102 protein-coding genes (2 of these 102 cut by a window edge) are annotated in these 110,700 nt (G+C 71.3%); 53 read left to right on the forward strand and 49 right to left on the reverse strand.

Features of this window, described 5'->3' with window-relative positions:
- Positions 1-646, forward strand: the 3' portion of a protein-coding gene (locus tag ACIBHY_RS35550) for a glycosyltransferase (protein WP_397308980.1). 461 nt of this gene lie to the left of the window's left edge; 646 of the gene's 1,107 nt are visible here — the last part of the coding sequence; its start codon lies beyond the left edge, outside the window; the stop codon is at positions 644-646.
- A gap of 29 nt (positions 647-675) precedes the next feature.
- Here the strand turns inward: ACIBHY_RS35550 and ACIBHY_RS35555 are convergent, their stop codons facing one another.
- Positions 676-2,517 carry a glycosyl hydrolase gene (locus tag ACIBHY_RS35555; RefSeq protein WP_397308981.1) on the reverse strand — a complete coding sequence of 614 codons (1,842 nt, stop codon included), beginning with the start codon at positions 2,515-2,517 and terminating at the stop codon, positions 676-678.
- Between the two features lie 362 nt (positions 2,518-2,879).
- Here ACIBHY_RS35555 and ACIBHY_RS35560 point away from each other — a divergent pair, with 362 nt between their 5' ends.
- From ACIBHY_RS35560 to ACIBHY_RS35575, 4 genes are all read left to right on the forward strand, one after another.
- Positions 2,880-4,064 (forward strand): ATP-grasp domain-containing protein, encoded by a 1,185-nt coding sequence (locus ACIBHY_RS35560; RefSeq protein WP_397254560.1) that lies wholly within the window; start codon positions 2,880-2,882, stop codon positions 4,062-4,064.
- Complete coding sequence (locus ACIBHY_RS35565) at positions 4,061-5,299, forward strand: NAD(P)-binding domain-containing protein (RefSeq protein WP_397254562.1); 1,239 nt, start codon at positions 4,061-4,063, stop codon at positions 5,297-5,299. The genes ACIBHY_RS35560 and ACIBHY_RS35565 overlap by 4 nt, the downstream gene beginning before the upstream one ends.
- Positions 5,290-5,604 (forward strand): hypothetical protein, encoded by a 315-nt coding sequence (locus tag ACIBHY_RS35570; protein WP_397254564.1) that lies wholly within the window; start codon positions 5,290-5,292, stop codon positions 5,602-5,604. Before ACIBHY_RS35565 ends, ACIBHY_RS35570 begins: the two co-directional genes overlap by 10 nt.
- Before the next feature lie 96 nt (positions 5,605-5,700).
- A complete protein-coding gene (locus ACIBHY_RS35575; RefSeq protein ID WP_397254566.1) occupies positions 5,701-6,252 on the forward strand; it encodes a C40 family peptidase in 552 nt (183 codons plus the stop codon).
- 224 nt (positions 6,253-6,476) lie between these two features.
- Here the strand turns inward: ACIBHY_RS35575 and ACIBHY_RS35580 are convergent, their stop codons facing one another.
- From ACIBHY_RS35580 to ACIBHY_RS35595, 4 genes are all read right to left on the reverse strand, one after another.
- Positions 6,477-6,746 carry a hypothetical protein gene (locus tag ACIBHY_RS35580; RefSeq protein ID WP_397254568.1) on the reverse strand — a complete coding sequence of 90 codons (270 nt, stop codon included), beginning with the start codon at positions 6,744-6,746 and terminating at the stop codon, positions 6,477-6,479.
- A 257-nt stretch (positions 6,747-7,003) separates the two neighbouring features.
- On the reverse strand, positions 7,004-8,152 hold the full coding sequence (locus tag ACIBHY_RS35585) for a S8 family serine peptidase (protein WP_397254570.1): 1,149 nt from the start codon (positions 8,150-8,152) through the stop codon (positions 7,004-7,006).
- A 101-nt stretch (positions 8,153-8,253) separates the two neighbouring features.
- Positions 8,254-9,708, reverse strand: a complete 1,455-nt coding sequence (locus ACIBHY_RS35590) for a GEVED domain-containing protein (protein ID WP_397308982.1) — start codon at positions 9,706-9,708, stop codon at positions 8,254-8,256.
- A 923-nt stretch (positions 9,709-10,631) separates the two neighbouring features.
- A complete protein-coding gene (locus ACIBHY_RS35595; RefSeq protein WP_397254574.1) occupies positions 10,632-11,360 on the reverse strand; it encodes a MarR family transcriptional regulator in 729 nt (242 codons plus the stop codon).
- Positions 11,361-11,596: 236 nt separating this feature from the next.
- On the opposite strand from ACIBHY_RS35595, the gene ACIBHY_RS35600 reads away from it, so the two are divergent.
- Positions 11,597-12,571, forward strand: coding sequence for a hypothetical protein (locus tag ACIBHY_RS35600; protein ID WP_397254576.1), 975 nt, complete (start codon positions 11,597-11,599; stop codon positions 12,569-12,571).
- A gap of 37 nt (positions 12,572-12,608) precedes the next feature.
- Positions 12,609-13,751 (forward strand): serine hydrolase domain-containing protein, encoded by a 1,143-nt coding sequence (locus ACIBHY_RS35605; RefSeq protein WP_397254578.1) that lies wholly within the window; start codon positions 12,609-12,611, stop codon positions 13,749-13,751.
- Here ACIBHY_RS35605 and ACIBHY_RS35610 read toward each other — a convergent pair.
- A complete protein-coding gene (locus ACIBHY_RS35610) occupies positions 13,744-15,138 on the reverse strand; it encodes an MFS transporter (RefSeq protein ID WP_397308983.1) in 1,395 nt (464 codons plus the stop codon). The two genes, ACIBHY_RS35605 and ACIBHY_RS35610, sit on opposite strands and share 8 nt — an antisense overlap.
- Before the next feature lie 69 nt (positions 15,139-15,207).
- Here ACIBHY_RS35610 and ACIBHY_RS35615 point away from each other — a divergent pair, with 69 nt between their 5' ends.
- A complete protein-coding gene (locus ACIBHY_RS35615; protein WP_397254581.1) occupies positions 15,208-15,834 on the forward strand; it encodes a TetR/AcrR family transcriptional regulator in 627 nt (208 codons plus the stop codon).
- Here ACIBHY_RS35615 and ACIBHY_RS35620 read toward each other — a convergent pair.
- Genes ACIBHY_RS35620 through ACIBHY_RS35630 form a run of 3 tightly spaced genes read right to left on the reverse strand, consistent with a single transcriptional unit; the run spans position 15,831 to position 19,046 of the window.
- A complete protein-coding gene (locus ACIBHY_RS35620) occupies positions 15,831-16,574 on the reverse strand; it encodes an SDR family NAD(P)-dependent oxidoreductase (protein WP_397254583.1) in 744 nt (247 codons plus the stop codon). The two genes, ACIBHY_RS35615 and ACIBHY_RS35620, sit on opposite strands and share 4 nt — an antisense overlap.
- Positions 16,571-17,422 carry an SDR family NAD(P)-dependent oxidoreductase gene (locus ACIBHY_RS35625; RefSeq protein WP_397254585.1) on the reverse strand — a complete coding sequence of 284 codons (852 nt, stop codon included), beginning with the start codon at positions 17,420-17,422 and terminating at the stop codon, positions 16,571-16,573. Before ACIBHY_RS35625 ends, ACIBHY_RS35620 begins: the two co-directional genes overlap by 4 nt.
- A 22-nt stretch (positions 17,423-17,444) precedes the next feature.
- Positions 17,445-19,046: an AMP-binding protein gene (locus tag ACIBHY_RS35630; protein WP_397308984.1), complete on the reverse strand. Its 1,602-nt coding sequence runs from the start codon at positions 19,044-19,046 to the stop codon at positions 17,445-17,447.
- 124 nt (positions 19,047-19,170) lie between these two features.
- Here ACIBHY_RS35630 and ACIBHY_RS35635 point away from each other — a divergent pair, with 124 nt between their 5' ends.
- Together ACIBHY_RS35635 and ACIBHY_RS35640 are read left to right on the forward strand one after the other, a co-directional pair.
- Complete coding sequence (locus ACIBHY_RS35635) at positions 19,171-20,499, forward strand: flavin monoamine oxidase family protein (protein WP_397308985.1); 1,329 nt, start codon at positions 19,171-19,173, stop codon at positions 20,497-20,499.
- Between the two features lie 9 nt (positions 20,500-20,508).
- Entirely contained in the window at positions 20,509-20,832 is a 324-nt protein-coding gene (locus ACIBHY_RS35640; protein WP_397254591.1) for a cupin domain-containing protein, read from the forward strand.
- 16 nt (positions 20,833-20,848) lie between these two features.
- On the opposite strand, the gene ACIBHY_RS35645 is transcribed toward ACIBHY_RS35640, so the two are convergent.
- From ACIBHY_RS35645 to ACIBHY_RS35665, 5 genes are read right to left on the reverse strand one after another with little or no spacing between them, the layout of a single operon-like run.
- On the reverse strand, positions 20,849-22,465 hold the full coding sequence (locus tag ACIBHY_RS35645; protein WP_397254593.1) for an AMP-binding protein: 1,617 nt from the start codon (positions 22,463-22,465) through the stop codon (positions 20,849-20,851).
- The gene (locus ACIBHY_RS35650) at positions 22,462-23,421 is read right to left on the reverse strand and encodes an amidohydrolase family protein (protein ID WP_397254595.1); all 960 of its coding nucleotides are present in this window, start codon (positions 23,419-23,421) and stop codon (positions 22,462-22,464) included. The genes ACIBHY_RS35645 and ACIBHY_RS35650 overlap by 4 nt, the downstream gene beginning before the upstream one ends.
- Positions 23,418-24,605, reverse strand: coding sequence for an acetyl-CoA acetyltransferase (locus ACIBHY_RS35655; protein ID WP_397254597.1), 1,188 nt, complete (start codon positions 24,603-24,605; stop codon positions 23,418-23,420). Before ACIBHY_RS35655 ends, ACIBHY_RS35650 begins: the two co-directional genes overlap by 4 nt.
- Complete coding sequence (locus ACIBHY_RS35660) at positions 24,605-26,020, reverse strand: 3-oxoacyl-[acyl-carrier-protein] synthase III C-terminal domain-containing protein (RefSeq protein ID WP_397308986.1); 1,416 nt, start codon at positions 26,018-26,020, stop codon at positions 24,605-24,607. The genes ACIBHY_RS35655 and ACIBHY_RS35660 overlap by 1 nt, the downstream gene beginning before the upstream one ends.
- Before the next feature lie 35 nt (positions 26,021-26,055).
- Complete coding sequence (locus ACIBHY_RS35665) at positions 26,056-27,030, reverse strand: amidohydrolase family protein (protein WP_397308987.1); 975 nt, start codon at positions 27,028-27,030, stop codon at positions 26,056-26,058.
- Between the two features lie 29 nt (positions 27,031-27,059).
- Between ACIBHY_RS35665 and ACIBHY_RS35670 the strand changes: the two genes are divergently transcribed.
- The 3 genes from ACIBHY_RS35670 (at position 27,060) to ACIBHY_RS35680 (ending at position 31,420) form a co-directional block, all read left to right on the forward strand.
- A complete protein-coding gene (locus ACIBHY_RS35670; protein WP_397254603.1) occupies positions 27,060-28,022 on the forward strand; it encodes an AraC family transcriptional regulator in 963 nt (320 codons plus the stop codon).
- 87 nt (positions 28,023-28,109) lie between these two features.
- On the forward strand, positions 28,110-29,309 hold the full coding sequence (locus ACIBHY_RS35675) for an acetyl-CoA C-acetyltransferase (RefSeq protein WP_397308988.1): 1,200 nt from the start codon (positions 28,110-28,112) through the stop codon (positions 29,307-29,309).
- On the forward strand, positions 29,309-31,420 hold the full coding sequence (locus tag ACIBHY_RS35680; protein WP_397308989.1) for a 3-hydroxyacyl-CoA dehydrogenase NAD-binding domain-containing protein: 2,112 nt from the start codon (positions 29,309-29,311) through the stop codon (positions 31,418-31,420). The genes ACIBHY_RS35675 and ACIBHY_RS35680 overlap by 1 nt, the downstream gene beginning before the upstream one ends.
- Here ACIBHY_RS35680 and ACIBHY_RS35685 read toward each other — a convergent pair.
- From ACIBHY_RS35685 to ACIBHY_RS35695, 3 genes are all read right to left on the reverse strand, one after another.
- Entirely contained in the window at positions 31,394-33,082 is a 1,689-nt protein-coding gene (locus tag ACIBHY_RS35685; protein ID WP_397308990.1) for a CocE/NonD family hydrolase, read from the reverse strand. The two genes, ACIBHY_RS35680 and ACIBHY_RS35685, sit on opposite strands and share 27 nt — an antisense overlap.
- Positions 33,079-34,260 carry a serine hydrolase domain-containing protein gene (locus ACIBHY_RS35690; protein WP_397254611.1) on the reverse strand — a complete coding sequence of 394 codons (1,182 nt, stop codon included), beginning with the start codon at positions 34,258-34,260 and terminating at the stop codon, positions 33,079-33,081. The genes ACIBHY_RS35685 and ACIBHY_RS35690 overlap by 4 nt, the downstream gene beginning before the upstream one ends.
- A gap of 96 nt (positions 34,261-34,356) precedes the next feature.
- The gene (locus ACIBHY_RS35695; protein WP_397254613.1) at positions 34,357-37,131 is read right to left on the reverse strand and encodes a tetratricopeptide repeat protein; all 2,775 of its coding nucleotides are present in this window, start codon (positions 37,129-37,131) and stop codon (positions 34,357-34,359) included.
- A gap of 85 nt (positions 37,132-37,216) precedes the next feature.
- On the opposite strand from ACIBHY_RS35695, the gene ACIBHY_RS35700 reads away from it, so the two are divergent.
- Entirely contained in the window at positions 37,217-37,669 is a 453-nt protein-coding gene (locus ACIBHY_RS35700; RefSeq protein ID WP_397308991.1) for a carboxymuconolactone decarboxylase family protein, read from the forward strand.
- Positions 37,670-37,718: 49 nt separating this feature from the next.
- Here the strand turns inward: ACIBHY_RS35700 and ACIBHY_RS35705 are convergent, their stop codons facing one another.
- Complete coding sequence (locus ACIBHY_RS35705) at positions 37,719-38,807, reverse strand: FAD-dependent oxidoreductase (protein WP_397308992.1); 1,089 nt, start codon at positions 38,805-38,807, stop codon at positions 37,719-37,721.
- A gap of 26 nt (positions 38,808-38,833) precedes the next feature.
- Between ACIBHY_RS35705 and ACIBHY_RS35710 the strand changes: the two genes are divergently transcribed.
- The gene (locus tag ACIBHY_RS35710) at positions 38,834-39,382 is read left to right on the forward strand and encodes a TetR-like C-terminal domain-containing protein (protein ID WP_397254620.1); all 549 of its coding nucleotides are present in this window, start codon (positions 38,834-38,836) and stop codon (positions 39,380-39,382) included.
- 5 nt (positions 39,383-39,387) lie between these two features.
- Here ACIBHY_RS35710 and ACIBHY_RS35715 read toward each other — a convergent pair whose 3' ends face one another.
- The gene (locus ACIBHY_RS35715; RefSeq protein WP_397254622.1) at positions 39,388-39,990 is read right to left on the reverse strand and encodes a hypothetical protein; all 603 of its coding nucleotides are present in this window, start codon (positions 39,988-39,990) and stop codon (positions 39,388-39,390) included.
- Between the two features lie 132 nt (positions 39,991-40,122).
- Between ACIBHY_RS35715 and ACIBHY_RS35720 the strand changes: the two genes are divergently transcribed.
- Positions 40,123-40,590 carry a hypothetical protein gene (locus tag ACIBHY_RS35720; protein ID WP_397308993.1) on the forward strand — a complete coding sequence of 156 codons (468 nt, stop codon included), beginning with the start codon at positions 40,123-40,125 and terminating at the stop codon, positions 40,588-40,590.
- Here ACIBHY_RS35720 and ACIBHY_RS35725 read toward each other — a convergent pair.
- The 3 genes from ACIBHY_RS35725 to ACIBHY_RS35735 form a co-directional block, all read right to left on the reverse strand.
- Positions 40,568-40,915 carry a VOC family protein gene (locus tag ACIBHY_RS35725; RefSeq protein ID WP_397254626.1) on the reverse strand — a complete coding sequence of 116 codons (348 nt, stop codon included), beginning with the start codon at positions 40,913-40,915 and terminating at the stop codon, positions 40,568-40,570. The genes ACIBHY_RS35720 and ACIBHY_RS35725 overlap by 23 nt on opposite strands.
- An 89-nt stretch (positions 40,916-41,004) precedes the next feature.
- Positions 41,005-42,348 carry a dihydroorotase family protein gene (locus ACIBHY_RS35730; RefSeq protein WP_397254628.1) on the reverse strand — a complete coding sequence of 448 codons (1,344 nt, stop codon included), beginning with the start codon at positions 42,346-42,348 and terminating at the stop codon, positions 41,005-41,007.
- Positions 42,345-43,574 carry an MFS transporter gene (locus ACIBHY_RS35735; RefSeq protein WP_397254630.1) on the reverse strand — a complete coding sequence of 410 codons (1,230 nt, stop codon included), beginning with the start codon at positions 43,572-43,574 and terminating at the stop codon, positions 42,345-42,347. Before ACIBHY_RS35735 ends, ACIBHY_RS35730 begins: the two co-directional genes overlap by 4 nt.
- A gap of 83 nt (positions 43,575-43,657) precedes the next feature.
- Between ACIBHY_RS35735 and ACIBHY_RS35740 the strand changes: the two genes are divergently transcribed.
- Positions 43,658-44,779, forward strand: coding sequence for an asparaginase (locus ACIBHY_RS35740; RefSeq protein WP_397308994.1), 1,122 nt, complete (start codon positions 43,658-43,660; stop codon positions 44,777-44,779).
- Positions 44,694-45,353, forward strand: a complete 660-nt coding sequence (locus ACIBHY_RS35745) for a GntR family transcriptional regulator (protein WP_397254634.1) — start codon at positions 44,694-44,696, stop codon at positions 45,351-45,353. The genes ACIBHY_RS35740 and ACIBHY_RS35745 overlap by 86 nt, the downstream gene beginning before the upstream one ends.
- 1 nt (position 45,354) lies before the next feature.
- Here ACIBHY_RS35745 and ACIBHY_RS35750 read toward each other — a convergent pair whose 3' ends face one another.
- Positions 45,355-46,098: an SDR family oxidoreductase gene (locus tag ACIBHY_RS35750; protein WP_397254636.1), complete on the reverse strand. Its 744-nt coding sequence runs from the start codon at positions 46,096-46,098 to the stop codon at positions 45,355-45,357.
- 49 nt (positions 46,099-46,147) lie between these two features.
- Here ACIBHY_RS35750 and ACIBHY_RS35755 point away from each other — a divergent pair, with 49 nt between their 5' ends.
- The 3 genes from ACIBHY_RS35755 (at position 46,148) to ACIBHY_RS35765 (ending at position 47,618) form a co-directional block, all read left to right on the forward strand.
- On the forward strand, positions 46,148-46,720 hold the full coding sequence (locus ACIBHY_RS35755; protein ID WP_379614320.1) for a TetR/AcrR family transcriptional regulator: 573 nt from the start codon (positions 46,148-46,150) through the stop codon (positions 46,718-46,720).
- Positions 46,721-46,832: 112 nt separating this feature from the next.
- Entirely contained in the window at positions 46,833-47,273 is a 441-nt protein-coding gene (locus ACIBHY_RS35760; RefSeq protein ID WP_397308995.1) for a DUF5994 family protein, read from the forward strand.
- A gap of 33 nt (positions 47,274-47,306) precedes the next feature.
- Positions 47,307-47,618 (forward strand): STAS domain-containing protein, encoded by a 312-nt coding sequence (locus ACIBHY_RS35765; RefSeq protein WP_397308996.1) that lies wholly within the window; start codon positions 47,307-47,309, stop codon positions 47,616-47,618.
- A 12-nt stretch (positions 47,619-47,630) separates the two neighbouring features.
- Here ACIBHY_RS35765 and ACIBHY_RS35770 read toward each other — a convergent pair whose 3' ends face one another.
- Positions 47,631-47,864, reverse strand: coding sequence for a hypothetical protein (locus ACIBHY_RS35770; RefSeq protein WP_379614326.1), 234 nt, complete (start codon positions 47,862-47,864; stop codon positions 47,631-47,633).
- Positions 47,865-47,929: 65 nt separating this feature from the next.
- Positions 47,930-48,427 carry an ATP-binding protein gene (locus tag ACIBHY_RS35775; protein WP_397308997.1) on the reverse strand — a complete coding sequence of 166 codons (498 nt, stop codon included), beginning with the start codon at positions 48,425-48,427 and terminating at the stop codon, positions 47,930-47,932.
- Positions 48,428-48,710: 283 nt separating this feature from the next.
- Here ACIBHY_RS35775 and ACIBHY_RS35780 point away from each other — a divergent pair, with 283 nt between their 5' ends.
- The gene (locus ACIBHY_RS35780) at positions 48,711-49,028 is read left to right on the forward strand and encodes an STAS domain-containing protein (protein ID WP_397254644.1); all 318 of its coding nucleotides are present in this window, start codon (positions 48,711-48,713) and stop codon (positions 49,026-49,028) included.
- A 136-nt stretch (positions 49,029-49,164) separates the two neighbouring features.
- Here ACIBHY_RS35780 and ACIBHY_RS35785 read toward each other — a convergent pair whose 3' ends face one another.
- A complete protein-coding gene (locus ACIBHY_RS35785; RefSeq protein WP_397254646.1) occupies positions 49,165-49,578 on the reverse strand; it encodes a VOC family protein in 414 nt (137 codons plus the stop codon).
- A gap of 539 nt (positions 49,579-50,117) precedes the next feature.
- Between ACIBHY_RS35785 and ACIBHY_RS35790 the strand changes: the two genes are divergently transcribed.
- From ACIBHY_RS35790 to ACIBHY_RS35800, 3 genes are all read left to right on the forward strand, one after another.
- Positions 50,118-52,538: a M4 family metallopeptidase gene (locus ACIBHY_RS35790; protein WP_397254648.1), complete on the forward strand. Its 2,421-nt coding sequence runs from the start codon at positions 50,118-50,120 to the stop codon at positions 52,536-52,538.
- A 64-nt stretch (positions 52,539-52,602) separates the two neighbouring features.
- A complete protein-coding gene (locus tag ACIBHY_RS35795; protein WP_397254650.1) occupies positions 52,603-52,875 on the forward strand; it encodes a hypothetical protein in 273 nt (90 codons plus the stop codon).
- Positions 52,876-52,995: 120 nt separating this feature from the next.
- Positions 52,996-53,310 carry a hypothetical protein gene (locus ACIBHY_RS35800; RefSeq protein WP_397254652.1) on the forward strand — a complete coding sequence of 105 codons (315 nt, stop codon included), beginning with the start codon at positions 52,996-52,998 and terminating at the stop codon, positions 53,308-53,310.
- Here ACIBHY_RS35800 and ACIBHY_RS35805 read toward each other — a convergent pair.
- Entirely contained in the window at positions 53,307-54,029 is a 723-nt protein-coding gene (locus tag ACIBHY_RS35805; protein ID WP_397254654.1) for a TetR/AcrR family transcriptional regulator, read from the reverse strand. The two genes, ACIBHY_RS35800 and ACIBHY_RS35805, sit on opposite strands and share 4 nt — an antisense overlap.
- Positions 54,030-54,117: 88 nt before the next feature.
- On the opposite strand from ACIBHY_RS35805, the gene ACIBHY_RS35810 reads away from it, so the two are divergent.
- The 6 genes from ACIBHY_RS35810 (at position 54,118) to ACIBHY_RS35835 (ending at position 60,310) form a co-directional block, all read left to right on the forward strand.
- Positions 54,118-55,059, forward strand: a complete 942-nt coding sequence (locus ACIBHY_RS35810; protein WP_397254656.1) for an ATP-binding cassette domain-containing protein — start codon at positions 54,118-54,120, stop codon at positions 55,057-55,059.
- Positions 55,056-55,874: an ABC transporter permease gene (locus ACIBHY_RS35815; protein WP_397254658.1), complete on the forward strand. Its 819-nt coding sequence runs from the start codon at positions 55,056-55,058 to the stop codon at positions 55,872-55,874. The genes ACIBHY_RS35810 and ACIBHY_RS35815 overlap by 4 nt, the downstream gene beginning before the upstream one ends.
- 24 nt (positions 55,875-55,898) lie before the next feature.
- Positions 55,899-56,396: a DUF1707 domain-containing protein gene (locus ACIBHY_RS35820; RefSeq protein WP_397308998.1), complete on the forward strand. Its 498-nt coding sequence runs from the start codon at positions 55,899-55,901 to the stop codon at positions 56,394-56,396.
- Positions 56,397-56,476: 80 nt separating this feature from the next.
- Positions 56,477-58,288, forward strand: a complete 1,812-nt coding sequence (locus ACIBHY_RS35825; RefSeq protein WP_397308999.1) for a penicillin acylase family protein — start codon at positions 56,477-56,479, stop codon at positions 58,286-58,288.
- Positions 58,285-59,466 (forward strand): MFS transporter, encoded by a 1,182-nt coding sequence (locus tag ACIBHY_RS35830; protein ID WP_397309000.1) that lies wholly within the window; start codon positions 58,285-58,287, stop codon positions 59,464-59,466. The genes ACIBHY_RS35825 and ACIBHY_RS35830 overlap by 4 nt, the downstream gene beginning before the upstream one ends.
- Positions 59,459-60,310, forward strand: coding sequence for an alpha/beta fold hydrolase (locus ACIBHY_RS35835; protein ID WP_397254666.1), 852 nt, complete (start codon positions 59,459-59,461; stop codon positions 60,308-60,310). The genes ACIBHY_RS35830 and ACIBHY_RS35835 overlap by 8 nt, the downstream gene beginning before the upstream one ends.
- A 2-nt stretch (positions 60,311-60,312) precedes the next feature.
- Here ACIBHY_RS35835 and ACIBHY_RS35840 read toward each other — a convergent pair whose 3' ends face one another.
- The 3 genes from ACIBHY_RS35840 to ACIBHY_RS35850 form a co-directional block, all read right to left on the reverse strand.
- On the reverse strand, positions 60,313-62,571 hold the full coding sequence (locus tag ACIBHY_RS35840; RefSeq protein ID WP_397309001.1) for an FdhF/YdeP family oxidoreductase: 2,259 nt from the start codon (positions 62,569-62,571) through the stop codon (positions 60,313-60,315).
- A 207-nt stretch (positions 62,572-62,778) separates the two neighbouring features.
- On the reverse strand, positions 62,779-63,387 hold the full coding sequence (locus ACIBHY_RS35845; RefSeq protein ID WP_397309002.1) for a hypothetical protein: 609 nt from the start codon (positions 63,385-63,387) through the stop codon (positions 62,779-62,781).
- Positions 63,388-63,389: 2 nt separating this feature from the next.
- Positions 63,390-63,974 (reverse strand): RNA polymerase sigma factor, encoded by a 585-nt coding sequence (locus ACIBHY_RS35850; protein WP_397254672.1) that lies wholly within the window; start codon positions 63,972-63,974, stop codon positions 63,390-63,392.
- A 299-nt stretch (positions 63,975-64,273) separates the two neighbouring features.
- On the opposite strand from ACIBHY_RS35850, the gene ACIBHY_RS35855 reads away from it, so the two are divergent.
- A complete protein-coding gene (locus ACIBHY_RS35855) occupies positions 64,274-65,065 on the forward strand; it encodes a helix-turn-helix transcriptional regulator (protein ID WP_397254674.1) in 792 nt (263 codons plus the stop codon).
- Between the two features lie 50 nt (positions 65,066-65,115).
- On the opposite strand, the gene ACIBHY_RS35860 is transcribed toward ACIBHY_RS35855, so the two are convergent.
- Positions 65,116-66,651: a long-chain fatty acid--CoA ligase gene (locus ACIBHY_RS35860; protein ID WP_397309003.1), complete on the reverse strand. Its 1,536-nt coding sequence runs from the start codon at positions 66,649-66,651 to the stop codon at positions 65,116-65,118.
- 72 nt (positions 66,652-66,723) lie between these two features.
- Between ACIBHY_RS35860 and ACIBHY_RS35865 the strand changes: the two genes are divergently transcribed.
- Positions 66,724-67,098 carry a hypothetical protein gene (locus ACIBHY_RS35865; RefSeq protein WP_397254678.1) on the forward strand — a complete coding sequence of 125 codons (375 nt, stop codon included), beginning with the start codon at positions 66,724-66,726 and terminating at the stop codon, positions 67,096-67,098.
- Between the two features lie 78 nt (positions 67,099-67,176).
- Here the strand turns inward: ACIBHY_RS35865 and ACIBHY_RS35870 are convergent, their stop codons facing one another.
- Entirely contained in the window at positions 67,177-68,091 is a 915-nt protein-coding gene (locus ACIBHY_RS35870) for an aldose 1-epimerase family protein (protein ID WP_397254680.1), read from the reverse strand.
- A gap of 102 nt (positions 68,092-68,193) precedes the next feature.
- Between ACIBHY_RS35870 and ACIBHY_RS35875 the strand changes: the two genes are divergently transcribed.
- The gene (locus ACIBHY_RS35875) at positions 68,194-70,254 is read left to right on the forward strand and encodes a histidine kinase (RefSeq protein WP_397309004.1); all 2,061 of its coding nucleotides are present in this window, start codon (positions 68,194-68,196) and stop codon (positions 70,252-70,254) included.
- Here ACIBHY_RS35875 and ACIBHY_RS35880 read toward each other — a convergent pair.
- The gene (locus tag ACIBHY_RS35880; protein WP_397105872.1) at positions 70,141-70,749 is read right to left on the reverse strand and encodes a DNA-binding response regulator; all 609 of its coding nucleotides are present in this window, start codon (positions 70,747-70,749) and stop codon (positions 70,141-70,143) included. The two genes, ACIBHY_RS35875 and ACIBHY_RS35880, sit on opposite strands and share 114 nt — an antisense overlap.
- Before the next feature lie 98 nt (positions 70,750-70,847).
- Here ACIBHY_RS35880 and ACIBHY_RS35885 point away from each other — a divergent pair, with 98 nt between their 5' ends.
- Positions 70,848-71,582: an ABC transporter ATP-binding protein gene (locus ACIBHY_RS35885; protein ID WP_397254684.1), complete on the forward strand. Its 735-nt coding sequence runs from the start codon at positions 70,848-70,850 to the stop codon at positions 71,580-71,582.
- The gene (locus ACIBHY_RS35890) at positions 71,579-73,924 is read left to right on the forward strand and encodes an FtsX-like permease family protein (protein WP_397309057.1); all 2,346 of its coding nucleotides are present in this window, start codon (positions 71,579-71,581) and stop codon (positions 73,922-73,924) included. Before ACIBHY_RS35885 ends, ACIBHY_RS35890 begins: the two co-directional genes overlap by 4 nt.
- Before the next feature lie 36 nt (positions 73,925-73,960).
- Here the strand turns inward: ACIBHY_RS35890 and ACIBHY_RS35895 are convergent, their stop codons facing one another.
- The gene (locus tag ACIBHY_RS35895) at positions 73,961-74,305 is read right to left on the reverse strand and encodes a VOC family protein (protein ID WP_397254686.1); all 345 of its coding nucleotides are present in this window, start codon (positions 74,303-74,305) and stop codon (positions 73,961-73,963) included.
- 54 nt (positions 74,306-74,359) lie between these two features.
- The gene (locus tag ACIBHY_RS35900) at positions 74,360-74,812 is read right to left on the reverse strand and encodes a winged helix-turn-helix transcriptional regulator (RefSeq protein ID WP_397254688.1); all 453 of its coding nucleotides are present in this window, start codon (positions 74,810-74,812) and stop codon (positions 74,360-74,362) included.
- Between the two features lie 83 nt (positions 74,813-74,895).
- On the opposite strand from ACIBHY_RS35900, the gene ACIBHY_RS35905 reads away from it, so the two are divergent.
- The 5 genes from ACIBHY_RS35905 (at position 74,896) to ACIBHY_RS35925 (ending at position 79,793) form a co-directional block, all read left to right on the forward strand.
- Complete coding sequence (locus ACIBHY_RS35905; RefSeq protein ID WP_397254690.1) at positions 74,896-75,285, forward strand: TIGR03618 family F420-dependent PPOX class oxidoreductase; 390 nt, start codon at positions 74,896-74,898, stop codon at positions 75,283-75,285.
- Between the two features lie 69 nt (positions 75,286-75,354).
- Positions 75,355-77,658 carry a hypothetical protein gene (locus ACIBHY_RS35910; protein WP_397309005.1) on the forward strand — a complete coding sequence of 768 codons (2,304 nt, stop codon included), beginning with the start codon at positions 75,355-75,357 and terminating at the stop codon, positions 77,656-77,658.
- 96 nt (positions 77,659-77,754) lie between these two features.
- Positions 77,755-78,198, forward strand: coding sequence for a DUF6325 family protein (locus ACIBHY_RS35915; protein WP_397254694.1), 444 nt, complete (start codon positions 77,755-77,757; stop codon positions 78,196-78,198).
- The gene (locus tag ACIBHY_RS35920; RefSeq protein ID WP_397309006.1) at positions 78,195-78,482 is read left to right on the forward strand and encodes an SHOCT domain-containing protein; all 288 of its coding nucleotides are present in this window, start codon (positions 78,195-78,197) and stop codon (positions 78,480-78,482) included. The genes ACIBHY_RS35915 and ACIBHY_RS35920 overlap by 4 nt, the downstream gene beginning before the upstream one ends.
- An 87-nt stretch (positions 78,483-78,569) precedes the next feature.
- Positions 78,570-79,793: an NAD(P)/FAD-dependent oxidoreductase gene (locus tag ACIBHY_RS35925; protein ID WP_397309007.1), complete on the forward strand. Its 1,224-nt coding sequence runs from the start codon at positions 78,570-78,572 to the stop codon at positions 79,791-79,793.
- 17 nt (positions 79,794-79,810) lie between these two features.
- Here ACIBHY_RS35925 and ACIBHY_RS35930 read toward each other — a convergent pair whose 3' ends face one another.
- The 5 genes from ACIBHY_RS35930 to ACIBHY_RS35950 all read right to left on the reverse strand — a co-directional run bounded on the left by ACIBHY_RS35930 (position 79,811) and on the right by ACIBHY_RS35950 (position 86,088).
- A complete protein-coding gene (locus ACIBHY_RS35930) occupies positions 79,811-81,031 on the reverse strand; it encodes a cytochrome P450 (protein ID WP_397254700.1) in 1,221 nt (406 codons plus the stop codon).
- A 24-nt stretch (positions 81,032-81,055) separates the two neighbouring features.
- Positions 81,056-82,669, reverse strand: a complete 1,614-nt coding sequence (locus ACIBHY_RS35935) for an FAD-dependent oxidoreductase (protein ID WP_397254702.1) — start codon at positions 82,667-82,669, stop codon at positions 81,056-81,058.
- A gap of 107 nt (positions 82,670-82,776) precedes the next feature.
- The gene (locus tag ACIBHY_RS35940) at positions 82,777-84,234 is read right to left on the reverse strand and encodes an alpha/beta hydrolase (protein WP_397309008.1); all 1,458 of its coding nucleotides are present in this window, start codon (positions 84,232-84,234) and stop codon (positions 82,777-82,779) included.
- Between the two features lie 97 nt (positions 84,235-84,331).
- Positions 84,332-85,000 (reverse strand): response regulator transcription factor, encoded by a 669-nt coding sequence (locus ACIBHY_RS35945; protein ID WP_397309009.1) that lies wholly within the window; start codon positions 84,998-85,000, stop codon positions 84,332-84,334.
- Positions 84,997-86,088, reverse strand: coding sequence for an ATP-binding protein (locus tag ACIBHY_RS35950; RefSeq protein ID WP_397309010.1), 1,092 nt, complete (start codon positions 86,086-86,088; stop codon positions 84,997-84,999). The genes ACIBHY_RS35945 and ACIBHY_RS35950 overlap by 4 nt, the downstream gene beginning before the upstream one ends.
- An 87-nt stretch (positions 86,089-86,175) precedes the next feature.
- On the opposite strand from ACIBHY_RS35950, the gene ACIBHY_RS35955 reads away from it, so the two are divergent.
- Both ACIBHY_RS35955 and ACIBHY_RS35960 read left to right on the forward strand, forming a co-directional pair.
- Positions 86,176-87,600: a hypothetical protein gene (locus ACIBHY_RS35955; protein WP_397254709.1), complete on the forward strand. Its 1,425-nt coding sequence runs from the start codon at positions 86,176-86,178 to the stop codon at positions 87,598-87,600.
- A 19-nt stretch (positions 87,601-87,619) separates the two neighbouring features.
- A complete protein-coding gene (locus ACIBHY_RS35960) occupies positions 87,620-87,976 on the forward strand; it encodes a hypothetical protein (RefSeq protein ID WP_397254711.1) in 357 nt (118 codons plus the stop codon).
- Here the strand turns inward: ACIBHY_RS35960 and ACIBHY_RS35965 are convergent.
- Positions 87,954-89,189: an MFS transporter gene (locus tag ACIBHY_RS35965; RefSeq protein ID WP_397309011.1), complete on the reverse strand. Its 1,236-nt coding sequence runs from the start codon at positions 89,187-89,189 to the stop codon at positions 87,954-87,956. The two genes, ACIBHY_RS35960 and ACIBHY_RS35965, sit on opposite strands and share 23 nt — an antisense overlap.
- 107 nt (positions 89,190-89,296) lie before the next feature.
- On the opposite strand from ACIBHY_RS35965, the gene ACIBHY_RS35970 reads away from it, so the two are divergent.
- Positions 89,297-90,124: a helix-turn-helix domain-containing protein gene (locus ACIBHY_RS35970; RefSeq protein WP_397309012.1), complete on the forward strand. Its 828-nt coding sequence runs from the start codon at positions 89,297-89,299 to the stop codon at positions 90,122-90,124.
- 66 nt (positions 90,125-90,190) lie between these two features.
- Here the strand turns inward: ACIBHY_RS35970 and ACIBHY_RS35975 are convergent, their stop codons facing one another.
- Positions 90,191-90,595 carry a hypothetical protein gene (locus ACIBHY_RS35975; protein WP_397254717.1) on the reverse strand — a complete coding sequence of 135 codons (405 nt, stop codon included), beginning with the start codon at positions 90,593-90,595 and terminating at the stop codon, positions 90,191-90,193.
- Between the two features lie 294 nt (positions 90,596-90,889).
- Here ACIBHY_RS35975 and ACIBHY_RS35980 point away from each other — a divergent pair, with 294 nt between their 5' ends.
- Positions 90,890-92,710 carry a BTAD domain-containing putative transcriptional regulator gene (locus ACIBHY_RS35980; protein ID WP_397309013.1) on the forward strand — a complete coding sequence of 607 codons (1,821 nt, stop codon included), beginning with the start codon at positions 90,890-90,892 and terminating at the stop codon, positions 92,708-92,710.
- On the opposite strand, the gene ACIBHY_RS35985 is transcribed toward ACIBHY_RS35980, so the two are convergent.
- Positions 92,700-93,527 carry a DUF4344 domain-containing metallopeptidase gene (locus tag ACIBHY_RS35985; RefSeq protein WP_397254720.1) on the reverse strand — a complete coding sequence of 276 codons (828 nt, stop codon included), beginning with the start codon at positions 93,525-93,527 and terminating at the stop codon, positions 92,700-92,702. The two genes, ACIBHY_RS35980 and ACIBHY_RS35985, sit on opposite strands and share 11 nt — an antisense overlap.
- 93 nt (positions 93,528-93,620) lie before the next feature.
- A complete protein-coding gene (locus ACIBHY_RS35990; RefSeq protein ID WP_397254722.1) occupies positions 93,621-95,423 on the reverse strand; it encodes a BTAD domain-containing putative transcriptional regulator in 1,803 nt (600 codons plus the stop codon).
- Between the two features lie 62 nt (positions 95,424-95,485).
- Between ACIBHY_RS35990 and ACIBHY_RS35995 the strand changes: the two genes are divergently transcribed.
- The 7 genes from ACIBHY_RS35995 (at position 95,486) to ACIBHY_RS36025 (ending at position 103,375) form a co-directional block, all read left to right on the forward strand.
- Complete coding sequence (locus tag ACIBHY_RS35995) at positions 95,486-97,426, forward strand: NB-ARC domain-containing protein (RefSeq protein WP_397309014.1); 1,941 nt, start codon at positions 95,486-95,488, stop codon at positions 97,424-97,426.
- Positions 97,427-97,510: 84 nt separating this feature from the next.
- The gene (locus tag ACIBHY_RS36000) at positions 97,511-97,915 is read left to right on the forward strand and encodes a hypothetical protein (RefSeq protein WP_397309015.1); all 405 of its coding nucleotides are present in this window, start codon (positions 97,511-97,513) and stop codon (positions 97,913-97,915) included.
- 9 nt (positions 97,916-97,924) lie between these two features.
- Positions 97,925-99,376: an FAD-binding oxidoreductase gene (locus tag ACIBHY_RS36005; RefSeq protein ID WP_397309016.1), complete on the forward strand. Its 1,452-nt coding sequence runs from the start codon at positions 97,925-97,927 to the stop codon at positions 99,374-99,376.
- Between the two features lie 69 nt (positions 99,377-99,445).
- Positions 99,446-100,372: a hypothetical protein gene (locus tag ACIBHY_RS36010; RefSeq protein WP_397254730.1), complete on the forward strand. Its 927-nt coding sequence runs from the start codon at positions 99,446-99,448 to the stop codon at positions 100,370-100,372.
- Between the two features lie 267 nt (positions 100,373-100,639).
- Positions 100,640-101,485 (forward strand): peptidoglycan-binding protein, encoded by an 846-nt coding sequence (locus ACIBHY_RS36015; RefSeq protein WP_397309017.1) that lies wholly within the window; start codon positions 100,640-100,642, stop codon positions 101,483-101,485.
- Positions 101,486-101,534: 49 nt separating this feature from the next.
- Positions 101,535-102,428 (forward strand): peptidase inhibitor family I36 protein, encoded by an 894-nt coding sequence (locus ACIBHY_RS36020; RefSeq protein ID WP_397309018.1) that lies wholly within the window; start codon positions 101,535-101,537, stop codon positions 102,426-102,428.
- Positions 102,429-102,442: 14 nt separating this feature from the next.
- A complete protein-coding gene (locus tag ACIBHY_RS36025) occupies positions 102,443-103,375 on the forward strand; it encodes a SpoIID/LytB domain-containing protein (protein ID WP_397309019.1) in 933 nt (310 codons plus the stop codon).
- Positions 103,376-103,416: 41 nt separating this feature from the next.
- On the opposite strand, the gene ACIBHY_RS36030 is transcribed toward ACIBHY_RS36025, so the two are convergent.
- Together ACIBHY_RS36030 and ACIBHY_RS36035 are read right to left on the reverse strand one after the other, a co-directional pair.
- The gene (locus ACIBHY_RS36030) at positions 103,417-104,340 is read right to left on the reverse strand and encodes an NBR1-Ig-like domain-containing protein (RefSeq protein ID WP_397309020.1); all 924 of its coding nucleotides are present in this window, start codon (positions 104,338-104,340) and stop codon (positions 103,417-103,419) included.
- A 49-nt stretch (positions 104,341-104,389) separates the two neighbouring features.
- A complete protein-coding gene (locus ACIBHY_RS36035; protein WP_397309021.1) occupies positions 104,390-105,163 on the reverse strand; it encodes a TetR/AcrR family transcriptional regulator in 774 nt (257 codons plus the stop codon).
- An 85-nt stretch (positions 105,164-105,248) separates the two neighbouring features.
- On the opposite strand from ACIBHY_RS36035, the gene ACIBHY_RS36040 reads away from it, so the two are divergent.
- Complete coding sequence (locus tag ACIBHY_RS36040; protein ID WP_397254741.1) at positions 105,249-106,136, forward strand: SDR family oxidoreductase; 888 nt, start codon at positions 105,249-105,251, stop codon at positions 106,134-106,136.
- 4 nt (positions 106,137-106,140) lie between these two features.
- Here ACIBHY_RS36040 and ACIBHY_RS36045 read toward each other — a convergent pair whose 3' ends face one another.
- From ACIBHY_RS36045 to ACIBHY_RS36055, 3 genes are all read right to left on the reverse strand, one after another.
- Positions 106,141-106,959 carry a S1 family peptidase gene (locus ACIBHY_RS36045; protein ID WP_397309022.1) on the reverse strand — a complete coding sequence of 273 codons (819 nt, stop codon included), beginning with the start codon at positions 106,957-106,959 and terminating at the stop codon, positions 106,141-106,143.
- Between the two features lie 119 nt (positions 106,960-107,078).
- Positions 107,079-109,889 (reverse strand): tetratricopeptide repeat protein, encoded by a 2,811-nt coding sequence (locus ACIBHY_RS36050; RefSeq protein WP_397309023.1) that lies wholly within the window; start codon positions 109,887-109,889, stop codon positions 107,079-107,081.
- Between the two features lie 38 nt (positions 109,890-109,927).
- Positions 109,928-110,700, reverse strand: the 3' portion of a protein-coding gene (locus ACIBHY_RS36055) for an endonuclease/exonuclease/phosphatase family protein (RefSeq protein ID WP_397309024.1). Its footprint extends 178 nt past the window's final position; only the last 773 of its 951 coding nucleotides appear in the window; its start codon lies off the right edge, out of view; the stop codon is at positions 109,928-109,930.

The following is a 110,700-nucleotide window of genomic DNA, read 5'->3' on the forward strand; positions in this document are numbered from 1 at the left end:
GGCGCGGGGGGTGGCGGCCCGGCTCGTCGTCGTGCGCAACGGCGTCGACCTCGACCACTTCACCCCCGCCGGCATCGAGGCGCAGCTACGGGCCCGCGCCGAACTCGGCGTCCCCGAGAACGCCCGGCTCGCCGTCTGCGTGGGCAGGCTCACCCGGCAGAAGGGCCAGGACCTGCTGCTGCGTGCCTGGCCCCGGGTGCTGCGCTCGTGCCCGGACGCGCGACTGACGCTGGTCGGAGACGGCGAGCTCAAGGCCCAGCTGGAGGCCGACGCGCCCCCCGGAGTGCACTTCGCCGGCCCCAGCGCCGACGTGCGGCCCTGGTACGCGGCCTGCGACCTGGTCGTCATGCCGTCCCGCTGGGAGGGGCTGCCGCTGACCGCGCTGGAGGCGATGGCCAGCGCGCGTCCCGTCGTCGGCTTCGACATCCCCGGGCTGCGCGAGGTGATCGGCGAGGAGACCGGCGCGCTGGTGACGGCCGGCGACCTCAGGGGGCTGGCCTACGCGCTGTCCTCCCGCCTGTCCTCCCACGACGGTACGGCGTGGCGCGAGGGACAGGTCGCCGCTCTGCTCAGCAAGGAGTTCGACGCCCGGGTGACCATGGAGGTGCTGGCCGGGGTGACCGCCGGGGTGCTCGGGCGGGGCTGACCCCGGGTTCGCCGCCCGAGCGTCCGCGTTCAGGTCGGCAGCTCGTCCCCGGGTACGGCCGGCGGCATCACCGTGGGACTGGGCAGGTTGCCCGGCACCTCCAGCTGTACCGGCGGCGGCACGACGACCATCGTCAGCAGGCTCCGCCACAGGCCGACCAGCCAGGTGAGCATCGGCTCCCTGGTGACCTGCGGGGGCAGGGTGATGGCCGGGAGGGTGGGCGGCATGGGGTTCTGGATCGACGGCGGCACGGGGTTGGACGTCACGCCCAGAGGCGGGATCGCCCCGGTCGGCACACTGGTCGGCGCACCCGGCGCACCCGGCGCACCGGGGTCACCGGCGCCGAGCGGGATCGCGGGTGCGCTTGGAAGCGCGGACGTGCCGGGCAGGGCGGGCGCCGACGGCAGCGCCTCCGTGCTGGGCAGCGCGGGCGCGGACGGTAGCGCCGACGTGCTCGGCAGCGCGGGCGCGCTTGGAAGGGCCGACGTGGACGGGAGCGCGGGCTTCGACGGCAGCGCCTCGCTGCTGGGCAGCGCGGGCGCCGACGGCAGCGCGGAGGTGCTGGGCGGCGCGGGCTTCACCGGCAACGCCGACGCGCTCGGCAACGTGGAGGCACTCGGCAACGCCGGTGCGCTCGGCAACGCCGACGTGCTTGGCAGCGCCGGCTTCGACGGCAGCCCCGGCGCGCTGGGCAGCGCGGGCTTGGGCGGCAGCGCGGGCGCGCTTGGAAGCGCCGACGTGGACGGGAGCGCGGGCTTCGACGGCAGCGCCTCGCTGCTGGGCAGCGCGGGCGCCGACGGGAGCGCGGAGGTGCTGGGCAGCGCGGGAACTGAAGGGAGGGCGGACGTGCTGGGCAGCGCGGGCGCCGACGGGAGGGCCGACGTGCTCGGGAGCGGAGGGGTGGTCGGTGTGGGCGCCGCCGGGGTCGGCAGCATCTGCTGCAGCAAGGTCCGGAACCCCGCGGCCGACCGCGGGTTGGACGAGCATTGCCACACCCCGTGCGGGCAGTAGTCCGACAGCGAGTGGTAGGCGACGTTGTGCCGCCCGATCCAGTCGAGCATCTGCCGGACGTAGGTGGGCCGGTCGCCGTACCGGAACAGGCCCCACTCGGGGAACGACATGGGCTTGCCGTGGGCGGCGGCGAACTCGGCGTGGTGGCGCAGGCCGTACGGCTGGGAGACGTAGGACTGGAAGCCGTCAGAGGGCGGCTGGTCGTAGTTGTCCATGCCGATGATGTCCACGACGTCGTCGCCGGGGTAGCACTCGGTCCACGGAATCGCGTCGCGCCCGCGGTTGGCGGTGAAGTCGAAGCGGAAGCGCTGCCCGGTCACGGACCGCATGCTGGTCACGATCCGCCGCCAGTACGCCTTCCACGCGGTCGGGTCGGGCGCGCAACGGCTGGAGTACGTCGTGCCGTTCATCTCCCAGCCCAGGACGATGATCGAGTCCTCGGCCCCCTCGTCGACCAGCCGGTCGGCCAGCTTCTTGAAGGTGAGGTCGAAGGCGCCGCTGGCTCCGGCGTTCAGCAGCACGGAGACCGCGGCGTCGGACAGCTTGCCCTCGTTGGGCGCCACCATGGGCACGTTGATCGCGAGGATCCTGCCCGGCTGGGCCGCGCGCCACTGGGTCCAGGGCTTCAGGATGAAGTCGGGGCCGTGGAAGGCCGCCCAGGTCTCGCCGGGGATGTAGGTCCTGCCGACGGTCACCTCGCGGCCGAGCCAGCGCTCGAAGCCGGGCAGGCGGGCGGCGCCGTTGGCGTCGGAGCCCATGAAGACGCCGAGCGCCGCCCGCTGCTTGGTCACCGCGAGCAGCTTGGGCTCGGGCTCGGCGACCGCGTCGGGCTGTACGGCGACGGCGGCCACGAGCAACACGGCGGCTCCAAGCGCGCCCCTGTGCCTAAGTCCGGGGAACATGTGCCTTCTCATCCGGCTAACTCACCATTCCTGCCCGTCAAAGCATTACTGCGTGGTTCCATTCCCCTTCCTGCTTGATGAGAACATCAAATCTCCTCCGGAATTTCGCAAGCAATGCACAGGATGACCGTTTCGTCACATAAGAGCCTTTCACACCAGCTCGTCCCTGACATTGGAGAAACAATAACGCCCTCATGAAAAACAATTCACCGTGTCCATGATAGGAAAGACCGGTGAACGACGCTCCCCAACAGAAGCGGAATAACGATATCCGCAACTGCCTGCCCGTCGCCCCGAGGGCCCCGGCACTGGTCGTCAGGATGGATCGCAACCCATTCCATCACGGCACCCTCGCCGCCATTCGGTCGCTGGGTCGCATGGGCGTCGAGGTGCACGCCGTTCTCGAAGGCCCGCACGGTCCTGCGGCCCAGTCGAAATACCTCTCCAGCTGCGGCCACTGGGACACGGCGCCCACCGCGCCCGAGAGCTTTCTCCGCACAATGCTTTCCGCCGCCGACCGCATCGGCGGAAATCCGGTCCTGCTGCCAATGGACGACATCACCGCCATCTATACGGCGCAGCACGCACAGGACCTGTCCCCCAGATTCCGGATATCGAATCCGGCCGGCGAGCTCCCCGCCCAGCTCGCCGACAAGCACGCGCTCGCCACCATCTGCGCCCATCTCGGCGTCGCCCACCCGGACACCCACGTGGCCGAGACCCAGGACGACCTGCGCTTCGCCGAGCGCGCCTACGGCTTCCCGATGATGGCCAAGTGGGCCAGGCCCTGGCTGGCCGCCGGCGCCCGCGGCCTGCGCAGCACCACGCTCCTCCAGTCGCACGACCAGCTCCGCGCCCTGGCCGCACGGGCCCCGGAGCAGGACAGCGAACTGCTGCTGCAGCGCTACATCCCGCCGACCCGCGACGCCGACTGGTTCTTCCACGGCTATTTCCGCGAGGACTCCACCTGCGACTTCGCCGGCTCGGGCAGGAAGGAGCGCGCCTATCCCCCGGCGGCCGGGATCACCACGCTCGGCCGATGGCTGCCCAACCCCGAGATCGACCACACCGCCAGGACCCTCGCCAAATCCCTGCGCTACGCCGGAATCCTCGACATGGACTTCCGCTTCGACGTCAGGGACGGCAAGTACTACCTGCTCGACTTCAATCCCCGCGTCGGCGCGCAGTTCCGCCTCTTCGGCGACTCCAACCGCATCGACGTCATCAGGGCCGCCTATCTGGACCTGACCGGGCAGGACTCAAACTTCGGTTCTCCCCAATACGGCAGGACGTATCTGGTGGAGAATTACGACCTCTTGCGGAAGCTGGCCAGAAAGCCCGGAGGAAACGGCCGCCGCCGCCCGGGATGGCTGTCGTCCCTGCGCCGGGCCGACGAGCTGGCCTGGTACGCGAGGGATGATGTCAAGCCCTTCACCGGAATGGTGAAACAAACGTTTCTACGCGCCATGAGGGCATGCACACCAACGATCGAAAGAATGCCATGAACACCGAAACCGTCGACGTCGCGGTCATCGGAGCCGGGCCCTACGGCCTTTCCGTCGCCGCATACGCCATCAGCGCCGGCCTTGAGGCCCAGGTCTTCGGCCAGCCGATGAACGCCTGGGACAAGCACATGCCCACCGGCATGCTGCTGAAGTCCGAGCCATTCGCCTCGCACCTCGCCGACCCCGCGGGGGATTTCACGCTCGCGGCATACTGCCGTGCGCACGGATTCCCCTATGCCTATGCCCGGCCCACTCCCGTGGAACGTTTCGTCGACTACGGGAGATGGTTCTGCGAGCAGGCCGTCCAGGACCGTGTCACGCCGGTCAACGTGGTGGACGTCGCCAAGCAGGACGAGTTGTTCACCGTCACGCTGGAGACGGGCCGGCAGGTCCAGGCGCGGGCCGTGGTGCTGGCCGTGGGCTTCCTGCCGTTCGCCCGCATTCCGGCGGCGCTGGCGTCGCTGCCGTCGTCGGTGCTGGCCCACAGCTGCCAGCTCAACGATCTCAGCTGCTACGCCGGCGAGAAGGTGGCGGTGATCGGCGCCGGGCAGTCGGCCATCGAGACCGCGTGCCTGCTGCAGGAGGCCGGCGCGTACCCCCATCTGATCGCGCGCACGGCGGCGCTGAAGTGGAACGAGACGCCCGTCGAGGAGCGCACGATGCTGGCGCGCTGCCTCGCCCCGCGCTCGGGGCTGGGGACCGGCTGGCGGTCCTGGATGTGGTCGGAGAAGCCCGCGCTGGTGCGCCATCTGCCCGGACGCGTGCGGCGGCGCATCGTGCGCACCACGCTCGGCCCGGCCGGCTCCTGGTGGCTGAAGGACCGCTTCACCAGCGTCCCGACCAGCCTCGGCGCACGGCTGCGGCGGGCCGTCCCCGGCGAAGGCGTCGACCTGCGCCTGCAGGACGCGGCGGGTGGCCTCTTCCACCTGCACGCCGACCGCGTCATCGCCGCGACGGGGTACGTCGTCGACGTGCGCCGCTTCAGCGTCCTGGAACCGGGGCTGCGTGACTCCGTCGCGCACGTGGGCCACGCGCCCGTGCTGAGCAGCACGTTCGAGTCCTCCGTGCCCGGCCTGTTCGTCGTGGGGCTCGCGGCCGCGCCCACGTTCGGGCCCGTCATGCGCTTCGTGCACGGCTCCCGTTTCGCCGCGTCCACGGTCGCCCCCGCGCTGGTCGCGCGGGTGTCCGGCCGCCGTTCTTCCTCCTCCGTCACTGTGGAGCCGTCATGCCGATGACCAACCGCCGCGCGGCGTTCGCGATCGCCGCGGGTCTGTGCGCGCTCGCCTGGCTGGGTTCTCCCGGTACGGCCGCCGCCACCGCCACCCCGACCATCGTCGTCACCTCGCCCGCGGACACCCCGATCCGGGCGCGCACCCTCGGCACCCCGGTGACGGTCGAGCCGAGGAGCCCCGGCCAGTACTCGATGTCCGTGGTCAGGGCGAGCGACTTCTCCGTCACGGCTCCGGCCGCGCGTACGGGACCCGGCAGCGCGATGCTGCACGGCGACCCCTACGTCGCGGTCCTGGGCCCGGCCCGCTAGTACGGGTAGTTTTGCCGTAAATGATCAGCCTTTGAGGCTGATCGACCGCGCCCGCGGGCACCCTTCCCGTCAACTACTTCGACGGGGACAGGTGCCATGAAGCTCGAGTTCATCATCGGCGGAGCTCTGTTCGTGGGCGCGGTCCCCCCGTTTCCGCTCGACCCCGTTCCCGAGCTCTTCCAGTGGTGCGCCTCCTGGTACACCTCGGCCTGCGAGCGGTCGGCGGGAGTCGCCCGCGGCCGGCTGGCGGCGAACACCGCGCTCGGCACGCTCGGCACACCCTATTCATGGGGCGGCGGCGGGCCCTCAGGAGCCACTTACGGAACCGGCAGGGGAAAGCGCGTCAAAGGCTTCGACTGCGCAGGACTGACCGAGTACGCGTGGTCTCAGGCCGGTGTGGGAATCGGTTCGAGCACCTATGAACAGTGGCGCTCGGGAACCCGGATTCCCAGGACCCGAATTCAGGTCGGCGACCTGGCCTTCTTCGAGACCGATTCCAAGCGCCCTGGTCCTGACCACGTCGGCGTCGCCATCAAAGCGAACCAGATGGTGGTCGCGCCATTCACCGGCGCCGTCGTGCGCATAGAGGCGATCGACCGGCGCAATTTCGTGGGGCTGGTCAGGCCCGCGCGGCAGAAGCCCGGATGATCTTCACGGGCAAAAAGAAATGCCCCTGATCCGGCTCCTCGGGAGTTGGGAGCCGCATCAGGGGCATTGTCGACTGTCGGTGAGGGAGAGTGCCCGTCTACCGCTCACCAGCCGGTTCGCGTGCGGCCTCCTGACCTGCCGTCACCCGAGGTCCGCGCGAATGCCGGCGCGCTGTCATCTCTGCCAGCGCGCCAGCACTTCACACGGACTTTCTAGCGTCCTGCTCAGCCGTCCCGACCCTCGATGTCGGTCAGGCTGGTGTTGTTGGTCAGGAGCTGCAGGTTGATGCGCTCCAGGTGCGCGATCGTGAGGACGTCAATCTCGTTGTTGTTGAGTGCGTGGTTGAGCACCGGAACGACGATCGACGCCGGGCTGTGGGCGTTGCCGACGTTGTCGTCGTTGCCCTTCTCCCACGTGGCCGCAGAAGCTGCGGTGGACGAGGCAGCCAGGAAAGCGCCTGCGGCGAGCGCACCGATGACAATGCGACGAAGCATGTTTACTTCCTCCAGTGTGCGAATGGAATTGGTGGCGCCGCCTGTTGAGTTGGCAGCTGCGCCATGCATGACTACCTTGCCGCGCCACGCATACTAATTCCACCGATCCTTGCCGTATTAAAGTCAAAGACCGCCATGGATTCCTTGGCACAGCAGAGCGAATACAATCAGCCATTCGGCCTTTTCTCAGAGTGCCAAGAAAGGCTGTTGTCCGCCGCCCGATATATGTCCAAATCGGGCCATATCGCACCCCAGAGTCAGAGCTTGGGTTCGGTATCCCCAACGTAAAGCAGCCTGTTGGGGGTATCACGCCGGAGTCCCGATACGACGTTTCTCGTCGACGTCTCCATGAGCACCGACGCGATGTCGGCAGGAGTGGCGCGCGGGCTTGTGGCCAGCAACAACGCCACCGCTCCCGAGACGTGCGGCGTGGCCATCGAGGTGCCGCTCGCCGACCGCGCCGAGGTGTCGTCGGTGAACCACGCCGAGTCGACGGCGACCCCCGGAGCGAAGAGGTCCACGCACCGGCCGCCGTTGGAGAACGGGGCCCGCTCGTCCGCGCGCGTGGTGGCCCCGACCGTGATGGCCTCCCTGGCGCCCGAGGGTGAGGCCTCGCAGGCGTCGGCGTTCTGGTTGCCCGCCGACACCACGTACGGGATGCCGGTCGCGATCGAGCTCCGCACGGCGCGGTCGATGGCCGAGCTCCTGCCGCTCTGCAGGCTGATGTTCACCACGGCGGGACGCCGGGCGTTGGCGGTCACCCAGTCGATCCCGGCCACGATCTCGGCGGTGGTGCCGTAGCCGGCGCAGTCGAGCACGCGTACACCGACCAGCTGGACGTCTTTGGCCACGCCGTAGGTGGCGCCGCCGAGGATGCCCGCCACGTGTGTGCCGTGGCCGTAGCAGTCCTGGGCGACGAGGTCGGAGTCCACGGCGTCGTAGCCGTAGCGGGCCCTGCCGCCGAACTCCGTGTGCGAGAGCCGCAGGCCGCTGTCGATGACGTACGCGGTGACCCCGGCGGCGCTGCCGCCGCGCACGCCGATCCCGTCCAGGGGCAGGCGGCGCTGGTTGACCCGGTCGAGACCCCAGGGGCTCGCCTGGGAGGTGAACACCTGGTTGTGCTCGATCGTGGCCACCCGCCGGTCGGCGGCCAGTCTCGCCGCCTGCTCCGCGCTCATGGACGCGGAGAACCCCCGCAGTGCGGAGGCGTAGATGTGGTGAACCTCGCCGCCGTACTGCTTCGCCAGGGCGGCGGCCTGGGTCTCGACGCCCGCCTCGTCGCCGTCCGGCGGGAGCCGTAGCGCCACGACGAACACGTCGCGGTCGACGGCGCCGCGCACGGGCGGCGCGGCGAGCAGCCCCAGGCACAGGGCGAGGAATGCTGCGGAGAATCTGGCCCAGATCACATGCGTCTCATTTCTACGATCGGCAGGCGCGGCGCCTGCCCTGAGGGCCGGCACCGCGCCTGCGTTTCACGTGATGGTCTGGGGGTTTTTCGGGGAGTTCGTCAGTCGCGCACGGCCACCGAGGCGCCGCACCTCTCGCCCCCGCACGTGCCCGGCCAGCGCGTGGCCACCTTGCCGTTGCCGAGGTCGCCGCGCTTGACCTGGACGCGCACGCGGATCTCGCGGGTGGCTCCGGGTTCGAGCGTGCCCTGCCACGTGAGGGCGGAGCGCGTACGGGAGGCGGGACGAGGGTTGATCGCCCGCACCTTCGCGTCGTCGAGCACGTCGTCCAGGCGCATCGACAGGTGGTAGGGAAGGGCCGTCTGGCCGCTGTTGCGGACGCGCGTGGTGAACGTCAGGCGCTCTCCCTTGCCGATGCGGTTGGGGGCCGTGTGCGAGAGGCGTACCTGTCCGGGGATCAGAAGGTTGACGCGGTGGTCCTCCACCTCGCCGGTGGCCGCCCAGCCGGTGGGCACGCTCACCTCGGCGGCCGCCTCGGCCAGGCGCAGGCGCAGCCACGACGGGCCCGGCTTGGCGTCGTGCGGCGGCGCCCAGGTCAGGACCGCTCGCGCGGAGTTGGCCGGCAGCACGGCCGAGGCGCGCTCGGACGGCTGGAAGCGGCCGTCGCGGTCGAAGTCCACCCATCCGGCCAGCACGCCCGATGACGTGGTCCGCACGGGCACCGTGAGCTGGAGGCGGCCGTCCTGCCCGGCCTCCAGACGTCCCGCCGAGGCGTCGTCCTGGTCGTCGTCGCGCCGGCGCGGGGTGAAGCTCACCATGCCCGGCCGGTCGGACGTGGCCGAGGCGCCGATCGACTGGTCGGAGATGGAGTGGGAGGCGGCGCCGTACGAGGCCGGGGCGTCGGAGTCGTCCTGCTCGAAGGTGACGCGGAAGACGCCCCACATGAACGGGTCGCCGGCGGGCAGCGTCCGGCGGACGTTGCGCGCGCGCACGTCGACGGTGAACGACGAGACCATGCCGTTGACCTGCGCGGTGCCGCACATGTAGACGACGCCGCAGGTGGTCTCGCGCTGGCGGCCGCCGGCGTTCGGAACGATGGCCTGCCGGTCGACGTCGAAGCCGGGGAATCCCGCGATCTTGCTGAACGTCGGCCGGGACGGGGTGCCGCCCGACAGGCGCAGCCCGGTCCAGTACTCCTCCCGGTTGCCCGCCGAATCCACCGTCGCGCCGCCGGTGCCCGCGACGTGCAGGCGCGGGTTGCGCACCGGGCTGGAGAACCTGAACGTCAGGGTGGCGACGTCACTCCAGCCGTTCGGCCGGACCGCGAACCCCTCGTAGAGGTCGCTGATTCCGGCGGCGGCCTTGGCGTTGACCGGGTCCAGGTACTCGTCGGCCGGGGCGCCAGGGTCGGCGCGCAGGGTCTCGGCCTTGGCCACCCGCGTGCCGGACGCCATCTTCTTCTCGACCGTCATGATGATGCCCGACGGCGCGACGCCGCGGGCGTTCTCGACCGTGTTCGCCATCGTCCAGGTGTTGCGCTTGCCCTTCGACGCCATCGCGCCGGCAACCCCTGTCCCGTGGCTCGTCGAGGGTCTTTCCTGATCTACGGCAAGTGCCCCCGGGGAGCCCAGCGTGCTGATTAGCATCGCGGCCATGACGTTGACCACCGCGACACGCCGCAATCCACCCCATACGGAAACCACACTTATTACCCTTCCGTCCTCGACGCAGGTTCTCTACTTTCGCGCGCTCTTGCGGAGGCAGACCAAGGAGGCACTACTGCGGATCAGCAGGGAAAGTGAGCTCCGATATCAGCTGGCCTCGCTGAGGCGCGATCAGCGCCGCCAGTACGGCGGATCGCCCTGACGAATCCTGCCAGCGCGGAACACGTGGAGAACCGGCCGAAAGCATATCCAGATCAAAAACATCTTCAGTTCCCGGCGATGCGCCACACATATCCAGAAATGCCCACATATCGACGGCAGCGGGTGACGGCGGTGCTCTGCCCCCGTACATGAGCCTTTACACCGGGCTCGGGAGGGCACCGCGGGCCGCTTTTCAGACCGGCCAAGCTATCGATCCGGTCGCGCCCATTCCACAACGCGTGGTTGCCGTGTCGGGGCATTACCCGCCCTTGACGCGAAGAATCGCCCCACCCCAGCACGCCCCGCCATACGGGCTTCCACCACGCGGCACAACCCAGGCGGACAGACAGCTCGTGCGGCCGCCAGACCCCCGGCTCCGCCTCCCGGCGTGACCCCTGCCGGGTACCCCGCCGCGTGTGGGTGCCCCGCTGCGTGCGGATGGCCAGGCCGTGCGGGGTGGAACGGTGCGGGTGGGCCGACGGTGCGGGTGACCGAGCGGTGCGGGCAGCCAGGTGGGACGGTGCAAGTGGGCGGGCCGTGCGCGCGGCCGTGCGGGTGGGGCGGTGTGGGTGGGTGGGCGGTGGGGGTGATTCGGCGGGTCTCTCGCGGGTGGTTCAGGGGGCCGGGGGTTGTCTGGTGGCGTAGTCGTGGCGCCACTGCTCGGCAGCTTCGATCATGGCCTGGCCCACGTGGCCGAAGAACTGGCCGATGTCCTGGAGGCGGGTGCCGGCCGGGGTGGTGTCGCCCAGGACCTGGGCTCCGTCTCGGGCGAAGTCGGCCAGCAGGATGTTCTGGCGGGCGCTGGCCGTCCAGCCGCGGAACCAGGCGTCGGCGTCGATGATGTAGCGGTCGCGCCGCCGGCGGGGGTCGCGTTCGCGGCGGATGAGCTCCTGCTGCTCCAGCTCGCCGACGGCCTTGGAGATGGACGCGGGGCTCACCTGGAGGCGCTGGACCAGCTCCGCGGCGGTCAGGCTGCCGCTGTCGGTTACGTACAGGCAGGTCAGGACCCTGGCGGTCATCCGGGGCAGGCCCGTGGCGACCATGATGCCGGTGAACCGCTCCTCCAGGTCGTGGACGGCCCGCGGGTCTCGGCCGGAGGCGAGCCGGTCCTCCACGCGCGCGGGAGGAGGCGTGGCGGGCTTGCCGCGGCGGGCCCGGCCCTGGGTGGCCCGCTGGGCCTGGGCCGCCCGGTAGCCGGACGGGCCGCCGTTGCGGGCCACCTCCCTGGTGACGGTGGAGATGGGGCGGTCCAGCTGGCCCGCGATCTCCGTGTACGTGAACCCCTTCGCCAAGCCGTCGGCGATCGTCTGCCGGTCCTCCTGGGTCAGCCTGCCTCCGGGCATCGGGTCCCGCCTTTCGTGTCGTGTCCGCCTGCCGTCCCCCATTCTTGCGTTCGACTTCACTCCATTGCAAACCATCGGCGTCCGCTCTTGCGTTTAACTTCATCATCATTGCAAAACTTTATGGCTTTGAACTGCATAATCGCAGGCTCTAGCAGTTTCTGCGTTGACGAAATCTTAAACGCAAGATAGCTTTCAGTTGTTCGCGAAACAGTGAACGACAGTGAACGGAGCCCCTCATGACTTCCTTCCTCGCCCCCGTGCGCACCTGGCACCGTCCGTTGATGGTGTGCGCGGCGCTCATGCTGGGCCTGATGCCGGTCGCCGGCGTCGGGCTCGTGGTGGACGACCGGACCCTGCTGAACGAGTCGGTGTGGATCAAGCCGCTCAAGTTCGGCTTCGCCTTCGCCCTGTACGCCCTCACGCTGGCCTGGCTGTCGACCAAGCTGACCCGGGGCAGGCGGCTCGGCCGGTGGGTGGGCAACGTGTTCGCGGTGACCGCGGTCGTGGAGGTCGGCGCCATCACGGTCCAGGCAGCACGCGGCACCTTCAGCCACTTCAACGCCGACCTGGCCGATCCGGTCACCGCGGCGCTGGTGCCGATCCTCACCTACGGCGTCATGATCATTCTGATCGCCCAGCTGGTCCTCGGGGTGGTCGTGCTGATCCAGCGCACCGGCGGCGCGGCGCTGAACCGGGCCATCCGCACCGGGCTGGCGCTGGCCACGTTCGGCATGGTCCTGCCCGTCTACTGGCTGGTCGCCCAGGTCACCCCGCGTACGGTCACCGACGCCAACGGCCGGCAGGTGCCCATGTACCAGGGCCACGGCATCGGCGACCCCGACGGCAACGGCATGTTCCTCACCGGCTGGAGCGTGACCGGCGGCGACTTCCGTGCGCCCCACTTCTTCGCCCTGCACGGCATCCAGGTGCTCCTCCTGCTCGCCGCGGCGCTGGCCGCGCTGGCCGCCGAGCGTGCCTGGCTGCGTCCCGAGAAGGTCCGCGCCCGGCTCGTCGGCAGCGCCGCCCTCGGCTACACGGGGCTGGTCGCGGTGGTGACCTGGCAGGCGGTACGCGGCCAGTCCCTGATCCACCCGGACGCCGCCACCCTCCTCGCCCTGTCCGCGGTGCTGCTGATCGCCGCGCTGGCCGCGGCCGGGTCGGTCGTCGCCGCCAAGCGCGCGGCGGCCGTACCGCTCCGCGTCGCCCGCTGAAACAGACCATCTGAGAAACGCTCGAAAGGACACCGACATGACGATCTTCAAGGCCGGACTGCTTCTCTCCGCCGTGGTTATGACCGCTACCGCGCTCGCATCCCCGGCTGAGGCCGCCCACGACCGCGCCGACGTGCGGCGCTCGCTTGAGCGGGCCGTCGAGGGCGGGGCGCCCGGCATGGTCGCCGAGATCCGCGACCACCGCGGACGCTGGTTCGGCTCGGCGGGCGTGGCCGACCTCAAGACCGGTGAGGAGCGCCGCTCCGGCGAGCGGTTCCGGATCGGGAGCACGACCAAGACGTTCACCGCGCTGCTGGTCCTGCAACTGGCCGCCGAGGGCAGCCTGAGCCTCGACGACAGCGTGGACACGTGGCTGCCCGGCCTGGTGCGGGGCAACGGCTACGACGGGCGCGAGATCACCATCCGGCAGCTGCTCAACCACACCAGCGGCATCTTCAACTACGGCAACGACGCGGAGCTGATGAAGACGGCCGTGGGCGCCGCCTGGTACGAGCACCGCTTCGACGCCTACACGCCCGCGGAGCTGGTGAAGATCGGCCTGTCCAACCCGCCCTACTTCGCCCCCGGCGCCGGGTTCGGCTACTCCAACACCAACTACTACCTGGCCGCCATGATCATCGAGAGGATCACCGGCCGGAGCTACGGCGACGAGCTTGAGCGCCGCGTCCTGCGCCCGCTGGGACTGTCCCGCACCTACCTGCCCGGCCGCGACACGAAGATCCGCGGCGAGCACCCCGTCCACCACTCCACGCTGTTCTCCATGGACGCCGATCCCGAGATCCACGACGCCACCGAGATGAACCAGTCCTTCGCCTGGGCCGCGGGCGGCATCGTCTCCACCACCGGCGACCTGCAGCGCTTCTTCGGCGCGCTGCTGGCGGGCAAGCTGCTGCCCGCCGCGCAGCAGCGCGAGATGTTCACCACCGTGGCCACCCAGGGCGGCCCGCCGTGGATCCCCCACACCCGCTACGGGCTGGGCGTCTTCTCCCAGGAACTGCCGGGTGGCGTCACGCTCTGGGGGAACGGCGGCGCCACCTACGGCTCCTGGACCTTCGCCATGGGCACCCGCGACGGCGGCCGCCTGCTCACCACTCAGATCAACGGCGACTGGAGCGGCCTGGCCCCCTTCGACGACCTGTTCACCGCCGCGTTCAGCTGACCCGCCCCCCGAGGAGACCCGCCGAGCCGTCGGCGGGTCTCTTCTCTTTGGGCACGGCGAACGCCCCCACCAGAGCGAGTACCGCCGCACCCGCCCCGAGCACGAAGGCCAGGCCGAAGCCCGCCTCGGCGGGTACGCCGGTCGCGGGGTCGAGGCGGGCGGCCAGGATCGACAGCCCGGCCTGACTGCCCAGCGTCTCCCCGAGGGTCCTCGCCAGGGTGCTGATGCCCGTGGACACCCCGGTCTCGCCTGGGGCGACCGCCCGGACGATCAGGCTGGTCATGGCGGTGAACGCGAGGCCGTACCCGACTCCCATGACGGCGCCGGCGGCCATGAGCTGCCACGGCTCGCGGTGCCACAGGGCCAGAGCGGCGACGGACAGGGCCATGAGGAGAGCGCCCCCGATGATCACGGCCCTGGGCGGCAGGACCCGCTCCAGCGCCCCGGCGGCCGGGCCGGCGACGAGGAAGGCCAGCGCGGTGGGCAGCAGGTACAGGCCGGCCTGGGCGGTGGTGCCGCCGAAGCCGTACCCCGTCTCGACGGGGAGCGTCACCAGCTGGGGGACCACGACGAAGACCACCACGCTGGAGAAGCCGACCGCCAGGGCGATCAGCGACGGCGCCAGCACCACCCGGCGGCGCAGCAGCGCCATGTCGACGAACGGCCGCGGGTGGCGGGACTCGTACCGGATCCATCCGGCGGCGCCGGCGACGGCGAAGGCGAGCAGCGGCGTGACGCGCCAGGACAGCCAGCCGTCGTCGGCGGCGTAGGTGACCGACAGCAGCAGGGCCACGACCGAGGCGGCGAACAGCAGGACCCCGCCGACGTCGAGCGCGCCGCCGAGGCGGAGGTCGGAGCCGGGGATGACCAGCCGCGCGGCCACGGTCGCGACGAGCATCGCCGCCCCGGCGCCGAGCAGCCAGCGGTGCGAGAAGGCGTCGGCCAGGCCGCCGCCGACCAGGTAGCCGATGAGCCCGCCCGCGGTGGCCACGCCGCCGATCGTGCCGATGGCGACGCCGACGGAGCGCGCCGGCAGAACCTCGCGGGCCAGCCCGTACGCCAGCGGGTAGATCCCGGCTCCCACACCGAGCAGGAGCTGACCGGCGATCATCACCGGCAGGCCCGGGGCCAGGCCCGACACCAGGGCGCCGGCGGCCATGATGGCGAAGGTCCAGGTGACCACGCGCCGCTTGCCGTACATGTCGCCCAGGCGCCCGGCGACCGGGGTCGCGATCGAGGCGGCGAGGAGGAAGCCGGTGAACAGCCACGCGGCGGCGGACGGCGAGGCGCCGAGATCGGCCTGGAAGCGTACGAGGCCGGGCACGATGGCCGAGCCGAGCGTCGTGTAGATCAACACCCCGGCCAGCAGAACGAGTAGCGTCGGCATACGAAGGCCTCCTGTATGAACGTTTATGCACTACGATGAAGAGGTCACCCAGAAACCTGAGGAGAGTCCGTGCCGCCTCGCTCGCGCGCCACCGTCGCGACGCCCGTCAAGAAGCCGCCGGCGGAGCGCATCCTGGCCGCCGCGGAGGAGCTGTTCTTCACCCAGGGCTTCAAGGGCACGAGCGTCAGGGACATCACGGCGGCCAGCGGCCTGACGCCCGCCGCGCTCTACAACCACTTCCCCTCCAAGGAAGAGGTCCTGTTCACGCTGGTCAGCAGGGCGACGGACGAGGGTGAGCGCATGCTCAACGACGCGGTCGCCGACGCGGCGGCCGACCCGGAGAGCCAGCTGAGGGCGCTGGCGTACGCCTCGGCCCTCTTCCATGCCCGCCACCGCGCCTCGGCCATGATCGCCACGTTCGAGTACGTCCATCTGCCCGAGGCCCAGCGGGCGGTCATCGTCGAGCGCCGCCGCGGCCTGCGGACCCGGCTGGAGCGCACGCTGGAGCACGGCGTGCGTTCGGGGGTCTTCGAGCTGCCCGCCATGCGCGGTGACGCGACGAAGCTCACCGCCACGGCGATCGTCAACCTGGTTCTGCGGGCGACCGAGTTCTTCGGCCCGTTCCCGGCGGTCAAGGACGAGGAGCTGGCCGGGCTCCACGCCGACCTGGCCTGCCGGATGGTGCTGGCGCGCTAGGCGCGTACCCAGCCGCCGTCGACGAAGAGGGCCTGGCCCGTCACGTAACGGGCCTCTTCCGACGCCAGCCAGCAGACCGCGTTCGCGATCTCCTCCGGCCTGCCCATCCTGGCGATCGGCTGGGTGGCCGTCTGTTTGGCGGCGATCTCCCGCAGGTTGCCGTGGTCGGCCATCTCGGTGTCGACGAAGCCGGGGCAGACGGCGTTCGCGCGGATGCCGCTGCGGCCGAGCTCGACGGCGAGCGCCCTGGTCAGCGAGAGCAGGCCGCCCTTGGAGGCGTCGTAGGCGATCTGCCCGAAGAAGCCGATCACGGCCACGGAGCAGATGTTGACGATCGCGCCCGCGCCCGAGCGCGCGAGGTGGTCGAGCGCCGCCTGGCTGAGGACGAACGGGGCGCGCAGGTTGACCGCGAGCACCCGGTCCCAGTCCTCCAGCGTGTAGTCGCGGATCTTGGCGCGGGCGCCGGTGGCGGCGTTGTTGACCAGGATGTCGAGTCCGCCGAGCCGGTCGGCCGCCTGCGCGACGACGGCCTTGGCCGCGCCGGCGTCGGAGACGTCGGCCTCCTGGACGATCCCCTTCCCGCCGTCGCGCTCGATCCGCGCGAGCGTCGCCCGCGCGCCCTCGGCGTCAAGGTCGCACAGGGCGACCCGCGCGCCTTCCGCCGCCATCCGGGTGGCGATGGCGGCGCCGATGCCGCGGGCCGCTCCCGTGATCAATGCGGTACGGCCGGCCAGAGTCATGCCCCGCCTCCTTCCGTGATCGGTGTCTCCAGGTGGCGCAGCCGCCATTCGGTCCGCCCGCGGCGCCGGTAGTCGGTGGTGAACCAACGCGGCACGTTGTGGGTGGCGCCGCCGTCCACGAGGTGCGCGGCCCCGGTGACGTAGGAGCTGTCGTCCCCGGCGAGGAACGCGACGGCGGCGGCCACGTCCTCGGGGCGCCCGACCCGACCGAGCGGCGTCTGCGACTCGATGAGCCGGTCCATGCCCTGCTCCAGCAGGTTCTTGGTCATCGCGGTGTCCGTGACCCCCGGCATGACCGCGTTGACCCGCACGCCGTGGGCGCCGAGTTCGCCGGCCATGACCTGGACCAGCATGTTGAGCGCGGCCTTGGTGGCGCAGTAGGCGGAGAACAGGGCGGCGGGGGCGACCGCGCCGTTGGAGGAGTTGACGATGATCGATCCGCCGCGGCCGCCGTCGGCCATGTGCCTGGCGGCGGTCTGGCACACCAGGAAGGTGCCGGTCAGGTTGACGGCGACGTGCCGGTTCCAGGTGTCAAGCGGCAGGTCGATGAAGGCGTCGACGCGGCCCCAGCCGGCGTTGGCGAAGCAGATGTCGAGTCCGCCGTGCGCTTCCACCGTCTCGGCGAAGACCCGCTCGACCTGCTCGGGGTCGGTCTGGTCCATCGTGGCCGCCCGTACGGCGAGGCCTTCGCCGCGCAGGCCGGTGGCCACGCGTTCGGCGGCCGCGCCGTCCCGGTCGGCCACGACGACCGCGGCGCCTTGCCCGGCGAGCTTGCGCGCGGTGGCGGCGCCGATCCCGCCCGCGCCGCCGGTGATCAGCGCGACCCGGTCGCGCAGTGGGGTGTGCATAAGCGTCTCCATGAATAATCGTTCATACTTGCTTGAGGCGGGTGCGGCGGACTTTGAGCCCGGCGGCCTCGCGGTCCCAGGTGTCGGGCGTGACGCCCTCGCGGCGCAGGCGCCGCTTCTCGATCTTGCTGGTGGGGGTCTTGGGCAGCTCGCCCAGCACGCGCACGTACCGGGGCACCATGAAGTGCGGGAGCCGTTCCACGAGAAACTCCAGGAGGTCGCGCGGGTCGAGACGCGCGCCGTCGACGGGCGCCACGGCCGCGAGCACGTCGTCCTCCCCGTCCCCGCTCGGCACCGCGACGGCCGCGGCCTCCCGGACCGCCGGATGGCGCAGGATCTCCGCCTCGACCTCGCTGGAGGAGATGTTCTCCCCGCGCCGCCTGATCGCGTCCTTGATCCGGTCGACGAAGAAGTGGTCGCCGTGCTCGTCCCTGCGGAAGGCGTCGCCGGTGTGGAACCAGCCGTTGCGCCAGGCCGCCGCCGTCGCCTCGGGGGCGCCGAGGTAGCCGCTGGTCATCGCCCAGGGCAGGTCGGTGCGGATGACGAGCTCGCCGATCTCCCCCTGCGGGACCTCCTGGTCGTGGGCGTCGACCACGCGCACCTGGACGCCAGGCCGCGGGCGGCCGCAGCTGCCCGGTGTGGCCGGGTTGAGCTCGGAGACGAGCGGCACGCTCACCTCGGTCATGTTGAACACCGTGAGGATGTCGCAGCCGAAGCGGCGGGCGAACTCCCCCGCGTTGTCCGTGAGCGGGACCAGGTAGACCAGCCGGAGCGTGGTGTCGCGCTCGCCCGGCCGGGGCGGCTGCTTGAGCAGGAACGTCGCCATGACGCCGAGGAGCGTGCAGCAGGTCGCGCCGGTGCGCTCGATGACGTCCCAGAACGAGCTCGTGTCGAAGGACTCGACCAGCACCACGGACGCGCCGACGATCAGCGCGCCCGCGATGTCCTGCAGCCCGCCGCCGTGGAAGATCGGCAGGCTGGTGAGGCAGCGGTCGTCTGCCGACAGGTGCTCCTCGACGGCGGTGACGGTGGCCCACAGGTGTACGTAGGAGGAGATCACGCCCTTGGAGGGGCCGGTGGTGCCCGAGGTGAAGATCACCGCGTACGGATCCCAGGGCTGGGCCGGGCACTCCTCGGGCTCCTCAAGCTCCGCGGGATGCAGAACGGCGACGCCGTGCGCGGCGACCCCCGACAGAGGCGCGCACGGGCCGCCGGCCACGACGACGTGCTCCACCCCGGCCAGGTCGAGCCCGGCCAGCCGGTCGGCCAGGTCCGCGTGCACGACGACGACCTTCGGCCGGACGAGCGTGAGCACGTGCGCCAGGATGTCGCCGCGGTAGGCGGTGTTGACCGGGACGAACACGGCGCCGAGCTGGTTGGCGCCGAACCACGCGCGCAGGATCTCCGGGCCGTTGGGCAGCCACACGAGCACGTGGTCGCCCGGCTCCACCCCCAGGGAGCGCAGGCCGCTCGCGGCGGAGAGCGTCTCGTCCCAGGCGTCGCCGTACGTCCACGCCGTCCCGTCGGCGAAGGCGACGAAGGGCCGGTCGGGCTCCTGGCGTGCCCGATCCCGCAGAAGCAGCGGAAGCACGCACTGTTCGCGGGGTGGGAGCTTCGCTGTCATCGCTCTCCCTGAACGGTGGCAAATGTATGAACGTTTGTATAGCATGCTGCCATTCACACAGACAATACCTGGCCAAATAACCATCAGTCAGTCATGTACGATCGTTCATATTGAGGAGTCGCGGATGATCGAGAAGACCGCTGACGCCGTCGTGGTCGGCGGCGGCCTGTCCGGCCTCACCGCCGCCTACCGGCTGGCCTCCGGCGGCGTGGACACGGTCGTCCTCGAAGCGGGCGAACGCGTCGGCGGCCGCGTGTGGAACATCCCCCTCACCGGCGGCAAGGCCACCGAGGCCGGCGCCATGTACGTGTGCGCGAGCCAACGGGAGATCCTCACCCTCGCGGCCGAACTGGGCGTCGAGCTCTTCCCCTCTTACAAGGACGGCCTCGGCGTCGCCCACCTGGGCGGCCGCCGCTTCGAGTACGCGGACGGCCTGCCCGGCCTGCCCCGTGACGCGGTCCGCGAGTACGCCGGAGCGCTCAAGGCCATGGAGCGCACCGACCACGACGACCCGCGCCACGACACCCTCGACCTCGCCGCCTGGCGGGACGAGCAGATCCACGACCCGCTGGCCAGGCAGTTGTTCGACAGCTCGGTCTCCGCGTGGTTCGCCGCGCCGCCGGACGAGATCTCCTTCGCCTACGCGCTGCACGCCACCGCGACCTGCGGCGGGATCCGGCCGATGCTGCGCGACCAGGACTCCGTGCTGAGGTTCGCCGCCGGGTCGCAGGCGCTGCCCGACGCGCTGGCGGCGTACCTGGGCGAGCGGGTGTGCCTCGGCGAACCGGTCCGCGAGGTCGAGCGGGACGGGAGCGGCATCGTGGTCGGCACGCCCGGCCTGCGCGTGCGGGCCCGCCGGGTGATCATGGCGATCGGGCCGGCCGCGACCGGGCCCGTCTCCTTCCGTCCCGGGCTGCCGCGCGCGCGGGCGGCGCTGGCCCGCGGCTGGGTGCGGGGGCCGCTCATCAAGACCAACGTGGTCTACGACGAGCCCTTCTGGCGGAACCACGGGCTCTCGGGCTCCGGCTTCACCGATCTGGGCGCGGTGCCCGGCTTCCTGGACGCCTCGCCGCCGGACGGCTCGCCCGGTGTGCTCGCGCTCACCGCCTTCACCTTTTCCGAGCGGCATTTCCGCGGCAACCCGCCGGCCTTCTCCACCGACCATCAGGTACGGCGCGCCGCCACCCTGGAAGCCCTGGCCGCCTGCCTGGGTCCCGAGGCGGCCCGCCCGGTGGCGTACCTGGAGACCGACTGGCGGCGGCAGCCGTACATCTTCGGCTGTCAGGGCGGGCTGCGGCCCGGCGCGCTCACCGCGGCGGGACCCGCGCCGCACACGCCCGCGGACGGCCTGCACTGGGCAGGGACGGAGAGCGCCGACCGGTGGACGGGCTGGATGAACGGCGCGGTCCGGGCGGGCGAGCGCTGCGCCCGCGAGGTCCTCGACCGGCTCTGAGGAGAGATCATGACCGAGGTCCTGCCGTTCGGCGACGACCCGTCGGGCTACCACGCGGTGCCCTTCGCCAGGAACCTCGCGGTGTCCTTCCCCATGGACACCGCGGGCTTCCTGCGCTTTTCCGGGGATGGGCACCTGCGCGAGTGGACGCTCACCTACGACGAGACGCTGTACGTCATCGAGGGCGAGCTGACCGTGACCGAGGGCGGGCGGGACGTGCGGGTCGCCGCCGGTTCCGCCTGCTTCATCGGCGCGGGCGCGACGGTCGACTATCGTGCGACCGCCGGCACCCGCGCCTTCTTCGTCATCCGTCCACGAGTCATCCGTCCATGAGCCATCCGTCCATGAGTCATCCGTCCGCGGCCGGGAGGCGCTCCCGCCTGACCCGGATGCCGGCCGCCTCGCGATCCCACGTGTCGGCGGTGACCCCGGCGGCGCGCAACAGGTGCTTGCGCACCTTGTTCGTCGGCGTCTTGGGCAGCTCGGCCACGACGCGGACGTAGCGCGGCACCATGTAGTGCGGCATGTGCTCCACGCAGAAGGCCAGGAACCCGGCGGGATCGATCGTCCGGCCTGGGACCGGTGCCACGACCACGAGCACCTCGTCCTCGCCGTGCTCGCTCGGCACCGCGACGGCGGCCACCTCCCTGACCCCGGTGTACGCGGCGGCGCCGGTCTCCAGCTCGAAGGAGGAGATGTTCTCGCCCCGGCGGCGGATGGCGTCCTTGACCCGGTCGACGAAGAAGTACTCGCCGCCCGGCTCACGGCGGAAGGCGTCGCCGGTGTGGAACCAGCCGTTGCGCCAGGCCGCAGCGCTCGCCTCCGGCATCGCGTGGTAGCCGTGGTTCATGGCCCAGGGCGCGGCCGTTCTGACGATCATCTCGCCGGTCTCGCCGTCGGGCACCTCCCGGTCGTGGGCGTCCACCAGCCGCACCTCGACGCCGGCGCGCACCCGGCCACAGGCCCCCGCCCTGTCCGGGTTGCGCTCCGACAGCAGCGGCGTGCTGACCTCGGTCATGTTGAACAGCGTGTAGACGTCGACGCCGAAGCGCCGGGCGAAGTCCTGGGCGTTCTCCCCGAGCGGCACCATGCAGACGGTGCGCAGCGGGTGGTCCCGGTCGTCCGGTCCCGGCTCGCGTGCGGCCAGGAACGAGGTCATGGCGCCCAGCAACGTGCAGGCGGTGGTGCCGGTACGGCGGACCAGTTCCCAGAACGAGCGGGTGTCGAAGCCGTCCACCACCGCCACCGAGGCGCCGGCGTACAGGGCCAGGGCGACGCCGATCGTGCCGCCGCCGTGGAAGAGCGGCAGCTGCACCAGGTAACGGTCCCCCGCGCCGATGACGCCGGCCGATGCGGCCACCGCCGTCGTCCACAGGTGCGCGTACGAGCACAGCACGCCCTTGCTCGCCCCGGTCGTGCCGGAGGTGTAGAGCACGCCGTAGGTGTCCCAGGGTCGCGGCGTGTGCGTCGAGACCCGGCGCGGCGCGGCCGGGAGGTCACCGACCGGCACCGTGTCGAGGCCGGTGACCTCCGGCGCGGTGCGGCCGGGGACCAGCACGGTACGCAGCGCCGCCGTCTCCACCGAGGCCAGCCTGGGCGCCAGAGCGGGATGGACGACCGCGAGCCGGGCGCCGGAGTTGGCCAGCACGTGCTCCAGGAACCTGCCGCGCAGGGCGGTGTTGACCGGCACGTAGACGGCACCGAGCTCGTTGAGCCCGAACCAGGTGCGCAGGGCGTCCGGTCCGTTGGGCAGCCAGGAGACGACGAGGTCGCCGGGCCGTACGCCGTGCTCGTGCAGGATCTCGGCCATGGCCAGGGTCTCGTGGAGCACCCGCGCGCCCGTCCACTCCTCGCCGTCCTGGAAGACGGCGAAGACCTCGCCGGGACGCTCCTCGGCGCGGCGGCGCAGCACCAGGGGCACCACGCACTCCGCGGCCTCGGGGGTCGCGGTGAAGGCGGTGCTCATGCCGCCGTGCCCAGGACGCGGGTGGCGTTGGTGTACAGCCAGCGGCGCACGGTGCCCTCGTCGAGCGGCAGCGCGCGTACCTCGTCGGCCAGTTCGCCCGCGGACATCTCGTGCACCCAGCCGACGCTGCCGAACAGGACCTTGTTCCTGATCGTGGCCCGGCCGTGGGCCAGCAGCGGCTCCCAGCCGGAGCCCGCGGCCGCCATGTGCAGCGGCCGGTGGGTGGAGAACTCCAGGTAGACGTTGGGATGGCGCTGGCAGAGCGCGACCATCTCCATCATCCAGGGCCAGCCGCCGTGACCGGCGACGATCACCAGGTCCGGGTGGGCCCGCGCGATCGCGTCCAGTTGCCGCCACGCGCAGTGGTCCACGGGCACCCGGGGCGAGAGGTTGTGCCCGGCGTGGATCCAGACCGGCACGCCCAGGCGCTCGGCCTCGGCGTAGACCGCCCGGCTGGCGGCCGAGAGCGGGTCGGCGACGTCGGTGAAGTGCGTCACCGACACCCCGCCCATGCCGAGGTCGCCCACGCACCGGCGCATCTCCTTCAGCGCCGCCTGCTCGTCGCGCAGGCTCAGCCCCGCCCAGGCGCGCAGCCGGTCCGGGTGGCGGCGGGCGAAGGCGGCCGCCCGGTCGTTGAGCAGCCCGCCCGAGCGCAGCGGCGTCATGCCGCCGTGGATCACCTGCAGCGCCACCCCACCGGCGGCCAGTTCCTCCACATACCCGTCGATGTCCACGTCCAGCCGGCCGGTGGACAGCAGCAGCCGCACCACCTCGTCCGGTCCGCGCTCCAGCGCCTTCTGGTACGCCGCGTGCCCGACCCCCGCCAGGCCGCAGAACCGCCGCCCGAACAGCCGCAGGTAGTTCGGGCAGTCGGCGGCGAACCAGCTCAGGTACGACTCCCACGACTCGGCGTCGAGCACGACCCCTGCCATGTCGATGACCGCGTTGTCACTCACCGGGAAGGCCCCTCGAGGATGGTGATGAGGCAGACGCATTCGCCGGGATCGCCGCCGATGTTCTGGGTGAGCGCGAGCCTGCGCCCGTTGTCGATCTGCCGCTCCCCGGCCTCGCCGCGCAGCTGCAGCCAGCTCTCGAAGATCATCCTGATGCCGGAGGCGCCGAGCGGGTGACCGAACGCCTTCAGCCCGCCGTCCGGGTTGACCGGCAGCGCGCCGTCGCGGTCGAAGACCCCGCCCACCATGTCCTTCCAGGCGGTGCCGCGGGCGGAGAAACCCAGGTCCTCCATCAGGACGATCTCGGTGATGGTGAAGCAGTCGTGCACCTCGGCGAAGGACAGCTCCGCCCGCGGGTCGCCGATGCCCGCCTGCGCGTACGCGCTGCGCGCCGCGGCCACCGCCTCGGGGAAGGAGGAGAAGTCGTGGCCGGGGTCCATCGCGCCGGTACCCGGGCCGGCCGCCAGGGCCAGCGCCTTCACCAGGACGGGCTTGCCGGTGTAGCGGCGCGCGTCCTCGGTTCTGGTGATCACGACGGCGGCGGCGCCGTCGGCCAGCCCGCCGCAGTCGAGCAGGCTCAGTTTCCCGGCCAGCAGCGGCTGCCGGTCGATCACCTCCTTGGGGATCTCCCGCTGGAAGTAGGCGCGGGGGTTGAGCGCGCCGTTGCGGTGGTTCTTCCACGCGACGTGGGTCATGGCCGCGCGCAGGTCGGCGTCGGCCACGCCGTGGCGCTGGGCGTAGCCGGTGGCCAGGTAGCCGAAGGTGCCGGGGGGCGTGTGCGGCACCGCCGTACCGTCGTCGAAGAACTCGAAGAACGGGATGCCGGCCTGTCCCGAGTCCATGACCTTCTCCACGCCGATCGCCATGACCACGTCGTACGCGCCGGCGGCCACGGCGTAGCAGGCGTTGCGGAAGGCGTCGGAGCCGGTGGCGCAGAAGTTCTCGACCCGGGTGACGGGCTTGTTGTCCAGCTTGAGCGGCTTGGACAGCGCGGTGCCCGCGTGCCCGGAGCCGAACGTGCCCAGCCAGAACGCGTCCACGTCGGCCAGGTCGATGCCCGCCGAGGCGGCGGCCTCGTTGGCGGCGGCGATGAGCAGGTCGTCGGCCCCGGCGTCGCGGCGCTCGCCGAAACGTGTGCATCCGGCGCCCACCACGGCCACTCTGCCGGTGATTCCCCTGTCGGCCATCAGTACTGCTCCCCTCGCTCCGGGCGGGCTTTCCAGTAGTAGTTGTGCACGCCGTCGCGGCTGTGTGTCCTGCGTACGGCCATGCGCACCCGCAGCCCGGTCCGCGCGCCGTCCGGCAGGGTGTCGGTGAACTCGCACTGCAGCCGGCCGCCGCCGTCGAAGTCGACGGTTCCGTAGATCAGCGGCGGGTTCGGCGACCAGGCCAGCCGATCCACGGTGGCGATCGAGACGGTGGCGGGCATGCCGGCCACCGGGTCGGGCCGCATCTGGTCGAGCGCGCGGCAGGCGCCGCACACACGCTGGGGCGGCAGGTGGCGGGTGTCGCAGGCGAGGCAGCGCGAGCCGACGAGGCCGAGCTTCCACGCGCCGATCCGCCGGGCGGCGGGGGCGGCGAGCTGCGGCGGCAGCGGGCGGCGCATGGGCTCGCGAGGCAGGAATCCGCGCCAGGTGGCGTAGGCGGCGTAGCTCAGGTCGTCGCTGGAGTGCTCGATCTGGGCGGCGGTCGGCCAGGCGCTGCGCCGTCGGGCGAGCAGGTCGGTGGTGCGGAACAGGAGCGCGTCGGCGCCTTCGGTCAGGGCCACGAGCGCGATCACCTCCCCCGGTCCCGCCCGGTCCAGGATCGCGGCCAGCCGCAGCGCCGGGTGGGCGGTGCCGGTCTCGCCGACCGAGTCGAGCAGGTCGTCGGCCGCCGCGTGCTCCTCGACGCCGGCCGCGGCGCGTACCGCGGCGGCGATCCGCCTGCTCGCGCCGGTGACGACGAGGTGGTCGATGTCGGCCGCGGTCAGTCCGGCGGACTTCAGCGCCTCCTCCAGCACCTGCCGCCCGGCGGGCACGTGGACCTCTTCGACGAAGCGGTCCTCCCAGTGGCGGGAGTGCCGCTCGCCCGGCTCGCGCCACCGGCTCAGGAACTCCTCGGTTCTGGCCGCGTCGCCGATCCACTCCGCCACGACCTCTCCGTCGGCGCCCACGACGAGCGCCGCGGCGCCGTCGCCGCCGTCGCGCTCGTCGGCGCCGCCGGGCAGGCCGGCGCGGATGTCGGACAGGACGACGAGTGTGGGCGGGCCCGCGTGCAGTCCGGCCCGCAGGGCGCCGACGCCTGAGCGCACCGCGCCGCCCATGTCGACGGCGGGCACAGACGGGTCGAGCGACAGCACCGCGTGGATGGCGGCGGCGTTGGACCTGTCCAGGTAGACCGGGTCCGCGGTGGCGAAGTAGAGACCCCGCACCTCCTCCGGTCCCGGCAGGCCGTGCAACGCCACCCTGGCCGCCTCCGCGCCCATGGTGGTGGTGTCCTCGTCGTAGGAGGCGACCGTCCTGGAGCCGGTCGCCGGCCTGGAGCCGAGCGCCTCCCCGATGCGCGAGCGGCGGATCCGGTGCGCAGGGAGGTAGCCCCCGTACGCCATGATTCCAGCCAAGATTGAACTCCTTGCTCTATGAACGTTCATTCATATTAAGCATCCGGAGCCGGGATGGCCAGGGGCAGGCCGAGAAGAGCCGCCGCGTTGTCGTGCAGCCAGGCCCGCTCGTGCCGTTCCTCCAGGCCCAGCCCGCGCACGGCGGCGATCGCGCGCTCTTGCGTAGAGGCGTGGGTCCAGGCCGCGCTGCCGAACACCACCCGGTGGCGCAGCGCCCCCCGCAGATGGAACAGCAGCGGCTCCCACCCGGAGCCGGGTACCGCCATCGCCCGCGGGTCGTGCCCCGAGGTGTCGAGATAGACGTTGGGCTGGCGCATCATCACCGCCACCAGCTCTCCCACGTACGGCCAGCCGCCGTGCCCGGCCACGACCGGCATCCCCGGATAGCGCCCGGCGACCAGGTCAAGCTCGGCCGGGGTGGTCATCGGGCTGGTGCGCGACAGGTTCAGCCCGCAGTGCAGCCACAGCGGCAGCCCCAGGCCGGCGACGTGCCGGTAGACCAGGTGGCTCGCGGGGTCGTCGGCGGGCACGCCGGCGGCGAAGGGCAGCATGACCACCCCGCGCATGCCGAGCGCCACACAGCGGTCGATCTCGGCGACCGCCGCCGCCGGGTCGCGCGCGTCGACGCCGCACCAGCCGCTCAGCAGGTCCGGATGCCGGGCGGCGCGCGCGGCCACCCGGTCGTTCACGCTCTCGCCGCCGGGCAGGCGGTAGGGGGAGCCGTGCAGCACCTGGTGGCGGACGCCGGCGGCGCGCAGCCGTTCCACGTGGGCGCCGGGGTCGACGGCCAGCCCGCCGGCCAGCGCGGCGAGGGCCCGCGCGGGATCGCGGGCGAGCTGGTCGCGTACGCCCGCCGGGTCCAGGCCCGCCACCACGCTCATGGCGCCCGCCAGGAACTCCAGGAAGTGCGGCGCGTCCGCCGACAGCCCGCGCAGCAGCGCCAGCCATGAACCGGAGTCGTGGACGCCGTCACAGATGTCAATGACGGGATTCTCTGTATGAACACTCATTTATATGATGGTGGCAGAAAGGGGCCGACATGGACAGACGGATCTCGGGACGGCTCGTACACGCCTGCCTCGCCGGCGCCCGGCGCCGCGGCCTCGACGTCGGCCGGGCGCTCGCCCGCGCGGACATCGAGCCGGAGGCCCGCACGGTCACCACGCGGCAGTACGCCCGCCTGGTCCGGCACCTCTGGACCGCCCTCGACGACGAGTTGCTCGGGTTCGGCCCTGCCCCGAGCCGGCTCGGCACCTTCGCGACCATGGCGGCGCTCGCCGTGCACGGCCACGACCTGCGCACCGCGCTGCTGCGCGGGGCCGCCTTCTACGACCTGTTCGCCATCGGGGTGACGATCAGGCTGGTGGAGAGCGGGCGGGAGGCGCGGCTGGAGTTCACGCTGACCGGGTTCCCGCAGCCTGCCGATCACCTGGTCGAGCTTGTGCTGGGGGCGTGGCATCGGTTCGCCGGCTGGCTGGTCGGGGGCGGGCTGGAGCTGCGGCGAGCGGAGTTTCCGCATGGGCGGCCGCCGTACGTGCTGGAGTACGACGCGTTCTACGGGTGCGGGTGCCTGTTCGGGCGGGCGCGGCCCGCGATCGGGTTCGACCGGGCGGCGCTCGACCGGCCGGTGCTGCGCGACGAGGCGGCGCTGACGCCGTTCCTGCGGCGCTACCCGGCCGAGCTGGTCGAGCGCGGAGACTACTCGGGCGACGTCGCCGGGCAGGTCAGGAAGGTGCTCGCCGAAGGCCGTCCCGACCTGGCCTCGACCGCCGCCCGGCTGGCCGTCAGCCCCGCCGGCCTACGGCACCGCCTGCGCGCCGAGGGCACCTCCTACCAGCGCGTACGCGACCGGTTCAGGCGGGACGCCGCGGTGTCCGCGCTGGCCCGCGGCGACCTGTCCATCGAGGAGCTGAGCAGGCGGCTCGGGTTCTCGGAGCCGAGCGCGTTCCACCGCGCGTTCAAACGCTGGACCGGCACCACCCCGCGCGCCTACCGGCCATAGGGAGAGCCCGCTGGGGGACGCCAGGGTCAGGCATCACGGACGGCAGGGTCATTGGCCGGTTCCGCCGCCGTTCCTACCGTCGGGACCGTGGAAGCCCTCATCTTCGACGCCGTGCGCACGCCGCGCGGCCTCAGCAAACGCGGCGCGCTGCGCGGCATCCGCCCCGTCGACCTCGCCGCGCAGGTCCTGCGCGCCCTGGCCGGCCGCAACCGCCTGGACGGCCCGGAGGTCGACGACGTCGTCCTCGGCTGTGTCAGCCCCGTCGGCGAGCAGGGCAGCGACATCGCCCGCATCGCCGCCCTCGTGGCCGGGCTCGACCTCGACACCCCCGGCGTGCAGATCGACCGGTTCTGCGGATCGGGCCTGGAGGCGGTGAACCTGGCGGCCATGAAGATCCGGTCAGGGTTCGAGGACCTGGTGATAGCGGGCGGCGTGGAGTCGATGTCCCGCGTGCCCATGGGCTCGACCGGCGGCGCCTGGATGGACGATCCGGAGACGGCGCTGCGTACCGGGTACGTGCCGCAGGGCGTGGCCATCGACCTGCTGGCCACGCTGGAGGGCTACACCCGCGAGGAGGTGGACGCCTACGCGCTGTCGTCGCAGCGCCGTGCCACGCGGGCCAGGGACAAGGGGTACTTCGACCGCTCGCTCGTCGCGGTGACCGGGCCTGACGGCCTCGCCGTACTGGATCATGACGATGCGATCAGGCCCCGGACCACGATGGAGGGGCTGGCCGGGCTGTCGCCGAGCTTCGCCCTGGCCGGCGAGACGTTCGACGCGGTCGCCGTCGGCCGCTACCCCCAGGTCGAGCGGGTCGAGCACATCCACACCGCGGGAAACTCCTCCCAGATCGTGGACGGCGCCGCCGCCATGCTGATCGGCGGCGCGGCGGCGGGCGAACGGCTGGGCCTCACGCCACGCGCCAGGATCGTCGCGACCGCCGTGGTCGGCACCGAGCCGACGCTGATGTTCACCGGCCCGGTGCCCGCCACCCGCAAGGCGCTGGCCAGGGCCGGCCTCACGCTCGACGACATCGACCTCTTCGAGGTCAACGAGGCGTTCGCGGCCGTGGTGCTCAAGTACGCCCGCGACCTCGGCCTCTCCCCCGACCGGATCAACGTCAACGGCGGCGCGATCGCGCTCGGGCACCCGCTCGGCGCCACCGGCTGCATCATCCTCGGCACCCTGCTGGACGAGCTGGAGCGCCGGAACCTGCGGCGCGGCCTGGCCACCCTGTGCGTGGGCGCCGGCATGGGCATCGCCACGATCATCGAGAGGGGCGTGTGATGGCGATCGGCTACCACCGCGACGACGACGGCATCGTCACGCTCACGCTCGACCGGCACGACCGCCCGGTCAACACGCTCGACGCCGCCTTCGGCACCGCCCTGGCGTCGGCGCTCGACCGCCTGGACTCAGAGCGCGAGCACGTCACCGGCGTGATCGTCGCCTCGGCGAAGCCCACCTTCGCCGTCGGCGCCGACCTCGACCAGGTCTACGCCGTCACCCCCGCCGACGCGGCCGGGTTCGCCGGGCAGCTCGACCGCACCAAGGCCGCCTTCCGCAGACTGGAACGTCTCGGCCGGCCCGTGGTGGCCGTGATCGGCGGCACCGCGCTCGGCGGCGGGCTGGAACTGGCCCTCGCCTGCCACCACCGCCTCTGCGCCGACGACCCGGCCATCCGCCTCGGCCTGCCTGAGGTCACGTTCGGGCTGCTGCCCGGCGGTGGCGGGGTGGTGCGGACCGTCCGCCTGCTGGGCCCCGCCGCCGCCCTGCCCCTGCTCATGGAGGGAGAACGGCTGCCGCCCCGTCGTGCGCTCGACGCCGGGCTGGTGGACCGGCTCGTCCCGGCCCGCGAACTGATCGGGGAGGCCCGCGCGTGGATCGCCGCCCACCCCGAGGCCGCGCAACCATGGGACACCCCCGCCCCATCCGAGGCCACGCAGCCGGGCGGCACCCCCGCGCACCAGGCCCCCGCCGCTCCCCCGCGCTTCTTCGAGACCGCCACCGCCCGCCTGTACGCCAGGACCCACGGCACGCTGCCCGCCCAGGAGCGGATCCTGGCCTGCGTGGCGGAGGCCGTCCGGGTGGACGTCGACACCGCCCTGCGTACCGAGACCCGGCACCTGGTCGCGCTCGCCACCGGCCAGGTGGCCAAGAACATGATCGGCTGCCATTGGCACGACCGCAACGAGGTCACCCGGCGGGCCCGGTCCACCGGCGGAGTACGGCGGCTCGGCGTGATCGGCGCCGGGATGATGGGCGCCGGGATCGCCGCGGTCGCCGCCGCGGCGGGCATCGAGGTGGTGCTCACCGACGTGAGCGCGGAGGCGACCGAGCGCGGGCACGACGAGGCCGTACGCCGGCTGAGGCGGCAGGTCGCCCAGGGCAGGATGAGCGCCGCCGCCTGCGGCGCGGCCGTCGACCACCTCGCCGGTCCTGGCACCGCGATCGCCGGGTGCGACCTCGTGGTCGAGGCCGTCTTCGAGGACCGCGCGCTCAAGCGCCGTGTGCTGGCCGGCGCCGAGGACGGCACCGCCGTGCTCGCCTCCAACACCTCCACGCTGCCGATCACCGGGCTGGCCGAGGGGCTGCGGGCCCCCGGTGACCTCGTGGGTCTGCACTTCATCTCGCCCGTGGAGCGCGTACCCCTGCTGGAGGTCGTGCGCGGCGAGCGGACCGGGGACGCCGCGCTCGCGCTGGCCTTCGCCTTCGCCCGGCAGATCGGCAAGACGCCGATCCTCGTCAACGACGGCCCCGGCTTCTACACCTCGCGGGTGTTCGTCTCCTACACCGCCGAGGGCGCGGCCATGCTCGCGGAGGGCGTGCCGGCGGCGCTCGTGGAGAACGCCGCCCGCGGGGCCGGCATGGCCGTGGGCCCGCTGGCCGTCAGCGACGAGGTCGCCCTGGCCACCATGCTCAGGGTGCGCCGCCAGAACGAGGCGGACGCGGCGGCCGACGGCCGCGAGCTGGGCCACGCCACCGCCTACGGCGTCTTCACCTGGATGGTCGAGCAGATGAACCGGCCTGGGCGGGCCGGGGGCGGCGGCTTCTACGACTACCCCGATCGGGCGCGCAAGCGCCTGTGGCCGGGGCTGGCCGAGCGCTTCGGCGGCGACCGGCCCATTCCCGAGCGGGACGTGCGCGAGCGGCTGCTGTTCGCCCAGGCGCTGGAGAGCGTGCGCGCCCTGGAGGACGGGATCCTGACCTCCACCGCCGACGCGAACGTCGGCAGCGTGCTCGGCCTCGCCTTCGCGCCGTGGTCGGGCGGCACACTCCAGTTCGTCAACCAGTACGGCCCGCGCGCCTTCACCGAACGCGCCGACCGGCTGGCCGACGCCTATGGCGAGCACCTGCGCCCGCCGTCCCTGCTACGGGGTCGGACCGAGCCCTTCTGACAGGACCGGCAGCTCCAGCCGCGACGGATACAGCACGCTGTGGTGCACGGTCTGGTGGGCGACCACCCCTGCGGTGTCGGAGCCGACCGGCTCGCCGGTGTTCATGTTGCGGTCGTAGGCGGGGAAGTCGCTGCTGGTGATCTCCAGGCGGACGCGGTGCCCGGCCGGGAAGCGCCACGCGGTGTGGCCGAGGCCGATGGTGTACTCCTCGACCGTTCCCGGCTCCAGGAGTTGCTCGATGTCCGGTCCGTGCCGGTGGCGGGCGCGCTGCACGCCACCGGCCGCGGCCAGCGCGCGGCCGTCGGGGAAGACGTCGACGAGCTTGGCGGCGAAGTCGGTGTCGCGGGCCGACGACGCCGCGAACAGCCGTACCGCCACCTGGCCCACCACGTCGAGCGGCTCGTCCAGGACGGGCGAGGTGTAACACAGGACGTCGGGGCGCTCCTGCAGCCGGGAACGGTCGAGCGGGCCCGGCACCAGCCGGCCCAGGTTGACCACCCGGCCGCCGCGGGTGGGCACGGGGTCGTCCGGGTCGTAGGCGTAGTGGTCGGGATGCTCGTCCGTGGGCGGCTGTGTGCCCAGACGGCCGTCGTCCTCCAGGTACAGCGTCCTGAGCTCGCCCGGCGGCGGCCACCGGTCCGCGTCGCGCCACTCGTCGGCGCCCATGAGGAAGTACCGCACGGCGGGCGCCGCGGACGGAGTGCCCCGCACGTGTTCGTCGAAGAAGGCCAGGTGCTGGGCGGACAGGCCGAGCACGGTGGCGTCGCCGCGGGCGGAGAAGCTGACCTCGCCCTGGCAGTAGCCGAGCCGGCCGTCGTGCGACCAGGGGCCCACGATGAGCCGGTGCCGGTCGCCGTGGATCGCGCGCAGGCGCAGGAAGCTCTCGATGGTGGAGTCGCAGTGGTTGTCGAACCAGCCGGTGACGCTCAGGGCGGGCACCTCGACGGCCTCGTAGGCGAACGACTCGGCGATGCCAGGCGTGCCGTACGCCAGCATCTTCCCCACGTCGAGCGGGAAGCCCGGAACCGCGGCGAACTGCGGCAGGTCCTTCAGCGGCAACGTGCGCAGGGCGGCGGCCGGGTCGGTGGCGAGCTCCCACAGCTCGTAGGCGGCGCCGGGGTCGGCCGGACGCCCGGCGGCCCGCTCGCGCTCCAGCCAGTCCATGGCCATGAACGCCAGCCACGCCATGACCTCGTTGACGCGCATGACGCCGCCGGCGGCGCGGTCGAGTTCGGCGCTGCTGGTCATTCCGGGCGCGATCGCGCGCAGGTGCGGCGGGCGTTCCGCGGCGCCGAGCAGCTGCACGATCCCGAGGTAGGAGGCCCCGGCCATGACGACGTTGCCGTCGCACCACGGCTGCGCGGCGGCCCATTCCACCGTGTCGTGGGTGTCGCGGGCCTCCTGCTCGGCCATGAAGATCGTCCACTCGCCGTCGGAGCCCGCGCGGCCGCGCGTGTCCTGCACGACGCAGGCGTAGTCGCCCTGCACGCACTCCAGCGGGCGCAGGAAGTCGTTGTTGGTCCCCGTCCGTCCGTACGGCGTGCGGATCAGCACGGCGGGGCGGCGCCGTCCGTCGTCCGGCGTCCAGACGTCGCCGCGCAGCACGACGCCATCCCGCATGGGCATCTCCGCGTCGCGGACGATGGTGATCGGGGCCTTCACAGCACGGCCTTGTAGACGGCCTCGACCAGCGACTTGACCCGGAAGTCGCCGCCTTCCAGCAGCTCGGAGCCGCGGTTGGGCACGTAGCCGAACCCCATCCCGCGCTCGGGGTCGGCGAAGGCGAACGAGCCGGTGGCGCCGCTGCCGCCGAACAGGCCCTTGAGGTGCTCGGGCGCGGCCCAGAAGGGCCCTCCGGGAACGAGGAAGCCGAGTCCCCAGGCGGTGCGGACCTTGAGGAGCTCGTCGATGCCGTCCGACTCGGGGGTACGGATCTTGTCGACCAGCCAGGGCGAGAAGAGCCGGATGCCGTCGACCTCGCCGATCATGGCGGCGAAGTAGCGGGCCAGGGAGTGGGCGGAGGCGACGCCGTCCATGGAGGGGCTCTCCACCTGGTAGGTGCGGGGGTTGTTGGAGTCGTCCCACTCCTGGGTGACGCTGCCGTAGAAGGCGCGGAAGCTCAGGGTGTCCGGGTCCCCCAGCGCCTGGACGAAGTCCGCCATCTCCGGCACCTGCATGCCGAGCTGGACGGACCGCTCGTCCGGCAGGACCATCTTGGCCAGCCGGGGCAGCGCGGCGTCGGGCACGCGGACGTAGCAGTCGAGGCCGAGCGGGCCGGTGATCTCCGCTTCGAGGAACGCGCTCAGCGTCATCCCGGACACGCGGCGGACGATCTCCCCGGCGAGGTGGCCGATGGTGACGCCGTGGTAGCCGTGCCGGGTGCCGGGCGGCCATTCCGGGGCGGCCGCGGCGAGGGTGTCGGTGATCGGGGTCCAGTCGCGCAGGTCCTCCCAGGTGACCGGGCGTGTGTGCATGCTGGGCAGTCCGGCGCGGTGGGCGAGCAGGGTGCGGACGGTGATGCCGCCCTTGCCGTTCTGGACGAACTCGGGCCAGTAGCGGGCGACCGGCGCCTCCAGGTCCACCTCCCCGCGCTCGACCAGCCGCAGAAGCGCGCCCGACGCGAACGTCTTGCAGGTGGAGGCGATGGCGGCCAGCGTGTCCCGGTTCCAGGGGCGATGGGTGTCCGGGTCGGCCTCGCCGCCCCACAGGTCGACGACGGGGCGGCCGTACCGGTAGACGGCGAGACCGGCGCCGACCTCGCCGCTGTCGGTGAAGTTGCGCTCGAACGCCTCGCGGACGGCCTCGAAACCGGGGGCGACGGTGCCTTGGACATGGGTCATGGCGGATTCCCTCCACAGCTCTACCGACCGGTCGGTCGATACCATAACGATATCGACCGACCGGTCGGTCGGCAACTTTCGGAGCCCGGGATCTGCCTACCGCGCGCGTTCGAGCAGGGCCCGCACCTCGTCCGCCTCGGGCACGCCGAGCTCGCCGTACAGGTCAAGGGCCAGCCGCCCGTGCTCGCGGGCCTGGTCGGAGTGTCCCAGCGTGAGATGGGCGCGGGCCAGGCCGTCGTGCGCGCGGGCCTGCTCAGGCCGGTTGCGGGAGGCGTCGGCCAGCGCGAGCGCCGCCTCGTGCTCCTCGACCGCCCGTGCGGGATCGCCTGCCGCCTCGGCCAGCCCGTTGAGCGCGACCGCCTCGTCCGTGATGTTGCCGAGCTTGCGGTAGAGCGCGGCGGCCTCCTGGTGCCGGGTGCGCGCCTGGTCGAGCAGGCCCTGGTGGCGCGCGACGACGCCGAGGTGGTTGAGCACCAGCGCCTCGCCGCCCGGGTTGCCGATCTTGCGGTGGAGCGCCAGCGCCACGTCGAGGTGCCTGCGGGCCTCCTCCGGGCGTTCGGCACGGTCGAGGACGAGGGCGAGGTAGCCGAGGACATGGGCCTCGCCCCACGTGTCGGCCCCGATGCGGGTCAGGTCCAGCGCCCGCTTGAGGTACTGCTCCGCCTGCTCGTCCTGGCGCCTGCGCTGAGCGACGTTGCCCAGGGTCAGCAGGGCCCGCGCCTCCTCATGCGGCTCCTCGCACGCCTCCAGCGCCTGGTTCGCGTGCTCCTCCGCCTGCTCGTACCGGCCGAGGCGCCAGTACGTCCAGGACAGGTCGGTCAGCGCCTGCGCCTCGAAGCCGTGGCTGCCGAGCGTGCGGCTGCGCCGCAGGACCAGGTTGTGCAGGGTCAGGGCGTCGTCGTGGTGCGCCTGCCGGTCGAGGTACGGGCGCAGCGCCAGGCCCATGAAACCGAGGCAGACCTCCGGTCCGTGCAACGCGGTCACGATGATGTTGGAGCGCTCGGCGTCGAGCCAGGTGAGGGCCTCGTCGGCGTCGCGGATGGGCGGGATCGGGGACTGCGGCTGCGGGATGCCCTCGCGCTGCACGATGCTGTCGGGGAAGAGCCGGTCCATCGCCGCACGCGAGCGGTGCAGGTAGTAGACGAGCAGCTGCAGGATCGCGCCGTCGTCGGCGCCGAGTGAGCGGGCGTGCTCGCGGAGCAGGTCGTGGAAGGTGTACCTGCCGGGTTCGAGCTGCAGGAGCATGTGGGCGTCCAGCAGGCTTTCGAGCAGATCCTCCGCCTCGTCCTCCGAGATCCCGGCCAGGGCGGCGGCGCCGTTCGGGTCGATGTCGCGGCCGGGGACCAGCCCGAGCAGGCGGAACAACCGCTGCTCGTCCTCGTGGAGCTGCTCGTAGGAGATGCTGAACGCGGCCGACACCCCGTCCAGCAGCCGTCGCTGGTCGCGCAGTTTGCCGGCGAGGTAGGCGACCGTCCAGCGCTGGCGGTGCTGCAGGCGGGCGGCCGAGATCCGGATGGCGAGCGGCAGATAGCCGCACAGCTCCAGCACCTCGCGGACCGCGTCGGGTTCGTCCCGCGCGCGGTCGCCGACGATCCGGCCGAACAGCTCCACGGCGTCCTGCTCATCCAGAACCTCGACGGACAGGGCGCGGGCGCCGTCCAGGCCGACCAGCCGCCGCCTGCTGGTGACCAGGACGAGGGTGTCGGAGCCGCCGGGCAGCAGGGGGCGTACCTGGTCGGCGTCGAGGGCGTTGTCCAGGACGACGAGCACCCGGCGGCCGGCCAGCTCGGCCCGCCACAGGGCGCTGCGCTCGGCCGGGGTCGCCGGGATCTGGTCCACGGGCACGCCCAGCTGGCGCAGCAGGGCCTCCAGCGCGGCTGCGGAGTCGACCGGCGTACTGCCCGCGGTGTGGGCCTGCAGATCGAGGAAGAGCCGGCCGTCCGGGTAACGGCCGGTCAGCTGGTGCGCCACGTGCACGGCGAGCGCGGTCTTGCCGATCCCGGCCATGCCGTCGATCGTGACGAGCGCCGCCTCCTGCTCGTCGGCGAGCCGTTCCAGCTCAGCGGTACGTCCGGAGAAATCCGGAATGTCGTAAGGCAGGAAGGTCCGCCGCGGCGGCGCGGCCGGTGCCGGCGGCTGGACGGGCCCGGCCGCCTCGGCCAGGCGCAGCGAAGGATCGTCGTTCAGCACCGCCCGCTCCAGTTCGGCGAACGCGTGCCCCGGGTCCAGCCCCTGCTCGTCGGCCAGCGCCGTACGGTAGGCGCGCGCCGCGGCCAGGGCGTCGGCCTGCCGGCCCGAGCGGTGCAGGGCCAGGACCAGGTGGCCGTTCAGCTTCTCCCTGATCGGGTTGGCGGCGACCTGGGCGGCCAGGTCGTCGAGCAGCTCCGCGTGGCGACCGGCGGCGAGCTCGGTCTCCGCCAGGCGTTCGCAGGCCGTCAGCCGCCGGTCGTTCCAGAGGTCGCGGACTCCGGCGACGTAGTGCGCGTGCACGTCTTCGAGGGCTTCGCCGTTCCACAGCTTCAGTGCCCCGCGCAGGTCGCCGAGCGTCACGAGCTCGGTGAACTCCTGGGCGTCCACCTGCCCCTGCGCCGGGTTCACGACGTAGCCGCCGGCCCGGGTCTCCAGCAGGTCGCCGTCGCCCGCGCCGCGCAGTGCCTTGCGGATCGCGGTGATCGAGGCGTGGACCTGCGAGCGGGCGGTGTCGGGCTGGTCATAGCCCCACATGGCCTCGATCAGCCGGTCGATGCTGATGACCCGTCCGGCGTTGAGCAGGAGATAGGCCAGCACCGCGCGATGCCGCGGGGCGATGCCCGCGAGAGGACCCCCGTCGACGATCACTTGGACCGGCCCGAGAAGCGTAAACCGCACCATTGTCACCCCATCGTCGACGCATAGCGAATGTATCAACTCGGGCGACCAATCTGTTCTCACAGCAACAACGACGAAAGAGGACAAAATGGAAGCCCGGATGAAGAACCCCGCGACGATCATCCCCGCCGCGATGAAGCCGATCATGGAGCTGATGAAGGCCGCGCAGTCGCAGGGCCTGCCCCAGGAACTGCTGGAGATGATCCACCTGCGCGTCAGCCAGGTCAACGGCTGCAGCTTCTGCGTCGACGCCGGCCTCAAGAACCTGCGCAAGCTCGGCGAGAGCGACGAGCGCGTCGGCCTGGTCGCCGCCTGGCGCGAGGCCCCGTACTACACCGACTCCGAGCGCGCCGCCCTGGCGCTGGCCGAGGCCGCCACCCGGCTGGCCGACCGCCCCGACTCCGTCTCCGACGAGATCTGGAACGACGCCGCCGACCACTTCGACGAGCAGCAGCTCGCCGCGATCCTGCTCATGATCGCCACGACGAACCTCTTCAACCGCCTCAACGCCCCGATCCGCCAGGTCGCCGGCACTTGGTAGAACCGGCCCTTCCCACCCTGTCAGGAGCTCACCATGAAGGTCCTCTGACTCACGCCATGGCCGAGAGGTACCCGCTCGACTTGCGGATCCACCAGGAGTACAGGACGCTCATCGGCCCGCCGGGCATTTTCCTGCCCGGCCGGTTGGCGATCTCGTCACCGGCCAGCCTGGCGGGCAGGCGCAGTTGCCTGGACCGGGTCCGCTCGTAGCCCCGCAGGTCGCCCAGTGAGCGGGTCAGCAGCCAGGCGTCTTCGATCGCCTGGTTGGTGCCCTGGGCGAGGCTGGGGGGCATCGTGTGGGCCGAGTCGCCCAGGAGCGTGGTGGCCCCGCGCCCCCAGACCTCCGGCACCTTGTGCCGCCAGTGCGGGAACGCCTGCATCTCGGTCACCGACGACAGCACCTCGGGGGCCAGGCCCTTCCACCCGCCGAAGACCTCCTTGAGCCGGCCGATCGGGTCGACCTCGTCCAGCCAGAGCGGACGGCCCGGCGCCGTGCGCAGCTCGAACCAGTTCAGCACCCTGCCGGGGCCCGCCGGGGTCAGGCCCATCATCCCCTCCTTGCCGGTGATGACCAGGGAGCGCCCGGTGCCGACCAGCTCCAGGGGCACGTCGGCGAAGGTCTGCCAGGTGACCCATTCGGTACGCCGGGCCGGATCCTCCTTTCCCAGCGCGTGCCGTACCGCGGAGTTGCGGCCGTCGGCGCCGATCAGGACGTCGCCGCGGACCGTGCTCCCGTCGGCCAGCGTGACCTCGGCCCGGTCGGGGTCGACGCCCACGACCTCGCTTCCGTAGCGGACGGGCACCCCTTCGATCAGACGTTCGACCAGGTCCCGGCGGGCGATGTGCACGCTGGGAGCGCCGTACTTACGTTCGAGACGCAACAGGTCGATGTTCATCAGCGATACGCCCTCCGGCGACCACCCCTCCAGCACCGTCAGCCGGCTGCCCAGGTCGGTCGGGTCCGCCCCGAGCTCGCGCAGGATACGGATCGAACCCGGCCACAACGTGACGGAGCCGCCCGCCGTCCGCAACTCCGGCGCCCGCTCAAGGATCTCCACGTCGTGTCCGGCCGCCGCGAGCGAGCGCGCCGCGACCAATCCGCCCGGCCCCGCGCCTATGATGATGATTCTGATACGCATAGTATCTGATACTAGGAGTCTCACTTATGGCGCGCAAGCCCGATCCGGAGGTCGATGTCCGCATCAAGCGGGCGGCGACCACCCTGATCTTCACGAAGGGCCTGGACTTCACCATGGACGAGGTGGCCCAGGCCGCCTCCGTGGGCAGGGCGAGCGTGTTCCGCCGCTACGCCACCAAACGGGACCTTCTGCTCGACGCGCTCGGCTCGGCCATGGACGCCAAGGTGGCGATGCCCGACACCGGGTCGTTCGCCGGCGACCTGCGCGTGGTCGTCACCGAGACGATGGAGGCCTGGAAGGCCATGGGCCCCATCGCCAGGCAGATGTACGGCGAGGCCGGCCGCGACCCCGCCGTGGCCGAGATCCTGCGCGAGGCGATGCGGTCGAGAATGGCCCGCGCATGGGAGATCTACGACAACGCGCTCGCCCGCGGCGAGGTACGCGAGGACGCCGACCTGTGGCTGCTGAGTGACATGTTCGTCGGCGTGGTCGTCTACCGGGGCATGCTGGAGAAGGAGTTGCCCACCGTGGAGGCCGTCGTCGAGGCCCTGCTGCACGGCTTCGCTCCCCGCTGAGCCGTTCAGCAGACTCCGGGAAGGGAGCAGACCTTGGCGGCCATCTTCCTGGTGGTCTTGGTCAGCCCGCCCGGGTTGTAGTCGCCGGCGGAGGTGGTGTAGATCATCAGGGCGCTGCCCCTGCGCGCGACGACGCCGGTGACCGTCTCGTTCACGTAGCCGTCCTGCCAGGTCCGGTAGCCCATGCCGATCGACTCGTCGCCCGCCTTGACCTTGCTCGTCCGCCACCGGATCTTGAGAGCGGGAGAGGCCGGATCCCCCTTGCGCGCGCACCGCTTGACCTCGGCGCGCAGCTTGGCGAACGCGGCGTGGGCGGCACGCGGGCTCTTGTACAGGACGAGTTGTTCCGACTCGCCGCTCGGGGCGCTGGTCCAGAGCGTGATCGTGCGGGCCGCCAGGCGGCCGCGGTCGATGGCGCGCCGGTGTACGCACGGGTTCAGCTCCAGCGGCCTGGTGAGCTTGTCGCTGATCTTGTAGCCCATTTCGGCCGCGTCGTCCGGAGAAAGGACCTTGCGTGCGGCGGGCTCGCTGAACAGGAAGTTCTTCGGGATCTCGGTCGCGGTCGCCGGCGAGAGGGCCAGCACCATGGAGAGCGTCACGGTGATCATGCAACCTTGGACTCCGCCGTGGACCCCTTGGTTCGCCTCACCCCCTTGGGTACAGCGCACCCTTGATGAGCACGTTGTACCCACATGTTCTTGGTGTTAACAAGCCCATTCCCATCCCATACCGTGGGAGGAATGCACGGAAAGATCGAAGCAGCACTGGAAAAGACGTACGGCACGGCCCAGCCGTGGGGAGAGCTGGCCGGAGGCGCCATCCGCGCGTACGCGGTCGACCTCCCGCGCCCCCACTGGCACCTGATCACCATCGGGACGGGCCGGCACGGCTACGAGTTCAGCCTCCGCGTGGCCCGCGGCCCCGCGGACGCCGCCCCGCCCGACTGGTGCATCGGCATCCTGCTCGACCTGCGCGAACGGCCCCTGGCCCCCGGCCAGCTCACCCGCATGAACCCGCGAGGATCACTGACGGCGCTGGCCCTGACCGTGGACCCCGAGTTCGACGTCCTGGACACGCTCACGTTCTTGCAGGTCGCCGCGCTCACCGAGGCCGAGTACGAGCGGGCGCGGGCAGGTCACGTCATCCCCACCCTGTGGCAGATCGGCCAGGACGTGCCCCTGCACATCATCGATGACTCAGCACGTTGATCACCCGGCCGTTGGGGTCACGGACGAAGAACCGTCGCACCCCCCAATCCTCATCACGCAGGTCGTGCACGATCTCGGCGCCACTCGCACGCACGGCCGCGTACGCCGCGTCGACGTCATCCACCTCGACGCTCACGTCCGGCGTGACCGGGGCGGTCTTGTCACCGGTCATGAAGCTGATCTGCGCCGCCGGGGTGGACGGCGAGGCGAGCGTCACGATCCACCCGTGGTCCATGACCTCCTCGAACCCCAGCAGCCCGTAGAACTCCCGGCTCTCCTGCAGGGCCTTCGACCGGATGACGGGCATGACGCGGCTGACGGACATCGAAAACTCCAGATCTGTATGGAAACTCTTCCCCGAAGGGCGGTCCCCCGGCCAAAGCACCCCCAACCGCCCTCGGCACCGCCACAATCCTAAGCGCCACCGCCGGACAGGAACCGGCCCTCGCGGGCGTCGAGAGGTTCGCCCTTCTCGGCGATCAGGACACCACGCAGATACGTCCGCACCACCAGGCCGGTGACGGCACGGCCGTGGTACGGGGTCCAGCCCGCCTTGGACAGCATGTTCTCGTTGGCCAGCGTGCGCCGGCCGCCGGGATCGACCAGGACCAGATCGGCGTCGGCCCCCACACCGATCCGGCCCTTGCGCGGGTACAGGCCGTACGTGCGGGCCGGCGTCTCTGCGTACACGCGGGCGACGTCCTCGTGGCTCAGGTGGCCACGGGCGGCGGCGTCCAGCAGGACCGGCAGGGTGGTGTCGAGTCCGGGCAGGCCGAAGTGAACGTTCCAGATGTCGCCGGCGGCCTTCTGCTCCAGGGTGGACGGGGCGTGGTCGCTCGACATGTGCGTCAGCGTGCCGGAGCGCAGCAGCCGCCACATCAACGCCTCGTCGGAGTCGGTGCGCGCCCTGGCCGGCGGCGTGAACTTGCGCAGCGCCCCGTGCTCGTGCACCTCGTCCTCCCGCAGCAGGAAGTACTGCGGGCAGCCCTCGGCGCCCAGCCGGGCGCCGCCGGCCCGCTCGCGCGCGAGGTAGTCGGCGACCTCGGGGTGGCTGACGTGCGCGACGACGGCCCGCGCTCCGACGCGCCTGACGAGCAGCGCGGTGACAGCCGCTGCGACGACTTCGGCGTCACGGTCGCGCCAGTCGGGGAGCAGGCCGGGGTCCGTACGCCCGGATCCGCGCAGCAGACGCTCGGCGTCCGCGGTCAGCGACTCGTCCTCGCAGTGCACCAGGCTGACGGCGTCCGCCAGTGCGGTGGCGTTGAGATGGGCGCGCAGCGCGGCGGCGTCGTGGCCGGGGATGCCGTGCGTGGTGCAGGTGAACACCTTGAAGAAGGCGACGCCCGCCCGCCACAACCCGGCGACGTCGCCGGCGGCGCCGGGCCAGGCGTGCGCGGCCAGCCCGAAGTCGACGTTGGAGCGGCCGGTGAGGTACGACTGCTTGCCGCGCAGATCCGCCACCGTGCGCACGGGCGCGCCGTGGCTGTGCTCCACGATGGTGGTGACGCCGGCCACCGCCGCTGCCGCCGTACCGGTCGGGAAGTCCTCGCGCTCGATGCTGCCTGGGTCCATGAGATGGACGTGGGTGTCCACCCCGCCGGGCAGAACCAGCAGGCCCGACGCGTCGACCTCCCGGCGGGCCGCGGGCCGGTCGGTGCCGATGACCGCGATCCGGCCGTCGGCGACGCCGATGTTCTGCCGCCGGCGGCCGCCCGGGGTGACGACCATGCCACCGGCGATCAGCAGGTCCAGCGTCATCGGTGAGTTCCCTTCTCCGTTTTCACCAGCAGGAGCGTGGCCAGGGCCACGATAGGCAGAATCCCCAGCACGCCCACCGCCGCGCCGCCCCAGCCGAAGTGTCCCTTGAGGGCCGTGAACAGGTATCCGGCGAAGGCCGACGGAATGTAGAAGCAGGCCACGAACAGGCCGGAGACCCGCCCGGCCAGCTCCGGGCGGACGGAGCGCTGAATGGCCGAGTAGAGGTTCACGAACAGCACACCGCTGGCCAGCGCGCCCTCGGCGAACGAGAGGGTGTACTGCATGCCGTGCCCGCCGGGTACGTGGAACATGACCAGGCCGACGACGCTGAGCCCCACCAGGCAGACCAGCATCAAGCGGCGCTGGTCGAGGCGGTCACCGAGGTATCCGCCGACGATGCTCAGCATGGCGCCGCACCCGAACATGGCGGCGGCGAAGCCCGCCTCGGTCCTGGTGAAGCCGAGCTCCTCCTGGAGATAGGTGGGGTAGATCCCGAGGTAGCTGTAGAGCATGACGCCGACCACGCCGGCGCTGACCGCGAGCAGCACGGTATTGCGGTTGAGCAGGAACGCCGGCAGATGGGCACCGCCGGCGGCGGCCGCGGTCCCGGCCGGCTCCGCCCGCTCGGAGAAGACCTTGGGGACCCCGAACCACAGAACCACGATCATCACCAGGCCCAGGAGCCCATAGGTGATGAACGGCGTCGTCCAGTGACCGGAGGCGGTGGCGAGCATGGCGCCCAGATAGGGGCCGAGTACGCTGCCCAGCCCGAACACCGTGTTCAGGTAGCCCAGGGCCAGGGCGCGTGAGGCGTGGAAGTAGGCCCCGACGGCGGCGAACAGTGCGGTGATCTGCATGGCCTCGCCGACGCCCGACAGGGCCCGGTAGGCGAACATGTCGAGGAATCCGACCGCGAACGCGGTGAGCAAGGTGAATCCCGAGTAGATCAGGATGCCGATCGCCATGACCGCCTTGCGGGACAGGCGGTCGAGCAGGATGCCGGTCGGGACGCCGGCCAGGCCGATGCCGAGGGTGAAGACGGTCGCGAGCAGCCCGCCCTGGGACAGGGCCAGGCCGAGATCGGCGCGGATGTCGGGCAACAGGACCGGGAAGAGCTGCCGGTCCATCGCGTTCAGAATGTAGGACACGCCGAGCATGGCCATCGTGGTCAAGGCCACCGTCCGGGTCAGCCGGGCGGGTGTCGCCTTGGTCTTCTCTGTTGTCATCACTCCTCCATCGCCTCGCTGTTCCCCGAGGTATGTGGATGTTATAAAATGCACCCCATAACCTGTCAATGGAGGATGTGCCCATGACCGACCCCCTGGTCCGCGTCCTGTCCCTGGGCGGCACGATCACGATGACCCCGACCGAGAGCGGCGCGGTCGCACCCACGCTCGGCGGTGACGCGCTACTGGGCGCGGTCGCACCGGCGTTGCGGAGCATCCGGGTCACCGCCCAGACCCTCGGCCGCACCCCGGGCGCCGCGCTCACCCCCCACCTCGTCCTCGACGCCGTCCGCGCCGCGGCCGCGGCGATCCGCGACGGCGCGCACGGAGTGGTCGTGGTCCAGGGAACCGACACCATGGAGGAGTCCGCCTATCTGGCCGACCTCGTCTGGCGTGCGCACGAGCCCGTCGTGTTCACCGGGGCGATGCGGCCCGCGGGCGCGCTCGGCGCGGACGGCCCGGCCAACCTCGCCGCCGCCATCAGGACCGCGGCCGATCCCGAGGCGCGCGACCGCGGCGTGCTCGTGGTCATGAACGACGAGATCCACGCCGCCCACCGGGTCCGCAAGGTTCATGCCGGGGCGTTGCAGGCGTTCGAGTCGGGAGAGTTCGGGCTGCTCGGGCGCGTGGTCGAGGGTCTGCCGTGGTTCGCGGGGGCGCCGGTGGAAGGCGGGGCGCTGCCGTACCCGTCGGGACCGGCCTTTGTCCCTCTGCTTGAGACGCACCTCGGCGACGACGGCGGCGCGCTGCGGGCCCTGCTCGACACCGGGCTCGACGGCGCGGTGATCGCGGCGTACGGCGTCGGCCACGTCTCACCCGCCCTGGCCGACACCATCGAGAAGGCGGCGGCCAAGATCCCGGTCGTGCTCGCCACCAGGACCGGCGCCGGGAGCACCCTGCGCGCCGCCTACGATTTCCCCGGCTCCGAAGCCGACCTGATCGGCCGGGGCGTCATCACCGCGGGACGGCTCAACCCGCGCCAGGCCCGGCTGCTGCTGTGGCTGCTGCTGGCCTCGGGCACCCCTCCGGCCGAGATACCGTCGGCGATCGTCGCACGCGGTGGCGGCTATGCTGAACGGGCGCTGTCGTGGCCGCGTCCAGCCGGATCGGAGGCGAAAAGTGTTGCCCAACAAGCAGCCGAACCGATCAAGGACGGCGCACGAGTACGCCAGGGAGAGGATCCGCACGGCCATCCTCTCGGGTGAGCTCGCGGCCGGCACCCGGCTGCTGCAGCGGGAGATCGCCGCCGACCTCGACGTCAGCACCACCCCGGTCAGGGAGGCGCTGCGCGACCTGGCCACCGAAGGGCTCATCTACCTCGACGCGCACCGGGGCGCCGTGGTGCGCAGCCTCGATCTGGACGAGGTCCGCGAGATCTACGAGATGCGCATGGCGCTCGAACCGCTCATGATCAAGCGGGTGCTCGCCGCCGTCACCGACGAACGGCTGGCCGCGGCGGCTGACCTGTGCGAGCGGATGGCCGTCGAGCCGGATCTGTCCGTCTGGGTCGACCTCAACCGGCGCTTTCACGGCTTGCTCTCCGACGAGGGCGACGACGGCAAGCTGGCCCAGACGCTACGCAGCCTGCGCGCCAGCGCCTCGGCCTACGTCAGCCTGTCCCTGGACGCGCGTCCCGAGCAGGTCGGCGAGGCCAACGCCGAGCACCGCCGCCTGGTCGAGCTCTACCGTGCCCGTGACCTCGACGGGATCATCGCCGTCACCCTCCAGCACCTGCGCAACACGCTGGCCGCCATCGAGGCCGTCCACCAGGAGTTCTGAGTCAGCCGATGCGCGGCCCCAGGTGGACGCCGCCGCTGGCGTCCACCACCTGCCCGGTCACCCATCGGGCCGCGTCGGAGGCGAGGAATCCCACCACGTCGGCCACGTCCTCGGCCCTGCCCACCCGGTCCAGCGCCGTATGGGCGGCGAAGAAGGCCGATGCCTCAGGGGTGAAGAGGGAGGCGTTGGCGCTGGTCCGAGTGGCGCCAGGGGCGACGACGTTCACCGTGATGCCGCGGCTGCCGAGCGCCTGGGCCAGGGAGAGGCTCATGGTCTCCAGCGCGCCCTTGGTCATGGCGAAGGAGGTCTGCGTGGGATAGGCCATGCGGGTGGCGACGGTGGAGATGCTGATGATCCGCCCGCCGTTCCGCATGAGGGGCAGGAGCCGCTGGATGAGGAAGTACGGGGCTTTGACGTTGACCGCGAACAACCGGTCGAACTGCTCAGGGGTGTCCGTCTCGATCGGCCCGGCGGGCGGGGCGGCCGCGTTGTTGACCAGGATGTCCAGTTCGCGCTCCGCCAGCGCGTCGGCCAGTTCGCCCACGCCGGCCATGGTGGCGAGGTCGGCCCGCACCGGGAAGGCGCGCTCGCCGATCCGGTCGACCGTCTCGGCCACCTCGGCCTCACTGGTGCTGTAGTGCACGGCGACGCGGGCGCCATCGGCGGCGAGCCGTTCGGCGATGGAACGGCCGATGCCGCGCGAGGCTCCGGTCACCAGCGCGGTCTTGCCGATCAGTCGTGTCATCGGACCCTCCAGAAATGTTAGTAACTACCACTTTGGTACTGTCTACCACATGACGAGCCTGCGTGACCGGCGCCGTATCGAGACAAGACAGGCGATCCAGGCGCACGCCATCCGCCTCTTCCTCGACCAGGGCTACGACGCGACGACCGTGACCGGCGTGGCCGAGGCGGCGGGCGTCTCCGCGATGACCGTGTACCGGCACTTCGCCACCAAAGAGGACCTGGTGCTGTACGACGACTACGACCAGGTGACCGCCGCCACCGTCGCCGCCCGGCCCGAGACCGAGTCGCTCCACGAGCGCATCGGCCTGGCCCTCGTCGAGATGGCCGCCACGGCGATCGCCGCCGAGAAGGCCATGCTCCTGGCCCGGCTGAGCCTGATGATCTCCGTCCCGGCACTGCGCGCCCACCACCTGGACAGCCAGTACGCCACCCAGTCCGCGATCGTCACCGCGCTCTGCGGCCCGTCGCCGGACCCCGCCGAGGAGTTCCGCGTACGCGCCACGGCCGGAGCCTGCCTGGGCGCCACCCACGTGGCGCTGGTGCGCTGGGCCGAGAGCGACGGCCACGCCGACCTGCCCGGACTGATGCGCCAGGCCCTGGGCTTCGCTTTCGAAAGGTGAGGTAAGGTGCAGTTACCGAGGACATCTCGAGCGTTGGCACTCAGGTCGGCGTCGCCCCCGGCGATTCACCACCGGCCCGTTTGCGCGGGCCCGGACAGGTCAGGCGACGAACATGACGCCGACACTTCTACCGCTCCACCCCGTCCCGCGGCTCAGCCTTGACCCCACGCCCAGCCGAAGAGCCGTCGTGAACGGTGCCTGGTGGCCTCGCTCCCGCGACGCCGCCGCCGAGTTGCCCGGCCTCGTCGCCGCCGGCGACCAGCGGCTGGGGCGCACGACGTTGCTGGTCGGCCTGCACCCGGACGCGTGGCGACACATACCGGACCGGATCCCGGCACGCGGGCGACACGTCCGCGTCGGCCGCTTCCGCGGCGCGGACCCGCACGTGGTCGTGCTGTTCTTCGCCGCCGTCGAGCCGGTGGCCCTGCTGCTCATCCCGCCGGACACCGCCGCCGGACCCGCCCAGAACGCCCTGACGCGCGCCGCCCGGCACACCGCCGACCTGACGGCCGACGACCTCCTCGCCCTCACGCGCCTGCCGACCGCGGTGTGATCCCGCATCGGTTTCTCCGAAAGGAGACCTTTCATGGCCGTCATGTCTGGCATCGCCGAACCGTCGACGCCGACCGTCATTCGCCTGACCGGTGAGATCGACATCTTCACCAGCGCGGCGCTTCGCCGCCGGTTGCTGGGCGCGCTGGACTCCAGCACGAACCTGCTCGTCCTCGACCTGTCCCAGGTGTCGTTCTGCGACGCCTCCGGCCTGGCCGTCCTGGTCGGGATCCAGCACCGCGCCAGGCCGCTGGGCATCACGGTGGTGCTGACCGCACCCCGTCCGTTCATGTCCCGGCTCCTGCGCATCACCGGCCTGGACCGCGGCCTGCCGGTGATGACCTGAATCGGGTACGGCTCAGCAGGGCGTGAAGAAGACCCGCAGCGTGCCGTTCAGGGTTCCCCACTGACCCGCGGGCTGGTTGCAGCCGAACCAGCGCTGCCCGATGACCTGTTCCCCGCTGTAGTAGGTGAAGACGATGAGGTTGTCGCCCCCCGGCGGAGGAGGAGGAATGGCGTGAGCCGGGGTCGAGCCGAGAGCGAGCACGCCGGCGGCCAGCACCGCCGCTAAAACCCCTCGCCTGATCTTCATGACGTTCCTCCCGGGCTTTCCCTGTGGATGATCCGCCATCAAGGTAACCCGGCCGGTGGCGTTTTTCAGCGGGTCCATTCGGTGCGGAATTCGGTTTCCGGCGGAGGCGGGCTCGTCCGGATGTGCTTCATTCCGGTTCCATGAGCGGGAAGTTCGACCGCCAGATGGACGACGGTGCCCTCCTCGCCGGTGGTGATGTCGACGCTGCTGACCAGATGATGGATCAGCCACAGTCCGCGCCCGCCCAGTGCGTCGGGGCTGATCCGGGAGACGTTCAGCCCGTCGAGGGGAATGCCGGGGCCGCGGTCGGAAATCGTGCAGTGCACGTGACCGTCGCTGCGCCACAACTGGATCTCGCCGTGATCGCCGGCGTGCTTCACCACGTTGGCGACGCTCTCGTGAACGGCCAGCACGAACTCCAGCAACCGAACCCCGTTGAGGCCGAGGGATTCGGCGTGCTCGGCCGTCGCGTGCCGGATCATGTGCAAGGAGGAGCCGGTAAAACGATCGGCCATCAGGAATGGCGTGCCATGCTCGGGGAGCGGCGATTTCCCTGCGGTCATCACAGACCCTCACCGTTTCACCAAGTGATGAGACAGCTCGCCCGCCGGGGTCTGGGGCGGTACATATTTTCTCCGCCATGGCGGCGGCCCAACATTCAGTCGCAGGCGAATTATCCGGCCTGACTGACCGACGGTCAAGGTCACGATTACCGGACGGGTCCGCGCGCCGCCAGGAGGTGTAATCTACTTAAGCACTCATTTGTCGATCTTCCGTGTCGTCGGACCTTGCGCCACCTCGGCGACCCGGCTCCGCGCTGCCGCCTGGGATTGTGGAAGATCATCCATGGACGCATTGACGCTCTCGACCCGGGAGCGGGACGGCACGGCCACGGTCAGCGTGGCAGGAGAAATAGACATCGCCACCATCGGGCAGTTGCGCCGGTATGTGCTGGAGATCGTGGGCCGGGGCGTGCGCCGGGTGGTGCTGGACATGACGAAGGTGTCGTTCATCGACGCGGCCGGGCTGGGCGCGATGGTGGGGCTGGCGACCTTGGCCGCGCAGGGAGGCGTCTCGCTGGTGCTGGGCGAGGTCTCCACGGCGGTGACGCGACTCGTGGAGCTGACCGGCCTTGGCGACCGCTTCGCCGTACGGGCTGGGTGAGATGCCCCTCGGGCATCGGAGGCGCCCATGACGGGCAGGGGTGAGACGCCCCGCGCGGCCATGCCCGCACCGCCGGCACCGGCATGGCGGCCGTCGCCGCCGGAGTCATCGGCGACGGCCTCCTATCATCAGCCCTTCACTCGCTGACGACGTCCACGACCCAGGTGACGCCGAACCGGTCCTTCAGCATTCCGTAGAGGGGCGCCCACTGCGCGGGGCCCAGCGGCTGCTGGACGGTCGCGCCGTCGGAGAGCTTCTCCCAGTACGCGGCGACCTCCTCGGCCGTGTCACCGCGGAGCGAGACGAAGAACGCGTTCTCCCCCTGGTTCCAGGGCAGGCGCGACGGGACGTCGTAGGCCATGACGCGAAAGCCGCTGTCGGCGGCCACCTGGCCCCACATCACCTGCTCGGCCTCGGTGGGGTTCTGGACGTTTCCCGCGTCCTTGTACGTCACCGCCACCATCTGGCCGCCGAAGACGGACTGGTAGAAGGTGAGCGCGGCCTGGGCGTCGCCGCGGAAGTTCAGGTGGGTCACAGAGTTGACGGACATGATCGGCTCCTTGCTCGTCGGTTCCTCGGTGACCACCCTCGCAAGGGAAGCGGCCAGGGTGTGGCCGCTTCTCAGACGGATTCTCAGACGGATTCTTCGTGGAGAAGACCTGCGGGGTGACACCCTCGGACCGACCCGAGGTGACGCTCTCAGGGCGAGCTGGAGATGGGGGCGCCGGGGGGCGGGGCGGCGGGGTGCAATTCCGGTTGTCTTTACTTGTCAATACTGGGTGGAGCCAGAAACGGGCGCGAAGAAAGGCCGTAACGGATTACGGGCACGCCGCCCTGGGTGGGAAATGGCTGTTCAGCGGGTTTTGGATGCTTTTGGACCGATACAGCATCTGTCGTCGATGAATTTCCAAGTATTTCCGCACATATTGACGCCCTTTTAGATCTCACGTCAGATGCAGGAAGCTCCGTCTTCCTCCCTTCCTGATTGATCACCGCGGAGCGACGCCAGAGATCTCTGGGGAGATCTCGCACACCCCCCGGCGGCCGACGTACCCCCAGCCGCGGCCGCTCACCCAGAAGGAGCACCGCGTGAAACGCAAACTCGCGTTAGCGCTCGTCGCGAGCACCACCAGCCTGCTCGTGGCGATGTCGGCCTCGATCGCCTCGGGCCAGACCGCCCTGGCGGCAGAGACCGCCGCACCTCCGGACCCGGCCACCGCGGCCGTCCAGGCGGCCGACCGCCTGGTGGAGTCCGAGCCCGGCGCTCTGCGCGTCTCACCCAAGGACGCCTTCGTCCGCCAGGGCGTGACCGCCGGTCAGAACGGACTCAACTACGTCTCCTACGCCCGTACCCACGCCGGCCTGCCGGTGCGCGGCGGCGACTTCGTCGTCGTGACCGACTCCGCGGGCGGCGTGCTGAGCACGTCCATCGCGCAGACCCAGGCGCTGGAGGTCGCCACCAAGCCGGCCATCGGCGCCGACCGGGCGGCCGACGTCGCGCGCGCCCTGGTTCCCGAGGTCGCCTCGGTCTCCGCGCCGCAGCTCAGCGTCTTCGCCGAGGGTGCGGGGCGCCTGGCGTACGAGGTGCGGGTCGACGGCACCGACAAGGGACGCGAGACGAAGCTGCACGTGTTCGTCGACGCGATGAACGGCCAGGTCATCGAGAAGTCCGACCTGGTCATGGACGGCACCGGCAACAGCTACTACAACGGCAACCCGGTCACCATCGGCACCTCCGGCTCGGGCTCCAGCTTCTCGATGACGGACCCGGTCCGTACGGGAATCCGGTGCGGCGGCCAGGACGGCGCGGCGTACACCGGGACCGACGACAACTGGGGCAACGGCTCCGGCACGAACCTGGAGACCGCCTGCGTGGACACGCTGTTCGCGGCGGGCAAGGAATGGGACATGCTCAGCCAGTGGCTGGGCCGTAACGGCATCAACGGCACCGGCGGCGGCTTCCCCGCACGAGTCGGCCTCAACGCCGTCAACGCCTACTGGAACGGCAGCTACACGAACTTCGGCCGCTCCCAGGACAACCAGCGCCAGGTCACCCCGATGGACGTCGTCGCGCACGAGTACGGCCACGCCATCTTCCAGACCACCCCCGGCGGCTCGACCGGCAGCAACGAGAAGGGCGGCCTCAACGAGTCGACCGGCGACATCTTCGGCGCGCTGACCGAGTGGTTCGCCAACGAGCCGGCCAACCTCGACCCGCCCGACTACAGCGTGGGCGAAGAGGTCAACCTGGTGGGCAGCGGCCCGATCCGCTACATGCACCAGCCGTCGCTGATCTCCGGCAACCCCAACTGCTTCTCCGCCTCGGTCCCGAACATGGAGGTCCACGCGGCCGCCGGCGTCCAGAACCACTGGTTCTACCTGCTGGCCGAGGGCACCAACCCGACCAACGGCCAGCCGCAGAGCCCGACCTGCAACTCCACCACCCTGACCGGGCTGGGCCCGCGCAAGGCCGGCCAGATCTTCATGGCCACGCTGCTGCGCAAGACCGCGACGTGGACCCACTCGCTGGCCCGCAAGGCCTCGCTGGAGGCCGCGATCCAGTCGTTCCCCGGCTCCTGCGCCGAGTTCGACGCCACCAAGGCCGCGTGGCTGGCCGTGAGCGTGCCGGCCGCGGCCGGTGAGCCGGCCACCTGCCAGGGCGGCGGCCCCGGCTTCTCGATGGAGCTGAACCCGACGTCGGCCACCGTACAGCCTGGTCAGACGACGACCTCGACCGTGAGCACGGCGACCACCACGCCGCCCGCGCAGACGGTCACCTTCTCGGCCACCGGCCTGCCCGCGGGCGTGAGCGCGACGTTCAACCCGCCGAGCGTGACGTCGGGCGCGTCCTCGACGATGACGATCAACGTGCCGGCGGGCACACCGAGCGCCACCTACAACGTCATCGTCACCGGTGACGGCACCTCGATGGACCGCACCGCCCCGTTCACCCTCAACGTGGGCACGATCAGCAACGTGGTCTTCAACGACACGTTCGAGACCTCGCTGGGCTGGACCACGAACGCCTCGGGCACCGACACCGCCACGTCCGGCGCCTGGGAGCGGGGTGACCCGGCGGCCACGAGCTCCGGCATCGGCCTGCAGCTCGGCACCACCGTCAGCGGCGTCAACGACCTGGTGACCGGCCGCCTGGCCGGCAGCGGGGCGGGCACGCACGACGTCGACGGCGGGGCCACGAGCATCCGCTCGCCGGAGATCGCGCTGCCGTCCGGGACGCTCACGCTGACGTTGTCGTGGTATCTGGCGCATCTCAGCAACGCGAGCAGCGCCGACTACTTCCGCGTCCGCGTCGTGTCCGGCTCGACGAACACCGTCGTGCTGCAGCAGCTCGGCTCGGCCGCCAACCGGGCCGGCGCCTGGCAGCCCGCGACGATCAACCTGTCCTCCTTCGCGGGACAGACCGTCCGGCTGCTGGTCGAGACGGCCGACGCGGGTACGGCCAGCCTGATCGAGGCGGGCGTGGACGACGTGAAGATCACACGTTCCTGACCGCCATCTCCTGACGGTCCCGGCGCCCAGCGGGGCGCCGGGACCCCCGACCGGAAGGGACACCATGAGAAGGAGCATCGTGGCCGCCGCGATGGCGGCCGCCCTGGCCTGCACGATCACCACTCCGCCGGCGTCCGCGGCGGCGGCGATCTACACGTGCGCCAGCGGCAACCGCTTCCTGCTGTCCGACATGCTGGGATATTTCATCATCGCCAGCGGGTGCACCGGTCCGGCCGGCCCCGGCGGCGGCACGGTCTCGATCCCCTCCGGCACCTACCACTGCATCACGGTGAACTTCAACGCCACCATCAACCTCCTCAACGGGCAGCGCTGCTGAGCCCGCGCGAAGCGCGCATCCGGCGGTGACCAGGCGCGATCACCGCTCAGAGCTCGAAAGCGAATCCAAAGCCACCCTATGTAGCCTCTGACGCCCAAGATCACGCTGAAGAGGGAAACCATGCTCAAGAAGCTCACCGCCACGGCCGCCCTGGTCCTGGGCATCGTCGCGGTTCCCGCGGCCGCGCACGCCGACCCCGCCCCGATCACCAAGTGCTACAGCGGCCAGATGACGGGCAGCTCCGGCGACGGCGGCTTCGCCAGGTGCAACGCGGGCTACGGCTGGGTCCGCGTCCGGATCGAGTGCTGGAACGACTACAGCAAGAAGGCCGTGTACTACGGCTCGTGGGTGGGCCGCAACCAGGAGTCCTACGCCTGGTGCAACAGCCGCTACCCCAACCTGGGGAAGATCGGCCACGAGAAGAGGAACCTCTAGCCCGGTGCGGGAAGGGCCGTGGCGATGAAGTCGAGGACGCGCCTGAGCCCGTCCCGGAACTGGTCGTCACGGCTCAGGTGCGGGTGACGCGCCTCCATCACGATCTTGGTGAAGATCGGGTACTCCCCGCTCTTCACCAGCCCCTCGATGTACGGGTAGTTCCGCGTCATCCACTCCGACTCGCTGAGCCCGCTGCGGCGGACCTCCCTGGCCGAGCTGATCTCCTCCCGGACGACGCCCTCGATGTAGCTGTTCAGCATGGCCATGAGGCCGAGGTTCTCGTCGATGGAGACGAAGGGGTCGAGCACTCCCATCATCCGTTCGATCAGGAGCAACTGGTTGGGGCCGAAGCTGGGAAGTGACCGCTGAACGGCGCCGATCCAGGGGTGCCTCAGCCACATGGCCCGCAGCCCGTCGGCGTAGCGGGTCAGGTCGGCCCGCCAGTCTCCTGAGGGCATGCCCGTGACGTCGATCTCGCCCTGCATCCGGTCGGCCATGAGCTCGACCAGGTTGTCGCGGCTCGGAACGTACCGGTAGAGAGACATCGCGCCGGCGCCGATCTCGGCGGCGATCCGCCGCATGGTGGCGGCCTCCAGCCCCTCGGTGTCGGCGATCCGGATCGCCGCATCGGTGATCTGCGCGCGGCTGTAACCCGGCTTCGGCCCGCGGGCCGGGCGCTCGGGCAGCATCCAGATGTTCACGTACTCGGCGTCGGTCACCGCTCCACCCTTCCCTACTTGCGTACATGGTACCCAGTAATTTACTCTGGCCGCGATAATCGCGTACAACGTACCCAGTGGAGAGGTCATGGCTGATCCGATCGTGCTCGCCGAAGGACTGCGCAAGTCCTTCGGCGACACCCATGCGCTGCGAGGGCTGGACCTGAGCGTCCCGAAAGGAACGGTCTGCGGCGTGCTCGGCCCCAACGGCGCCGGGAAGACAACCGCGGTGCGCATCCTGGCGACCCTGTCCGATCCCGACGCCGGGCACGCCCGCATCGCCGGATACGACGTCGTGCGCGAGGCCGACAAGGTGCGCGCCAAGATCGGGCTCGCGGGCCAGTACGCCGCCGTGGACGAGAAGCTCACCGGCCGCGGCAACCTGCGCATGTTCGGCCGTCTCTCCCACCTGTCCCGGGCCGGGGCGCGCCGGCGAGCCGACGAGCTGCTCGACCGCTTCGGCCTGATGGACGCCGCCGATCGGCAGGTCAGCGGCTACTCCGGCGGCATGCGCCGCCGCCTCGACCTGATCACCAGCCTCATTCTGCGCCCCGAGGTGCTCTTCCTGGACGAGCCCACCACCGGCCTGGACCCGCGCAACCGCGGCGAGATCTGGGACAGCATCCGCGAACTCGTGGCGGACGGCACGACCGTGCTGCTCACCACCCAGTACCTGGACGAGGCCGACCAGCTCGCCGACGACATCGCCGTCGTCGACCACGGAAAGGTGATCGCCACCGGCACGCCCGACGAGCTGAAGGCCACGATCGGCGACCGCCTCGACGTCACCCTCGAAGACCCCGCCGCGACGCCCGCGGCGGCGACCGTCCTGAACACCCTCGCCGGCAGCGAGCCCACCGCGACCGACGGCCGGCTCACCGTCGCCCTGCCCCCCACCGGCCTCCGCCTCGCCGACATCGTGCGCGGGCTCGACCACGCCGGAGTCGCCGCCGCCGACGTGAGCCTGCGCCGTCCCACCCTCGACGAGGTGTTCCTGCGCCTCACCGACCGCAAGGAGCCCGTCCGATGACCGCTCTCACCTCGTCCCTGGGCCGCCTGCGCTGGACGCTCACCGACGGGCTGACCCTGGTCGGCCGCGAGCTGGGACGGCTGCGCAACAATCCCGGCGAACTCGTCGTGGCGCTGATCTTCCCGGCCGTCATGGTGGTGCTGTTCGGGTACGTCTTCGGCAGCGCGATCCAGGTGCCGAACGGCGGCGACTACCGCGAATACCTCATGCCCGGCCTGTTCGCGATGGTGACCTTCTCCGCGGTGATGGGGGTCATGACGCGCATGGCCGGCGACGCCTCCCGCGGCGTGATGGACCGCTTCCGCTCCATGCCGATGGCGCGCCTGGCGGTGCCGTTCGGGCAGACCGGCGCCGACCTGCTGATCGGTCTGCTGATGCTGGCCATCATGGTGGGCGCGGGCCTGCTGGTGGGCTGGCAGCCGCACAACGGCCTCATCCCCACGGCCCAGGCGTTCCTGCTGATGATCGTGCTGCGGTACGCGCTGAGCTGGGCAGGCGTCTACGTGGGCCTGGCGGTGAAGAACGAGCAGGTCGCCGACGCGATGGTGCCGCTGTTCCTGCCGTTCACGATGCTGTCCAACGCGTTCGTCCCGACCGGCGGCATGCCGGGCTGGCTGCGCTTCCTGGCCGACTGGAACCCGGTCAGCGCGCTCACCGCCGCCTCCAGGCACCTGTTCGGCAATCCGGGCGCCCCGTCCGGGGACGTGGCCTGGCCACTGGCGCATCCGGTGGCCACCGTCCTGCTCTGGTCGGCGGCGCTGCTGGTGGTGTTCGTCCCGCTGTCGCTGCGCGCGTACTCACGCCGGGGGCGGTGACGCGTGGTGATCAAAGAACGTGTGATGGTCGAAGAAGCGGACCGCGATACGGCGGTGCGCCGCGTGCAGGAGGCGTACGCCCAAGGACACCTCACCCACCAGGAGATGAACGAACGCCTGCACCAGGCGCTCACCGCCGCAACCCCCGGCGAGCTCGCCGCCGCGCTCCCGGACGGCGAGGAGCGGGCGGGCACGATCGCCGCCGTCAGCGGGCTCATCCTGCGGCGCGGCGCCTGGCGGGTGCCCAGGACGCTCAAGGTCGAGTCCGCGCTGGCGAAGGTGCGCCTGGACCTGTCGCGCGCGATCATCGACCATCCCGTGGTCGACATCGAGCTGCGGCTCGGCACCGGCGCGGCCCTGATCACGGTCCCCCGCGCCGCGACCGTCGACCTCGACGGCCTGGCCGCCGGGTGGAAGGACCCGCGCTACAGGGCCGGGCGGCACGGCACGGCAGGACCGACGATCCGTATCTCGGGCGCCATGGGCCTCGGACGCCTGACGATCCGCCACGCCCGCCGCTGAACCCATCGGCCAAGGGTGCGGGCAGGTTCTTGGCCGATCGGACAAGGTTCGGCGCCATCTCTTCACGCACTGTTGAGCCCATGGACAATTCGTGGGGCTCGGTGCGCATCCACCGCGACCCGTACGGCACCCCGCTGCTCGACGCCACCAGCGAACCCGCCGCCTACTTCGGCCTCGGCTACGCCCAGGCGCAGGACGACCTGCCGGGTGTGCTGCGCCAGTACCGGCTGGTCCGCGGCGAACTCGGTGAGCCGGAGCGCGACGCCAACCAGCGTCGCTGGCAGGTGCTCGAAGAGGCCAGGCGTGGATTCGACAGCCTCCCGGCCGACCTGCGCGAGTGCTATGTGGCGTTCGTCGCCGGGATCGCGGCGTGGATGGACGAGCACCCGGCCGACGTGCCCGCGTGGGCGCCGCCGCTGGAGCCCGCGCTGCCGATCGGCGTCAACCGCACGGTGATGCTGTACTGGATCATCGTCGACGCCGTCACGGCGCTGCGCGCGGCGGGCCTCACCCCGGCGGCCCCGGCCTCCGAACTGGACCTCGCCCTGGTCCCGCCCGGCTCCAACGCCTGGGTGCTCAGGCCGTGGCGGACGGCGGCCGGGGAGACGATCCTGGTCAGCGACCCGCACCTGCCCTTCGGCGGCGCCTTCGAGATGTACGAGGCCGTCGTCAAGGGCGGCGACCTGCACTACACCGGGTTCGGCTTCCTGGGCGCGATGCTGCCGCCGCTCGCCCACAACGCCGACGTCGCCTGGGGCCTGACGACCGGCGGGCCGCGCGTGTCCGACGCCTACCGCATCGAGGTGGACGGCGACGTCTACCGCTACGACGGCGAGACCAGGAAGGTCCTGGAGTACGGAGGCCATCCCCACGTGCTGCACAACGGCGTGATCGCCCCGGTCGTGGCCAGGGACGACGCCGCCGTCTACGTGGTGTGCACGCCGTACATGGGACGGGCGGGACAGACGGAGCGGCAGTTCATGGCGATGCTGCGGTCCCGTGACACCGGCGAGCTGCGCGCGGCGCTCGACGCCTGCGACTTCCCGCCGCAGAACCTGCTGGCGGCCGGCTCCGCGGGCGACTGCTTCTACCTGCGCACCGGCCGGGTGCCCGTGCGCGGCTTCGAGGAGCGGGGCGTGCTGGACGGCAACACCTCGGCGACCGCCTGGCAGGGAGTCCGCCCGGCGGCCGAGCTGGTGCAGCTGGCCAACCCCGTGTCCGGATACCTCCAGAACTGCAATACCGCGCCCGACACGGTGGCGCCCGACCCGGCGCTGTCTCCCGAGCACTGGCACCGCGACGCCTTCAACGATGAGGCGGGCCGCGACACCAGCAGGGGCAGGCGCAGCGTCGAGCTGCTGAGCAGGGCCTACGCCACCGACGTCGAGGAGGTGACCGCGTGGGCGATGGAGGACCGCTGGATGGACACCCCGCTGTGGCAGGCCAAGCTCGCCGACGCCGCTGCGGCCGACCCCGCACGCGTCGCCGGGTGGCCCGGCGGGCATCGCCTGCTGCTGCGCAGGCTGCTCGGCTTCGACGGGCACGCCGGTCCTGACTCGGTGAACGCGATGGTCTGGCTGGCCTGGCGTTCGGCGGGTGAGGATCCGCTCGACGCGCTGGAGAAGGTGGCGCCGGCCGTACCGGAGGAAGCGTATGGCGCGGCGCACGAGCTCGCGCCCGGGGTGCCCGGTCGCGGGGGCGCGCTGCTGGAGCTTGAGGTGCCGCTGCGCGCCACCTACTTCTCCGGCGGGCGGGCCTATGCGGGCGGTCCCTGCCTGCGGATCGTGGCTTTCGGCCCGTACGGCATGCGGTCGTGGAGCGTGTCGATGCCCGGCCAGGCCGAGCTGTACGGCCGCGGCGAGGTCAAGCCGATCGTGTTCGACCCCTCATGAGGCTCTATCCCGTCCTCGCCGTCGGCATGCTGGCGATCACCGACGCCTTCGTCAACCAGGCGCTCAGCGTGCTCGCGCCGGACATGACCAGCTCGCTCGGCGTCTCGGCGAGCGCGCTCGCCACGTTGATGGCGATCCAGCTGCTGGCCGTCGGAACCGCGCCGTTCCTGATGGCCGCGCTGGTCGGCGGCCGGCCGCGGCGCGCGGTGATCTCCATCGTCACCGGCTTCGTCTGGAGCCTGTCGACGATCGCGATGGCGTTCGCGAACAGCGTCTGGATGGTCGGCGTGCTGCTCGTGCTGAGCGGCCTGGCCAACGGCAGCCAGCTCGCGCTGCACTCGCCCCTCCTCGCCGACCTGTACGAACCCGCCGTCCGCGGCCGGGTGCTCGCCCTGTACGGCGCCGCCACCCCCGCCGGGGCGATCCTGAGCCCGCTCACCGTCTCGGCGCTGGCCGGATGGCTGGACCTGGACTGGCGGGCCGTGTTCGTGGTGCTCGGCGTGGTGTCGATGCTGGGCTGCCTGTTCGCGCTGCGGCTGCGCGATCCGGGCATCGGCCGGTTCGAGGCCCCGGCGGGCGGCGGCGGGCTGCTGCGGTCCAGGACGTTGCGGCGGGTCTTCGCGTGCTTCGTCGCGTTCGGCATGCTGCTGGTGCCCGCGGCGACGTTCCTGTCGATCCATCTCAAGGATCGCTGGGGGCTGGAGACCGAGGCGCGCGGGATCTTCACCGCGGTCTGCTCGGCCGCGACGATCGTGGTGCTGGTGACGCTCGGGCGGCGGCTCGACGGGATCTTCACGTCGGACCCGCGCCGGGTCCCCTACGTGATCGCCGTGCTCCTGGTCTGCTGCGGCTCGGCGTTCGCGCTGGGGGTCAGCGCGCCTAATGTGGTGTTGTGCCTGATCGCGTTCTTCGTCGGGCTGATGCTGACGCCGCTGATCCTGCCGATGATCACGCTGATCATGGTCTCGGTGACCGCGCCCGCGCAGCGCAGCTACACCGCCAGCTTCTTCGGCATCAGCCTCGCGGTGGGCGGGCTGGCCGGCGCCTGGCTGATCGGCTCCGGCGGCGCCCTCGGGATGGCGATTCCGGCGCTGGTGGCGGGCCTGATCATCGCCTCGGCCGCGCGCACGATCCAGCATGATCTTGTCCCGGTGAAGAAGGAGAATCTCAGTGTCTAGTGTCTTCGGCGACTCCAGGTACGCGACGCTGCCGGACGGGCGGCGGCTGCACCACGTGACCCAGGGCTCCGGCGGGCCGGTCGTGGTGCTCGAGTCCGGGCTCGGGGCGACCCGCACCGAGTGGGGGCTGGTGCTGCCCGCCCTGGCCAAGCACACGACGGTGGTGGCCTACGACCGGGCCGGGCTCGGGCGCAGCGACCGCGATCCGGCCCGGCGCGACCTGGAGCGCATGGTGGCCGACCTCGGGCACCTGCTGGATCACCTGGGGGCGGGGCCGTACATTCTGGCCGGTCACAGCCTGGGCGGGCCGATCATCCGCAGTTACGCGGCCGCGCACCCCGAGCGGGTGGCCGCGCTCGTGCTGATCGACCAGGCGGCCGAGGACCTGGACATCTACTACGCGCGGCGCACCAGGGCCGTCGCCCTCGCCCTGCAGTCGGTGCTGATCGTCCTGTCCCGGCTCGGCGTCAAGACCATCACCTCGGAGGTACGCCGAATCCTGCGCCTGTTCCCGCCGGACATGCGGGCCGAGGCGGTGGCCGAGATGACGCGTGCGTCGGAGCTGCGGGCCACCCGGGCGGAGTACGAGGCGCTCGCGGAGGGGCTCGCCCCCCTGCGCGACTCCACCCGCCCGCTCCCGCCGGTGCCCGTGACGGCCATCAGCGGCGCGCTGGCCCCGACCGCGATGGAGCGGCGCGTGCGGCCGGACCTGATCGCCAGCCATCGGCGGCTCGTCGCGGCCCTGCCGTACGGCAGGCATGTCGTGGCGGGGAAGTCCGGGCACATGGTCCCGCAGGACGAGCCCGAGCTGGTGATCGAGGAGATCGTCCGCCTTCTGCCGTGAGGTCAGGCGGCCGGGTCGATGGTGACCCGGAGGTGTTTCATCAACGGCTGGTCGCTTTGGGTGCTGTGGTCGGTGATGGAGCACAGGACGTTCATCTCGGGCATGTATCCGGCGCAGCAGCCTTTGGGCAGGTTGTGCTGGACGGCGAGGTAGCCGTGCAGGGAGCGGGTGGTGCCGTCCCTGGCGGTGCTGGTGACGTCGACGGGATCGAACTGGCCGATGCCGCGTTCGCGCATGTCGTCGGCGTTCATGAAGACGAGGGTGCGCAGGTTCTTGATGCCGCGGTAGCGGTCGTTGCCGGAGTAGATCGTGGTGTTCCACTGGTCGTGGGAGCGCATGGTGCCCAGGATCAGCGTGCCGGGCGCCGGGACGACGTCGGGCAGCCGGGCGGTGGAGAACTCCGCCTGGCCGGAGGGCGTGAGGAAGACCAGCTCGCGGGCGGGCTGCTTGATGCGGAAGCCCATGGGCAGGCGGACCCGGCGGTTGAAGTCCTCGAATCCGTCCAGGACCTGGGCCATGGTGTCGCGGATGCGGTCGTAGTCCTCGACGTACCAGTCCCAGGGGGTGTCGCTGTGCGGGAGGGCGGCGCGGGCCAGGCCCGCGATGATGGCCGGCTCCGACAGCAGGTGGTGTGAGGCGGGGCGCTTCATTCCGACCGACAGATGCACCATGCTCATCGAGTCCTCGACCGAGGTCTGCTGCACGCCGCCGCGCTGCACGTCCTTCTCGGTGCGGCCCAGGCACGGCAGGATGAGCGCCCGGCGGCCGTGGACGAGATGGCTGCGGTTCAGCTTGGTGCTCACGTGGACGGTCAGCTCGCACGAGCGCAGCCCGGCATGGGTGTAGGGGGTGTCGGGCGCGGCCATGGCGAAGTTGCCGCCCATGCCGACGAACACCTTCACCTCGCCCCGGTGCATCGCCTCGATGGTGGTCACCACGTCCAGGCCGTCGGCGCGCGGCGGGTCGATGCCGCACACCCGCGCCAGCCGGTCCAGGAACTCCTTGGGCGGCCGGTGGTCGATGCCGCACGTCCGGTTGCCCTGGACGTTGCTGTGCCCGCGCACCGGCGACGGCCCCGCGCCCTCCCGGCCCAGGTTGCCGCGGAGCAGGAGCACGTTGACGATCTCCCGGATGGTGTCGACGCCGTGCTCGTGCTGGGTGACGCCCAGGCACCAGCTGATGATGCTGCGGTCGGCGCCGCGATACACACGCGCGGCCCGCAGGATGTCGTCGCGGCCGAGACCGCTCTGCCGTTCGATCTCCTCCCACGGCGTGGCCGCGCACAGGGCCTTGTACTCCGCGAACCCGGTCGTGTGCCGGTCGACGAACTCCTGGTCCACGGCCCCGGGATCGCTCTCCGCCCGCTCCAGCGTCGCCTTGGCGATGCCGCGCATGAGCGCCATGTCGCCGCCGCTGCGTACCTGGAGGTTCAGGGTGCTGGTGCGGGTCGCGCGGAACAACGCCATCTGCGTGAACTCGTGCGGGATGATCGTCCGGGTGGCGCCCGCCTCGATCATCGGGTTGACGTGCACGATCTGGGCGCCGCGGCGGTAGGCCTCGGCGAGGCTGGTGAGCATCCTGGGGGCGTTGGAGGCCGCGTTGACCCCCATGACGAACAGCGCGTCCGCGCTGTCCCAGTCCTTGAGGTCGGCGGTGCCCTTGCCGGTGCCGAGCGAGGCGTGCAGAGCGCGGCCGCTGGCCTCGTGGCACATGTTGGAGCAGTCGGGCAGGTTGTTGGTGCCCAGTTCGCGGGCCATGAGCTGGTAGAGGAAGGTGGCCTCGTTGCCCAGCCGGCCCGAGGTGTAGTAAGCGGCCTGGTTCGGGTCGTCCAGTTCGCGGACCGTCCGGCCGAACAGCTCGAACGCCTCCTCCCAGCTGATGGGGACGTAACGGTCGGACGCGGCGTCGTAGGACATCGGCTCGGTCAGGCGGCCCTGGTCCTCCAGCGCGAAGTCGCTCCACCGCGACAGCTCGCTCACTGTGTGGGCGGCGAAGAACTCCCGGCCGACCCGCTTGCCGGTCATCTCCCACGTGACGTGCTTGATCCCGTTCTCGCAGATGTCCAGATGCAGGCCCTGGGTGTCCGGCCACGCGCACCCCGGGCAGTCGAAGCCGCCGTTCTCGTGGTTCATGCGCAGCACGGCGCGGGGGCCGTCGACGAGTTCGCGCTCGTGCACCACGAACTCGGTCACGGCCTTGGCCGCTCCCCAGCCGGCGGCCGGGTGGTGGTAGGGACGGGACTGCGGCGGCCCCTCTGGCACCGGTCCAACGCTGGGCTCTTCGCTCATTTCACCAGTTAAGCCCAGCGCCCGGTTGCTACCCGAAAGTCTGGTTAATTCCATACTTCGTGGATCGCGTTTCCATGGCAGGAGTTTGCCTTTCCAGGCCGCCGCGCACCTGGAGAAGCGCGGCATGTCCGCCGAGGCGGCGCGCGACCTGACACGACCACGAGTGCGGGAGTTCCTGGGCTAGGAGCTTGGGCGGGGAATGGGTGTGCAGGGCTTCACCGTGCTGCCCGCCTTGGCCAGCCAGGTGCCGAGCTGCCAGGGAGCGGGACCCCCGGGCGTCTCCGAGTACTCCAGCACGACCGTCTCACCTGGCCGGATGTGCTCGGGGGAGATCAGGAGCTCCCGCTGGGAGAGAACCCGGGTGGCCCGGAACGAGCGCCACTCCTTCTCTTTGCCGCGCGTGAAGATCTCGTCCCCGTTGTACGCCCCGTCCACGCTGTCGAACCGGGGCGTCTCGGCGCACCACGTGTTCGTGGGCAGGAACGTCACGTCGGCCGTGACGCCGGCCGCGGCGAGGTCGGCCTCCAGCGCTCCGGGGTCGCGCAGTTCGTTGACGGCCACCGTGATCGTGCCGTCCGGGTTCGTGGTCACCGCGTAGGCAGGGGTGCCGGTCACCACGATCAGCGGGGTGGCCACGACCGCCGCCGCGGCCCCCGCCGCGACCAGCAGCCGGGGGGCGGTGAAGCGGCGTCTGGGACGCATGCCGTTCAGCAGCCGCCGCCTGGCTCCGGCGAGATCCTCGTGGGTGCCGGGCTGGACGGTCGCCCACATGCTCTTGAGTTCGTTCATCGTCATTCTCCTTGTCCTGGCCGCAACGCTTGGCGGATCTGGGCTCGGGCCCGGTTGAGCCGGGAACCGACGGTGCCCAGCGGGATGGCGAGCGCGTCGGCGATCTCCTGGTAGCTCAGCTCGGCCCAGGCGACCAGCAGCAGCACGTCGCGATCGACCTGTTTGAGCTTCAGCAGCGCCCGCGCCAGCGGCAGGTTGACGGCCAGCGTGTTGACGCCGTCCTCGACCTGCGTGTTCGCGGTCTGCGCCGGGTGCACGCCGGTGCGGAGGTAGGCGCGGTAGAGGCTGGTCTCGGTACGCCGCCGCTTGCCGATCACATTGGAGGCGATGCCGTACAGCCAGGGGCGGGCGTCGGGGCGGCCCCGGTCATATGCGCCCCGACGCTGGAAGGCGGCCAGGAAGGTGTCGGCGACGACGTCCTCGGCCTCGGCGGGCCCCAGCCGCCTGGTCACATAGCGATGCAGTAACGGTGCATACCTATCGAAAAGGTCGGCGAAGACCTCCGGCTCGGTCAGCGATCTCTCGATGAGAGCCGCGTCATCCAAGGCCGCGTCATCGACGTTGACGTCTTCGCGGGCGAGTGTCATGCATGTCGGCCTTTCCTGGTGTGTACGGTCACCTGTACTTACCGCGCCAGGCCGAAAAGCTTCACCCCGCCGGCCGGACGGGATGCCGTCGAAGGTCCCGGCCGGCACCGGGGCGGGGATCGCGGGCAACGCCTGCGGCAGAAGAAGCACCCGCACAGGGTCACGAAGTGGCCCTAACGGCGACCCACCCCTCACTGGTTGTCCCCAAAAAGGAATGGCCCTTAAGGCTTTTGGGGCTTTTGATGCTTTAGAGCCGCACAGACGCGAGCAGATACGCTGGCCCGCAGGAGGGCGGTGTGATGTCACATCCCTGGCGGGGCTGGTGCTTGATCCGGCCCGGCCTTCTGCTTTTCGGCGGCACCGTCGGCAGGAACGACCTGCACGCGCACCACGCGGTCCAACTGATCGTGTCCGCGCAGCCGTTCACGATGGGCGACGCCCACGGTGGAGAGCTGACCACGCAGATCGCGATCGTCCCGCCCGACATCCGCCACGCGGTGCGCAAGGGGGCGCACGAGGCCCTGCTCGCGCTCCTGGATCCCCGCAGCTCGCCCGGCCGTTCCCTGCTGGCGCGCTTCGGGGCGGGATCCACGGCGTCGCACTGGGCGCCGGTTCTCCAGGATCCGCCGGTCCCGGCCGAGGGCATCCTGCCGCTCATGTTCGCCGCGCCGGCGGCCGGTCATGCTCGCTCGGCCGAGGCGGCGGCCGCGCTGCGGACGGTGGAGGGGTGGACCGGCCACAGCGCGGCCGCGGGCGCCCGCCTCCACCCCGCGGTGGAGGCGGCGATCGCGGTGATCCCCACGCTTCTGCGGCGCGGACCGGTACGGCTGCGCACGGTGGCGGACGCGGTCCACCTGTCGCCGAGCCGGCTGGCGCACCTGTTCGGCGCGCACGTGGGGATCCCGCTGCGGCCGTACGTGCGGTGGCTGCGCCTGCAACAGGCCATCGGCCTGGTGGCCAAGGGACAGACGTTGACGACGGCCGCGCACAGCGCCGGCTTCACCGACGGCCCGCACTTCACCCGGGTCTTCCGCGACACCTTCGGGACGACGCCCTCGGAGCTGGCCGCCGCGATCGACTGGCTGCCCTGAAGCCGGTGCCCTGAGCTGGTGAACGGTCCCCGCAGACGCTCACCAGCTCGCTAGCGCAGCTCGCGCTTGAGGATCTTGCCGGTGGCCGAGATCGGCAGGGTCTCGCGGAACTCGATGATCCGCGGGTACTTGTAGGCCGCCATGTTCTCCTTGGCCCAGCCGATGAGCTCGTCCCCGCTCGCCGTAGCGCCGGGCGCCAGGATGACGTACGCCTTGACCTCCTCGCCGTGCGAGTCGTGGGGCACGCCGACCACCGCCACCAGCGAGATCGCCGGGTGCGTCATCAGCACCTCCTCCACCTCGCGCGGGTAGACGTTGAAGCCGCCCCGGATGATCATGTCCTTGGTGCGGTCGATGATGGAGTAGTAGCCCTCCTCGTCGCGGGTGGCGATGTCGCCGGTGCGGAACCAGCCGTCCCGCATGACGTCCGCGGTCTCCTCGGGCCTGCCGTAGTAGCCCTTCATGATGTTGTGCCCGCGGACGGCGACCTCGCCGGGGCCTTCGCCCTCGATGGGGTTCCACTCGTCGTCCACCAGCCTCATCTCCACGCCCCAGATGGGGAAGCCGATGGTGCCGGGCTTGGTGGGCCGGCTGAGCTGGTTGAAGCTGGCCGCCGGGGAGGTCTCCGACAGGCCGTAGCCCTCCAGGATGGGGATGCCGAAGGTGGACTCGAAGTCCTTGAGCACCTCGATCGGCAGGGAGGCCGCCCCGGACACCGCCACCCTCAGCGTCTTCGGCACCTCGTCCCCGTCGCTGTGGATCTTCGAGAGCATCGCCCAGTACATGGTCGGCACCCCGGCGAACATGGTCACCTTCTCCCGGCACATGAGTTCCAGCGCCGCGCCGGGGTCGAAGCGCGGCAGCAGCACCAGGGTGCCGCGCCTGCGCAGGCAGACGTTCATGACCGAGACCTGGCCGAAGGAGTGGAAGAGGGGCAGCACCGCCAGCGAGACGTCGCCTTCGGGGTCGGCGGGGAACATCCCGTCGCTGACCATGGTGTTGATCAGCAGGTTGGCGTGGGTCAGCACGGCGCCCTTGGCCTGGCCGGTGGTGCCGGAGGTGTAGAGGATGGCCGCGGTGTCGCCGGGCTCGGTCTGGACCGTCTCGAACTCCGCGGACATGCCGCCCAGCGCCGCCCAGAACGACTCGCCGTGCTCCGACTCGGTGGCCAGCGGCGTCGTGGGCAGCACGATGAACTGCTCGCACCCGTCGGTGGTGTCGAAGGCCTCCCGCCCGCGCGCGCCCATGGGCAGCTCGGGCGTGCCGTCGAAGCAGAAGAGCGCCTTGGCGTCGCTGTCGGCCAGGTGGTAGGCGATCTCCCGCGGCTGCAGCAGCAGGTTGAGCGGCACCACGGTCGCCCCGGCCTTGAGGATGCCGAAGTAGACGAAGGGGAAGTAGGGCACGTTCGGGCAGAGCAGCGCGACCTTGTCACCCTTGCCGATCCCCCGAGCGACCAGGAGGTTGGCCACCTGGTTCGCGACAGAATCCACCATCGAGTACGGCAGGCGCAGGTCCCCGAAGACCAGGGCGGTGCGGTCCGGAACATGGCGGGCACTGTCTTCCAGAATGATCGACAGATTGAGCATCGCGACCCTTTCCTCGATGCCAAGACACGGAACTTCGTACGGTCCAGAATGCCGCGAGGGTGGGGGAAGCACTTGTACGAACGTGCCGTCCTGTGGGCCAGGCGCCATCCCGAGTGCCCGGGGATCGTCAACCTCGACGGGCCGCGGTCGGCGGAGAACGATCCCGGCAACTACCCGGGCATGGACCCCGTGGCGCGGGACGAGGCGCTGGCCCGGCTCAAGGCCGCGTTCGACGCGCAGGCCGCGAGCATGGGACGGCCGCTGCCGGTCGAACTCCTGCCCATGGTCCCCGCCCGCGCCCGCGTGGAACGCGACGGCGAGGTCTACGCCCGGCCCGGTGCCGATCTCCTCGAAGCGGTGCGGTACGCCCCGGAGTTCCGCGACACGATCCCGCCGCTGCGCGAGGTGACCTGCCCCGCCCTGGTCACCGAGTGGCTGCGGCCGTAGATCAGGTGGAGGAGCGGCCGCCCGCGGTGGTGCCGAGCACGACGCCGACATGGAACGGGCGATGCCGGAAGCACACGGCTAGGCCGCCGCGGTGATCCCCCACGTGCCGGTGAACAGGTCGCCGGGCTGGAGGACGACGAGGTCCGTACGGCTGGCGAAGCCGTTCGGCGGGCAGGTCATCGGCTCGGCGCCGAGGCCCCTGCGGCGTTCAGGGCCGGGCACGGAGTCGGCGGTGTAGAGCTCCAGCCACGGGTGGGCGCGGTCCGTCCAGAGCGAGGTGGTGCGGGTGGTCCCGGTCAGGTGGACCCAGGCCCGGCCGTCGGCGTCCCGCTCCAGGTCGGTGAACGCGCGGTCGATCCGCAGGTCGCCGAGGGTACGCGGGGTGCGCAGGTCGAACGGGGTGCCGTCGACGGGCTCGGCCGGGCCACGCGGGATCATCATCGCGTCCACCGGCAGGTGCCTGCGGCCGGGCGCCTGGACGGCGCAGCCGTCGATGGGCTCCCCGACGGTCAGGTACGGGTGCGCGCCGTGGGCGTACGGCGCCGCCGTCTCCCCGTCGTTGAGCGCGGTGACCCGGATGGTCAGACCGGACCCGGCGTCGAGCGCGTACTCGGCCCGCAGCGCGAGCCGGAACGGGTAACCGGGGCTGCCGAGCAGCCTGCACGTCAGCGCCACCGCCTCCGGCGTCTGGCTCTCCAGGTTCCAGGGCAGCCACCGGACCAGGCCGTGGATCGCGCAGTCGAAGCGGGGCTCGGAGATGTCGAGCTGGAGTTCGCGCCCCTCCCAGGAGTAGCGGCCGCGCTCGATCCGGTTGGGCCATGGGATCAGCAGCTGCCCGAAGGCGGCCGGGGCGACCTGCTGCGGGCCGTACGTCAGGACGAGGTCCTGCCCGTCCAGCCGCAGGACGCGGAGCCCGGCGCCGGACTCGGTCACCACGGCGGTGTAGCCGCCGGCCGACAGCGTGAACTGCCCGCCGCTCACAGCAGAGTGCATGTAGCCCTACCTACCCGCGCCCCAAAACAGGAAATGTCCGCATTACTGCAAAGAAGATGCCCGGTTGCGGGGGTTACGCGAAGTTTCTCCTAAGCTTCCCAGGTGGCGAAACGGGCATGGATTCTGGTCATCGCGGCACTGGCGAGCTTCGCGAGCATCTACGTGGCGGCGGGCTCCTGGCTGGCCGTGGTGGTCTGCGTGGCGCAGCTGGCGTTCGTCCGGTGGCGGCACGGGTGGATCCTGGCCGTGGTCGTGCTGGGCTCGTACGCGGCGGTGCTGGGGTTCGGCACCTCGGTCGGCATCCTCGGCTTCGCCGGCGGCGCGCTGCTGCTGACCCGGCTGCGCCCGCTCGCCGTACTGGTCGTGGGCAGCGCGGCGGTGCTGGGCAACGCCGACGGGGCGATCAGCGCGATGCTGATCGCCCTGGTCGTCTACGGGCTCACGACGCTGATCGGGCAGGTCGAGGAGATCACCGCCACCCGGCTGGCGCTGGCGATGTCCGCGGCGGCCGAGGAACGGCTGCGCATCGCCGCCGAGCTGAACCAGGGCCTGGGCCGGGCGCTGGCGACGATCGCGGCCGGCGCCCGCGCGGGCGACCCGCAGGCCGAGACGGCCCGAGCCTCGCTGGCCGAGGCGCGGGCGGCGGCGGCCGGTTACCGGGCGATGTCCCTGGCGCCGGAGATCACCACGGCCAGGGCGATGCTGTCCTCGGCCGGGATCGCCGTGGAGGTACGCGTCGGCCACGAGGAGCCGCTGGGCCCGGCGGGCGCGCTGCTGGCGGCGGTGCTGCGCGAAGCCGTCACCGACGTACTGCGTCAGGCCACGGCGAGCCTCTGCGTGATCGAGACCGGCCGGGTCTTCCTGCGCGTGACCAGCGACGGCGCCCGCACCGCCGACGACGCGTTCCTGGACGACCTGCCCGCGCGCGTCGAGGAGGCGGGCGGCAGGCTGGTCACCCGGCTGACCGACGAGGGACGGCTGAGCGTGGAGGCGACCCTGCCCGACCTGGGCAGGCCGCGTGCCGACCACGACTCCTACCGGCTGTCGGTGGTGCTGGCCGCGGCCGTCCTGCTCGGTTTCGTGGTCAAGGGGCTGATGCAGACCCCCGCTCACCTGCTGGCCCCGGCCGCCGCGCTCCTGGCCGTGATCGTGGTGCTCCAGCTGACCTCGGTGAGGGGCCGCCACATGGGCCGGCTGGCGGCGCTGACCGCTCTGACCTATCTCCCGATGCCGTTGCTGGGCCGCAGCTGGCTGGGCGTCCTGGGATTCCTGGCCGGGCCGGTGCTGCTCTCGTTCTCCTGGCGGGTGGCGGTGCCGCTGGCCGGGCTCGTCGCGGCCAGCGCGGCGGTGGCGAGCCACCTGATGGGCCTGCCGGTCCCGGCGCTGGTCAACTACACGCTGAGCACGCTGGTGACCGCCATGGTCCTGTACGGCCTGATCAAGCTCGCCCAGATACTCAAGGAGTCACGCGACTCCCGCGACGCCCTGGCCCGCGCGGCCGTCGTCGAGGAGCGGCTGCGCGCCGCCCGCGACCTGCACGACCTGCTCGGCCACAGCCTGGCCGCCATCCTCATCAAGTGCGAGCTGGCCCGCCGCCTCGGCAACCCGGAAAGCGAGCTGCGCGACATCGCCGAGATGGCCGAGCGCGCCCAGGCCGACCTGCGCTCGGTCTCCGGCGACCACCGCGACCTGCTCCTGCCCGCCGAGGCCGACAACGTCCGCGCGGTGCTGACCGCCGCCGGAATCGAGGTCACGGTCGAGCTGTCCCACCCGCCGCTGGCGGCCGCCGCCGAGACGGTGCTGAGCACCGTCCTCAGGGAGGCGGTCACGAACGTGCTCCGGCACAGCACCGCCCGCCACTGCACCGTCACCACCACCGCCGACGGCCACCGGGTACGGCTGCGCGTCCGCAACGACGGCGTCAAAGGTGGCCCGATCCGCAGGGGCTCGGCCGGGATCGGCAACCTCACCACCCGCCTGGCCGCCCTCGACGGCACGCTGTCCACCACGCGGGAGGACGGCTGGTTCACCCTGGAGGCGGCGCTGCCGTCAGATCCAGCCGGACTCGCTCGCGATGCGGACGGCGTCGGTGCGGTTACGGGCGTTGAGCTTGGCCACGATCGCCGTCAGGTAGTTGCGGACGGTGCCCGCGGTCAGGTGTAGCCGTTCCGCCACCTCGGTGGCCTCGGCCCCACCCGCGACCAGGCGCAGCACGTCGACCTCGCGCTGGGTGAGCGGGTTGTCGGCCAGGTCCCAGGCGGTCACGGCCAGCGAGGGGTCCAGGACCCGCCCGCCTCCCGCCACGGTGCGGATGGCGGCGGTCAGCTCCTCGGGAGGCGCCGTCTTCAGCAGGAACCCGTCGACCTGGGAGGCCAGGGCGCGGCGCAGGTGGCCGGGCTTGCCGTACCCGGTGAGCATGAGGGTGCGGCAGGCGGGGAGCTTGCCGCGGATCGTGGCGGCGGCGTCCAGGCCGTCGATGGTGCCGGGCATGTCGATGTCGAGCACGGCCACGTCGGGCCGGTGAACGAGCGCGGCGGCGACGGCGGCGTCCCCCGACTCGACCGCTTCGACGATCTCCAGGTCGGCCTCAAGCCCGAGCAACGCCACCAGGGCGCCCCTGATGACGTGCTGGTCCTCGGCCAGAAGTACGCGAATCACGGGGTCATGTCTACCAGTGTCCGCTTTATGACGAGGTCATGGTGACCCGGTGAGCACGTCTCTGTCCTGCGACAACGCCCGCCAGCAGGCTTGGACCCATGACGGACGTAGTGCGGTTGGACGCGGTGAGCAAGGTGTACGGAAAAGGGCAGAACGCGGTGGCGGCCCTGCGCGAGGTGTCGGCAGGCATCCCGCGCGGCAGCTTCACCGCGGTGATGGGCCCCTCGGGTTCCGGTAAGAGCACGTTCCTCCACTGCGCGGCGGGCCTGGACGTTCCGTCCTCGGGTTCGGTACGGCTCGGCGGCACGGAACTGGCCGGCATGAGCGAGACCGCCCTGACCGAGCTGCGCCGGGGCCGGGTGGGCTTCGTCTTCCAGGCGTTCAACCTGGTCTCCTCGCTGACCGTGCTGGAGAACATCACGTTGCCGCTGCGCCTGTCCGGTGAGAAGGCCGACGCCGCGTGGCTGGCCGAGATCGTGCGCCGGGTGGGGCTGGACGGGCGTACCGGTCACCTGCCGGCCCAGTTGTCCGGCGGCCAGCAGCAGCGGGTGGCCATCGCCCGCGCCCTGGTGGTGCGGCCCGAGGTGGTCTTCGGCGACGAGCCGACCGGCGCCCTGGACACGATGACCGCCCGCGACGTGCTGGTCCTGCTGCGCGAGGTGGTCTCGGCCCTGGGCCAGACCGTGGTGATGGTGACCCACGACCCGGTCGCCGCCTCCTACGCCGACACCGTCCTGTTCCTGGCCGACGGCCGGATCGCCGACTCGATGACCGCGCCCACCGCCGAGAAGGTGGCCGAGCGCATGACCAGGCTGGGAGCGTGGAAGCGATGATCTCGCTGGCATGGAAGACCCTCCGGCACCGCAAGGCCGGGTTCGCGGGCGCGTTCGTCGCCCTGTTCTGCGCCGCCGCGCTGGTGACGGCGTGCGGCATGCTGCTGGAGACGGGCCTGCGCGGCGCACTGGCTCCGGAACGGTACGCGGGGGCACCGGTCATCGTGGCCGGTGACCAGTTCGAACGCCGCGTCGTCGACAAGGGCGACGGCGAGTCCAAGGTCAAGGCCAAGGCGCTGTCGGAGCTGCGCTGGATCCCCGAGAGGCTGGCCGCCGACCTGGCCGCCGCGCCCGGCGTGGAGAAGGTCGTCACCGAGGTCACCTTCCCCGCCGGGGACGCGCTGGGCCATGGCTGGGAGTCGGCGGCGCTCACGCCGTTCACGCTGAAGAGCGGCCGCGCGCCGGAGAAGGCGGGCGAGGTCGTCGTGGACGCGAGCTTCCGCGGCGAGAACTTCACCGCCGCGGGCAGGACCTACCGCGTCGTCGGCGTGACCCACCAGGCGCTGCCCAGCGGGCGCACCGTCTTCTTCAGCACCGCCGAGGCCCGCCGGCTGGCCGGGCGGCCCGGCCTGGTCAGCGCGATCGGCGTGTTCCCGCGGGTCCCGGTCACGGTCAAGGGCGCGCTCGCCTACACCGGCGACGAGCGCGGCGTGGTGGAGTTCCGCGACGGCGACAACGCCCGCATCAAGCTGATCAGCATGGGCGGCGCGATGGGCGGCACCTCGCTGCTGGTGGCGATCCTGGTCGTGGTCGGCACGTTCGCGCTCTCCATCCAGCAGCGCCAGCGCGAACTGGCCCTGCTGCGGGCCGTCGCGGCCACTCCCCGGCAGATCCGCCGGATGCTCGGCGGCGAGGCGCTCGCGGTCAGCGCCCTGGCCGGGGTGCTCGGGGCGGGGGCCGGGATCATGCTCGGGTTCTGGCTGCGCGGGCGGTTCGTGGCCCTGGGTGCCATGCCGGACAACCTGCACCTGGTCCTCAGCCCGTTCCCGATGGCGGCGGCCGTGCTCGCCACCGTCGCGGCGGCTTGGGCGGCGGCGCGCGTCTCGGCCCGCCGTACCTCCAAGATCCGACCGGTCGAGGCGCTCGGCGAGGCGGCGATGGAGAAGCCGGGACTGCCGGTCGGACGTCTGATCGCCGGGCCGGCCGTGCTGGCGGGCAGCGTCGTGCTGACGATCCTGCTGACCACCTTGGACACCGAGGCCGCGGCCGGCCCGGTCACCATGCTCACCGCGCTCGCCTGGACGCTGGCCGTCTCCCTGCTCGGCCCGCTCATCGCCCGCGCCGTCACCGCGCTGCCCCTGCGCGGTCCCGGCGCGGGCGGCTACCTGGCCGCGCGCAACCTGCGGGCCGGTACCCGGCGCATGTCCTCGGTGATCACACCGCTCAGCCTGATGATCGCCATGACCTGCACCATCCTGTTCGTGCAGACCACGCTGGGCGCCGCCGCCCAGGAACAGGCCGTCGCGGGGACCAAGGCCGAGACCGTGCTCGGCCCCGGCGCCTCCGCCACCGCCGCCCGCGAGGTGCCTGGCGTGCGCGCCGTCACCGAGGTGCTGCGCACCTCCGTCAGAGTCGACCTTGAGCGGTACGGCGCGCAGGCCGTCACCCCGCAGGGCCTGGACCAGACCATGGACCTCGGCGTGGTCGCCGGCTCGATGACCGGCTTCGGCGAGAGGTCGGTGGCGCTCAGCACCAAGGCGGCCGGCTGGTTCGGCGTCACGGTCGGCGACCGGCTCGCGCTCACGCTCGGCGACGGCACCCCGGCCGAGCTGACCGTCGCCGCCGTCTACACGCGCGGCATGGGCTTCGGCGAGCTGACACTGCCGCACGCGCTGGTCTCCAAGCACGTGGACGACCCGCGCGGCACCCTCCTGGTCGCGGGCGGCGACCGGGCAGCGCTGGCCGGGGCGGGCCCCCTCCTGTCCCCCGCCGGGAACTCCTCCTCCGGCGGCGCGGCCGTCAACTACGTGGCCATGGGCCTGATCATCGCCTTCTGCGCCATCGCGGTCGTGAACACGCTGGCCATGTCCACCTCGGCCCGCTCCCGTGAGATGGCGCTCCTGCGCCTGGTCGGGACCACGCGGCGGCAGGTGCTCGGCATGCTGCGCCAGGAGACGGCCGCAGCCGTGCTGGTCTCGGTGGTGCTGGGCACGCTGATCTCGGCGATCACGCTGGCCGCGACCGGCCTGGGCATGACCGGCTCGCCGGTGCCGTCGGTGCCGCCGCTGGGCTACCTGGGCGTGATCGCCGGGGTGGCGGCGCTGGCCCTGGCCGCCACCGCGATCCCGGCCCGGCTGGCGCTCAGGGAGCACCCGGCCGAGGCGATCGGCGGCCGCGAGTAGCGCCGGAGCCCCGGCCTCCGATGAGGCCGGGGCTGTTCACTCGGCGGGGGCCTGCGCGAGAGACAGGCTGTTGCCGTCGGGGTCGAGGACGTCCACGTGGCGGACTCCGTTGCCGTAGGTCTCCACGGGATCGTGCTCGATCCCGTGGGCGGCCAGCCGGGCCAGGATGTCGTCCAGGTCGGTCACGCCCAACGTGATCATGGTGCCGCCCACCCGCGCCGCCCGCACCTGCCGGTCGTCGAGCACGACCCAGGCGTTCTCACCGACCTGCCACAGGAGCTCCTCGCCGATGATCTCGTCCGCCGGCCGCCCGAAGAACACCTCGAACCACTTGCGCGAGGTTTCCAGGTCACGCACGCACACGACGCTGTACAGGTCCATCTGACCCGCTCCTTCCGATCGTCTCGACAGTGAGACCCCGCCCGCGGGCGAGACTCATCGCGCCGCGCCCGGCCCGGGGAGCAGGTCGACGTCGCCGGCGTGCATCGGCTCGCCGCAGTGGGCGCAGCGCAGGTCGGCCTGGCTGATCTCGCCGCAGGCGTGGTGCCGGTAGAGCACCGGCGGACCGGCCTCGCCCGCCAGCCACCGGTCCCCCCACCCGGCCATGACCATGAGCACGTCGACCAGCTCGGCCCCTTTGGCCGTCAGGTGGTACTCGTGGCGCGGCCGCTGATCGTAGGGGCGGCGTTCGAGGACGCCGTGGCCGACCAGGTGGTTGAGCCGTTCGGTCAGCACCTTGCGCGAGATGCCGAGATCAGCCTGGAGCTGCTCGAACCGGGTGAAGCCCGCCCACACGTCGCGCAGGATCAGCGGCGACCACGGCTCTCCGATCACGTCGAGGGTACGCGCGATGGAGCAGGCCATATCCCCGAACTTGGTGCGTTGCATGACATCAGTCTACCGATTGGAGTTCCCTAAAGGAACTTAGACTGTTAGAGTCTCCTCAAGGAACTCAAGAAGGAGTCGTCACGATGAGCGAGCTCGACCCCGGCGTCCGCCGAGCCTTCGACAGCACCTCCGTCGCCCACCTGGCCACCGTCCTGCCGGACGGCTCGCCCCACACCGTCCCGCTCTGGGTCGCCACCCACGGCGACCGGATCGTCTTCCTCACCGGCCCGCACTCGCGCAAGGCCCGCAACCTCCACCGCGACCCGCGGGTGGCACTGTCCATGGCGCCACTCGACAACCCGTTCGAGCCCGTCATCGTCCGCGGCCGGGTCGTCGAGTGGCTCGACGGCGACGTGGCCTGGGAGATCATCGACCGGATCTCGATGAAGTACCTCGGCCGGCCCTACCCCCGGGACGAGGAACGCGTCGTCGGCGTCATCGAGCCCGAGCGGCAGACCGTGGGCGTCGGCTGACACCTTGATCGCCTCGCGGCGGCTGGATAGGTTGGGGCGCTTTGACTGGTTCGCCCCCCAAGGATTGCCATGCGTCGCTACCGCTTCGGCAAGATCGCGGCCCTGATCGCGCTCGGCTATCTCACCGTGGTCGCGGTGCTCTGCGCCCTCACGCCGGCCACCCCGCGCAACGGTCTCCTGTGGAAAGTCGTCACCCGCGACATGTTCACCGAGAGTCTCTTCCGCTCCGGCATCCCGTGGGGACTGACCATCGCCCTGGTACTCATCGGGGCGCTCCAGGCGTGGGCCCTGTGGCAGGTGCTGCGTGGACGGGCGCGCGGCGAGCTGACGGACCGGGGCAGGAAGGTCGGCCTGCTGCGGCTGGCCCTCTACCTCAGCGTCGGCACCAGCCTGCTCGACCTCGCCAGCGTCCCGCTGATCATCACGCGGGAGATCTACTGGGTCTGGACGGTGACGGGGATCTTCTCCGGCCTCCTGCGCATAGCCGTCGCGTGGCTGTTCTTCCTGGTGCTCCGTGACACCGCCTCCCGCGGGCTGCGGCTGTTCTCGCTGGTCACCGGGGCCCTCGTCGGCGTGCTCGGCATCGGGCAGAACATCACGGAGGTCCTCGGCCTGGAGGTGGTGACGCAGTACCTCACCCTCGCCGGCATGTCCGGCTACATCTGGACGGCATGGGCGGTGTCGATCCTGATCGCCCAGCGCAGGGACCCCCGCTGGAGCGCGGCGACCGTCCGGATCGGGATCGCCGCGCAGGTGGTGTCGGTTCTCCAGCCCACCGGGACCGTGTCCTTCGGTTACTTCGGATCCGAGTTCCCCTCCATCCTCCTGGTCTATTCGCTCCTGTCCGCCGTCGGCGTCCTCGGGCTGGTGTGGGAGGCCAGGACCGCCCACGAGCTGGCCGGCCCCCTGCCGCAGGCCGCCGTTCCCGCGCCGGAGCGGTCGGCGGCCCGGCGATGGCCGCTGCCCGCCGTGGCGATCGTGCTTCCGCTGATCCCCGCCGCCGTCAACCTCGCGCAGGGCAGGTACCTCTGGATCGGCCCCAGAGGCGCGATCGAGCAGTACGTCCGCGAGGAGAGCGGGCAGGCCCTGACCTGGCTCGGCCTCGACGTCTTCGTCGGTGCCGGCGGCCCCGCTCTGCTGATCCTGGTCGCGGTGCTGCGCCGGACCCGCCTTGCCGTACAGGTGGTGTCGGTGGCGCTGGCCGTCGCCGCGTTCGTGGGCCTGGTCAGCGCGCTCACCGCCGTGACGCCGGTGCCGGGGGAGTTCCGCTACGAAGGCGAGCAGATCTATCCGGAGGGGATGTTCGCCCCGGCACCGGACGGGGAGATCTTCTTCGGCATCTCACCGTTGTTCTACAGCGCCGCCCTGCTCGGCTCCGCGCTGCTCCTGCGGTTGCTGTATCCGGTCGCGCCCGCCCCGCGCGCACGCCACCACGTCCTGCTGGCCGGGCTCGCCGCGGTCGTCGCGCTCGGCTTCGTGCCCGCCGCCGACCAGGCGCGGGGCCCGGTCACCACGGCCGAGGACTGCCGGCCGTACCCGGGCGAGAGGCTGCCGGAAGCGCCGGAACTCACCCGCGACCAGCGAATCGTGTGCTCCCTCCGGCAGGGAAGCCTGATCAAGGTCGGCGCCACCGCGTCCGACGCCAGGGTCCTCGCGTACGCCCGCCGGTTGTGCGACATCTACACCCGCAACGATCCCGAGGAGGTCGCCCGGCTCAAGGCCACGGACGGGCTGCAGCGCGACGACCTCGCCCACCCGCTCGCGGAGATCTGCCCCAGCGCGAACATCGTCGTCAAGGCGGCGGCCGCCGAGCAGGACCGGGAGTTCCAGGAATGGGAGGCCGCGGCGCAGCGCATGTGCGACGCCACCCCGCGCCATCGCCCGCTCATCGAACCGGCCCACGCGACCCGCATGAAGGAACCCCAGCTGACCGACTACGGGGTCGTCGAGACCTACGAGCCGACCGGGCCCGACCAGGACCCGGCCGAGGACGGCCTGCTGGAGAAGGCTCAGGACGACGGCCTGGTGGCCTCCCTCCCCGGCCGCCTGATGGTCCTGACCCACTCCGACTTCGACATCTGCGTGACCGTGGAGACCTACACCCGCCGCCCGCCGATGGAGACCAAGGGCTGGGACCACGTGGCCGAGGTCGGCTACGAGAGCCCCACCGGCGACATCGTGCTCAGGGACGATCTGAGCGGCACCGAGTTCCCCGACCTGTCGCTCAACGGCCGCGCGGGCCACTACCGGATCCGCGTGCACTACGACTGGTTCAAGGGCAAGGACGGCCAGGAGGGCCAGAGGCTGCTGATCATGGCGTACCCGGGGAAGGGGAAGAAGCCGGTCACCTACCGCGAGCCGCCCAAGCGGTGACGTGCTCCATGGGGAACGCTTGCCTCGCGCACGGGTTCCGCAAAAGACCCATACGGGGAGGAGTCGATCGCAGAATTCGTCGGCAGAGGAGGGCTGATGGCCACGGTCATGAAGGCCGAGTCGGTGGGACCGGTGGATGTCGCCGTCATCACGTTCGGCGGGGAGCATTTCGACCCCGGCGTGGTGTCCGCGATCCGGGAGATCCAGGACAAGGGCACCGTCCGGGTCGTCGACCTCAGCTTCGTCCGCAAGGCGGCCGACGGAACCGTGTCGGCGGCCGAGGTCGCCGACACCGACGTCGCGGCCGAGTACGCGGGACTCGCCGACGAGGAGCTCGACCTCCTGAACGACGAGGACCTGCGCCTGCTGGGCGACGCCCTCGATCCCGGTACGGCCGCGCTGGTCGTCGTCTGGGAGAACACGTGGGCGGCCCAGCTCGGCGCCGCCCTCCGGGCCTCCAGCAGCCAGGTCTCCACGCTGGAGCGCATTCCCCGGCAGGTCGTCCTGGAGGCCCTCGCAGCTCTGGAGGATGAGCGATGATGCTCCGACGTCGAGTGGGCAGGCCCGGTCTCATCGGCGCCATGGCGCGTACCGCGGTGATCACCGGTACGGCGACCGCGGTCAGCGGCGGCATCCAGCGCAGGCAGGCCAGGCGCATGGAGGAACAGGAGGCCGCCTCCGCGGCCCAGGCCCAGGCACCGGCGCCCGCCACGGACCCGGCGGAGCGGATGCGGCTCCTACGGGAGCTCGGCCAGATGAAGGCCGACGGGCTGCTCACCGAGGAGGAGTTCGCCGCGGAGAAGGCCAGGATCCTGGCCTCCTGACCCGGGCCCTGAGCCTGTCCAAGAGAGGCGGAAACCGCCGACAATGACATCGGGCTGCCGCTCATAGTCGCCAGGGGAAAGGACCGGATGATGCCGCAGAGACCGAGGGTCGTGATCGTGGGGGCCGGGTTCGCGGGGCTGGGCGCCACGAAGGCGCTGGCCAGGACGGGCGCGTTGGTGACGCTGGTCGACCGCAACCCGTACGCGACCTTCCAGCCCCTTCTCTACCAGGTCGCCACGGCCGGGCTGGGCGCCTCTGACGTGACCTATCCGATCCGCACCTTCGCCGCCAAGTGGCCCAATGTCCGGACCCGTCAGGCCGCCCTGACCAAGGTGCTGCCGGACGAGCGGCGGGTGGAGTTCGAGGACGGCAGCGGCCTGGACTACGACTATCTCGTGCTGGCCACCGGCGTGACCACCAACTGGCTCGGCATCGACGGGGCACAGGACAACGCGCTGCCCATCTACTCGCTGCGCGACGCGGCCGCGCTGCGCGACCGGCTCGGGCGCCTCCTGGAGGACACGGCGCTCGGCCGCCGCAAGAGCACGCACGTCGTGGTGGTGGGAGCGGGCGCGACCGGGGTGGAGATGGCGGGCACGCTGGCCGAACTGCGCCGCCGTACGCTGCCGTTGACCCATCCCGAGATCAAGCCGGGCCAGACCAGCGTGACGCTGGTGGAGCGGTTCGACCACGTGCTGGCCCCGTACAAGTCACGGCTGCGGAACGCGGCCGCGGCGGCGCTGCGCAGGCGGGGGGTGAAGCTGCGGCTGGGGTGCACGGTGGCGGCCGTCGAGCCGGACGCGGTGGTGCTGAACGACGGCACGCGGCTGCCGAGCGACCTGACCGTGTGGGCGCTCGGCGTGACCGCGCCCACGCAGGTGGCCGACTGGGGCCTGCCGCAGAGCGAGGGCGGCCGGGTCGCGCTCACCGAGGCGCTGAACGTGCCGGAGCACCCGGAGATCTTCGTGGCCGGCGACCTTTCCGGGCCGCCCGCCCCGCAACCGCAGCTCGCCCAGCCGGCGATCCAGATGGGCCGGCACGTCGGCAGGCAGATCGCCGCGGCCATGCGCGGCGAGCCCGTCCGGCCGTTCTCCTACGACGACCCGGGGATCATGGCCACCGTGGGCAAGGCCGAGGCCGTGCTGCAACTGCCCAACGGGCTGACCGTGCACGGGCTCCCCGCCTGGCTGGTGTGGATCTTCGTGCACCTGGCGTACCTGCTGGGCGGCCGCAACCGCGCCAGCGTGCTGCTCAACTTCTTCTGGCGGTACGCCGGGCCGCGCCGCAGCGCCACCAGCGTCTCCCAGTAGTTCCGGCCAGCGCGAGGTCAGTCTCCCTCGTACGGCAGGACCTCGTCGTAGGAGATGACCAGGTGGCGCGGCCCCCGCAGGGTCGAGCTGGGACGGTACGGCGGCGGGTCGGTCACCAGGCGGGGGTTCACCAGGCGCTTGGCGAGCTGGCGGAGCGCGATCTGGGCTTCCAGGCGGGCCAGCGGGGCGCCGAAGCAGTTGTGGATGCCGCCGCCGAAGCCGAGGTGCTGGATGTAGGGCCGGTCCGGGTCGAAGCGGTCGGGGTCGTGCACGTGCGCGGGGTCGCGGCTTCCCGAGGCGAGGGCCAGAATGATGCTCGAACCCTTGGGGATGGTGACGTCGGCCACCGTGATGTCGTCGAGGGCGACGCGCTGGGGCAGGAAGTGCACGGGCGGCTCGAAGCGCAGCAGTTCCTCGACGGCGCCGATGACCAGGTCGGGCTCGTCGCGGAGCCGTTCGAGCAGGCCGGGGTTGCGCAGCATGGTCAGCATGCCGTTGGTGATCAGGTTGACCGTGGTCTCGTGCCCGGCGATCAGCAGGAGCACCGCGGTCGTCATCACCTCGGTCTCCGACATGGATCCCTCGGGACCGTGGTAGGTGACGAGCCCGGACAGCAGGTCGTGGCGCGGATTCTCGCGGCGCGACTGGGCGAGTTCGCCCAGGTAGCCGGCCAGCGCGAGCCCGGCGGCCTGGCGGCGCCCGGCCCGCTCCTCCATGCTGCCCTCGCCGGGGCCGAGGGTTTCGACGATCTCGTCCGCCCAGACGTGGAAGCGGGACTCGTCCTCGCGCGGGACGCCGAGCAGGCGGCAGATGACCGTGACGGGGAACGGGTAGGCGACGTCGTCGACGATGTCGGCCTGGGATTCGCCGGCGATGCCGTCGATCAGCTCCTTGACGAGCTCGTGCAGCTCCCCGCGCATGCTCTCGACCACGAGCGGGGAGTGCGGCGGCCCGAAGTGGCGCATCGTCAGCCCCCTGAGCCGGTCGTGCTCGGGCGGATCGACGCGGATGAAGGAGGGCGGCAGCTGATCTGCGGCCGGCGGGTGGGCCAGGTTCCGCGCGTCCGAGCTGACCCGCGGGTCGTGCAGCAGCGCGACGATGTGCTCGTAGGTGTTGACGACGTAGGCGCCGTCCTCCAGCCGTACCACGGGTGTCTGGCGGAGTTCGGCGTACAGCGTGTACGGGTCCGCCCTGTTGGCGAACTCGTGAATCTGGTCGTAGATGCGTGCCGGCTCCACGGATGTGCCCCCGTCTGGTCGTCGTTACTGGTGCCGGACGAGCGTGACGCGCCGCTCGGCCGGGTCGTGGCCGGTCACCACCACGGTCGCGCCCTCGGCGGGCGCCAGTCGCGGCGGCCCCTCAGCCGGTACGGCCCGCAGTTCGTCGGGCCTGCCGACCATCTGGAAGTCGGGCGGGAACGGCGCCGCCCGCTGGATGAGGTCGCGGTAGAAGTCCAGCCACATCGCCTGGTCGAAGGTGACGGCGGCGGTGATCCTGCCGCGGTAGCCGTACACGGCGACGAAGCGGCGCTCCTCCACGGAGCCCTGCGCGATCACGACCTCGTCGGCGATGGTCGGCACGCCGACGGACTTGATGTTGACGCCGAACTGGTTGGACCAGAAGACCGGCAGCGACAGGTGCGGCCAGCGGTGCGCCTGGTCGCTCAGCATGTTGTGGGCGGCGATCTCGGCCTGGGCCACGGCGTTGCCCCAGTGTTCGAGCGCCATGAACTGGTAGTGGTACACCGGGTGCGGGAAGCGGGCCACGTCACCGGCGACGAACACGTCATCGGTGACCAGGCCGTTGATGTCGACGGCGCGGCAGCCGGCGTCGGTGGCCACGCCCCAGGGTCCGGCCGCCAGGCCCGAGCCGGCCAGCCATTCGATGTTGCGGACCGCGCCGAGCGCGACCACCGCCATGTCGGCCTCGACCGTGGTGCCGTCCGACAGCCTGGCCCCGCGCACCCGGCCGTCGGCGTCGCCCTCCAGCGCCTCGACCCTGACCCCGCAGCGCAGGTCCACGCCGGCGTCGCGCTGCATGCGGGCGGCGACGTCGCCGATCACCTTGCCGAGCGCGCCGGCGAGCGGCGCCGGGCCCGCCTCCACGACGGTCACCGCCACGTCGAGGTCGCGGCAGACGGAGGCGACCTCCGATCCGGTGAACCCGGCCCCGATGATCAGCACCCGCCTGACGCCCGCGGCCAGCCGTTCCCTGATCCGGTGCGCGTCGTCCAGCGTGCGCAGCACGTGCACCCCGTCGAGGGCGGCCTCCTGCTCGTCCGGCCACGGCCTGGCCCGCACGCCGGTGGCGATCAGCACCTTGTCGAAGTCGATCTGCCTGCCGTCGGCCAGCCGTACCTGCTTGGCGGCCAGGTCCAGGCCGGTCGCGGGCGTTCCGGAGAGAAACTCGACCTCGATCTCGCGCAGGTGGGGCAGCGCGGTGTGCTCGACCGTGATCGTGCCGGTCAGCACCTGTTTGGACAGCGGCGGCCGGTCGTACGGCTCGTACGGCTCGTCGCCGATCAGCGTCAGCCTGCCCTTGAAGCCGTCCCGGCGCAGGACGCCCGCCGCCCGGCCCCCGGCCAGGGAGGCGCCGACGATGACGATGTGGCCGTCGCGCTTGAACGCGTCGTCGCCGTGCGAGGTGGCGTAGCTCAGTTCCGGTTCCCTCGTCCGGTGCTGGGTGGCCATCCTGTCGATGTGGATGGCCTGCACCGGACAGGCCGCGGCGGCCTGAAGGACGCGTTCCCGCTGGGCGGCCTCGGGGTCGGGGTCGTACATGAGCGCCTCCGGGCCGTGCATCGTGAACACGGCCGGGGCCATGAACGCGCACTGCCCGTACCCCTGACAGCGCGTGAGGTCCACGACAACTCTCACAGCCACACCCCCGTCGATCCGGTACGGCACACGCCGCCAGGCGGATGTACCCGGCTCTCCCTCCGCGATAAGCGAGGAAAAGTCATGGATTGGGTCAGGAAGTGGCCCTAGCAGCTCTGGTCGCGAGGCGGCAGGTGCCCGCCGGTCAGGAAGTCCGTGACCGCCCGGTCGCCGCAGGCGTTGCCGTTGGCCAGGTAGACGCCGTGGCCGCCGGAGTCGACGCCGACCATGCGGGCGCGCTGCCCGAACGCCTCGCGCATCCGCAGCGCCCCGCTGTACGGGGTCGAGGGGTCGCGCAGGTTCTGGATCAGCATCACGTTGGCGGGGCCGCGCGAGCCGACCTTCACCGGCCGCTCGGCCGGCTTGTACGGCCAGTACGCGCACGGGCCGAGGTTGACCGGCATGCCCGCGGTCAGCGGGAACTCCTCCCGGTTGCGCTTGACCTGCCGCTCGTGCCGGGAGATCGAGTCCGGCCACTCCACGTCGTTGCACATCGTGGCCCCGGCGTGCGCGGCGGTGTTCTGCATGGCCGCCTCCGGCGGGGTGTTCGGCGGGGGCAGTTCGGCGCCGGTGCGCGCGGCCTTCATCAGCCCCGCCAGCACGGGGAAGCCCGCATCGGAGTAGAACGCGTTCAGCATCGTCTCGCGCAGCAGGTTGCCGGTGAGCAGCGGCGGGTTGGCGCCCGTCCAGGGCAGCGGCTCGCGGTCCAGCCGCGCCGCCAGCTCCAGGAAGGTGCGCCGGACCGCCCCGGCGTCGGCGCCCAGCCCGTACTCGCCCCCGCGGGCGGCGGCCCAGGCGGCGAAGTCGGGGAAGCGGTCCTCCACGCCGACCGCGTAGTTGGCCAGCCACTGCCGGGCCACCTTGCGCGGGTCGGGGTCGTCGTTGCTGTCGAGGACCACCCGGTCGGTACGCTCGGGGAACATCGTGGCGTAGACGGCCCCCGCGTAGGTGCCGTAGGAGACGCCCCAGTACGACAGCTTCTTCTCCCCCAGCGCCCGGCGGATGGCGTCGATGTCCCTGGCCTCGTTGCGGGTGCTGATGTGCCGGATCAGCGGGCCGCCGTTGCGCGCGCAGGCCTCGGCGATCCGGCGCGACCAGGCCGCGTTCCCGGCGATGCCGCCGTCGGCGTCCGGGTACGGCTTCAGCCTGGTCACGTCGAGGTCCCGAGGCTCAAGACCGCACGAGACCGGCGAGCTCCGGCCCACGCCGCGCGGGTCGAACCCGACGATGTCGAACCGGTCGAGCACCGCCCGCGGCAGCTTGTTCACCTGGACGCTCGGCCGGTTCAGGCCGGGGCTGCCGGGCCCGCCCGGGATGATCAGCAGCACTCCGCGGCGCGTAGCGGGCTGGGCGGTCCTGATCCGGGAGATCGCCAGCGAGATCCGCGGCCCGCCGGGATCGCCGTAGTCCATCGGCACCTTGAGCGTGGCGCATTCCTGACGCGGGTCGACTCCCTTCCCGGCGGGACAGGCGGCCCACTGCGGGGCGGCGGTCGCGGCCTGGGCGGGAAGCGCCAGGCCCGCGGCCAGGAGGGCGGCGGCGGACAGCGTCACAAGGTTTCTCATGCCGTCGACTCTGCCGAAGCGCAGGTCAGCGAGACAGAGACCCCGTCACCAGCCACCCATGACCTCATCACGAAGCCGACAGAAACCCCGAAATCGGCTAGCCGGTGGTGTCCGTGATGCGGTAGCCGACGTGGGGGATGGTGCCGACGACCGGGGGTTCGCCGAGTTTGCGGCGGAGCCTGCCGACCGTGACCGGGACGACGTTGGAGAAGGGATCGGCGTGCTCGTCCCAAGCCTGTTCGAGGAGGTCCTCGGCGGAAAGGACCGCCGGGTGCGCGCGCATGAGCGCCTCCAGCACCGCGAACTCCCTGGCCGACAGGTTGAGCGGGCGGCCGTCGCGGGTGGCGGTGTGGCGCAGGGTGTCGAGCTCGATGCCCGCCGCCCGGTACGTCCGGGAGCGGGGGGCGGGCTGGCGGCGGGCCAGGGCGCGGATCCTGAGCACGAGTTCGGGGAAGTGGAACGGCTTGGGCAGGTAGTCGTCGGCACCGAGGCCGAGGCCGGTGACCCGGTCGCCGGGGGTGCCGGCCGCGGTCAGCATGAGCACCATGGCGGGGTGGCCGCCGTCGGCGATCATCCGGCACAGCGTGTCGCCGTGCAGGCCGGGCAGGTCGCGGTCGAGGACGACGACCTGGTACGGGTTGAGGTCGAGCTTGGCGGCCGCCTCCCGCCCGTCGTAGGCGATGTCCACGGCCATGCCCTGGTCACGGAGCCCTTCGGCGATGCCGTCGGCCAGCGCCCTCGAGTCTTCGACGACCAGGATTCTCATGCGTGGTCCTCGGCCAGGGGCAGGGTGATGACCAGGCGGAGGCCGCCGGCGGCGCGGGCGTACAGGCTGAGACCGCCGTTGTGGGCCTCGGCGATCGCCTTGACGATGGACAGTCCGAGTCCGGTGCCGGTCCGCTCGGCGTCGGGGCGGCGGAAGGGCTGGGTGAGCCGGCCGAGGTCTTCCGGGGTGAGGACGGTTCCGCTGTTCTCGACGATGAGGCGGGCCTGCTGAGGGCCGGTCTCGGCGCTGACGCGGATCCATCCGCCCGGCCGGTTGTGCCGGACCGCGTTGTCGACGACGTTCCCGATCATGCGGGTGAGCAGGGTTTCGCTGCCGGTGACCCAGGCCCGCGGGCAGGGGCGGTGGTCGACGTGGAGCGGCAGGGCGGCGATGGTGTCGGCGTGCCGCCGGAGGGCGGCCGCCGTGGTGGTGCTCAGGGCGACGCGGGACCGGTCGTCGGAGGGGCCTTGCTGGGTGCGGGCGAGGATGAGGAGGCTCTCCAGGAGCGCGTCGACGTGGTCGAGTTCGTTGCGGATCCGGTCGCCGAGGCTGACGAGTTGCGGGGGCAGCGGGCCGGGTTTGGCCATGGCCACGTCCAGCCATACCCGCATGGTGGTCATCGGGGTGCGCAGTTCGTGCGAGGCGCTGGCGGCGAAGCGGCGCTCGGACTCGAACGACCGCTCCAGCCTGGCCAGCAGCTCGTCGATCGTGTCGGCCAGTTCCTTCAGGTCGTCGTCGGGACCCTGGAGGTTGAGGCGTTCGTGCAGGTTGGTGGCGGAGATCCGGCGCGCGGTGGTGGTGATGGCGCGGACGGGCGCCAGGAAACGTCCCGCCACCAGCCAGCCGAACAGCAGCGAGACCACCGCCATGATGGCCAGGGCGACGCCGGCCACGGTGAGCAGCTTGCCGAGGTCGGAGCTGTGGGTGGTGGCGGCCGGCGCGCCCGGGACCTGGACGGTGGTCGTCGTCTCGCCCTGCCACAGGCCGACCGTCAGGATCAGCAGGACGGCGCCGGAGGCGACGAACAGTCCCCAGTACGACAGGGCCATGCGCATGCGGATGGCGGGCCGTCTCCGCAGGCTCTTCACCCTGCCCAGAATGCCGCATCCCACATGACAGCGGCATAACAGGCGGCGTTGGGCCGGTGTCATCCCCCGCGGCGTACAAACGGCGCCATGGACAGAACGACGCTGAGCGCGGAGTGGGCCAGGTTCAGGACCGGACGCGGCTGGATGCTCGGCATGGTGGCCTCCACGCTGGTCACCGTGTCGCTCGGATTGCTGGTCACCGGGAGCGCCGGCACCACCTGCGTGACCGCGCAGGGCGAGGGCCACTGCCCCCCGCCTTTGCTGGGACCAGACGGTACGGCGGTGGCCGACAAGTACTACTTCGTACACCAGCCGCTCCAGGGGGACGGCAGCATCACCGCCCGCGTATCGGACATGACCGGCCAGATCCGGCTGCCGGACGCCGTACCCGGGGTGCGCAACGTCAAGGAAGGGGCGGTGGTGCCGTGGGCGAAAGCCGGACTTCTCCTCCGGCCGACCCTCAAGCAGGGCACGCCGTACGCCGCGGTCATGATCACCGGGAAGCACGGCGTGCGGATGCAGCACAACTTCACCCACGACGTGGCCGGCGCTCCCGTCGATGGACCGCGGTGGCTGCGGCTGACCAGGTCGGGCGACACCGTCACGGGCCACGAGTCCGGCGACGGCAGGACGTGGACCGAGGTCAGCACGGTCACGCTGGCAGGGCTGCCGCGGACGGTCGAGATCGGGCTGTTCGCCGCCTCACCCAGCGCGTTGACGGACATGACCGGCCGCTTCGCGCAGGCCACCGCCACCTTCGACCAGATCGCCCTGCGGGGGGCGAACGGTTCGTGGCGCCACGACGACGTCGGCCTCGCCTTGAAGCCCGACGGCAGCCCGCACCACCCGGGGCAGGCCGTCGAGTCGGGCGGCAAGGTCATCGTGAGCGGGGGTGGTGACATCGGGCCCGTCATCATGACCGGCGGCCTGCGCGCCGATCTCACCCTGCTGGGCGGGGTCGCCGGGCTGGTCGTGGTGATCGTGGTGGCGGTCACGTTCTTCACCGCGGATCACCGGCGCGGGCGGGGCGATCCGCGTGCCAAGGCCGTGGTGGTGGGCGCGGTGGCGTTCGTGACCGGGCTGGTGACCTCGGGTGCCGTGGTGCCGGGCGGGCTGGCGCTGATGCGGGCCCACCAGAACCCGGTTCAGCCGATCACCCTGGCCACCACGCTTCAGGTGATCGTGGGCTACGCGGCGCTGACCGCGGCCGTCGCGGTGCTGGCCCTCGGCCTCGCGGCGCTGGTCAAGCGGGGCATCGTCGCCATCGGGCTGGCCGTCGGGCTGGTGGTGGTGCCCTATCTGCTGGCGAGCGCGGGGCTGGTGCCATGGCTGCTGATGATCACTCCGGCCGCCGGGTTCGCGATCACGCAGAGCGTCCCCGTGTTCGCGCACATAGATGTGGACCGGTCGCTGCTCGGCGGGTACTACCCGCTTCCGCCCTGGGCGGGGCTGGCGGTGATCTGTGGATATGCCGCCCTCGCTCTTTGGACGGCTCACCGATCCTGTCGGTGAGCGGTGATACCTCTGACGCATGCCCACCGTCACCTTTCGCGATGAGACCGCGACCGGCAAGGCGTCAGCCGAGTTCGCACTGCCCGATCTGCCGGAGATCGTCACCGCCCGCGAGCTCGTACGGCTGCGCGTGCGTGAGGAAGTGGCCCGCCACGACGCGGCCCCGTCCGCCCGGTTCGACGGCCTGGTCCGTCCCGCCGGCACCACGCGCCTCGGCTGGGAGCGGCAGGCCGACCTCGCCGAGCGGGCCTTCCGGCGCAACGGGTTCCTGCTCCTGGTCGGCGACCGGCAGATCGAGGATCTGGACGAGACGATCGACCTGCGCGTCGATCCGGTGGTGTCGTTCATCAGGCTCATCGCGCTGGTGGGGGGCTGACCGGAGCGTCCTGGATCTCCACCGGGCCGGTCTTCCCGCCGTTCGAGGAAGAGGGCGTCGCGGTGGGCACGCGCACCGTGCCGCGGCCGGCCACCAGTGCCACGACCGTCTGGATGGCCGCGGCCACGCACATCAACAGGATCGGTACCCGCCAGCCGGAACCGACGGTGCGCAACAGCCCGAACGCCACCGGCCCCACGGCGGCCAGCAGGTACCCGATCGACTGCGCCATCGCCGACAGCGCGCCGGCCTCGGCGGCGTCCTGGGCGCGCATGCTCATGAACGCCAGCGCGAGCACGAGGCAGGCTCCCCCGCCCAGCCCCAGGACGACGCTCCACAGCAACGCCCATCCCGGCGCCACGAAAAGCCCCAGATAGCCGCCGAGCATGACCGCCGAGCAGATCGCCGCCAGCGCGCGCTGGTCACGTGCCCACCGCAGCGCGGCGGGCACCGCCAGGCTGGTCACCACCGCGACCGCCTGGAACACGAACAGCAGCCATCCCGCCGCTGCCGCGTTGAGCCCACTGTCCTGAAACACCTGGGGCAACCAGGTCACGACCACGTAGAAACCCAGCGACTGCAGTCCCATGAACGCCGTGACCGCCCACGCCAGCCCGGACCCCCACGGCAGCCGGTGCGCGCGCAGCGGCTGCGCGCCGAGCCGCGGCGCCCGCACCTGAGGAGCCCACAGCAGGACGGCCACGAGCGCGAACACGACCCAGCAGCCCAACGCGGTGTACCAGCCGCCGGGCGCGACCTCACTGATCGGCACCGCCACCCCCGACGCCACCGCGGCCACACCGCCCATCACGGTGGCATAGGCACTGGTCAGCAACCCCACTTTGGCCGGAAAATCACGCTTTATCAGGCTCGGCAACAGCACGTTGCCCACGGCGATCCCCGCCCCGATCAGCACCGTCCCCCCGAACAGACCGGCCGCCGCCGGCACCCACCGCAGCGCGATCCCCAGCGTCAGCACCACGAGCGCGCGGCCGAGCAGCCGCTCGGCTCCCCACCGCGCGGCCAGCCGGGGCACCATCGGGGACAGCACCACGAACGCCAGCAGCGGCAGCGTGTTCAGCAACCCCGCCACGGCCGGGGCCAACCCCAGATCAGCCTGTACGCGATCCAGCAACGGCCCGACACCCGTCAAACTCGCCCGCAGGTTGGCCGCCACGACCAGCAGCCCCCACACCAGCAACCTCTTCTCCATGCGGACCACGATCAGGCCACACCAGGCCAGGCAACCAGCCCGTGCCCAGGCTGGCCCCCGAAGGGCCACCCTGAGATCAGGCCAGGACCGCCCGGTAACCTGTCGACGTGGGGACGCCATTGGGGAACTTCATCCGGGCCAAACGCGACAGCATCCAGCCCGAATCCCTTGGCCTGCCGGAGCGCGGCCGCCGCCGTTCACCGGGTCTGCGCCGCCTCGACCTCGCCACGTGGGCCGGCATCAGCGTCGAATACCTGACCCGCATCGAGCAGGGCCGCGACCGCAACCCGTCTCCGTCCGTCATCAACGCCCTCGCCGGCGCGCTCCGCCTCGACCTCCCCGAGCACAACCGCCTGCGCTACCTCGCGAAGATCACCGGCGACGAGTGTTCCGTCGACATCCGCCCCGTGCCACCGCCCAGAGACGTACGCCCGTCCGTCCTGCGGACACTCCGCCTCCTCGAACCCGGTGTCGCCATCGTCACCAACCGCCTGGGCGACATCCTCGCCCACACCACCGGCTACCAGTCGGTCGTCACGGGGACCGGACTGCTCGACACCGCCCGCCCGAACCTCATCCGCTACCTGTTCACCGACCCGCGCGCCCGGACGTTCTTCGCCGACTGGGACGACATCGCCAACGAACAGACCTTCGACCTGTGGCAGGCGCCGTCCCTCGAAAATCTCGAATGGCTCACCGCGGAACTCACCCCCATCGCCGGCCCGGATTTCACCCGCCGCCTCAACCGTCATCTGATTCCGCGACGCGGAGTTCTCCGCCTCGACCACCCGGCCGGACACCGCCTTCGCCTGCACCGCGAGACACTCGAACTGCCCGCGGAGTCCCAGCAGATGGTCGTCTTCCTCCCGGCCGACCATCAGACGACCAAGGCCATCGACCAGCTCAAGGCAGCACGACCCATCAAAGGGTCATGACCGATCGTTCTTATTTCGATCTGCGGGCCGGCTCGGCGGCGGTGCGCCTGCCGCACCACAGGGCGATCAAGCGGCGTCCAGAGCTTCGGTGATCTTGCGAGCCATGTCGGCCAGGGTGGGGCTGGGCTCGCCCTTCCCGCTCTGGGCGCCCGCCTCGATGGCGACGAGAACGGTGGTGCGGAAGTTCTCGGCCTCTGCCGGAGCCTGCTCCTTGAGCAGGTTCATGGCCGCCGTCAGGGCGGGGAGCACCTGGTCGGCGAGTTCGGCGACGGTCTTGCCGTACTTCACGCCCTTCGGCGCCTTGGCCAGCACGTGCCCGACCGGGCCGGTCGCCGAGATCAGGGCGAGGGAGCCGTGGGTGCCGACCTTGTGGGCCGAGCCCGCGGCGCCCGCGGCCGACATCAGCGAGACGGCGCCCCACGCGGCGAGACGGAGGGTGAGCTTGTCCTGGTCGGAGAAAGTGACGGACATGATGGTGTGCTCCTTCGAATCCGGGAGGGCCGGTGGATCCCGGCCCGTTCATGAGCTGAACGATCGCCGACCGCTCTGATACCGGGCCGTCGCCGCCCTGACACCGCCGCTGACACACCCTCCGCCGGCTGGAGCGCAACGGATTCATCGAGAAGTTCCCCGAGCGCTCGCCCGGCAGGCCCGCCGGCCTGACGACCACCGGGTCCGGGGCATCGTCGACTCTTCGTCTATGAAACGTCTACCGGTCTCCCCCACCATGGCCTCCGTCCAGATCAGAACCGTGGGGGGTCAACGATGAGGCCGATGCGTTTCGGCGTGCTCGGAACTGTTGAGGCGTGGCGGGGGGATGATCGCCTGGATGTGGGGACACCACGCAACCGGGCGGTTCTCGCCCGGCTCCTGCTGTCGCCCGGGAGGGTCATTCCCGTCGACCAGCTCATAGACGATCTTTGGGAGGGCTGCCCGCCACCGCAGGCGCTGTCCTCCCTGCGGACGTTCATCTGCCGGCTGCGTCGCGTGGTCGAACCGCCCGCCCGGGAACCTGGCCGGCCGTCCGTGCTGATCACCGAGCCGCGTGGCTACGTGCTGCGCGTGGACGAGGCGGCACTCGACTCGGCCGTGTTCGAGCGGCTGCTGCGGCAGGCGAGGGTGGCGGCCGATCCGCGTACCGCCCTCGGCCTGATCGACGAGGCGTTCGGCCTGTGGCGCGGTCCGGCCTACGCCGAGTTCGCGCACACCCTGTGGGCGCGGGGCGAGGTGAGCAGGCTGCAGGAACTCCGTCTCGGGGCGACGGAACACCGGCTCGACACCCTGCTCGCCCTGGGACGGCACGCCGAGGCCGTACCCGAACTGGAGGCGCACGCGCGCGCCCAGCCGACCCGCGAGGAGGGCTGGCGGCTGCTCGCTCTGGGCCTGTACCGCTCGTCCAGGCAGGGCGACGCCCTTGCCGCGCTGAGCGAGGCGCGCCGCTATCTGGCCGGGGAGCTGGGTGTCGATCCAGGTCCCGAGCTGCGCAAACTTGAGGCGGACATCCTCGCGCAGACCTCCGAGCTCGACCTGCCGCCGGCGCCGGTGGCGATCAGGAAGCCGGTCGTCCGCCTGCGCTGCCTGGGCCGCGACGACCAGCTCGCGGCCGCCGGATCGGCCATGGCGGCCGCCGAGTCCGGCACCGGCGGCAGCCTGCTCTTCGACGGCGTCCCCGGCGCCGGCAAGACCCAGCTGCTGCGGGGGGTGGAGGCGCTGGCCGACATGCGCGGATTCCAGACGGCGTGGGCGCAGGCGCACCCGCTTGAGAGCGAGTACGAGTACGGCGTGGCCCGGCAGATCTTCGAGCCGATCCTGTACTGCCTGCCGGCGCAGGAGCGGCGGCGACTGCTCAGCGGGACGGTCGAGCCCGCGGCCGACATCGTCTGGCACAACCGGCCGTCCTCGGGCGGCCCCGACGCTCTGCACGCGCTCTACCGGCTCGCCGTACGGCTCGCGGAGCGTGTGCCGCTGCTGATCGCCATCGATGACCTGCAGTGGTGCGACCTCGGCTCGTTGCGCTGGCTGGCCTACCTGGCCAGGCGCGTCGAGCACGTCCCCCTCCTGGTCACCGCGACCAGGGCGACCGGCGTCCCCGCCGGCGACGATCAGCTGCTCGAATCGTTGTGCTCGATCTTCGGCCTCGTCCGCCTGGGCGGCCTGCCCGGCGAGGCGGCGACGGCCCTCGCCACCGAGCTGCTCGGCGCGGAACCGGAGCCCGCGTTCATCGCCTCGTGCCTGCGTGAGACGGGCGGCAACACGCTGCTGCTCACCGAGCACATGAAGGCGCGGGGCGCGGGCAAGAGGTCCACCTCCATCGAACGGTGGGTGGCCGGCCAGCTGCGCCACGCGGGTCCAGGGGCGACCGCGCTGGCCAGGGCGGTCGCGACGCTCGACCACGCGGCCGAGTTCCATGCTGTGGCCGACCTGGCCGGTCTGCCCGACAGCCAGGCGGCCGCCGCCCTGTCGGCGCTGGCCGGCATGGGAATCCTGACCGACGGGTCCCCGCTGCGCTTCAACCAGCCCGTCGTACGGCAGGCCGTCATCGAAGGCGTGCGGGCCGGTGTCCCGCAGTTCGCCCTCACTCCTTGATGTGGGGCTCCAGTAGCTTCGACCAGGAGTTGGAGAGCTTCTCGTACTCGGTCGGGCACCTCGCGGCCCTCTCCTCCGGCAACCCGTCCTCGCCGACCCAGTCGGCGTAGCCCTTGGGGTCGGAGCCGTAGATCCAGCACATGTAGTTGTACGCCCGCTGCTCGTCCATCGAGTGCTCGTCATAGAACGGCAGCGCGGCCCGGTCCTGGTCGCCGGCCGACGCGAAGTAGTAGTTGATCGTCTGGACGCTCGCGGAGTCGTCGCCGTCGCCCTGGGCCATGATGAACGCGGACAACTGGTCGGCCGCGTCATCCTCCTTGCCGAGGGCGGGGAGGTCGTAGATGTCGATCACGGCGTGGCCGAGCTCGTGGTAGAGCGTGTCGATGAGGTTGGCCTGGCCGTGCTCGTCGTTCTCCTCCTCGGTCTCGGCCTTGTCGCGGTACCGGGTGAAGCCGTCGGCCACGAGCTCGTAGCACATCGTGATCTTCTTCTCGTCCGGGCTGTAGTAGGCGTTCACCTGATCGCACTGCTCACCGGCCAGGGTGACGTCGTGCGGCAGTTTGAGCATCCCGTTGAGGGTGGTGGCGAAGCCTTCGAGCACCTTGCCCGGCTTCAGCAGCTCCAGTCCCTCGATGGCGACTTCGGTGTCCGCCTTGCCGTACTCGGCGATGAATTTCCCCGAGGATTCCTGTGCGGGGGCGGCCGTCTTGGGGGCGTTCCCTTTGGCCGCCACCGGCTCGTCCGCGCTGCCGCAGGCGGACAGCATGGTGGCGAGGAGCAACGCGCCGGCGCCGATCGTGAACTGATTCCACTTCATCAAGAGTCTCCAGGTCGAAGTTAACCCTTGGATCCTGCAGACACGATCTTGATGATTGATGGACGGACGGTGTGCCGATGACCGGCGGCTCCGTCAATGTGCCGTCAATCGGGGATCGGCAGGCTGCTCGAGGTTGCGCCCGTACAACCACAGCAGCTCGTGGAAGCGGTAGCGGCTCGGGCCGGGCGAGTCGAGCATGCCGACGTCGACGAGGCTCTCGACGATCTCCTCCGCGTCGAGCACGTCAAGACCGAGGACGGCCGCCGCGACAGGCAGCGAGAAAGAGGGAGTCGTGAGGTTCGTCAGCAGTCGGAAGGCGCGCGCCTGCGCCGCGCCGAGCCGTTCGTAGCCGAGGTGGAAGGTCGCCTCGACGGTCATGGCGCCGAGCCGCAGCTCGGACAGGCGGTTTCGCTCGTCGGCCAGCCTCCCGACCAGCGAGGAGATCGTCCACCGCGGCCTGGAGAGCAGCCGCGAGGCGGCGATGCGCACCGCGAGCGGCAGGAACCCGCACAGGACGACCGCGTCCTCCGCCGCCTCAGGCTCGGTGAGGGCCCGCTCCTCCCCCACGATCCGGATGAACAGCCGCACGGCGTCGCGGGGGTGGAGCACGTCGAGATCGACTCGGCGCGTGGTCGGCAGCCCCGCGGGCTTGGCCCTGCTCGTCACCAGGACGGCGCAGCCGCCCGTACCCGGAAGGAGAGGTCTGACCTGCGCGTCGTCCACGGCGTTGTCCAGGATGACGAGCATCCTGCGGTTCACCATGAGGCTGCGGAACAGCGCCGCCCGCTGTGTCGGGTCCTCGGGGATGTCGAGGTCAGGATGGCCGAGCGCGCACAGGAACTCGCGCAGCGCCGCGGCGGGTTCGACCGGCCGGCCTCCGGTTCCGCACAGGTCGATGTAGAGCTGGCCGTCGGGGAACGCGTCGCTGAGCAGGTGAGCGACGTGGATCGCCAGGGCGGTCTTGCCCACGCCGCCCTTGCCGGACAGGCTCACCACGGTGGTCGCCTGCCCGGAGCCGGACTTCAGCACCTCGGTGAGCAGGGCGACCTCGTCGTCCCTGCCGGTGAAGTCGGACAGGTCGGCGGGCAGCTGGGCCACCCGCGGAAGCGCCTCGTCCTCGGATCTGAGGTCGATCCGGGCGGGCAGCAGCTCGGGATCCGACGTGAGGATGCGTTGATGCAGCTCCTTGAGCTCGCCTCCCGGGTCGATGCCGAGTTCCTCCGCGAGCAGTCGCCTGGTGCGGTCGAAGACCTCCAGCGCTTCGGCCTGGCGTCCGCAACGGTACAGAGCCAGCATCAGCAGGCCGCTCAGCGACTCCCGCAGGGGATGCGCGGCGGACAGCACGGTCAGGTCCGCCACGGCCTCCGTCGCCCGCCCGAGCTCGATGTCCAGTTCGAGCTTGGCCTGCTGGGCGCTCAGGCGGCGGTCGCCGAGCCTGTCGCGCTGAGCTTCGGCGTACGGCCCGGCCGTGCCGTCCATGGCGTCGCCCCGCCACAGCCCGAGTGCCGCCACCAGCAGCGCGCGGGCGCGGGCGAGATCGCCTTCCGCGCGGGCCTTCCCGGCTTCGGCGCACCTTTCTTCGAAGACCGACACGTCCAGCGCGCCCTCGGGAACGGACATGGCGTAGCCGGTGCCGACGGAGACGACCGTGCCGGCTTCCAGCACCTTCCGCAGCCGGTAGGCGTAGGTCCGCAGGGTGCTGAGGGCGCGCAGAGGCGGGCTCTGTCCCCAGATCGCGGCGATGAGCGCGTCACAGGTGATCGCCCTGCCCTCCTGGAGAAGGAGGGCGCCGAGCACCGCACGCTGCTGAGGCGAGCCGAGGTTGAGCTCCTTGCCGCCCTGCCAGGCCCGCACGGGACCCAGTACCGAGAAGTACAACGTGTGTGATCGTTCCATACCGCGCCTTCGGAATATTAGTCCGCATGATGCTATTTGTTCTGTGCGGTGACTCGGTGTAGATGAGGTTGGGGGTGGGCTCCACGGTGCTGCGGCCAGCACAGCTACCGGCTGACATCCCTGACTTCACCGGCCGGAAGGAACTGATCGCCGAGCTCGCGGAGCGGCTCACCACCAGCCCGGCCCACGCTCTGACCGTGGTGGCCGTCTCGGGCGCGGGCGGGATCGGCAAGACCACGCTGGCGCTCCACGTGGCGCATGCCGTACGAGCCGCGTTCCCGGACGGGCAACTCTTCGCGAGCCTGCGGGGCGCGGGAGCCACGCCCGTGCGGCCGGAAGACGTGCTCGCCGATTTCCTGCGGGCGCTCGGCCTCAGCGCCAGGGAGATCCCCTCGGGAGTCCACGAGCGGACCGCGCGGCTGCGGTCGGTGCTGTCGGGACGGCGGGTGCTGATCCTGCTGGACGACGCCACGGACTCCCGTCAGCTCGCGCCCCTGATGCCCGGAGCCGCCACCTGCGCCGTGCTGGTGACCAGCAGGTCGTGGCTGGGCGACCTGCCGGGAGCCCACCAGGAGGGGCTCGGCCTCTTCCGCCGGGGAGAGGCGCTGGAGCTGCTGGCTCGTGTGGCGGGGGCCGAGCGGGTCGCCGCCCAGCCCGCGGAAGCGGTCAAGCTGGTCGAGTCCTGCGGGCTGCTGCCGCTGGCCGTACGGATCGTGGCGGCTCGGCTGGCCGCGCGGCCGGGGATGAGCGTGGAGGTGCTCGCGAAGCGGCTCGTCGACGAGCGGCGCAGGCTCGCCGAACTCAAGATCGGCCGCGATGCGGTGGAGTCGTGCTTCGCGCTCGGGTACGAACCGCTCGACTCCGATCATGCCAGGGCGTTCCGGCTGCTGGCGTTGATGGACGGGCCCGACCTGTCCGTCGCCGCGGCGGCAGCCGTACTGGATGTGCGTCAGGCCGAAGCCGAGAACCTCTGTGAGTCGCTCGTCGACCTGAGCCTGCTGGAGTCGCGCGGGCCCGGCCGCTACCGCTACCACGACCTGGTCCGCCTGTACGCCAGAGGGCTCGCCGAGCGGGTGGACCCGGCGAAGGAACGGGCGGCCGCGCTCGACCGGCTGCTCGACCACTACCTCGCGGGGATCAGAGGAGTCTGCCGGGTCTCGCTGCCCGGGTTCGTCCATCAGGCCGGGCATCAGGGCCCCGAGCTGCCCTTCGCCGACGCCCCCGCCGCCCGCGCCTGGGTGCGCGAGGAGCAGGCCAACGTCAGCGCGGCGGTCGAGCAGGCGGGGCGTTCGGGAACCCGCGTCCTGTCGGAAGAGGTGCCGCTGCTGGCCGAGGTGACGGGTATCACCGAGATCGACGACCGGCTCATCCTCGGCGCCGTGCTGCACGCGCTGGGGCTGGGCGCGCTCCGGGTACGCGGCGTCGACGAGGCGATCAGCCTGCTGTCGGCGGCGCTGGCCGTCGCGGAGGCGCAGGACAGCCCCCGGCTGGCGGCCAGCGCGCACGGCCTGCTGGCCATGGCGCTGGGCGACGCCGGCTTCGTCACCGAGGCCAGGGCCCACGTCACGCGGGGACTCCGCCTGGCGCACGAGATCGGCGACACCCAGGGGATCGGGGTCAACCACCTGGGCGCAGCGGCGGCGGCGTTCCGTTCCGGCGACATGGAGGAGACCATCGACAGCCTGCTCAAGAGCGCTCAGGCCTACCGCGAAGGCGGGCTCCCGCTCAGGGCGGCGTGGGCGTCGCACCGCCTCATGGACGCCTACCGCGCCATGGGCCGCCCGGAAGAGGCGGTGAAGGTCGGCGAGGAGGCGCTGCCGCTCTACCAGTCGATGAACGACCCCTTGCTCACCGGTAGGATCCTGAGCCGCCTCGGCCAGGCGTGGACCGACCTCGGCGACCCGGAACGGGCTCTGCAGTGCTGGCAGGAGGCCGACGCGATCCTCGGCCCCTACGACATGGCCGAGGGGAGAGCCGTCCGCCGCCGGCTCGGCATATCCTGACGCGATTCATCGGCTGGTCATCGGCTGTCTATGGCCTCGGTGAAGGCTGTCGTGACCCATTGCGACAGCACGAAGGAAACAGACATGTCCTGGTACAAGATCGCCCTCAGCGTCTCCGCTCTCACCCTCCTGACCCTGGGGACGGCGGCCTGCGGCTCGGACGGCTCGGACGGCTCGGGCGGCTCGGGTAGCGAGACCGCCGCCGTGGCCGACACCAAGGGGTGCAAGGAGATGCAGTCCCTCATGGGAAGCACGGTGACCGAGCTCCAGAAGAGGGCCGGGGACCTTGAGGCGATGAAGCAGCTCTACAGCGACAGCGCGCAGAAGATCAAGGCACTCGACGTCGACGCGAAGGCCAAGGACGCCCAGACCGCGGTCGTCTCCCTCTACGAGGAGCTGTCGGGGATCAGCACGCCGGAGGAGGCGGACACCTACACCGACCAGGCCACCGCGACCGTGTCGAAGCTGAACTCCGCCTGCGCGGCCTGAGGGGAAACCATGTTGAGCAGACGCACCATCATCAAGGGCGCGGGAGCCGCGCTCGCCATCGGGAGCGCGGCGGCGGCGGCCCACGATCCCGGCGACCGCCTCGTGACCAGGCTGAAGTCAGCGGTGAAGGGCACCGTACTGTTCCCCCGCGACCCCGGCTTCGCGGCGGAACACACCGGATACAACAGCGTCGTCCGGCACTCCCCCAGGGCGGTCGTGGTGCCCGCCGACGCCGGCGACGTCCGCGCCGCCGTCCGCTTGGCCGGCGTTCTCGGACTGCCCGTCGCCGTACAGGCCACCGGACACGGCATCAGCGCCGCCGCCGATGGCGGGATCCTGATCAACACCCGGCGGCTGAGCTCGGTGCGGATCAACCCGGCCAGACGCACCGCCAAGGTCGCCGCGGGCACCAGGATGCGGACGCTCGTGGAGGCCGCCGCCGCCCACGGCCTGGCGACGATCAACGGTTCCTCACTCGACGTGGGCGCGGTGGGCTACACGCTGGGCGGAGGTCTCGGCCCCTTCGGCCGCAAGTACGGCTACGCCGCCGACCATGTGCGGGCCATCGACCTGGTCACACCGGACGGCCGCCCGCTTCGCCTGTCGCCGGGCAGGCACGCGGACCTGTTCTGGGCGGTGCGAGGTGGCAAGAGCAACTTCGGGGTCGTCACCGGCATGGAGATCGACCTGGTCAAGGTGGCGACCCTGTACGGCGGCGCGCTCTTCTTCTTCGGAGAGGCGGCCCAGCGGGTGGTGCGCGCCTACCCCGCCTGGGCGGCCAGGCTGCCCGAGGAGATGACGACCACGCTGGCGTTCATGCGCCTGCCCAAGGCACCCACCGTGCCCCCTCCTCTTCAGGACCGGGTGGCGGTACGCCTGACCGTCGCCCACCTCGGACGGGACCAGGAGGCCAGGCGGCTGCTCGCGCCGATGCTGGCCGCCGGGCCGGAGCTCAACACGATGGGCACACTGCCGTACGAGAAGATCGGGACGATCTCCAATGATCCGCCCGTGGCGCCCCTGCCGGTCTTCGAGCGCACCGGGCTGCTCGGAAAGCTGGACGCCGCCGCCGTGGAGCGGCTTCTGGCTCTGGCGGGCCCGGACGTCAAGCTGCCCTTCGGGGTGATCGAGCTCCGGCAGCTGGGCGGCGCACTCGCCCGTCCGGCCGCTGTGCCGAACGCCGTGGGACACCGGGACGCCGCCGCCCTGCTCTTCGTCGCGAACCCGGCGCCGGCGGACCAGGCCGGGGCGGTGCGCAAGCTGCAACAGCAGCTGATGGACGGCTTCAAGCCGCACCTCACGGGAGGCATGGCGGCCAACTTCATGAGCGGCGCCGACCTCGCCCCCGAGCAGGTACGCGCGGCCTACACCCCGGCTGATTACAAGCGGCTGACACGGCTCAAGCGGAAGCACGACCCGCGCAACCTGTTCCGCGTCAACCACAACATCAGACCGGCGTAACCCCGGTGGACGGGGGCGGTTATCTCCCGTCAACCAGGTGTCGACGCACGCCATCCATCCTCTCCTGTCATGACTTATCAGTCTCTCCCACCGGAACAGCCCCCGGTCCCTCCGCTCCCGGAGCAGGAATCGGCCAAGGGCAGCGTGCTTGAGGTCTTCGAGAAGATCGGGTCGGTCGCCGTGCCGATCGCCGTGGGCATGTACGCCATGCTGTATCTGGGGTTGGCCCAGGTCTACATGGTCTTCGGCATCACCCCCGAGCAGGCCGGCCTGGACCAGGCGACGATCTTCGGCCGGCTCATCGGCACCCTGATCCAGCTCTTCCTGGTGGCCCTGCCCGGAGTGGGGTTGCTCGTCGCGCTGGGCTGGCTGCTCAACCTGGCCACCCGCAAGTCGGTCGGCCGGCTGCTGCACAGGCTCCGCGAGCAGCCGTGGATCGCGGCAGCGGCGGGCGTCCTCATCTCGCTCGTCGCCTACTACGCCTATTTCGGCACGCTGTGGGAACTGTCCGGCGGCACTCTCCTGGTGGCCGTTCTCCTTGTCGCGGTCCTCGGACTCCTGGTGCCGTTCCGCCTGATGCGCAGGCACAACACCGGCCGGGCCGGCATGAAGGTGCTCACCGGCGCGTTGCTCGGCATCGGGCTGGGGCTGATGCTGGTCGCCCAGATGGTCCAGGGCGCCGTCGACATCGCCGCCAACGGCAACGGCAACGCCCTGCTGCAGACCGTCGGCTTCCAGAACCAGTGGGCCACCGTGGGCGACGGCGACGGCAAGCCGCTGCACAAGGACAACCCGGACGAGAGGTTCCTGCTCCTGGGCGAGAAGGAGGGCGCCTACGTGCTTTACGACTGCGGCAAGCAGGAAACCTTCCGTCGCTCCGTCGAGGGCACCACGCTCGGCCTGATCGAGTTCGACCCGGACTTCTCCGACCCCGAGACCGGCGAGGTCAAGGCCTGCGGTTACGCGCTGGAGGAGGCGGAGACCGCAGAGCAGTAGCCCTTGGGCAGCGTGGATCCGGTGAGCCCCGACACGGCTCACCGATCCTGCCCGCGGATGACGCTGATAGACCGCCCCTGGACCGGCACGCCGTAACTGCTGCCCGTCCTGCGGGCTTTTTCGACGCGGATCACCTGTCAGACAGCCCGTACGGGCAGGCCCGCCGTACAGGCTGACAACACCGATCTCCTGCCGGACAGGCCAGCGATCCGGGAGCTTGATTCTCGCCGCACAGAGAATCGCCCCCAGCGCTGACCAGGAGTATCGATGAAGCTGCCCTCATCCGCCGCCGGCCTGACAACGGCCGTCCTGCTCGCTCCCCTGCTCGGAGCGCCCGGGATGCCGGCGGCACACGCGGCCGACGCCGGGGCTCTTCCCGCGCTGAACATGGAAGCCACCGTCAAGGCGGCCCAGATCGACCCGCGGCGGGCGGACAACACGTTGACCCCGGGCGCCAAGGCCAGTGTGCTCCTCGTCGAGCGGGCGCTGCGCGACCGGCGTCTCCTCGACGCGAAGTGGGTCGACGGGTACTTCGGCACCACCACGGTCACCGCCTACGCCGGCTATCAGAAGTCCCTCGGCCTCAGCGGTCTCGACGCCAACGGCCTCCCGGGCAGGACGTCGCTCACCAGCCTCGGCGCCGGCCGCTTCAAGGTCACCCGCATCGTCGACCCCGGCCCCCGGGTGTCCTCCGGCGGCTTCGTCGTCAACACGCGTACGCGAACCATGCTGACCGAGGCGAAGCGGCTGCTCGGGCGCGATCTCAAGCTGGATCAGGGTTCGTACAACCCCGGCGGCGACCCCACGTCCGCGGGCACCCACGACGGCGGTGGCGTCGTGGACATTTCGGTGGAAGGGATGAACTCCGCCACCCGGACCGCGGTCGTGCGTGGGTTGCGCCGTGTGGGTTTCGCCGCGTGGGTGCGCAATCCCCAGCAGGATGACTGGCCGTGGCACATCCACGCCGTCGCCATCAGCGACACCGCTCTCTCCGGCCAGGCCCAGAACCAGGTCGGTGACTACTACCTCGGTCTGAACGGCCTCGCCGGCCGTGGTCCCGACGACGGCCCGAAGGTGACCATCCGCACCTGGGAGGAGTACCGGCGCCGGTGAATCCGCCGAACCCCAGCAACCCCGACACCACGGACAGAAGGAGAACAATATGACAACGCTCACCAGGATCCTCGCCGCGGCGACCGCGGCGATGGCGCTCGGCGGAACGGCACTCGCCACCGCGGCCCCCGCCTCGGCCGCGAACCGCAACGGCGTCTGCGAAGCCGGCGAATTCTGCTACTACTTCAACAGCAACAACCAGGGATCCGTCTCCGACTTCACCGGATCCGTCGGCGACTACGCCACCAAACAACCCTCCTGCTTCGACTTCAAGGGACCCGGCGCCGGCAAAGGCAAATGCATCAAGAACTCCGCCGCCTCCGTCTGGAACCGCAGCAGCAAAACCGTCCGCGTCTTCTTCAACAGCGGCCACACCGGCAAATTCCAGGACTTCGCCGCAGGCGCCAGAGGCAACCTGAACCCCACCCTCAAGAACCAGAACGCCTCACACCTGTTCGGCCCGGGGTCATCGACGCCCCGCGCCATCATGTCGTTCTCCCTGTACGCGGCCAGCGGCCGGATCTCCACCGGCTATGACGGCTACAAGAACACCCCCGGCCGGCACGAGGGCATCGACATCGTCCGGGGCCTGGGCGCGAACGTCCGCTCCTTGGTGGCAGGCCAGATCATCAACGTCCGGCAAGGGGCGCCCGGCGGGTCAGGGCTTTCCACCATCTCCATCTACATGGCCTCGCTGAACAAGACGGTGATCTACCTGCACACCGATCCGCTGGACTCCCTGCGCGTGGGCCAGCAGGTCAGGCGAGGCCAGCTCCTCGGCACGGAGTCCTGGCACGGGGTGTCGAAGAAGTCGTCCGCGCACACCCACGTCGAAATGCGCCCCGGACGCCACCTGCGGGCGGCCAAGAGCGTCAAGGACTGGGACCTGCAGAACCCGAACCCGGGCCCGTTCTGGAACTCCCAGGGCTACACCGTCAAGTAGTGAGGATGACACCTGTGCTCACCCGAACCGTACGGCTGCTCTCAGCGATGGCGCTCGGCGGGACCATGCTCGCCACCACCTCGGCCCCCGCCTCGGCCGCGAACCGCAACGGCGTCTGCGAAGCCGGCGAATTCTGTTACTACTTCAACAGCAACAACCAGGGATCCGTCTCCGACTTCACCGGATCCGTCGGCGACTACGCCACCAAACAACCCTCCTGCTTCGACTTCAAGGGACCCGGCGCCGGCAAAGGCAAATGCATCAAGAACTCCGCCGCCTCCGTCTGGAACCGCAGCAGCAAAACCGTCCGCGTCTACTTCAACAGCGGCCACACCGGCAAATTCCAGGACTTCGCCGCAGGCGCCAGAGGCAACCTGAACCCCACCCTCAAGAACCAGAACGCCTCACACCTGTTCCTGACGTCCAAGCCGCCGGTCACCGGGTGCAAGTCCGACGGCACGGACACCAGGCTGCCCACGACGATCCTCGTGTACCGCAAGTCCATCAATCGCGTGGAACGGGTGGACTTCAAGACGTACGTCAAGAACGTCCTGCCCAACGAGTGGGTGTCGAGCTGGCCCAGGGAGTCCCTGAGGGCGGGGGCGCTGGCCGTCAAGAACTTCGGCTGGTACTGGGCGATGCGCTCGAACCGCAAGACCCCGAGCGGCCAGTGCTTCGACGTCTATGACCACACGTCGAGCCAGGTGTACAAGCCCGGTTCCGCGAAGGCGGCGACGAGCGCCGCGGTGGACGCGACCTGGGGCATCCGGCTGACCCGCGGCGGGAAGATCTTCAAGGCCCAGTACTGCTCGACGACGACGGCGTGCGGCAACTGGGTCGACGGGGACTGGATGTCGCAGAAGGGCTCGCGCGACAAGGCCAAGGCGGGCTGGAACTACGCCAGGATCCTCCGGAGCTACTACACGGGGATCGGCATCGGCTCCTGAATCCCCTCTCTGTTCCCCGCCGTGTCGTACGCGGCGGGGAACTACCGTTTGTTGACGATGATCTGGAACGTGACCGGCCGGCTTCCGGGGAACACGACCGTTCCGGAGGCGTCCACCATCTTGAACCGCGCGTAGCACAGTCCCGGCTTCATCGGCGTCGTGATGTCGGTCTGGATCTCGACCATCTCCCCGGGTCGCGTGTCCTTGATCGGCACGTCGGCGACGGTCCGGCATTGATCAGCCTGCTGCGCGGGTTCGAGGCGCCGGAGTGAGTACCCCTTCCACCGCACGCTCCCGGCGTTCTTGAGCCGCCACACCTTGGTCAGGATCTCGCCCGTGCCGACGTGCATGCAGTCGGGGAGCGTGACGTCCGCGACGAACACGGCCGCGTCGCCCTTGTACAGCGGCGAGGCGGGCGGCGGGTTGCTCGACCGCACCGGGCAACCGGTGGAGGACAGCGCGATCGACGCGCTGACGGCCGGAGGGTTCGGGCCGGGTCCCGCGGGTGTGGAGTCGCGATTGACCACGACCACCTCCACGAGGACCGCCGCCCCCAGCACGACGGCGCCCGCCGCCGCGATCACGGCCGGGCGCGTCAGCCGGAACCGCCCGGCGCTCCCCCGCACGGAGACCGGCGGCCAGGGCTTCCGCGGCTCGGTGGCGGGGCCCGCCGAGGTGTCCGCGCGGGGTTCCACGGCGCTCACGGATCTGACCGCCAGGTTCGCCCTTTCCCAATGTTCGCGGTACGCGGCCGGGTCCGCGCCGCACGCCTTGACGAACTCGACGGTGGTCTCCCAGCTCGGGAGCCGGTTGCCCTTGACGGCTTCGTGCAACGTCGTGTGGGAGATCGCCCCGGACCGGCCGGACATTTCCCGAAAAGGTGGGTTGCCGACAGAGTTGCGCAGTTCCCGCAGGGACGCCGCGAAGTCCTCGATCGCCTCCGCACGTGCACGCCTGTCGTCCACCGTGCGAAGCTAACAGCACCCACGGTCCTCACTCAACCCACGCCGCGTCCTACCCTGATGTCACGCGCGCTTCGATCCCGTCCAGCAGGCTGCTCAGCCCGAGGTCGAACGCCATCGCGGAGGCCTCGGCGGCGCTACGGCTCAGCCCGCCCTCCGTCCAGGCCCGCGCGATGGAGGGGTAGCGGCCGGCATCGAAGATCTCCGTCCAGAACGCCTGTCGCGCCGCCCACCAGTCGGGGTCGGACTGGCCGCTGACCTGCTCGGCGTACGCGTGTTCCGCCTGCGCGCCGGCCGCGGCGTCCACGAAGGTCACGATCGCGTCGGTCGCGGCCGTCCTCTGAACGGCGTCGAGGCCGGTGCCCGACAGCGCGGACAGCAGGTACTCCTGCCGGGCCAGCAGGCCGGGGCCCAAGGGCGGACGCACGGTCGAGATCTCACGAAGCCAGGGATGACGCCCGTGCAGCGCCGAGGCCCGGTGAGCGTACAGCTCCACCTGAGCCCGCCAGCCCTCCGGCCGTGGATCCGTGCCGTACGGCAGGGCCAGCTCACACCACGTGGCGTCCACCATCAGGTCGATCAGTTCGGCCTTGCCGGGGACGTGCGTGTACAGCGACATCGTGCCGGCGCCCAGCTCACCGGCGACCTTGTCCATGGTCGTGGCCTCAAGCTGGTCGCGGTCGGCCACGGCGATCGCCGCGGTGACGATCTGCCCGAGCGTGATCTTCGGTGGCCGTCCCCGCGCGGGCCGGTCGCCGCCCGGGGCGGCGCCACGCCACAGCAGCCGCAGTGTCGCGCCGGGATCGCCGCCGCCGCTGCGTTCCATCACATCTCCTCGTGTCCTATTTCCCGTATACGTTACGGTATTGTTTAACCGTAGGCAGTACGGAAATTCGAGAAGGGCTCAGCCGATGCGAGTACTGGTGACCGGCGCGACCGGCAACGTAGGGCGGCTTGTGGCAAAGGGACTGCTCGACGCGGGCGCGGAGGTGCGCGCCCTGACGCGGAATCCGGCCGGGGCCCAGCTGCCCGGCGGCGTCGACGTCATGGCGGGCGACCTCACGCGCCCGCGCACGGTGGAACCGGCCATGACCGGCGTCGACCGGATGTACCTCTTCCCCGAACCCTCCACCGCACGAGAGGTGGTCGCGCTGGCGACGCGAGCGGGAGTGCGGCGCCTGGTGGTGTTGTCGTCGGGCGCGGTGACCGGCGGCTACGACACGACGTTCCACCTGCCCGTGGAGCGGGCGGCCGAGGAGTCCGGGCTGGAGTGGACACACGTACGGCCGGGCGAGTTCGCGGCGAACAAGCTGCCGCTGTGGGGCCCGTCGATCCGGGCCGAGCGGGTGGTGCGGGACGCCAACCCCGACTCGGGCTGGTTCCCCGTGCACGAGCGGGACATCGCCGACGTGGCGCTCGCGGCGCTGCTGGAAGACGGTCACACCGGCAAGGCCTACGACGTCAACGGACCGGAGCTGATCAGCCTTCGCGACCAGGTCCGCGCCATCGCGGCGGCGATCGGCGAGGAGATCCGCTTCGAGGAGCTCAGCCCGGCCGAGGCCCGGAAGGTGTACCTCGCGCAGGGCGGGTTCGCCGCGGAGGCCGCGGACTTCCTGCTGGGCTTCACCGACTACGCCGGAAACCCGGCCGACCCCGACGCGGCATCGGATTTCGATCCGGCGCAGCTGGGCCCGCTGCCCACGGCGGAGGTCGTCACCGGCCGCCCGGCCCGGACCTTCGCGCAGTGGGCCCGCGACCATGCCGCCGACTTCCGCGATGTCGCCGCGACGAACGCTTGACGGGCTACCGGGTGGCGTTCACGGTCTTGTTGATCCAGTCGGCGTAGGCGGGCACGTTGGTGTAGAGGCCGGGGCCCCGCTCGCAGGAGGGACTCTTGGCGCCGGGGCCGGAGGTGACGCCGATCAGCTCCCAGCGTCCGCCGCGGCCGCGCTGGATCTGGGGGCCGCCGGAGTCGCCGTTGCAGGCCATGGCCTTGGGCTTCTGGCTGACCGTGCACAGGCGGGTGTCGTCGGCGTAACCGGCGCCGCACTCGGAGACGGCGCCGCGGCGGGTGTCGAGCTGGCGGAGCTTGCCGGACATCGTCCATTCGGCGGGGTCGGTGCTGAACTTCGTGATGCCGAAGCCCATGATCCGGGTCGGCGTGCCGGGCCCGCCCGCCCGCTTGGCGATCGTGATCGGCTTGACGCTGACCGGCCGGTCCAGGCGTACCAGCGCGATGTCGTTCTTGTTCGGGGCGTTCTGGGCGTAGCCGGGGTGAAGGAACGCCTGTGCGATCTTGCGGACGGTTCCGCCGGACTTACGCTCGTCGCTGCCGATGCGTACCGTCCCCGCCGGGATGGAGCCGATCTCCATGTCGAGGCAGTGCGCGGCGGTCACGACCCACTGCGGGTCGATCAGAGCGGCGCCGCAGGTGCCGTCCGTCAGGCCCACGAGCGGGGCCGTGGTCGGGATGGTGGCCATGAAGGGGTAGGACTCAGTGGGCTTGGAGCCGTTGATGATCGCTCCAGCGCTCCCGGCGGTGGCCGCGAGGCAGGCCGCGCCGGCCAGCGCGACGACGGCGGAGCGGGAGACGATACGGCGGAACGAGGTGGTGCCAGACACGGACAAAGCCCCTTCATCAGTTGTTTGTGGCGCTATGAAGCTATATGTCCGGCTTTTCGTGAGTGATCATGCCAGCAGGCCAACCCGCGGTAGGGGTAGCCCCACCGGCCGGGCGCCTTCTAGTTCTCGTCGCCGAGCCAGTCGAGGTTCTCGGTGAGGAAGCGCAGGGAGTCACGGACCGCCTCCGTCAGGATGTGGTCCGGCCCCAGAACCAGCTCGTGGCCGGGGAGCGCCATCTCGAACTGCCGGAGCGCGCGTTCGTGATCCCCGATCTGCTCGTAGGCGAATCCCAGGTCGCGCCGGGCTCCGAAGGTCTTCGGATCGTCCTCGCCAAGAAGCCTGGCGAAGCCCTCAACGGCCTCCACGTACAGCGGAACGGCCCGTTTCAGGTCATCGACGGATTGATACGCGCTCGCGAGATCCTGGCGAGCGTCCAACGTTTCCGGGTGGTCGCGGCCTAACAGTCTGGAGCTGTCCGCGAGGACGCGCTTGAAGTGGGGGATGGCGCGATAGGGCTGTCTCGCCTGTTCGAAGGCGAGCGCCAGGTCGCGGCGCGCGTCCAGGGTCCTGCGGTGGCCGTCGCCCTGCACCCGCTCCCTGGCGGCCAGGACCTCCTCGAACATCGGCAGGGCGCGGTCGAGCCCGCCGGTCAGCGAGTAGGCGCCGGCGAGGTCGCTCCGGACGTCCAGCGTGCTCGGGTGGTCGGGGCCCAGCGCCCGTTCCCGGTCTTCCAGCAGCTTCTCCAGCAGCGGGACGGCCTTCGTGTACTCCTTGGCGCTCAGGTAGGCGTCCGCGAGTCCCTCGCGGTTGGCGAGCCGGTCGGGGTGCAGATCGTCGAGGACCCTTTCGCTGTCCTCCACGACGGCTTCCAGCATGGCCAGCGCGCCGTCCTCGTCCCCGATCCGCGCGAGGACGTCCGCCAGGTTGAAGCGGGCGAGGAGGGTGTCCGGGTGGTCGGCGCCGTGCTCCCGCTCCCGCTCCTCCAGATTCCTCCGCAGCAGCGCGGCCGCGCGTTCCTCGTCGCCGTTGCGCGAGCAGGCGAGCGCGAGGTTGTTGCGGACCCCCAGGGTATGGCCGTGCGCCGGGCCGAGTACCTCTTCGCACGCCGCGAGGGCCTCCTCGAACAGAGGGATCGACGTCGCCTGGTCGCCCGCGCGGTAGTGGGCGTTGGCCAGATCGTGGCGGCTCTGGAGCGTGAACGGGTCGTGGGGTCCGAGCAGCCGTTCCCGGTCGGCCAGGAGCAGCTCGAACAGGACCGTGGCCTGGGCGTGGTCGTCGGCCGCCTGGTAGGCGAGCGCGAGGTGGCGGCGGCTCTCGAAGGTGCGCGGGTCGTTACGGCCGTGCCTGGCCTTGCGGTCGGCGAGGTTCGCCTTGAGCAGCGCGATGGCGTCACCCAGCTCCCCCGCGTCCTGGCAGGCCACGCCGAGCGCGTCACGGACGTACAGCGTGACCGGATGGACGGCGCCGTAGAGCCGCCGAGCCGACTCCAGCGCACGGTCCAGGAGAGCGACGGCCCGCAGGACGTCGCCCTGCTCGCCGAGGAACACGGACGTGTACCACAGGAGGAACGGCAGGGCCAGGCCCTCGGCCTCCTTCGGGGTCCTGGACGCCAGCGTGGTGATGTGCGGGAGCAGCGCGCGGACCACCGTCCGGGCCTCTGGGAGACTCGGGTCCGCGGGGAAGGCGAGTTCGAGCAGGATCGCCGCGCGGTCCCTGGCGATGCCGGGCGCCGCCCCCTCCGCCGTCCGGGTGACGTCCTGGACGAGCCGGTGCACGGTCACGTACTCGGAGGTCAGGCTGACCATGTTGTAGGCGTCAAGGCGGCCGAGAGCCTCCTCGACGTCGAGGGAGTCGCACAACGCCCGGGTCGTGCTCCAGCCGTCGCGGTCGCGGCGTTCCCACGGACGCCGCCGCCGGTAGACCGGCTTGGGCTGGGCCAGGGCCCGGAAGACGGTCCGCGGGACGGGTTCCGGGCCGAGCCACGCCAGGATCGCGAGAAGGTCGCCGGGAAGCGGGGAGCGTACGCCGATCGTGTCGAGGGTCGTCTTCCAGACCTGGGCGATCGTCGCGCGTCCCGCGGAGCCTTCGGCCGTGCTGTCGTGGAGGCGGGCGGGCTGCTCGCCCAGGAGCCGCAGGTACGCATCGGGAGTGAGGCCGGTCTCCTGGAGATAGGCGCCCGCCTGCTCGATCGCCAGCGGAAGCCCGCCGAGACGGGCGACGAGGCCCGCCGCGCCCGGCCAGGCGCCGGCCTGACCCTGCGGGGCGAAGGAGAGGAGCAGTTCGAGCGAGGCCGCCTCGCCCAGAACGTCCAGGTGAACGGTGTCGGCGCCGAGAGCGTGCCAGCCATGCGCCAACCGGCTCGTAATGATCATCCGTCCGTCGCCGGCGACCGCGGCGAGATCGCCGAGCACGCCGGGGCCCGAAGCGTTGTCACAGATCAATAGCCAGCCGGAATGGCAGGCCAGCCAGGCCTTCGCCCGGAGCGTGAGCGCCTGCGCCGGCAGCCCGCCGAGCTCCGGCTGGAGCGCGACCGCCAGATCGGCCAGACCCGCCGACACCGTCTCCTCGGTGTCGGACACGATCCACCAGACCATCTGGTAGTGGTCGCGGTACTGCCGCGCGTACCGTGCCGCGAAGGTCGACTTTCCGACGCCGCCCATCCCGTGCAGCGCCCGCACCACCACCGGCCTGTCCTCGATCAGCGTCGCGTGCAGGACCTCCAGGTCCTCCGCGCGCCCGACGAACGTGCGCGGTACCGCGGGCACGTTCCCCAGCCCCGGCGGCACCGTGACGCCCTCGACCGGGCGCACCGCCTCGATCCGCGTCACCAGTTGCGTGATGTTCGCGTGGTCGCCGGTCGTGATGATCCCGTGGTTGTCGCCGTGGAGCTCGACCGACCGTTCGCCACGCGGCGCTGGAACCTCGGTCATCGGCGGCCTCCATCGCGCTGGGCGTCCTCCGCAGGACGCTACCCGTTTCCGGCCCGCGCGACAGCCCCTTCCTCAAGCGGGCGCAGCGTTACGGTCCCGGTGAGGATCCGGTGGTCGGAGCAGGCGTTCCCCGCGCAGGTCGTGGGTGACGGCCGCGCGTCGCCCGAGGATGAGGCGGCCACGTAATCGCCGTCGTGCGTGAAGATCATGTCAATCTTCGTTCCGGTACGGCACGGGCCGCCGCCGTCGGCCTTCTGGAGCGTGCCCTCGCCATAGCCGGGGCAGGCGGCGGCGTCGGCGTCGTCCACCTCGCGGAAGTGGCCGGTGTTGCCGTCGTTGTTCGGAGTGTTCACCTGGGAGGAGTAGAAGCGGTTCATCCGCTCGAAGTTGGGGGCGGCGTTGAAGTCGCCCGCGACGATGACCTGGTCGCCGGCCGCCCGGTAGGCGTCCATCCGCTCGAAGATCGCGGTGAGCTGCGGAAGGCGGAAGGCGTCGACGAAGGTGGAGTGCGTCGTGCAGAAGCGCAGGCGCTTCTGTTCACGCAACGGCGCGCAGAGCAGCTTGCGCGGCTCATTGCCGTCGTAGGGCAGGGTGATCCGGTCGGCCGCGCCGAGCGGCTTCTTGCTGAACAGCCCGATGCCGTAGGCCTTGCCCTGGCACGGCCCGCCCGCCCGGCCGGGGATGGTCGCCTCGAACCGGGCGAAGTTGGCCGGATCCTCAGGCCAGCCCGCGGTACGCAGTCGCTGGATGAGGGCGTCGAACTGCTGCTGGCACAGCTCGTTGACCGAGGCGAACACCGCCCTGGCGCCGG

The organism is Nonomuraea sp. NPDC050547 (assembly GCF_044457345.1).
Classification (GTDB): domain Bacteria; phylum Actinomycetota; class Actinomycetes; order Streptosporangiales; family Streptosporangiaceae; genus Nonomuraea.

What these genes read in the sequence shown, in the direction of transcription:
- ACIBHY_RS35750 (WP_397254636.1), bottom strand. Translation starts at nt 46,098, where the DNA reads ATGACACGACTGATCGGCAAGACCGCGCTGGTGACCGGAGCCTCGCGC.
- ACIBHY_RS35565 (WP_397254562.1), top strand. Translation starts at nt 4,061, where the DNA reads ATGAACACCGAAACCGTCGACGTCGCGGTCATCGGAGCCGGGCCCTAC.
- ACIBHY_RS35605 (WP_397254578.1), top strand. Translation starts at nt 12,609, where the DNA reads ATGACGATCTTCAAGGCCGGACTGCTTCTCTCCGCCGTGGTTATGACC.
- ACIBHY_RS35940 (WP_397309008.1), bottom strand. Translation starts at nt 84,234, where the DNA reads ATGAGAAACCTTGTGACGCTGTCCGCCGCCGCCCTCCTGGCCGCGGGC.
- ACIBHY_RS35710 (WP_397254620.1), top strand. Translation starts at nt 38,834, where the DNA reads ATGGCGCGCAAGCCCGATCCGGAGGTCGATGTCCGCATCAAGCGGGCG.
- ACIBHY_RS35895 (WP_397254686.1), bottom strand. Translation starts at nt 74,305, where the DNA reads ATGGACCTGTACAGCGTCGTGTGCGTGCGTGACCTGGAAACCTCGCGC.
- ACIBHY_RS35900 (WP_397254688.1), bottom strand. Translation starts at nt 74,812, where the DNA reads ATGCAACGCACCAAGTTCGGGGATATGGCCTGCTCCATCGCGCGTACC.
- ACIBHY_RS35985 (WP_397254720.1), bottom strand. Translation starts at nt 93,527, where the DNA reads ATGAAGTGGAATCAGTTCACGATCGGCGCCGGCGCGTTGCTCCTCGCC.
- ACIBHY_RS35830 (WP_397309000.1), top strand. Translation starts at nt 58,285, where the DNA reads ATGAGGCTCTATCCCGTCCTCGCCGTCGGCATGCTGGCGATCACCGAC.
- ACIBHY_RS35610 (WP_397308983.1), bottom strand. Translation starts at nt 15,138, where the DNA reads ATGCCGACGCTACTCGTTCTGCTGGCCGGGGTGTTGATCTACACGACG.
- ACIBHY_RS35620 (WP_397254583.1), bottom strand. Translation starts at nt 16,574, where the DNA reads ATGACTCTGGCCGGCCGTACCGCATTGATCACGGGAGCGGCCCGCGGC.
- ACIBHY_RS35915 (WP_397254694.1), top strand. Translation starts at nt 77,755, where the DNA reads ATGGCCACGGTCATGAAGGCCGAGTCGGTGGGACCGGTGGATGTCGCC.
- ACIBHY_RS35725 (WP_397254626.1), bottom strand. Translation starts at nt 40,915, where the DNA reads ATGTCCGTCAGCCGCGTCATGCCCGTCATCCGGTCGAAGGCCCTGCAG.
- ACIBHY_RS35720 (WP_397308993.1), top strand. Translation starts at nt 40,123, where the DNA reads ATGCACGGAAAGATCGAAGCAGCACTGGAAAAGACGTACGGCACGGCC.
- ACIBHY_RS35870 (WP_397254680.1), bottom strand. Translation starts at nt 68,091, where the DNA reads ATGCACTCTGCTGTGAGCGGCGGGCAGTTCACGCTGTCGGCCGGCGGC.
- ACIBHY_RS35885 (WP_397254684.1), top strand. Translation starts at nt 70,848, where the DNA reads ATGACGGACGTAGTGCGGTTGGACGCGGTGAGCAAGGTGTACGGAAAA.
- ACIBHY_RS35810 (WP_397254656.1), top strand. Translation starts at nt 54,118, where the DNA reads ATGGCTGATCCGATCGTGCTCGCCGAAGGACTGCGCAAGTCCTTCGGC.
- ACIBHY_RS35590 (WP_397308982.1), bottom strand. Translation starts at nt 9,708, where the DNA reads ATGGCGTCGAAGGGCAAGCGCAACACCTGGACGATGGCGAACACGGTC.
- ACIBHY_RS35695 (WP_397254613.1), bottom strand. Translation starts at nt 37,131, where the DNA reads ATGGTGCGGTTTACGCTTCTCGGGCCGGTCCAAGTGATCGTCGACGGG.
- ACIBHY_RS35955 (WP_397254709.1), top strand. Translation starts at nt 86,176, where the DNA reads ATGGACAGAACGACGCTGAGCGCGGAGTGGGCCAGGTTCAGGACCGGA.
- ACIBHY_RS35770 (WP_379614326.1), bottom strand. Translation starts at nt 47,864, where the DNA reads ATGAAGATCAGGCGAGGGGTTTTAGCGGCGGTGCTGGCCGCCGGCGTG.
- ACIBHY_RS35570 (WP_397254564.1), top strand. Translation starts at nt 5,290, where the DNA reads ATGCCGATGACCAACCGCCGCGCGGCGTTCGCGATCGCCGCGGGTCTG.
- ACIBHY_RS35730 (WP_397254628.1), bottom strand. Translation starts at nt 42,348, where the DNA reads ATGACGCTGGACCTGCTGATCGCCGGTGGCATGGTCGTCACCCCGGGC.
- ACIBHY_RS35995 (WP_397309014.1), top strand. Translation starts at nt 95,486, where the DNA reads ATGAGGTTGGGGGTGGGCTCCACGGTGCTGCGGCCAGCACAGCTACCG.
- ACIBHY_RS36020 (WP_397309018.1), top strand. Translation starts at nt 101,535, where the DNA reads ATGACAACGCTCACCAGGATCCTCGCCGCGGCGACCGCGGCGATGGCG.
- ACIBHY_RS35705 (WP_397308992.1), bottom strand. Translation starts at nt 38,807, where the DNA reads ATGCGTATCAGAATCATCATCATAGGCGCGGGGCCGGGCGGATTGGTC.
- ACIBHY_RS35715 (WP_397254622.1), bottom strand. Translation starts at nt 39,990, where the DNA reads ATGATCACCGTGACGCTCTCCATGGTGCTGGCCCTCTCGCCGGCGACC.
- ACIBHY_RS35785 (WP_397254646.1), bottom strand. Translation starts at nt 49,578, where the DNA reads ATGTCCGTCAACTCTGTGACCCACCTGAACTTCCGCGGCGACGCCCAG.
- ACIBHY_RS35640 (WP_397254591.1), top strand. Translation starts at nt 20,509, where the DNA reads ATGACCGAGGTCCTGCCGTTCGGCGACGACCCGTCGGGCTACCACGCG.
- ACIBHY_RS35945 (WP_397309009.1), bottom strand. Translation starts at nt 85,000, where the DNA reads ATGAGAATCCTGGTCGTCGAAGACTCGAGGGCGCTGGCCGACGGCATC.
- ACIBHY_RS35795 (WP_397254650.1), top strand. Translation starts at nt 52,603, where the DNA reads ATGAGAAGGAGCATCGTGGCCGCCGCGATGGCGGCCGCCCTGGCCTGC.
- ACIBHY_RS36005 (WP_397309016.1), top strand. Translation starts at nt 97,925, where the DNA reads ATGTTGAGCAGACGCACCATCATCAAGGGCGCGGGAGCCGCGCTCGCC.
- ACIBHY_RS35800 (WP_397254652.1), top strand. Translation starts at nt 52,996, where the DNA reads ATGCTCAAGAAGCTCACCGCCACGGCCGCCCTGGTCCTGGGCATCGTC.
- ACIBHY_RS35740 (WP_397308994.1), top strand. Translation starts at nt 43,658, where the DNA reads ATGACCGACCCCCTGGTCCGCGTCCTGTCCCTGGGCGGCACGATCACG.
- ACIBHY_RS35960 (WP_397254711.1), top strand. Translation starts at nt 87,620, where the DNA reads ATGCCCACCGTCACCTTTCGCGATGAGACCGCGACCGGCAAGGCGTCA.
- ACIBHY_RS35690 (WP_397254611.1), bottom strand. Translation starts at nt 34,260, where the DNA reads ATGACCCATGTCCAAGGCACCGTCGCCCCCGGTTTCGAGGCCGTCCGC.
- ACIBHY_RS35780 (WP_397254644.1), top strand. Translation starts at nt 48,711, where the DNA reads ATGGACGCATTGACGCTCTCGACCCGGGAGCGGGACGGCACGGCCACG.
- ACIBHY_RS35630 (WP_397308984.1), bottom strand. Translation starts at nt 19,046, where the DNA reads ATGACAGCGAAGCTCCCACCCCGCGAACAGTGCGTGCTTCCGCTGCTT.
- ACIBHY_RS36000 (WP_397309015.1), top strand. Translation starts at nt 97,511, where the DNA reads ATGTCCTGGTACAAGATCGCCCTCAGCGTCTCCGCTCTCACCCTCCTG.
- ACIBHY_RS35910 (WP_397309005.1), top strand. Translation starts at nt 75,355, where the DNA reads ATGCGTCGCTACCGCTTCGGCAAGATCGCGGCCCTGATCGCGCTCGGC.
- ACIBHY_RS35665 (WP_397308987.1), bottom strand. Translation starts at nt 27,030, where the DNA reads ATGAGTGTTCATACAGAGAATCCCGTCATTGACATCTGTGACGGCGTC.
- ACIBHY_RS35560 (WP_397254560.1), top strand. Translation starts at nt 2,880, where the DNA reads ATGGATCGCAACCCATTCCATCACGGCACCCTCGCCGCCATTCGGTCG.
- ACIBHY_RS35645 (WP_397254593.1), bottom strand. Translation starts at nt 22,465, where the DNA reads ATGAGCACCGCCTTCACCGCGACCCCCGAGGCCGCGGAGTGCGTGGTG.
- ACIBHY_RS35825 (WP_397308999.1), top strand. Translation starts at nt 56,477, where the DNA reads ATGGACAATTCGTGGGGCTCGGTGCGCATCCACCGCGACCCGTACGGC.
- ACIBHY_RS35965 (WP_397309011.1), bottom strand. Translation starts at nt 89,189, where the DNA reads ATGGAGAAGAGGTTGCTGGTGTGGGGGCTGCTGGTCGTGGCGGCCAAC.
- ACIBHY_RS35815 (WP_397254658.1), top strand. Translation starts at nt 55,056, where the DNA reads ATGACCGCTCTCACCTCGTCCCTGGGCCGCCTGCGCTGGACGCTCACC.
- ACIBHY_RS35850 (WP_397254672.1), bottom strand. Translation starts at nt 63,974, where the DNA reads ATGACACTCGCCCGCGAAGACGTCAACGTCGATGACGCGGCCTTGGAT.
- ACIBHY_RS35890 (WP_397309057.1), top strand. Translation starts at nt 71,579, where the DNA reads ATGATCTCGCTGGCATGGAAGACCCTCCGGCACCGCAAGGCCGGGTTC.
- ACIBHY_RS35595 (WP_397254574.1), bottom strand. Translation starts at nt 11,360, where the DNA reads ATGCCCGGAGGCAGGCTGACCCAGGAGGACCGGCAGACGATCGCCGAC.
- ACIBHY_RS35735 (WP_397254630.1), bottom strand. Translation starts at nt 43,574, where the DNA reads ATGACAACAGAGAAGACCAAGGCGACACCCGCCCGGCTGACCCGGACG.
- ACIBHY_RS35775 (WP_397308997.1), bottom strand. Translation starts at nt 48,427, where the DNA reads ATGACCGCAGGGAAATCGCCGCTCCCCGAGCATGGCACGCCATTCCTG.
- ACIBHY_RS35760 (WP_397308995.1), top strand. Translation starts at nt 46,833, where the DNA reads ATGACGCCGACACTTCTACCGCTCCACCCCGTCCCGCGGCTCAGCCTT.
- ACIBHY_RS35990 (WP_397254722.1), bottom strand. Translation starts at nt 95,423, where the DNA reads ATGGAACGATCACACACGTTGTACTTCTCGGTACTGGGTCCCGTGCGG.
- ACIBHY_RS36050 (WP_397309023.1), bottom strand. Translation starts at nt 109,889, where the DNA reads ATGACCGAGGTTCCAGCGCCGCGTGGCGAACGGTCGGTCGAGCTCCAC.
- ACIBHY_RS35575 (WP_397254566.1), top strand. Translation starts at nt 5,701, where the DNA reads ATGAAGCTCGAGTTCATCATCGGCGGAGCTCTGTTCGTGGGCGCGGTC.
- ACIBHY_RS35925 (WP_397309007.1), top strand. Translation starts at nt 78,570, where the DNA reads ATGATGCCGCAGAGACCGAGGGTCGTGATCGTGGGGGCCGGGTTCGCG.
- ACIBHY_RS35905 (WP_397254690.1), top strand. Translation starts at nt 74,896, where the DNA reads ATGAGCGAGCTCGACCCCGGCGTCCGCCGAGCCTTCGACAGCACCTCC.
- ACIBHY_RS36040 (WP_397254741.1), top strand. Translation starts at nt 105,249, where the DNA reads ATGCGAGTACTGGTGACCGGCGCGACCGGCAACGTAGGGCGGCTTGTG.
- ACIBHY_RS35600 (WP_397254576.1), top strand. Translation starts at nt 11,597, where the DNA reads ATGACTTCCTTCCTCGCCCCCGTGCGCACCTGGCACCGTCCGTTGATG.
- ACIBHY_RS36035 (WP_397309021.1), bottom strand. Translation starts at nt 105,163, where the DNA reads ATGGAACGCAGCGGCGGCGGCGATCCCGGCGCGACACTGCGGCTGCTG.
- ACIBHY_RS35655 (WP_397254597.1), bottom strand. Translation starts at nt 24,605, where the DNA reads ATGGCCGACAGGGGAATCACCGGCAGAGTGGCCGTGGTGGGCGCCGGA.
- ACIBHY_RS35625 (WP_397254585.1), bottom strand. Translation starts at nt 17,422, where the DNA reads ATGCACACCCCACTGCGCGACCGGGTCGCGCTGATCACCGGCGGCGCG.
- ACIBHY_RS35855 (WP_397254674.1), top strand. Translation starts at nt 64,274, where the DNA reads ATGTCACATCCCTGGCGGGGCTGGTGCTTGATCCGGCCCGGCCTTCTG.
- ACIBHY_RS35670 (WP_397254603.1), top strand. Translation starts at nt 27,060, where the DNA reads ATGGACAGACGGATCTCGGGACGGCTCGTACACGCCTGCCTCGCCGGC.
- ACIBHY_RS35975 (WP_397254717.1), bottom strand. Translation starts at nt 90,595, where the DNA reads ATGTCCGTCACTTTCTCCGACCAGGACAAGCTCACCCTCCGTCTCGCC.
- ACIBHY_RS35920 (WP_397309006.1), top strand. Translation starts at nt 78,195, where the DNA reads ATGATGCTCCGACGTCGAGTGGGCAGGCCCGGTCTCATCGGCGCCATG.
- ACIBHY_RS35860 (WP_397309003.1), bottom strand. Translation starts at nt 66,651, where the DNA reads ATGCTCAATCTGTCGATCATTCTGGAAGACAGTGCCCGCCATGTTCCG.
- ACIBHY_RS36015 (WP_397309017.1), top strand. Translation starts at nt 100,640, where the DNA reads ATGAAGCTGCCCTCATCCGCCGCCGGCCTGACAACGGCCGTCCTGCTC.
- ACIBHY_RS35980 (WP_397309013.1), top strand. Translation starts at nt 90,890, where the DNA reads ATGAGGCCGATGCGTTTCGGCGTGCTCGGAACTGTTGAGGCGTGGCGG.
- ACIBHY_RS35635 (WP_397308985.1), top strand. Translation starts at nt 19,171, where the DNA reads ATGATCGAGAAGACCGCTGACGCCGTCGTGGTCGGCGGCGGCCTGTCC.
- ACIBHY_RS35700 (WP_397308991.1), top strand. Translation starts at nt 37,217, where the DNA reads ATGGAAGCCCGGATGAAGAACCCCGCGACGATCATCCCCGCCGCGATG.
- ACIBHY_RS35755 (WP_379614320.1), top strand. Translation starts at nt 46,148, where the DNA reads ATGACGAGCCTGCGTGACCGGCGCCGTATCGAGACAAGACAGGCGATC.
- ACIBHY_RS35820 (WP_397308998.1), top strand. Translation starts at nt 55,899, where the DNA reads ATGGTCGAAGAAGCGGACCGCGATACGGCGGTGCGCCGCGTGCAGGAG.
- ACIBHY_RS36010 (WP_397254730.1), top strand. Translation starts at nt 99,446, where the DNA reads ATGACTTATCAGTCTCTCCCACCGGAACAGCCCCCGGTCCCTCCGCTC.
- ACIBHY_RS35580 (WP_397254568.1), bottom strand. Translation starts at nt 6,746, where the DNA reads ATGCTTCGTCGCATTGTCATCGGTGCGCTCGCCGCAGGCGCTTTCCTG.
- ACIBHY_RS35845 (WP_397309002.1), bottom strand. Translation starts at nt 63,387, where the DNA reads ATGAACGAACTCAAGAGCATGTGGGCGACCGTCCAGCCCGGCACCCAC.
- ACIBHY_RS35765 (WP_397308996.1), top strand. Translation starts at nt 47,307, where the DNA reads ATGGCCGTCATGTCTGGCATCGCCGAACCGTCGACGCCGACCGTCATT.
- ACIBHY_RS35680 (WP_397308989.1), top strand. Translation starts at nt 29,309, where the DNA reads ATGGCGATCGGCTACCACCGCGACGACGACGGCATCGTCACGCTCACG.